The sequence below is a fragment of the Georgenia satyanarayanai genome (assembly GCF_009193135.1).
In the GTDB taxonomy this organism is placed as follows: domain Bacteria; phylum Actinomycetota; class Actinomycetes; order Actinomycetales; family Actinomycetaceae; genus Oceanitalea; species Oceanitalea satyanarayanai.
This window is the reverse complement of sequence record NZ_VUKC01000003.1, coordinates 166,728-277,899: the sequence shown is the minus strand read 5'-3', so window position 1 is coordinate 277,899 and position 111,172 is coordinate 166,728. Positions and strand designations below refer to the sequence as shown.

At 73.5% G+C, this 111,172-nt stretch carries 115 protein-coding genes, 1 tRNA gene and 1 riboswitch (2 of these 117 only partly in view); of the genes, 69 read left to right on the top strand and 47 right to left on the bottom strand.

From position 1 onward, the window contains the following. From sppA to GD632_RS06240, 3 genes are all read left to right on the top strand, one after another. Positions 1–1,572, top strand: partial view of a signal peptide peptidase SppA gene (gene sppA, locus GD632_RS06250; RefSeq protein WP_152189917.1) — the 3' portion only. Its footprint begins 30 nt before the window's first position; 1,572 of the gene's 1,602 nt are visible here — the last part of the coding sequence; its start codon lies off the left edge, out of view; its stop codon occupies positions 1,570–1,572. Between the two features lie 143 nt (positions 1,573–1,715). Beyond that, positions 1,716–2,066, top strand: coding sequence for a YciI family protein (locus GD632_RS06245; protein ID WP_152189915.1), 351 nt, complete (start codon positions 1,716–1,718; stop codon positions 2,064–2,066). Between the two features lie 7 nt (positions 2,067–2,073). Continuing rightward, the gene (locus tag GD632_RS06240; RefSeq protein ID WP_152189913.1) at positions 2,074–3,294 is read left to right on the top strand and encodes an RNA polymerase sigma factor; all 1,221 of its coding nucleotides are present in this window, start codon (positions 2,074–2,076) and stop codon (positions 3,292–3,294) included. Positions 3,295–3,411: 117 nt separating this feature from the next. On the opposite strand, the gene GD632_RS06235 is transcribed toward GD632_RS06240, so the two are convergent. Beyond that, complete coding sequence (locus tag GD632_RS06235) at positions 3,412–4,155, bottom strand: LysR substrate-binding domain-containing protein (protein ID WP_152189911.1); 744 nt, start codon at positions 4,153–4,155, stop codon at positions 3,412–3,414. A 63-nt stretch (positions 4,156–4,218) separates the two neighbouring features. Here GD632_RS06235 and GD632_RS06230 point away from each other — a divergent pair, with 63 nt between their 5' ends. Then, positions 4,219–4,599 carry a DUF5997 family protein gene (locus GD632_RS06230; RefSeq protein ID WP_152189908.1) on the top strand — a complete coding sequence of 127 codons (381 nt, stop codon included), beginning with the start codon at positions 4,219–4,221 and terminating at the stop codon, positions 4,597–4,599. 6 nt (positions 4,600–4,605) lie between these two features. Here GD632_RS06230 and GD632_RS06225 read toward each other — a convergent pair whose 3' ends face one another. Continuing rightward, positions 4,606–5,346 carry an ABC transporter permease gene (locus GD632_RS06225; RefSeq protein WP_152189905.1) on the bottom strand — a complete coding sequence of 247 codons (741 nt, stop codon included), beginning with the start codon at positions 5,344–5,346 and terminating at the stop codon, positions 4,606–4,608. Next, a complete protein-coding gene (locus tag GD632_RS06220) occupies positions 5,343–6,293 on the bottom strand; it encodes an ABC transporter ATP-binding protein (protein WP_152190162.1) in 951 nt (316 codons plus the stop codon). The genes GD632_RS06225 and GD632_RS06220 overlap by 4 nt, the downstream gene beginning before the upstream one ends. 181 nt (positions 6,294–6,474) lie before the next feature. On the opposite strand from GD632_RS06220, the gene GD632_RS06215 reads away from it, so the two are divergent. The 10 genes from GD632_RS06215 (at position 6,475) to GD632_RS06170 (ending at position 14,190) form a co-directional block, all read left to right on the top strand. Beyond that, the gene (locus GD632_RS06215; RefSeq protein ID WP_152189903.1) at positions 6,475–7,191 is read left to right on the top strand and encodes a helix-turn-helix transcriptional regulator; all 717 of its coding nucleotides are present in this window, start codon (positions 6,475–6,477) and stop codon (positions 7,189–7,191) included. Further along, the gene (gene sufB, locus GD632_RS06210; protein WP_152189901.1) at positions 7,191–8,621 is read left to right on the top strand and encodes a Fe-S cluster assembly protein SufB; all 1,431 of its coding nucleotides are present in this window, start codon (positions 7,191–7,193) and stop codon (positions 8,619–8,621) included. Before GD632_RS06215 ends, sufB begins: the two co-directional genes overlap by 1 nt. Further along, on the top strand, positions 8,621–9,856 hold the full coding sequence (sufD, locus tag GD632_RS06205) for a Fe-S cluster assembly protein SufD (RefSeq protein ID WP_152189899.1): 1,236 nt from the start codon (positions 8,621–8,623) through the stop codon (positions 9,854–9,856). Before sufB ends, sufD begins: the two co-directional genes overlap by 1 nt. Beyond that, on the top strand, positions 9,853–10,200 hold the full coding sequence (locus GD632_RS06200) for a non-heme iron oxygenase ferredoxin subunit (RefSeq protein WP_152189896.1): 348 nt from the start codon (positions 9,853–9,855) through the stop codon (positions 10,198–10,200). The genes sufD and GD632_RS06200 overlap by 4 nt, the downstream gene beginning before the upstream one ends. A 30-nt stretch (positions 10,201–10,230) precedes the next feature. After that, positions 10,231–10,989, top strand: a complete 759-nt coding sequence (sufC, locus tag GD632_RS06195; RefSeq protein WP_152189894.1) for a Fe-S cluster assembly ATPase SufC — start codon at positions 10,231–10,233, stop codon at positions 10,987–10,989. A 20-nt stretch (positions 10,990–11,009) separates the two neighbouring features. Beyond that, positions 11,010–12,320, top strand: coding sequence for a cysteine desulfurase (locus tag GD632_RS06190; RefSeq protein WP_152189892.1), 1,311 nt, complete (start codon positions 11,010–11,012; stop codon positions 12,318–12,320). Further along, the gene (gene sufU, locus GD632_RS06185; protein ID WP_152189890.1) at positions 12,313–12,801 is read left to right on the top strand and encodes a Fe-S cluster assembly sulfur transfer protein SufU; all 489 of its coding nucleotides are present in this window, start codon (positions 12,313–12,315) and stop codon (positions 12,799–12,801) included. Before GD632_RS06190 ends, sufU begins: the two co-directional genes overlap by 8 nt. Next, positions 12,798–13,133, top strand: coding sequence for a metal-sulfur cluster assembly factor (locus GD632_RS06180; RefSeq protein WP_152189888.1), 336 nt, complete (start codon positions 12,798–12,800; stop codon positions 13,131–13,133). The genes sufU and GD632_RS06180 overlap by 4 nt, the downstream gene beginning before the upstream one ends. Before the next feature lie 192 nt (positions 13,134–13,325). Continuing rightward, positions 13,326–13,754, top strand: coding sequence for an SHOCT domain-containing protein (locus tag GD632_RS06175; protein WP_152189885.1), 429 nt, complete (start codon positions 13,326–13,328; stop codon positions 13,752–13,754). Between the two features lie 13 nt (positions 13,755–13,767). Continuing rightward, complete coding sequence (locus GD632_RS06170) at positions 13,768–14,190, top strand: phage holin family protein (protein WP_152189883.1); 423 nt, start codon at positions 13,768–13,770, stop codon at positions 14,188–14,190. A 20-nt stretch (positions 14,191–14,210) separates the two neighbouring features. On the opposite strand, the gene GD632_RS16210 is transcribed toward GD632_RS06170, so the two are convergent. Both GD632_RS16210 and GD632_RS06165 read right to left on the bottom strand, forming a co-directional pair. Then, positions 14,211–14,354: a hypothetical protein gene (locus GD632_RS16210; RefSeq protein ID WP_226924661.1), complete on the bottom strand. Its 144-nt coding sequence runs from the start codon at positions 14,352–14,354 to the stop codon at positions 14,211–14,213. After that, positions 14,351–14,827 carry a potassium channel family protein gene (locus tag GD632_RS06165; RefSeq protein ID WP_226924659.1) on the bottom strand — a complete coding sequence of 159 codons (477 nt, stop codon included), beginning with the start codon at positions 14,825–14,827 and terminating at the stop codon, positions 14,351–14,353. The genes GD632_RS16210 and GD632_RS06165 overlap by 4 nt, the downstream gene beginning before the upstream one ends. Positions 14,828–14,984: 157 nt before the next feature. Between GD632_RS06165 and ypfJ the strand changes: the two genes are divergently transcribed. Then, positions 14,985–15,881, top strand: coding sequence for a KPN_02809 family neutral zinc metallopeptidase (gene ypfJ, locus GD632_RS06160; RefSeq protein ID WP_152189881.1), 897 nt, complete (start codon positions 14,985–14,987; stop codon positions 15,879–15,881). A gap of 129 nt (positions 15,882–16,010) precedes the next feature. Beyond that, on the top strand, positions 16,011–17,600 hold the full coding sequence (locus GD632_RS06155) for an ABC-F family ATP-binding cassette domain-containing protein (protein WP_452176644.1): 1,590 nt from the start codon (positions 16,011–16,013) through the stop codon (positions 17,598–17,600). 21 nt (positions 17,601–17,621) lie between these two features. On the opposite strand, the gene GD632_RS06150 is transcribed toward GD632_RS06155, so the two are convergent. The 3 genes from GD632_RS06150 to GD632_RS06140 are packed head-to-tail and all read right to left on the bottom strand — an operon-like array spanning position 17,622 to position 18,987. Next, positions 17,622–18,443, bottom strand: a complete 822-nt coding sequence (locus GD632_RS06150; RefSeq protein ID WP_152189877.1) for an SURF1 family cytochrome oxidase biogenesis protein — start codon at positions 18,441–18,443, stop codon at positions 17,622–17,624. Beyond that, positions 18,440–18,661, bottom strand: a complete 222-nt coding sequence (locus GD632_RS06145; protein WP_152189875.1) for a hypothetical protein — start codon at positions 18,659–18,661, stop codon at positions 18,440–18,442. Before GD632_RS06145 ends, GD632_RS06150 begins: the two co-directional genes overlap by 4 nt. Then, positions 18,658–18,987: a DUF3099 domain-containing protein gene (locus GD632_RS06140; RefSeq protein WP_193311365.1), complete on the bottom strand. Its 330-nt coding sequence runs from the start codon at positions 18,985–18,987 to the stop codon at positions 18,658–18,660. Before GD632_RS06140 ends, GD632_RS06145 begins: the two co-directional genes overlap by 4 nt. 85 nt (positions 18,988–19,072) lie before the next feature. Here GD632_RS06140 and fabG point away from each other — a divergent pair, with 85 nt between their 5' ends. The 3 genes from fabG to GD632_RS06125 are packed head-to-tail and all read left to right on the top strand — an operon-like array spanning position 19,073 to position 21,090. Further along, positions 19,073–19,789, top strand: a complete 717-nt coding sequence (fabG, locus tag GD632_RS06135; RefSeq protein WP_152189871.1) for a 3-oxoacyl-ACP reductase FabG — start codon at positions 19,073–19,075, stop codon at positions 19,787–19,789. Positions 19,790–19,815: 26 nt separating this feature from the next. After that, complete coding sequence (gene fabI / locus GD632_RS06130; RefSeq protein WP_152189869.1) at positions 19,816–20,583, top strand: enoyl-ACP reductase FabI; 768 nt, start codon at positions 19,816–19,818, stop codon at positions 20,581–20,583. Then, complete coding sequence (locus GD632_RS06125; RefSeq protein WP_152189867.1) at positions 20,584–21,090, top strand: SixA phosphatase family protein; 507 nt, start codon at positions 20,584–20,586, stop codon at positions 21,088–21,090. 135 nt (positions 21,091–21,225) lie between these two features. On the opposite strand, the gene serB is transcribed toward GD632_RS06125, so the two are convergent. After that, positions 21,226–22,113 carry a phosphoserine phosphatase SerB gene (gene serB / locus GD632_RS06120; RefSeq protein WP_452176643.1) on the bottom strand — a complete coding sequence of 296 codons (888 nt, stop codon included), beginning with the start codon at positions 22,111–22,113 and terminating at the stop codon, positions 21,226–21,228. Positions 22,114–22,235: 122 nt separating this feature from the next. Then, the gene (gene glgC, locus GD632_RS06115; protein WP_152189864.1) at positions 22,236–23,492 is read right to left on the bottom strand and encodes a glucose-1-phosphate adenylyltransferase; all 1,257 of its coding nucleotides are present in this window, start codon (positions 23,490–23,492) and stop codon (positions 22,236–22,238) included. Positions 23,493–23,560: 68 nt separating this feature from the next. Here glgC and glgA point away from each other — a divergent pair, with 68 nt between their 5' ends. Beyond that, entirely contained in the window at positions 23,561–24,772 is a 1,212-nt protein-coding gene (gene glgA, locus GD632_RS06110; RefSeq protein ID WP_152189862.1) for a glycogen synthase, read from the top strand. 6 nt (positions 24,773–24,778) lie between these two features. Here glgA and GD632_RS06105 read toward each other — a convergent pair whose 3' ends face one another. Further along, positions 24,779–25,600, bottom strand: coding sequence for a hypothetical protein (locus tag GD632_RS06105; RefSeq protein ID WP_152189859.1), 822 nt, complete (start codon positions 25,598–25,600; stop codon positions 24,779–24,781). 49 nt (positions 25,601–25,649) lie between these two features. Here GD632_RS06105 and GD632_RS06100 point away from each other — a divergent pair, with 49 nt between their 5' ends. From GD632_RS06100 to GD632_RS06070, 7 genes are all read left to right on the top strand, one after another. Continuing rightward, positions 25,650–26,444 carry an ABC transporter ATP-binding protein gene (locus GD632_RS06100; RefSeq protein WP_152189857.1) on the top strand — a complete coding sequence of 265 codons (795 nt, stop codon included), beginning with the start codon at positions 25,650–25,652 and terminating at the stop codon, positions 26,442–26,444. Between the two features lie 23 nt (positions 26,445–26,467). After that, the gene (locus GD632_RS06095; protein ID WP_152189855.1) at positions 26,468–26,923 is read left to right on the top strand and encodes an NfeD family protein; all 456 of its coding nucleotides are present in this window, start codon (positions 26,468–26,470) and stop codon (positions 26,921–26,923) included. Further along, the gene (locus GD632_RS06090; protein WP_152189853.1) at positions 26,920–28,236 is read left to right on the top strand and encodes an SPFH domain-containing protein; all 1,317 of its coding nucleotides are present in this window, start codon (positions 26,920–26,922) and stop codon (positions 28,234–28,236) included. Before GD632_RS06095 ends, GD632_RS06090 begins: the two co-directional genes overlap by 4 nt. A 111-nt stretch (positions 28,237–28,347) precedes the next feature. Continuing rightward, positions 28,348–30,075 carry an ABC transporter ATP-binding protein gene (locus tag GD632_RS06085; protein WP_152189851.1) on the top strand — a complete coding sequence of 576 codons (1,728 nt, stop codon included), beginning with the start codon at positions 28,348–28,350 and terminating at the stop codon, positions 30,073–30,075. Further along, entirely contained in the window at positions 30,072–32,000 is a 1,929-nt protein-coding gene (locus GD632_RS06080) for an ABC transporter ATP-binding protein (RefSeq protein ID WP_152189849.1), read from the top strand. Before GD632_RS06085 ends, GD632_RS06080 begins: the two co-directional genes overlap by 4 nt. Before the next feature lie 178 nt (positions 32,001–32,178). Then, positions 32,179–33,000: a TrmH family RNA methyltransferase gene (locus GD632_RS06075; RefSeq protein WP_152189847.1), complete on the top strand. Its 822-nt coding sequence runs from the start codon at positions 32,179–32,181 to the stop codon at positions 32,998–33,000. Between the two features lie 42 nt (positions 33,001–33,042). Next, positions 33,043–33,507, top strand: a complete 465-nt coding sequence (locus GD632_RS06070; RefSeq protein WP_152189845.1) for a hypothetical protein — start codon at positions 33,043–33,045, stop codon at positions 33,505–33,507. 138 nt (positions 33,508–33,645) lie between these two features. On the opposite strand, the gene GD632_RS06065 is transcribed toward GD632_RS06070, so the two are convergent. Together GD632_RS06065 and GD632_RS06060 are read right to left on the bottom strand one after the other, a co-directional pair. Beyond that, positions 33,646–34,173 carry an OsmC family protein gene (locus GD632_RS06065; protein WP_152189843.1) on the bottom strand — a complete coding sequence of 176 codons (528 nt, stop codon included), beginning with the start codon at positions 34,171–34,173 and terminating at the stop codon, positions 33,646–33,648. Between the two features lie 96 nt (positions 34,174–34,269). Then, a complete protein-coding gene (locus GD632_RS06060) occupies positions 34,270–34,731 on the bottom strand; it encodes a tRNA (cytidine(34)-2'-O)-methyltransferase (protein WP_152189840.1) in 462 nt (153 codons plus the stop codon). 76 nt (positions 34,732–34,807) lie between these two features. On the opposite strand from GD632_RS06060, the gene GD632_RS06055 reads away from it, so the two are divergent. Then, positions 34,808–35,248 (top strand): hypothetical protein, encoded by a 441-nt coding sequence (locus GD632_RS06055; RefSeq protein ID WP_152189838.1) that lies wholly within the window; start codon positions 34,808–34,810, stop codon positions 35,246–35,248. 12 nt (positions 35,249–35,260) lie between these two features. Here the strand turns inward: GD632_RS06055 and GD632_RS06050 are convergent, their stop codons facing one another. From GD632_RS06050 to GD632_RS06040, 3 genes are read right to left on the bottom strand one after another with little or no spacing between them, the layout of a single operon-like run. Then, positions 35,261–36,469 (bottom strand): MFS transporter, encoded by a 1,209-nt coding sequence (locus tag GD632_RS06050; protein ID WP_193311364.1) that lies wholly within the window; start codon positions 36,467–36,469, stop codon positions 35,261–35,263. Then, complete coding sequence (locus GD632_RS06045; protein ID WP_152189836.1) at positions 36,466–37,050, bottom strand: YbaK/EbsC family protein; 585 nt, start codon at positions 37,048–37,050, stop codon at positions 36,466–36,468. The genes GD632_RS06050 and GD632_RS06045 overlap by 4 nt, the downstream gene beginning before the upstream one ends. Beyond that, positions 37,047–37,574, bottom strand: a complete 528-nt coding sequence (locus GD632_RS06040) for a YbhB/YbcL family Raf kinase inhibitor-like protein (protein ID WP_152189833.1) — start codon at positions 37,572–37,574, stop codon at positions 37,047–37,049. Before GD632_RS06040 ends, GD632_RS06045 begins: the two co-directional genes overlap by 4 nt. A gap of 132 nt (positions 37,575–37,706) precedes the next feature. Between GD632_RS06040 and GD632_RS06035 the strand changes: the two genes are divergently transcribed. After that, entirely contained in the window at positions 37,707–38,534 is an 828-nt protein-coding gene (locus tag GD632_RS06035; protein ID WP_452176642.1) for a hypothetical protein, read from the top strand. Continuing rightward, positions 38,534–40,132, top strand: coding sequence for a Y-family DNA polymerase (locus GD632_RS06030; RefSeq protein WP_152189828.1), 1,599 nt, complete (start codon positions 38,534–38,536; stop codon positions 40,130–40,132). Before GD632_RS06035 ends, GD632_RS06030 begins: the two co-directional genes overlap by 1 nt. 9 nt (positions 40,133–40,141) lie before the next feature. Here GD632_RS06030 and GD632_RS06025 read toward each other — a convergent pair whose 3' ends face one another. Next, positions 40,142–41,299 (bottom strand): ROK family transcriptional regulator, encoded by a 1,158-nt coding sequence (locus tag GD632_RS06025; RefSeq protein ID WP_193311363.1) that lies wholly within the window; start codon positions 41,297–41,299, stop codon positions 40,142–40,144. Positions 41,300–41,426: 127 nt separating this feature from the next. Here GD632_RS06025 and GD632_RS15910 point away from each other — a divergent pair, with 127 nt between their 5' ends. Further along, on the top strand, positions 41,427–43,796 hold the full coding sequence (locus GD632_RS15910; RefSeq protein ID WP_193311362.1) for an alpha/beta hydrolase domain-containing protein: 2,370 nt from the start codon (positions 41,427–41,429) through the stop codon (positions 43,794–43,796). A gap of 52 nt (positions 43,797–43,848) precedes the next feature. Here GD632_RS15910 and GD632_RS06015 read toward each other — a convergent pair whose 3' ends face one another. Continuing rightward, positions 43,849–44,427 carry a protein-L-isoaspartate O-methyltransferase family protein gene (locus GD632_RS06015; protein WP_226924656.1) on the bottom strand — a complete coding sequence of 193 codons (579 nt, stop codon included), beginning with the start codon at positions 44,425–44,427 and terminating at the stop codon, positions 43,849–43,851. A 104-nt stretch (positions 44,428–44,531) separates the two neighbouring features. Between GD632_RS06015 and GD632_RS06010 the strand changes: the two genes are divergently transcribed. Next, positions 44,532–47,861 (top strand): error-prone DNA polymerase, encoded by a 3,330-nt coding sequence (locus GD632_RS06010; protein ID WP_152189824.1) that lies wholly within the window; start codon positions 44,532–44,534, stop codon positions 47,859–47,861. Position 47,862: 1 nt separating this feature from the next. Here GD632_RS06010 and GD632_RS06005 read toward each other — a convergent pair whose 3' ends face one another. Beyond that, positions 47,863–49,239, bottom strand: a complete 1,377-nt coding sequence (locus GD632_RS06005) for an AI-2E family transporter (protein ID WP_152189822.1) — start codon at positions 49,237–49,239, stop codon at positions 47,863–47,865. 216 nt (positions 49,240–49,455) lie between these two features. Between GD632_RS06005 and GD632_RS06000 the strand changes: the two genes are divergently transcribed. Further along, positions 49,456–49,541 (top strand) — tRNA-Leu (locus GD632_RS06000). Positions 49,542–49,637: 96 nt separating this feature from the next. Here GD632_RS06000 and GD632_RS05995 read toward each other — a convergent pair. Next, entirely contained in the window at positions 49,638–50,489 is an 852-nt protein-coding gene (locus tag GD632_RS05995) for an MBL fold metallo-hydrolase (protein WP_152189820.1), read from the bottom strand. Positions 50,490–50,574: 85 nt separating this feature from the next. Continuing rightward, on the bottom strand, positions 50,575–52,140 hold the full coding sequence (locus GD632_RS05990; protein ID WP_152189818.1) for a cation:proton antiporter: 1,566 nt from the start codon (positions 52,138–52,140) through the stop codon (positions 50,575–50,577). 164 nt (positions 52,141–52,304) lie between these two features. Here GD632_RS05990 and GD632_RS05985 point away from each other — a divergent pair, with 164 nt between their 5' ends. Beyond that, the gene (locus GD632_RS05985) at positions 52,305–54,374 is read left to right on the top strand and encodes a peptidoglycan recognition protein family protein (protein ID WP_152189816.1); all 2,070 of its coding nucleotides are present in this window, start codon (positions 52,305–52,307) and stop codon (positions 54,372–54,374) included. Here the strand turns inward: GD632_RS05985 and GD632_RS05980 are convergent, their stop codons facing one another. The 7 genes from GD632_RS05980 to GD632_RS05950 all read right to left on the bottom strand — a co-directional run bounded on the left by GD632_RS05980 (position 54,375) and on the right by GD632_RS05950 (position 62,097). Further along, positions 54,375–55,160 carry an energy-coupling factor transporter transmembrane component T family protein gene (locus tag GD632_RS05980; RefSeq protein ID WP_152189814.1) on the bottom strand — a complete coding sequence of 262 codons (786 nt, stop codon included), beginning with the start codon at positions 55,158–55,160 and terminating at the stop codon, positions 54,375–54,377. Next, a complete protein-coding gene (locus GD632_RS05975; protein WP_193311361.1) occupies positions 55,157–56,872 on the bottom strand; it encodes an ABC transporter ATP-binding protein in 1,716 nt (571 codons plus the stop codon). The genes GD632_RS05980 and GD632_RS05975 overlap by 4 nt, the downstream gene beginning before the upstream one ends. Continuing rightward, the gene (locus GD632_RS05970) at positions 56,865–57,476 is read right to left on the bottom strand and encodes an ECF transporter S component (protein WP_226924652.1); all 612 of its coding nucleotides are present in this window, start codon (positions 57,474–57,476) and stop codon (positions 56,865–56,867) included. Before GD632_RS05970 ends, GD632_RS05975 begins: the two co-directional genes overlap by 8 nt. Beyond that, complete coding sequence (locus tag GD632_RS05965) at positions 57,473–58,135, bottom strand: YkoF family thiamine/hydroxymethylpyrimidine-binding protein (RefSeq protein WP_152189810.1); 663 nt, start codon at positions 58,133–58,135, stop codon at positions 57,473–57,475. Before GD632_RS05965 ends, GD632_RS05970 begins: the two co-directional genes overlap by 4 nt. A gap of 47 nt (positions 58,136–58,182) precedes the next feature. Next, positions 58,183–58,290: riboswitch (TPP riboswitch) on the bottom strand. A gap of 50 nt (positions 58,291–58,340) precedes the next feature. Next, positions 58,341–59,786, bottom strand: a complete 1,446-nt coding sequence (locus tag GD632_RS05960; RefSeq protein ID WP_152189807.1) for an alanine/glycine:cation symporter family protein — start codon at positions 59,784–59,786, stop codon at positions 58,341–58,343. A gap of 90 nt (positions 59,787–59,876) precedes the next feature. Continuing rightward, positions 59,877–60,626 carry a sulfite exporter TauE/SafE family protein gene (locus GD632_RS05955; protein WP_152189805.1) on the bottom strand — a complete coding sequence of 250 codons (750 nt, stop codon included), beginning with the start codon at positions 60,624–60,626 and terminating at the stop codon, positions 59,877–59,879. Positions 60,627–60,642: 16 nt separating this feature from the next. Next, positions 60,643–62,097, bottom strand: coding sequence for a protein adenylyltransferase SelO (locus GD632_RS05950; RefSeq protein WP_152189803.1), 1,455 nt, complete (start codon positions 62,095–62,097; stop codon positions 60,643–60,645). A gap of 50 nt (positions 62,098–62,147) precedes the next feature. Between GD632_RS05950 and GD632_RS05945 the strand changes: the two genes are divergently transcribed. Beyond that, a complete protein-coding gene (locus tag GD632_RS05945; protein WP_193311360.1) occupies positions 62,148–62,891 on the top strand; it encodes a DUF429 domain-containing protein in 744 nt (247 codons plus the stop codon). A 57-nt stretch (positions 62,892–62,948) separates the two neighbouring features. Next, on the top strand, positions 62,949–64,367 hold the full coding sequence (locus GD632_RS05940) for an HNH endonuclease (RefSeq protein ID WP_152189799.1): 1,419 nt from the start codon (positions 62,949–62,951) through the stop codon (positions 64,365–64,367). Between the two features lie 16 nt (positions 64,368–64,383). Here the strand turns inward: GD632_RS05940 and GD632_RS05935 are convergent, their stop codons facing one another. Next, positions 64,384–65,157, bottom strand: a complete 774-nt coding sequence (locus GD632_RS05935) for a FadR/GntR family transcriptional regulator (protein WP_152189797.1) — start codon at positions 65,155–65,157, stop codon at positions 64,384–64,386. A 266-nt stretch (positions 65,158–65,423) separates the two neighbouring features. Here GD632_RS05935 and GD632_RS05930 point away from each other — a divergent pair, with 266 nt between their 5' ends. From GD632_RS05930 to GD632_RS05915, 4 genes are all read left to right on the top strand, one after another. Continuing rightward, positions 65,424–66,521, top strand: coding sequence for a ferrochelatase (locus tag GD632_RS05930; RefSeq protein WP_152189795.1), 1,098 nt, complete (start codon positions 65,424–65,426; stop codon positions 66,519–66,521). Positions 66,522–66,585: 64 nt separating this feature from the next. Next, positions 66,586–67,236 (top strand): hydrogen peroxide-dependent heme synthase, encoded by a 651-nt coding sequence (hemQ, locus tag GD632_RS05925; RefSeq protein WP_152190150.1) that lies wholly within the window; start codon positions 66,586–66,588, stop codon positions 67,234–67,236. A gap of 104 nt (positions 67,237–67,340) precedes the next feature. Beyond that, positions 67,341–68,372: an Rv2578c family radical SAM protein gene (locus GD632_RS05920; protein WP_152189793.1), complete on the top strand. Its 1,032-nt coding sequence runs from the start codon at positions 67,341–67,343 to the stop codon at positions 68,370–68,372. Between the two features lie 19 nt (positions 68,373–68,391). Further along, on the top strand, positions 68,392–68,874 hold the full coding sequence (locus GD632_RS05915) for an NUDIX hydrolase (protein WP_152189791.1): 483 nt from the start codon (positions 68,392–68,394) through the stop codon (positions 68,872–68,874). 2 nt (positions 68,875–68,876) lie between these two features. On the opposite strand, the gene GD632_RS05910 is transcribed toward GD632_RS05915, so the two are convergent. Genes GD632_RS05910 through GD632_RS05900 form a run of 3 tightly spaced genes read right to left on the bottom strand, consistent with a single transcriptional unit; the run spans position 68,877 to position 71,608 of the window. Next, positions 68,877–69,587 (bottom strand): NUDIX hydrolase, encoded by a 711-nt coding sequence (locus tag GD632_RS05910; RefSeq protein ID WP_152189788.1) that lies wholly within the window; start codon positions 69,585–69,587, stop codon positions 68,877–68,879. 13 nt (positions 69,588–69,600) lie between these two features. Beyond that, entirely contained in the window at positions 69,601–70,740 is a 1,140-nt protein-coding gene (locus GD632_RS05905; RefSeq protein WP_152189785.1) for a PQQ-dependent sugar dehydrogenase, read from the bottom strand. Position 70,741: 1 nt separating this feature from the next. After that, entirely contained in the window at positions 70,742–71,608 is an 867-nt protein-coding gene (locus GD632_RS05900) for an SDR family oxidoreductase (protein ID WP_152189783.1), read from the bottom strand. A 58-nt stretch (positions 71,609–71,666) separates the two neighbouring features. Here GD632_RS05900 and GD632_RS05895 point away from each other — a divergent pair, with 58 nt between their 5' ends. The 4 genes from GD632_RS05895 (at position 71,667) to GD632_RS05880 (ending at position 76,840) form a co-directional block, all read left to right on the top strand. Continuing rightward, positions 71,667–72,722, top strand: a complete 1,056-nt coding sequence (locus tag GD632_RS05895; protein WP_152189781.1) for a GNAT family N-acetyltransferase — start codon at positions 71,667–71,669, stop codon at positions 72,720–72,722. Next, positions 72,719–74,779 carry a M3 family metallopeptidase gene (locus GD632_RS05890; RefSeq protein WP_152189779.1) on the top strand — a complete coding sequence of 687 codons (2,061 nt, stop codon included), beginning with the start codon at positions 72,719–72,721 and terminating at the stop codon, positions 74,777–74,779. Before GD632_RS05895 ends, GD632_RS05890 begins: the two co-directional genes overlap by 4 nt. A 114-nt stretch (positions 74,780–74,893) precedes the next feature. Beyond that, on the top strand, positions 74,894–75,523 hold the full coding sequence (locus tag GD632_RS05885) for a hypothetical protein (RefSeq protein ID WP_152189777.1): 630 nt from the start codon (positions 74,894–74,896) through the stop codon (positions 75,521–75,523). A 9-nt stretch (positions 75,524–75,532) separates the two neighbouring features. Beyond that, positions 75,533–76,840 carry a M20/M25/M40 family metallo-hydrolase gene (locus GD632_RS05880; protein WP_152189774.1) on the top strand — a complete coding sequence of 436 codons (1,308 nt, stop codon included), beginning with the start codon at positions 75,533–75,535 and terminating at the stop codon, positions 76,838–76,840. A gap of 6 nt (positions 76,841–76,846) precedes the next feature. On the opposite strand, the gene GD632_RS05875 is transcribed toward GD632_RS05880, so the two are convergent. Continuing rightward, positions 76,847–77,080, bottom strand: coding sequence for a DUF5703 family protein (locus GD632_RS05875; protein WP_152190148.1), 234 nt, complete (start codon positions 77,078–77,080; stop codon positions 76,847–76,849). Positions 77,081–77,160: 80 nt separating this feature from the next. On the opposite strand from GD632_RS05875, the gene GD632_RS05870 reads away from it, so the two are divergent. Further along, on the top strand, positions 77,161–77,427 hold the full coding sequence (locus GD632_RS05870; protein WP_152189772.1) for a DNA primase: 267 nt from the start codon (positions 77,161–77,163) through the stop codon (positions 77,425–77,427). Between the two features lie 3 nt (positions 77,428–77,430). Here the strand turns inward: GD632_RS05870 and GD632_RS05865 are convergent, their stop codons facing one another. Then, entirely contained in the window at positions 77,431–78,369 is a 939-nt protein-coding gene (locus GD632_RS05865; protein WP_152189770.1) for an aldo/keto reductase, read from the bottom strand. Positions 78,370–78,413: 44 nt separating this feature from the next. On the opposite strand from GD632_RS05865, the gene GD632_RS05860 reads away from it, so the two are divergent. The 4 genes from GD632_RS05860 (at position 78,414) to GD632_RS05845 (ending at position 82,928) form a co-directional block, all read left to right on the top strand. Continuing rightward, positions 78,414–79,277, top strand: coding sequence for an undecaprenyl-diphosphate phosphatase (locus GD632_RS05860; protein WP_152189767.1), 864 nt, complete (start codon positions 78,414–78,416; stop codon positions 79,275–79,277). A 186-nt stretch (positions 79,278–79,463) separates the two neighbouring features. Further along, complete coding sequence (locus GD632_RS05855) at positions 79,464–80,375, top strand: VOC family protein (RefSeq protein ID WP_226924650.1); 912 nt, start codon at positions 79,464–79,466, stop codon at positions 80,373–80,375. Positions 80,376–80,392: 17 nt separating this feature from the next. Beyond that, positions 80,393–81,667, top strand: a complete 1,275-nt coding sequence (mshC, locus tag GD632_RS05850) for a cysteine--1-D-myo-inosityl 2-amino-2-deoxy-alpha-D-glucopyranoside ligase (RefSeq protein WP_152189765.1) — start codon at positions 80,393–80,395, stop codon at positions 81,665–81,667. Between the two features lie 4 nt (positions 81,668–81,671). Beyond that, complete coding sequence (locus tag GD632_RS05845) at positions 81,672–82,928, top strand: YihY/virulence factor BrkB family protein (RefSeq protein WP_152189763.1); 1,257 nt, start codon at positions 81,672–81,674, stop codon at positions 82,926–82,928. Here the strand turns inward: GD632_RS05845 and GD632_RS05840 are convergent. Both GD632_RS05840 and GD632_RS05835 read right to left on the bottom strand, forming a co-directional pair. Beyond that, positions 82,874–83,767, bottom strand: a complete 894-nt coding sequence (locus GD632_RS05840; RefSeq protein ID WP_152189761.1) for a PAC2 family protein — start codon at positions 83,765–83,767, stop codon at positions 82,874–82,876. The two genes, GD632_RS05845 and GD632_RS05840, sit on opposite strands and share 55 nt — an antisense overlap. A 71-nt stretch (positions 83,768–83,838) precedes the next feature. Next, complete coding sequence (locus tag GD632_RS05835) at positions 83,839–84,300, bottom strand: hypothetical protein (protein WP_152189758.1); 462 nt, start codon at positions 84,298–84,300, stop codon at positions 83,839–83,841. 131 nt (positions 84,301–84,431) lie between these two features. On the opposite strand from GD632_RS05835, the gene GD632_RS05830 reads away from it, so the two are divergent. Beyond that, on the top strand, positions 84,432–85,148 hold the full coding sequence (locus GD632_RS05830; protein ID WP_226924648.1) for an HAD family hydrolase: 717 nt from the start codon (positions 84,432–84,434) through the stop codon (positions 85,146–85,148). Between the two features lie 15 nt (positions 85,149–85,163). Here GD632_RS05830 and GD632_RS05825 read toward each other — a convergent pair whose 3' ends face one another. After that, on the bottom strand, positions 85,164–85,463 hold the full coding sequence (locus GD632_RS05825) for a hypothetical protein (RefSeq protein WP_152189753.1): 300 nt from the start codon (positions 85,461–85,463) through the stop codon (positions 85,164–85,166). A 153-nt stretch (positions 85,464–85,616) separates the two neighbouring features. On the opposite strand from GD632_RS05825, the gene GD632_RS05820 reads away from it, so the two are divergent. Further along, positions 85,617–86,450, top strand: coding sequence for an aldo/keto reductase (locus GD632_RS05820; RefSeq protein WP_152189751.1), 834 nt, complete (start codon positions 85,617–85,619; stop codon positions 86,448–86,450). A 20-nt stretch (positions 86,451–86,470) separates the two neighbouring features. Here GD632_RS05820 and GD632_RS05815 read toward each other — a convergent pair whose 3' ends face one another. After that, complete coding sequence (locus GD632_RS05815; protein WP_152189749.1) at positions 86,471–87,394, bottom strand: RecB family exonuclease; 924 nt, start codon at positions 87,392–87,394, stop codon at positions 86,471–86,473. An 87-nt stretch (positions 87,395–87,481) separates the two neighbouring features. Here GD632_RS05815 and GD632_RS05810 point away from each other — a divergent pair, with 87 nt between their 5' ends. The 6 genes from GD632_RS05810 (at position 87,482) to dop (ending at position 93,846) form a co-directional block, all read left to right on the top strand. Further along, positions 87,482–88,606, top strand: a complete 1,125-nt coding sequence (locus GD632_RS05810) for a site-2 protease family protein (RefSeq protein WP_152189747.1) — start codon at positions 87,482–87,484, stop codon at positions 88,604–88,606. Between the two features lie 57 nt (positions 88,607–88,663). Further along, the gene (locus GD632_RS05805) at positions 88,664–89,101 is read left to right on the top strand and encodes an MmcQ/YjbR family DNA-binding protein (protein WP_152190143.1); all 438 of its coding nucleotides are present in this window, start codon (positions 88,664–88,666) and stop codon (positions 89,099–89,101) included. A 39-nt stretch (positions 89,102–89,140) separates the two neighbouring features. Next, positions 89,141–89,422 (top strand): DUF2277 domain-containing protein, encoded by a 282-nt coding sequence (locus GD632_RS05800; RefSeq protein ID WP_152189744.1) that lies wholly within the window; start codon positions 89,141–89,143, stop codon positions 89,420–89,422. A 62-nt stretch (positions 89,423–89,484) separates the two neighbouring features. Beyond that, a complete protein-coding gene (locus GD632_RS05795; protein ID WP_226924645.1) occupies positions 89,485–90,546 on the top strand; it encodes a tRNA (adenine-N1)-methyltransferase in 1,062 nt (353 codons plus the stop codon). Between the two features lie 68 nt (positions 90,547–90,614). Beyond that, complete coding sequence (gene arc / locus GD632_RS05790) at positions 90,615–92,255, top strand: proteasome ATPase (protein ID WP_193311359.1); 1,641 nt, start codon at positions 90,615–90,617, stop codon at positions 92,253–92,255. 13 nt (positions 92,256–92,268) lie between these two features. Further along, positions 92,269–93,846: a depupylase/deamidase Dop gene (gene dop, locus GD632_RS05785; protein WP_152189741.1), complete on the top strand. Its 1,578-nt coding sequence runs from the start codon at positions 92,269–92,271 to the stop codon at positions 93,844–93,846. A gap of 19 nt (positions 93,847–93,865) precedes the next feature. On the opposite strand, the gene GD632_RS05780 is transcribed toward dop, so the two are convergent. Continuing rightward, the gene (locus GD632_RS05780; RefSeq protein ID WP_152189739.1) at positions 93,866–94,567 is read right to left on the bottom strand and encodes a TetR/AcrR family transcriptional regulator; all 702 of its coding nucleotides are present in this window, start codon (positions 94,565–94,567) and stop codon (positions 93,866–93,868) included. Positions 94,568–94,765: 198 nt separating this feature from the next. Here GD632_RS05780 and GD632_RS05775 point away from each other — a divergent pair, with 198 nt between their 5' ends. Continuing rightward, complete coding sequence (locus GD632_RS05775; RefSeq protein WP_193311358.1) at positions 94,766–95,101, top strand: STAS domain-containing protein; 336 nt, start codon at positions 94,766–94,768, stop codon at positions 95,099–95,101. A gap of 40 nt (positions 95,102–95,141) precedes the next feature. Here the strand turns inward: GD632_RS05775 and GD632_RS05770 are convergent, their stop codons facing one another. Beyond that, positions 95,142–95,969 carry an SDR family oxidoreductase gene (locus tag GD632_RS05770; RefSeq protein ID WP_152189734.1) on the bottom strand — a complete coding sequence of 276 codons (828 nt, stop codon included), beginning with the start codon at positions 95,967–95,969 and terminating at the stop codon, positions 95,142–95,144. An 87-nt stretch (positions 95,970–96,056) separates the two neighbouring features. Between GD632_RS05770 and GD632_RS05765 the strand changes: the two genes are divergently transcribed. Then, a complete protein-coding gene (locus GD632_RS05765; RefSeq protein ID WP_152189732.1) occupies positions 96,057–96,599 on the top strand; it encodes a TetR/AcrR family transcriptional regulator in 543 nt (180 codons plus the stop codon). A gap of 55 nt (positions 96,600–96,654) precedes the next feature. Here the strand turns inward: GD632_RS05765 and GD632_RS05760 are convergent, their stop codons facing one another. Continuing rightward, positions 96,655–97,536 (bottom strand): ABC transporter permease, encoded by an 882-nt coding sequence (locus GD632_RS05760; protein ID WP_152189730.1) that lies wholly within the window; start codon positions 97,534–97,536, stop codon positions 96,655–96,657. Further along, entirely contained in the window at positions 97,533–98,501 is a 969-nt protein-coding gene (locus GD632_RS05755; RefSeq protein WP_152189728.1) for an ATP-binding cassette domain-containing protein, read from the bottom strand. The genes GD632_RS05760 and GD632_RS05755 overlap by 4 nt, the downstream gene beginning before the upstream one ends. A gap of 346 nt (positions 98,502–98,847) precedes the next feature. Here GD632_RS05755 and GD632_RS05750 point away from each other — a divergent pair, with 346 nt between their 5' ends. The 4 genes from GD632_RS05750 to GD632_RS05735 are packed head-to-tail and all read left to right on the top strand — an operon-like array spanning position 98,848 to position 102,136. Further along, the gene (locus GD632_RS05750) at positions 98,848–99,045 is read left to right on the top strand and encodes a ubiquitin-like protein Pup (protein WP_152189726.1); all 198 of its coding nucleotides are present in this window, start codon (positions 98,848–98,850) and stop codon (positions 99,043–99,045) included. Then, positions 99,042–100,424, top strand: coding sequence for a Pup--protein ligase (gene pafA, locus GD632_RS05745; protein WP_152189724.1), 1,383 nt, complete (start codon positions 99,042–99,044; stop codon positions 100,422–100,424). The genes GD632_RS05750 and pafA overlap by 4 nt, the downstream gene beginning before the upstream one ends. Position 100,425: 1 nt before the next feature. Beyond that, the gene (locus GD632_RS05740) at positions 100,426–101,295 is read left to right on the top strand and encodes an FKBP-type peptidyl-prolyl cis-trans isomerase (RefSeq protein WP_152189722.1); all 870 of its coding nucleotides are present in this window, start codon (positions 100,426–100,428) and stop codon (positions 101,293–101,295) included. Between the two features lie 25 nt (positions 101,296–101,320). Beyond that, a complete protein-coding gene (locus GD632_RS05735; RefSeq protein ID WP_152189720.1) occupies positions 101,321–102,136 on the top strand; it encodes a hypothetical protein in 816 nt (271 codons plus the stop codon). 281 nt (positions 102,137–102,417) lie between these two features. Here the strand turns inward: GD632_RS05735 and GD632_RS05730 are convergent, their stop codons facing one another. From GD632_RS05730 to hisF, 4 genes are all read right to left on the bottom strand, one after another. Then, positions 102,418–103,089, bottom strand: coding sequence for a DNA alkylation repair protein (locus GD632_RS05730; RefSeq protein ID WP_152189717.1), 672 nt, complete (start codon positions 103,087–103,089; stop codon positions 102,418–102,420). 45 nt (positions 103,090–103,134) lie between these two features. After that, positions 103,135–103,485, bottom strand: a complete 351-nt coding sequence (locus GD632_RS05725; RefSeq protein WP_226924643.1) for a VOC family protein — start codon at positions 103,483–103,485, stop codon at positions 103,135–103,137. Positions 103,486–103,557: 72 nt separating this feature from the next. Further along, entirely contained in the window at positions 103,558–104,199 is a 642-nt protein-coding gene (locus GD632_RS05720; protein ID WP_193311357.1) for a TIGR03085 family metal-binding protein, read from the bottom strand. A gap of 69 nt (positions 104,200–104,268) precedes the next feature. Further along, positions 104,269–105,039, bottom strand: a complete 771-nt coding sequence (gene hisF / locus GD632_RS05715) for an imidazole glycerol phosphate synthase subunit HisF (protein WP_152189711.1) — start codon at positions 105,037–105,039, stop codon at positions 104,269–104,271. Between the two features lie 71 nt (positions 105,040–105,110). Between hisF and GD632_RS05710 the strand changes: the two genes are divergently transcribed. The 4 genes from GD632_RS05710 (at position 105,111) to GD632_RS05695 (ending at position 109,781) form a co-directional block, all read left to right on the top strand. Continuing rightward, entirely contained in the window at positions 105,111–105,656 is a 546-nt protein-coding gene (locus GD632_RS05710; RefSeq protein ID WP_152189709.1) for a nucleoside/nucleotide kinase family protein, read from the top strand. A gap of 44 nt (positions 105,657–105,700) precedes the next feature. Next, entirely contained in the window at positions 105,701–105,943 is a 243-nt protein-coding gene (locus GD632_RS05705; RefSeq protein WP_152189707.1) for an SHOCT domain-containing protein, read from the top strand. A gap of 95 nt (positions 105,944–106,038) precedes the next feature. Further along, positions 106,039–107,928 (top strand): ABC transporter ATP-binding protein, encoded by a 1,890-nt coding sequence (locus tag GD632_RS05700; RefSeq protein WP_319633105.1) that lies wholly within the window; start codon positions 106,039–106,041, stop codon positions 107,926–107,928. Beyond that, entirely contained in the window at positions 107,925–109,781 is a 1,857-nt protein-coding gene (locus GD632_RS05695) for an ABC transporter ATP-binding protein (RefSeq protein ID WP_152189705.1), read from the top strand. The genes GD632_RS05700 and GD632_RS05695 overlap by 4 nt, the downstream gene beginning before the upstream one ends. An 87-nt stretch (positions 109,782–109,868) precedes the next feature. Here GD632_RS05695 and GD632_RS05690 read toward each other — a convergent pair whose 3' ends face one another. After that, positions 109,869–110,354 carry an OsmC family protein gene (locus GD632_RS05690; RefSeq protein WP_152189703.1) on the bottom strand — a complete coding sequence of 162 codons (486 nt, stop codon included), beginning with the start codon at positions 110,352–110,354 and terminating at the stop codon, positions 109,869–109,871. A gap of 395 nt (positions 110,355–110,749) precedes the next feature. Between GD632_RS05690 and hisI the strand changes: the two genes are divergently transcribed. Together hisI and GD632_RS05680 are read left to right on the top strand one after the other, a co-directional pair. Then, entirely contained in the window at positions 110,750–111,118 is a 369-nt protein-coding gene (gene hisI, locus GD632_RS05685; protein WP_152189701.1) for a phosphoribosyl-AMP cyclohydrolase, read from the top strand. Beyond that, a protein-coding gene (locus GD632_RS05680; RefSeq protein WP_152189698.1) for an anthranilate synthase component I crosses the window boundary here: on the top strand, positions 111,115–111,172 show its 5' end (the start). The gene runs 1,499 nt beyond the window's last position; only the first 58 of its 1,557 coding nucleotides appear in the window; it begins with the start codon at positions 111,115–111,117; its stop codon lies beyond the right edge, outside the window. The genes hisI and GD632_RS05680 overlap by 4 nt, the downstream gene beginning before the upstream one ends.

Here is a 111,172-nt window from a genome sequence, read left to right as displayed (position 1 = left end):
GCCGTCACCCGCACGAGCCCTGCCGACTCCGCTCCCGACTGGGTCGTCCTCGACCTCCACGGCAGCTACCCCACGCACGCGCCGGCAGGTGCGGCCGCGGCGCTGCTCCAGCGCGACGAGACCTTCGAGGCGCTCACCGAGCGGCTGGAGAGGCTCGGGCGGGCGGACTGGCTGTCCGGCGTCCTCGTGCGTGTGGGGGAGCTCCACGTGGGGCTGAGCACCGCACGTGCCCTGGGCGCGGCGCTCGGCCGGCTTGCCGCTCGCACGCGCGTCGTCGGCTACGTCCCGCAGGTCTCGATGCGCACGCTCCTCGTCACCGCCCAGGCGAGCGAGGTCGTCGTGCCGGAGTCGGCCGAGGTGTCGCTGCCCGGCTTCGCGGCCGAGCAGGTCTTCCTCGGAGCGTTCCTCGCCAAGCACGGCGTCAGCTTCGAGAACCTGCGCATCCGCGAGTACAAGTCCGCGCTCACGTCCTTCTCCGAGGACCGCATGGACGAGTACGAGCGGGAGCAGCTCACCGCCTACCTCGACTCCGCCGAGCGGACCTGGCTCGCCGCCGTGGCCGACGGCGCGGACGCCACCGCCGTCCTCGGTGCAGGCTTCACCAGCGCGGCGGAGCTGCTCGCCGCCGGGCTCGTCAGCCGGGTCGCGTACGACGACGAGATCGTCACCGTCGTCGACCACCACTGGCCGCGTGCCCTCGAGCTGCTCCTGCCCGACCTCTCGGTCCGCAGGGCCGCGAAGAGGGCCGACGGCGTGGCGGTCGTGCCCGTGGTCGGCGCCATCGTCTCCGGCAGGTCGCGCAGCACCCCGCCGCTGCCTCTCCTCCCCGGGCCGACGGCGGGCTCGGAGACCGTCGTCACCGCCCTGCGCCGCGCCGAGCGCGACAAGCACGTCAAGGCCCTCGTCCTGTGGGTCGACTCCCCGGGTGGCTCCGCGCTCGCGTCCGACGTCATCGGCCGCGCCGTCGCCCGCTGCACCAAGCCCGTCGTCGCCGTCATGGGCGAGGTTGCCGCGTCCGGGGGTTACTACGTCCTCACCCACGCCGACCACGTCGTCGCCGACCCGTACACGATCACCGGGAGCATCGGCGTCGTCGTCGGCAAGCCCGTCCTCGCCCGGCTCGACGAGCGTCAGGGCCTCAACCCGCAGACCGTCGGCCGGGAGGCCGCCCTCTTCGCCAGCCCGCACCGCCACTTCACCCCGGAGCAGCGGGCGTGGGCGGAGAAGATGATGGAGGAGGTCTATGCGCGCTTCGTCGACCGGGTGGCCACCGGACGCGAGCTGAGCCGGGAGCGGGTGGACGAGATCGGCCGCGGGCGGATCTGGAGCGGCCAGGACGCCGCGGGCCTCGGCCTCGTCGACGAGCTCGGTGACCTGCACGCCGGCATCGCGGCGGCCCGCCGCCTGGCTCGTCTGGAGGAGGACGCACCCGTGCGCACCGTCTCCGCGGGGCTCACGCTGCCCGGCCTCCCGAGCTTCGCCACGCAGCCCGCCGGAGCCGTGGAGAGGCTGTGGCCCTTCGGCTCGGAGACGGTCCTCACCTGGTTCGACCGGTCCGTACGGGTCCGCTGAGGGAAGGGGACCGCGATGAGGCGGCAGTCGGCGGCCGCGCTGGGGCCACCATCCCGAGGGCTGTCGAAACCGGACCTCCCCGTTCGTCCAGAGGGTGAGCGCGCCGGTCGGGCCGGTGCGCCGGACAACCGAGGAGACGAGAGATGAGCCAGTACCTGCTCAGCATCTACCAGCCCTACGGCGAGACGATGGCGGAGTTCCCCGACGCGGAGTTCCTCGAGCCGATCCTCCGCGAGGTGAGCGACCTCAAGGAGGACATGCACCGCCAGGGCGTGTGGGTCTTCGACGGCGGGCTGCACGCCCCCACGACGGCCACCGTGCTGCGGCCGCAGGGCGGGGACGTCGTCACCACGGACGGGCCCTTCGCCGAGGCGAAGGAGCACCTCGGCGGCCTCACCGTCATCGACGTGGAGGACCTCGACGCCGCGCTCGGCTGGGGTGAGCGCCTGGCACGGGCGACCGCCCTGCCCGTCGAGGTGCGGCCCTTCCAGTAGGACGGCCATGGTCACCGCAGCGGACGTCGAGCGGGTCTTTCGCGCCGAGTACGGCCGCGTCGTGGCCATCCTGGTCCGCGCCTTCGGGGACATCGACCTCGCCGAGGACGCGGCCCAGGAGGCCTTCGCCGCTGCCGTCGCCCGCTGGCCCACCGACGGCCTCCCGCCCAGCCCGGCCGGGTGGCTCGTCACCACCGCACGTCGCCGCGTCGTCGACCGGCTGCGGCGCGAGGCGAGGGGCCGGGACAAGCTGGCGGAGGCGGCGCTGCTCCACGTGGCCGACGACGCCGAGGAGGCGGGTCCCGTGCCCGACGAGCGCCTGCGGCTCGTCCTCACCTGCTGCCACCCCGCCCTGTCCCGCGAGGCACAGGTGGCCCTCACGCTCAAGCTGCTCGGCGGGCTGAGCACCGCCGAGATCGCCAGGGCCTTCCTTGTCCGTGAGACCGCGATGGCGCAACGGCTGGTGCGGGCCAAGGCGAAGATCCGCGCGGCGCGTATCCCGTACCGCGTGCCCACCGAGGAGGAGCTGCCGGGCCGGCTGCAGGCCGTGCTCACCGTCGTCTACCTCGTCTTCAACGAGGGCTACACCGCGACCAGCGGCGAGCACCTCGTGCGCGGAGAGCTGTGCGCCGAGGCGGTCCGGCTCGGCCGGGTCCTCCTCGAGCTCCTGCCCGACGAGCCGGAGGTGCGGGGACTGCTCGCCCTCATGCTCCTGACCCAGGCGCGGCGGGCGGCGCGGGACGACGGCGCCGGCGCGCTCGTGCCGCTGCCCGCGCAGGACCGCAGCCGCTGGGACCGCACGCTCGTGGCCGAGGGGCAGCGCCTGGTGCGCGAGTGCCTGCGGGCCGGCCGGCCCGGGCCCTACCAGCTGCAGGCCGCCGTCGCCGCCGTCCACAGCGACGCCGTGACCGCCGCGGACACCGACTGGCGGCAGATCCTCGCGCTCTACGACCGGCTCCTCGCCACGAGCCCGACGCCGGTCGTCGCGCTCAACCGGGCGGTGGCGGTGGCAGAGGTCCACGGTCCCGCACCGGCGCTGGAGCTCCTCGAGGGTCTGGACCTCGCGGGGTACCACCCGTTCCACGCGGTGCGCGCCGAGCTGCTCCGGCGTCTGGGGCGTGCAGCGGAGGCCGCCGAGGAGTACGCGGCGGCGGTCCGGCACACCGCCAACACGGTCGAGCAGTCCCACCTGCGGGCCCGGCTCGCCTCACTGGGGCGCGGTGGCTGACGCTGGTCTGCGCACACGTCCCACCGAGCACCTCCCACGCGACAGGTGTCCCGGCGTGTCGGCCGCGTGTCGCGGACGTCGGTGCACATCACGGGCACCGCGCGCGGCGTCGGCGGCTCAGCGGCCCTTCCGCGGCCCGGGCCCGCCCCGCCGGCGTGCGCCGCCTGCCCCGCGCCCCCTGCCGGGCCCCGGGCGTCTGGCCTCCGGGCGCGCGCCGCTGTCGGTCGGTCGGGCGTCGGCGGGCCGCGCGTCGGGCTGTCGGGAGCTGCGCTCGGTGCGCCCGCGGACGATCCCGACGAAGGTCTCCACCCGCGGGTCCGCGTTGTCCGTGCGCCAGGCGAGGCCCACCTGCGTCGTCGCCACCCCGGTGACCGGGACGGCGCGCACGTCCTTGCGCTGGTGCAGCCGCGCCACCGACATCGGCAGCACGAGGATCCCGGCCCCGCTCGCGGCAACCTCCACCGCCTGCGCGACCGTCATGGGCGGCGGCTCCACCCGGCGGCCCTCGCGCACCTCCTCGGCGACGGCGGCCCACTCCGGGCACGCGGCGGCGTCCTGGAGGAGGTGCTCGGCGGCGAGGTCGGCGACGTCGACCTCGTCGAAGGTGGTGACCGGGTGGTCCTTGCCGGCCACGACCACCGGCAGCTCCTCGTAGAGCGGGATGAGGTGGAGCCCGTCACGGTCCAGCGGGAGCCGGACGAAGCACATGTCGAGCTCGCCCTCCGCGAGCAGCCGGCGCTGGTCCTCCGGCTCCACCAGGCGCGGCGCGAGCGGGGAGTCGGGCAGCCGCTCCTCCCACCGGGTGAACCACTTGCCCGGGCTGACGCCGGGCGCGAAGCCGACACGGAAGGGCTCGGCCATGACAGCTCCTCGGGACTCGGGTGAGTGGCGCGGGTCGAGACTATCGGCCGATACGCTGGCGCCATGGCCAAGCCGCAGATGCTCAAGCCCCTGACCGCCGCTCGCAAGCTCGGGGTGCTTCTCTCCGCGACCCCTCCGGAGTTCCAGGCAGGGGACATCTCCCGCGACGAGCTCAACGCGCTGCAGGCCGACCCGCCGGAGTGGCTCGCGGAGCTGCGCCGCAACGGCCCGCACCCGCGCCAGGAGGTCGCCCGCCGGCTCGGCGTGTCCACCTCCGGCCTCGCCCGCGCCGGCGTCACCGAGCCGCTCACCACGGACGAGATCAAGGCACTGCTCGACGAGCCGCCCGCCTGGCTCAACGAGGAGCGGGTCACCCTCAACCGGGTGCGTGCCGAGGAGGCCCGCCTCGCCGAGCGCCGCGCCGCGGAGGAGTCCGCGGGCTGAGCGCGCTCAGGCGTCCCAGCGGAAGGCGCGGGTCGCGAGCACGCCGCCCAGCACCGCCCAGGCGGCCAGCACGGCGAGGCCCACGAGGTCGACCGTCCCGTCGGTGAGCAGCGCGCGCAGCGCCTCGCCGAGAGCACCCGGCGGCAGGAACGCCAGGGCGGTGGCGACCGCGCCCGGGAGCATGTCGAGCGGCAGCACGAGCCCGCCGCTCACGACCATGAGGACGAACAGCAGGTTCGCGATGGCGAGGACCGCCTCGGGCCGCAGCGTCCCACCGACGAGCATGGCGAAGCTCACGAAGACCCCGGTCCCCACGACCATGAGCGCGGCGGCGCCGGCCACCTGGACGAGGTCGAGCCCGTCGGGGCGCCAGCCCACCGCCAGCCCGATGGCCCCCAGCAGCACCGTCTGCACGACGAGGACGACGAGCACCGCCCCGAGCTTGCCCGCGAGCAGCCCCCGCTGCCCGAGCGGCGTCGTCGCGAGCATACGGAGCACGCCCCAGCGCCGGTCGAAGGCCACGGCGATCGCCTGGGAGGTGAAGGACGAGGCCACCGCCATCGCCAGGGCGCTGCCGAGGGCGGCGTGCTCCCGCGGCCCGGGCAGCGGCACAAGGTCGGTCGTCGCGAGGGCGACGAGGGCGATGGCGGGCAGCAGCAGCGTGAGGAGGAGCTGCTCCCCGTTGCGCAGGACCGCAAGGGTCTCGAACCGGGTCTGGGCGAGGACCCGGCGGCTGGCGGCGCTCACGCCGCGTCCGCCCGCAGCTCGCGGCCGGTGAGGGAGAGGAACGCGTCCTCGAGGGTGGGCCGGGTGAGGGCGACCTCGGCCGCCCCGTGGCCGGTGTCGGCCAGCGCACGGGCGACGACGGCGAGGGCCGCCGCGTCCACCCGCGCACCGCGCACGACGACGCCCGTCCCCTCCGCGGACGTGTCCAGCCCGGTGTGGTCGGACAGCTCGGCGAGGACGTCGGCCGCGAGCGCCGCGGCGGGCGTGCCGGGTGGGGGAGTGATGCGCACCTGGGGCGCACCCCGCAGCTCGGCGGGGCGCCCGGCGGCGACGGTGGCACCGCGGTCGACGACGACGACGTGGTCGGCCAGCTCCTCCACCTCCGACATGAGGTGGGTGGTGAGGACCATCGAGGTGCCGGCGGCGCGCAGCTCGCGCACGAGGTCCCACACGGCCAGCCGCGCCTGGGGGTCCAGGCCCGCGGTCGGCTCGTCGAGGAAGACGAGCTCGGGCTCCCCGACGATCGCGCAGGCGAGCGCCAGGCGCTGGCGCTGCCCACCGGACAGGTGACGGACCCGGGTGCGGGAGACCGCCGACAGGCCGAGCCGCTCGAGGAGCGGCCCGGCGGCCTCGGGACGGTCGTGGAGGCTCGCGACGTGCCGGAGCACCGCCCCGGCGTGCGGGGCCATGGGCAGGCCCCCCTCCTGGAGCATGACGCCCACCCGGTGGCGGAGCTCGGCGGCGTTCTCCGGTCGGGAACGATCCAGCCCGAGCACCTCGACCCGTCCGCCGTCGGGGCGGCGCAGCCCCTCGCAGCACTCGATCGTCGTCGTCTTCCCGGCCCCGTTGGGGCCGAGCACGGCGGTGAGCTCCCCGCGGGCCGCCCGCAGGCCGAGCCCGGAGACGACCTCCCGGTCGCCGTAGCGCTTGCGCAGGCCGTCGACGAGGAGGGCGGGGGAGTCCGTCAGCACGCGGCCCAGCCTAACCGCGCGGCGGCGCGCCTCCGGGCCCCGGCCGGGAGGCGTGACAACCCCCACGGTGAGGTATGCCTTCCTTGCCGGGAAGCATTTCGGCAACGAGACTGTTCCCTAATGTGACGGCGCGCCCCAGGCGTGCCTCCCACCCACCGGAGAGAAGGAGGAGCGAGCCGTGAGCGAGACCAGCGTCGAGTCTGCGACGCACGACCGCGTGCTCCGCCTCGTCGTCGAGCACGGCCCCGTCAGCGCCGCCGAGCTCGCCCGCCTCCTCACCCTCACCCCGGCCGGCGTCCGGCGCCACATCGCCGCCCTCGAGCGGGACGAGCGCATCGTCGTCCACGAGCCCTCCGGCCCCGGCCAGCGCCGTCGCGGACGCCCCGCGCGCTACTACGTCGCCACCGAGGCCGGGCGCTCGGGCCTGTCCCAGGCCTACTCCGACCTCGCCACCCACGCTCTGCAGTTCATCGGTGACGTCGCCGGGCCGGACGCCGTCGACCACTTCGCCAACCAGCGGGTGAGCGGCCTGGAGGAGCGCTACGCGCCCGTGGTCGAGGCCGCGGGCGAGGACGTCGCCGACCGTGCCCGCGCCCTGGCCGGTGCCCTCACCCAGGACGGCTACGCCGCCACCGTCCGCTCCGTGGGTCCCCGCGGGATGGCGGTCCAGCTGTGCCAGGGCAACTGCCCGGTCCTGGCCGTCGCCGAGTCCTACCACCAGCTGTGCGACGCGGAGACACGCGCGTTCTCGCGCCTCCTCGGCGTCCACGTCCAGCGGCTGGCTACGCTGGCCGGCGGCGAGCACGTCTGCACCACCCACATCCCCACAACTGTCCCCACCGGCCGGCCGAGCACCACCCCGTCACCGCACGGTGACGAGACGGAAGGAAACTGATGACGAGTACGACCGACACCCCCATGACCCAGGACGAGACGATCGCCTCGATTGGGAACTACCGGTTCGGGTGGCACGACAAGGACGACGCCGGAGCCACCGCGCGTCGTGGCCTGAACGAGGACGTCGTGCGCAACATCTCCGAGCTGAAGGACGAGCCGGAGTGGATGCTCAAGCGCCGCACGCGCGCGCTCAGCCTCTTCGACAAGAAGCCCATGCCGAACTGGGGCGCCGACCTCTCCGACATCGACTTCGACAACATCAAGTACTTCGTCCGGTCGACCGAGAAGCAGGCCACCAGCTGGGAGGACCTGCCCGAGGACATCAAGAACACCTACGACCGCCTGGGCATCCCGGAGGCCGAGAAGCAGCGTCTCGTCGCCGGCGTCGCGGCCCAGTACGAGTCCGAGGTCGTCTACCACCAGATCCGCGAGGACCTCGAGCAGCAGGGCGTCATCTTCCTCGACACCGACACCGCGCTCAAGGAGCACCCGGAGATCTTCGAGGAGTACTTCGGGACCGTCATCCCCTCCGGTGACAACAAGTTCGCCGCGCTCAACACGGCGGTGTGGTCCGGTGGCTCCTTCGTCTACGTCCCCAAGGGCGTCCACGTCGAGATCCCGCTCCAGGCCTACTTCCGCATTAACACCGAGAACATGGGCCAGTTCGAGCGGACGCTGATCATCGCCGACGAGGGCTCCTACGTGCACTACGTCGAGGGCTGCACCGCCCCGATCTACCAGAGCGACTCGCTGCATTCCGCCGTCGTCGAGATCATCGTCAAGAAGGACGCCCGCGTCCGCTACACGACGATCCAGAACTGGTCGAACAACGTCTACAACCTCGTCACCAAGCGGGCGACCGTCGAGCAGGGCGGCACCATGGAGTGGATCGACGGCAACATCGGCTCCAAGGTGACGATGAAGTACCCGGCCGTCTACCTCATGGGCGAGCACGCCAAGGGCGAGACCCTCTCCATCGCCTTCGCCGGCGAGGGCCAGCACCAGGACACCGGCTCGAAGATGGTCCACATGGCGCCGCACACGTCGTCCTCGATCGTCTCCAAGTCCGTGGCCCGCGGCGGTGGCCGCGCCTCCTACCGCGGCCTGGTCCAGGTGCTCGAGGGTGCCACGCAGTCCAAGTCCACCGTGCTGTGCGACGCGCTCCTCGTCGACCTCGTCTCCCGCTCCGACACCTACCCGTACGTCGACGTCCGCGTCGACGACGTCGAGATGGGCCACGAGGCCACCGTCTCCAAGGTGAGCGCCGACCAGCTCTTCTACCTCATGTCGCGCGGCATGGAGGAGCCCGAGGCCATGGCGATGATCGTCCGCGGCTTCGTCGAGCCGATCGCGCGCGAGCTGCCCATGGAGTACGCCCTCGAGCTCAACCGCCTCATCGAGCTCCAGATGGAAGGGGCGGTGGGCTGATGACCGCGACGACCGACACGACCAAGGGGACGACTGACAACCAGATGAAGACCGACCACACCCGCGCCACCACGGACGCCGCCCACACCCACGGTGGCGGCACCGTCCCGGAGGCCTCCCGCGCCGACCGCGCCACCTCCTTCGAGCTGTCCGACTTCCCGGTGCCCACCGGGCGCGAGGAGGACTGGCGCTTCACGCCCGTCGACCGCCTCCAGCAGTTCTTCGCCGGCGAGCTCGCCGGCGCCGCCCCCGACGTCACCGTCGAGGCCGCCGACGGCGTCACCGTCGAGCATGTGGGCCGCGAGGACTCCCGGCTCGGCCGGATCGGCGCCCCCGGCGACCGCACCGCGGCCGCCGCCTGGGCCTCCTTCACCGAGGCGCTCGTCGTCACCGTGCCGAGGAACCACGCGGCCGGCGGGCACACGATGATCACGGTCGACGGCACCGGTGCGGAGGGCGTCGCGGCGCAGCACCTGCTCGTGCGCGCCGAGGAGAGCAGCGAGGCGATCGTCGTCCTGGACCACCGCGGCACCGCGAACCTCGCCCAGACCGTCGAGGTCGACGTCGCCGACAACGCGCGGCTGACGGTCGTCAGCGTCCAGGACTGGGAGGACGGCGCGATCCACCTGACGGCGCACCGCTCCCGCATCGGCCGCGACGCCAACCTCAAGCACATCGTCGTCACCCTCGGCGGCGACGTCGTGCGCGTGACCCCGGACGCCGCGTTCGCGGGCCCCGGGGGCAACGTCGAGATGCTCGGTCTCTACTTCGCCGACGCCGGCCAGCACCAGGAGCACCGTCTCTTCGTCGACCACAACGAGCCGAGCTGCGTCTCCCGGGTCACCTACAAGGGTGCGCTCCAGGGCAAGGACGCCCACTCGGTGTGGATCGGTGACGTCCTCATCCGCGTCGCGGCCGAGGGCACCGACACCTACGAGCTCAACCGCAACCTCGTCCTCACGGAGGGGGCGCGCGCCGACTCGGTGCCGAACCTCGAGATCGAGACCGGTGAGATCGAGGGGGCCGGGCACGCCAGTGCCACCGGTCGCTTCGACGACGAGCAGCTGTTCTACCTGCGCTCGCGCGGTGTCCCGGAGGCCGAGGCCCGCCGCCTCGTCGTCCGCGGCTTCTTCGCCGAGCTCATCGCCCAGATCGGTGTCCCGCTCGTCTCCGAGCGCCTCATGGACGCCATCGAGGCCGAGCTCGACCGCACGATGGAGAACGCCACGGCATGAGCGCCCAGTACGTGTGCGACACCGGGGACCTCGAGCCCGGTGAGGCGATGCGCGTGGACATCGAGGACGCGGACGGCCGGCCCGTGCCGGTCTCCGTCGTCCGCGACCACGACGGGCAGTACCACGCCATCTCCGACACCTGCTCCCACGGCCAGGTGAGCCTCTCGGACGGGGAGGTGGAGGACGGCGCGATCGAGTGCTGGCTCCACGGCTCCAGCTTCGACCTGCGCACCGGCAAGCCGCTGAGCCTGCCGGCCACCCAGCCCGTGCCCGTCTACCCCGTCTCCGTCGAGGGCGACTCCGTGCTCGTCGACGTCACCACGACCGTCGCAGCCAACGCCTGACCTGCCGAAACTTGAAGGAAGAGAACCTGAATGTCCACGCTTGAGATCAAGAACCTCCACGTCAACGTCGAGACCAACGACGGCCCCAAGCAGATCCTCAAGGGCGCGACCCTCACCATCAACAGCGGTGAGATCCACGCGATCATGGGCCCCAACGGCTCGGGCAAGTCGACCCTCGCCTACGCCGTCGCCGGCCACCCCAAGTACGAGGTCACCGAGGGCGAGATCCTCCTGGACGGCGAGGACGTCCTGGAGATGAGCGTCGACGAGCGCGCCCGCGCGGGCCTGTTCCTCGCCATGCAGTACCCGGTCGAGGTCCCCGGCGTCACCGTCTCCAACTTCCTGCGCACCGCCAAGACCGCCATCGACGGCGAGGCCCCCGCCCTGCGGACCTGGGTCAAGGACGTCAACGCGGCCATGGACAAGCTGAAGATGGACCCGGTCTTCGCCCAGCGCGACGTCAACTCCGGCTTCTCCGGCGGCGAGAAGAAGCGCCACGAGATCCTCCAGATGGAGCTCCTGCGCCCGAAGTTCGCCGTCCTCGACGAGACCGACTCCGGCCTCGACGTCGACGCGCTGCGGATCGTGGCCGAGGGTGTCAACCGCGTCCACTCCGAGACCGACGCCGGCTTCCTCCTCATCACCCACTACACGCGGGTGCTGCAGTACATCAAGCCCGACTACGTCCACGTCTTCGTGGGCGGCCGCGTCGCCGAGGAGGGTGGCCCCGAGCTGGCCGACCGCCTCGAGGCCGAGGGCTACGACAAGTACGTGACGGCCGCGGTCTGAACCGCACCGGAAGGACAGAGATGAGTGCACCGGTCACCACCGGCCCGGGCGCGCTGAGCGCGGCCGAGCTGGCGGCCGTGCGCGCCGACTTCCCGATCCTGGGCAGGACGACCCGTAGCGGCCGGCCGCTGGTCTACCTCGACTCGGCGGCCACCTCCCAGAAGCCCCAGTGCGTCATCGACGCCGAGCAGGACTTCTACGAGCAGCGCAACGCCGCGGTCCACCGCGGCGCGCACCAGCTCGCCGAGGAGGCCACCGAGGCCTACGAGCAGGCCCGGGCGGCCGTCGCGGCCTTCGTCGGTGTCGCCACCGACGAGATCGTGTGGACGAAGAACGCCACCGAGGGGATCAACCTCGTCGCGTACGCGATGTCCAACGCGAGCCTCGGCCGGGGTGGGGAGCGCGCGGTGGAGCGCTTCGCGCTGCGTGCCGGTGACGAGATCGTCGTCACCGAGGCCGAGCACCACGCCAACCTCGTCCCGTGGCAGGAGCTGTGCGCCCGCACCGGCGCCACCCTGCGCTGGATCGGCCTGACCGACGAGGGCCGGCTCGACGCCGACACCTTCGACGTCATCGGTGAGCGCACCCGGCTCGTGGCCCTCACGCACGCCTCCAACGTCACCGGCGCGCTGAGCCCGGTGGCGGAGGTCGTGCGCCGGGCGCGCGCGGCCGGCGCGCTCGTCCTGCTCGACGCCTGCCAGAGCGTGCCCCACCTCCCGGTGGACCTCCGCGCCCTGGACGTCGACTTCGCCGTGTTCTCCGGCCACAAGATGCTCGGGCCGACCGGGGTCGGGGGCCTCTACGGCAAGCGCGAGCTGCTCGCCGCGATGCCGCCCTTCCTCACCGGCGGCTCGATGGTCCAGGTCGTCACCATGGAGGGCACCACCTACGCCGACGCCCCGCAGCGCTTCGAGGCCGGCACACAGATGGTGTCCCAGACCGTGGGGCTGCGCGCCGCGGTCGACTACCTCGCCGAGCTGGGGATGGACGCCGTCGCCGCCCACGAGCACACGCTCACCGAGCGGCTGCTCGCCGGCATCTCCTCGGTGCCCGGCGTGCGGGTCCTCGGCCCGCGGGACGCGGCCGACCGGCTCGCCGTCGTCGCCTTCTCCGTCGACGGCGTGCACCCGCACGACGTCGGCCAGGTGCTCGACAACGCGGGCGTCGCCGTCCGCGTGGGCCACCACTGCGCCCAGCCGGTGCACCAGCGGCTCGGGGTGCACGCCTCGGCCCGCGTGTCCGCGTCCATCTACACCACCGAGCAGGAGATCGACGTCTTCGTCGAGGAGCTCGGCAAGGTGCGGCACTTCTTCGGAGTCGATCATGGCTGACCCGATGGAACAGCTCTACCAGCAGGTCATCCTCGACCACTCCCGTGCCCGGCACGGGGCGGGCGAGCTCGACCCGTACGACGCCGAGTCCTTCCAGGTGAACCCCACCTGCGGGGACCAGGTGACCCTGCGGGTCCGCCTCGCCCACGACGACGGCGGCCCCCGGGTCGACGAGGTCGGCTGGGTCGGTCAGGGCTGCTCGATCTCCCAGGCCTCGCTGTCCGTGCTCAACGACCTCGTCGTGGGCCGCACCGTCCACGAGGTCGACACGATCAACGAGACCTTCCGCGAGCTCATGCACGGCCGCGGGGTCGAGCTGCCCGAGGAGAAGCAGGACACGCTGGGGGACGCGAGCGCGTTCACCGGGGTGGCGAAGTACCCGGCGCGCATCAAGTGCGCCCTGCTCGGGTGGATGGCGCTGCGTGACGCCCTCGCCCACGCACTGACCAGCGCGCCCGCCACACAGGAGGAGGACCGATGAGTGACACCACGACCAACCCGTCACCGACGACCGCTGCGGACGTCGAGGAGGCGATGCGGGACGTCATCGACCCCGAGCTCGGCATCAACGTCGTGGACCTCGGGCTCGTCTACGGCGTGACCGTGGACCAGCACAACAACGCGGTCATCGACATGACGCTCACCTCGGCGGCCTGCCCGCTGACCGATGTCATCGAGGACCAGTCCGCCCAGGCCCTGGACGGTCTCGTCAACGACATGCGAATCAACTGGGTCTGGATGCCGCCGTGGGGCCCGGAGAAGATCACCCCCGACGGCCGCGAGCAGCTGCGCGCCCTCGGCTTCAACGTCTGAGCCGCCCGTCCACCGAGAGCCGGATCCCTCCGCCGAGGGGTCCGGCTCTCGGCGTCCGGGCCGTGGTGCCGTCGAGACCGGGCCTCACAGGTCCTAGGTCCCTTGTGCCCGCTGTCGTGCCGCCGGATCATGGGAAGCGTCGCAACCGAAGGCGACGCCGCCCGGCGCGCCGAGCGACAGGAGGCGACCGACATGGATTTCTGGGCTTCCTTCTGGGACATCATCTGGTGGTTCCTGTGGGCGTTCTTCTTCATCGCCTACCTCTTCGCGCTGTTCTCGATCATCACGGACCTGTTCCGGGACCGCGCGATGAGCGGCTGGGGGAAGGCCGTCTGGCTGGTCTTCCTCCTCGTCCTGCCCCTGGTGACCGCGCTCGTGTACCTCATCGCGCGCGGCAGCGGGATGGCCGAACGCAGCGCCGAGGCGAGCCGTGGTGCACGGCAGCAGGCCGAGGCGTACATCCGTGACGTCGCGGGCTCCAGCCCGGCGGAGGAGATCTCCCGGGCGAAGGCGTTGCTGGACTCCGGCGCGATCAGCCGTGCGGAGTTCGACCACCTGAAGAGCAGGGCTCTGTCCACGGCGAGCGCACCAGCCCGCACGGACGGCACGGCCCGAGTCTGACGGCGGTGGACCGATGGTCACGTTGCTGATTCGCGGTGCGATCTTCCTGGCATCGGCAGCGCTCGGGCTGCTGGTGGCGTCCTGGCTGCTCAAGGACACGTTCCGACTCTCGGCGTCCGGCTTCGTCGTCGCCGTCGTCGTGTTCGCCGTCGCGCAGAGCGTCCTCGCGCCGTTCATCGCCAAGGCGGCGGCGCGGTACGCCCCGGCGTTCCTCGGCGGCATCGGTCTCGTCTCCACGTTCGTGGCGCTGCTCGTCGCGTCCCTCGTGGGTGGCGGGCTCACGATCTCGGGTGCGCAGGGCTGGATCCTCGGGGCCGTGGTGGTCTGGCTGGTGACGGCGGTCGCCACCCTCGTCCTGCCGATGGCGCTGCTGCGCGGCCGCACCCAGGGCACGAGGACGGACCGGAGGGCCGGGCGCCCCGCATCGACCGGCTGACGGGGACGGCCGGGCGATGCTCATGCACCGACGTCGTCCGCGTCCGTCCCGTCCCGCCGCGGTGCGGGTGCGGCGTCGTCCCCGGCGTCGGACAGGAAGGGCCAGCTGTCGGGGCGGCCCGTGCGGCGCAGCCCCACCTGCGCCGCACCGAGGACCACCCTCACCCGGCACCGAGCAGGACGAGTCCCGCGACCATCTGGACCGTGACGGCGACCCGGGCGGGCTCGGTCAGGGCGGTGATGTCGCCGAAGCCGACCGTCGCCATGGTCGTGACGGTGAAGTACAGCGCGTCGGTGCGCGTGAGCGACACGGTGAAGGCGTCGGGGTCGTACTCGGAGAGCCCGGCGTAGAAGCCGGCGAAGAGGACGACGAACAACGAGATGGACGTCGCCAGCGCCTCGACCGCGCGCAGGCGCGGCTCGGGCGACCTGGCCACGGCCCGCACCTGCCAGGTGAGCAGCACGAGCAGCGCCGCCAGGCCGAGCACGAGAGACACGAGCGTCGCCCCGCTGGGCCGCTCGAACGGCCACAGGTAGAAGACCACGACGAGCAGCACCGCGGTCAGGACCGGACGCAGCGCGGCCAGCGCGCGGCGGCGACGGCGGTACGCGCTCCGGGCACGCGGTTGTCCGGTCATGGTGGCAGCATTGTGAACCCGTTCGGGCGCCGGGGCAGCGACTTCGGCGGAGCTCGAAGCCTGGTCCTCACCGCGCCCGCGCCGCCACCCCCGGACGGGAGCGGAGCAGTTCAGCGGCGCGGGGGCGCGACGAGCCCACTCGCTGCACAATGCCGGGATGACGTTCAACGAGGGAGTGCGCGGGAACTCGCGCCGGGTGCGCACGTCCGGCGGGGGCGGGCGGCGTGGCATGGCGATCGGCGGGGGAGTCGGCGGGGGCGGGCTGCTCGTCGTCCTGGCGATCATGCTCCTCACGGGACAGAACCCGGCGAGCCTGCTCGACGGCGGAGGCAGCGACACGGCGGGCGGTGGGGACGGCGTGGACCTCAGCCACTGCCAGACCGGCGCCGACGCCAACGAGCACACCGAGTGCCGCATGGTGCTCACCGCCGACGCCCTCGACGTCTACTGGGACGGCGCCATGGCCGAGGCGGGGGAGCAGTACGCCATGCCCGGCTTCGAGATCTTCACCGGGTCGGTCGGGACCGGGTGCGGCTCGGCCACGGCCGCCGTCGGTCCGTTCTACTGCCCGGCCGACTCCTCGGTCTACCTCGACCTCGGCTTCTTCGACCAGCTCGAGACCCAGCTCGGCGCGCGCAACGCGCCGCTGGCGCAGATCTACATCGTCGCCCACGAGTGGGGCCACCACGCCCAGCACGCCCTGGGCACCATGGACTCCGCCGACCGCACCGACACCGGGCCCTCCGGTGACGCCGTGCGCACCGAGCTCCAGGCCGACTGCTACGCCGGGATGTTCGTGGGGCAGGCGGCCGGCACCGTCGACCCCGACTCCGGTGAGACCTTCCTCCGGGAGCCGACCCGCGACGAGGTGAGCTCGGCCCTCGAGGCCGCGGCCGCCGTCGGGGACGACCGCATCCAGGAGACGAGCGGCCGGGACGTCGCGCCGCACACGTGGACCCACGGCTCCGCCGAGCAGCGCACCCGCTGGTTCACCACCGGCTACGAGCAGGGCACCCTGCAGTCCTGCGACACCTTCGCCGTCGCCACGCCCTGAGACGCATCTCCCGGGAAAGGACTGGCGGTCCCGCCGTAGACTGGACGGCGCCGCGCGGCCGACGTCGCCGGCCACCCCACTCCCGCGAGTCTTCGAGGTCTGCCTGTGATCACCGCCCACGACGTCTCGATGCGCATCGGCGCACGCGAGCTGCTCCACGAGGCGACGTTCCGCGTCGACGCCGGGATGCGGATCGGGCTGGTCGGCCGCAACGGCGCCGGCAAGACGACCCTGACGAAGCTGCTCGCCGGTGAGGACGCGACCTCCGGCGTCGTCCAGCACACCGGCTCGATCACCCGCACCGGGGAGATCGGCTACCTCCCGCAGGACCCGCGCACCGGGGACATGGACGTCCTCGCGCGCGACCGCGTCTTCTCGGCCCGCGGCATCGACGGGATCCTGCGCCGCATCCGCAAGGCGGAGTCGGACATGGCGACGAAGACCGGTGACGCGCAGGCCAAGGCGATGGAGCGCTACTCGCGGCTCGACGCGGAGTTCGACGCGCAGGGCGGTTGGGCGGCCGAGTCCGAGGCCGCACGCCTCACCTCCAACCTCGGTCTGCCCACCCGGGTCCTCGACCAGCCGCTCCACACCCTCTCGGGCGGTCAGCGGCGCCGCGTCGAGCTCGCCCGCATCCTCTTCTCCGGCGCCGAGACCCTCCTGCTCGACGAGCCGACCAACCACCTCGACCACGACTCCATCGTCTGGCTGCGCGACTACCTCGCGGCCTACTCCGGCGGCCTCATCGTCATCTCCCACGACGTCGAGCTGCTCCGCGCGACGGTCAACACGGTCTTCCACCTCGACGCCACCCGCGGTGAGCTCGACGTCTACAACCTCGGCTGGGACGCCTACCTCAAGCAGCGCGAGCAGGACGAGCGCCGCCGCCGCAAGGAGCGCGCGAACGCCGAGAAGAAGGCCTCGGTGCTGCTGGCCCAGGCCGACAAGATGCGCGCCAAGGCGACCAAGGCCGTCGCCGCCCAGAACATGATCCGCCGCGCCGAGCGCATGGTCGCCGGGCTGGAGGACACGCGCCGCGCCGACAAGGTCGCTCACCTGCGCTTCCCCGACCCCGCGCCCTGCGGCCGGGTGCCGCTCACCGCCGAGGGCCTGTCGAAGTCCTACGGCTCCCTCGAGGTCTTCACCGACGTCAACCTCGCGATCGACCGCGGTGCGAAGGTCGTCGTCCTCGGACTCAACGGCGCCGGCAAGACCACCCTGCTGCGCATGCTCGGCGGCGTCGAGGAGCCCGACACCGGCGAGGTCATCCCCGGTCACGGGCTCAAGGTCGGCTACTACGCCCAGGAGCACGAGACCCTCGACGTCGAGCGGACCGTCGTCGAGAACCTCCGCTCCGCCGCCCCGGACCTCACCGACACCCAGGTGCGTTCCGTCCTCGGCTCCTTCCTCTTCTCGGGGGACGACGCCGAGAAGCCCGCGAAGGTGCTGTCCGGCGGGGAGAAGACGCGTCTGGCGCTGGCCGTGCTCGTCGTCTCCGCGGCCAACGTCCTGCTCCTCGACGAGCCGACGAACAACCTCGACCCGGCCTCCCGCGAGGAGATCCTCGCCGCGCTGCGGACCTTCACCGGCGCCGTCGTCCTCGTCACCCACGACGAGGGCGCCGTCGAGGCGCTCGAGCCGGACCGCGTCCTCCTCCTGCCCGACGGCGACGAGGACCTGTGGAACGACTCCTACCGCGAGCTCGTCACCCTGGCCTGAGCCTGGAGCGCTCCAGCGGGTCTACCGGTCCTGGAGCTGGGCGTCGATGAGGGCGTCCTCCTCGTCGGCGTCCGTGCGGCGCCGCACGGACCGCTCGGACCCCGCACGCTCCGGCACGCCCGCAGTCTCCGCCGCCTCCCGGCGCGCGAGGACGACGAAGCCGACGATCGCGCCGAGCGCGAAGACCCACCACTGGAAGGCGTAGGACAGGTGGTTGCCCGGGCTCGTGTCCGGGCGGGGGAAGGGTGCCAGGCGGTTGGCCGGGCTGCCGTCCTCGGAGGTGACCATGACGTACCCGTCGAGCAGCTCCCCGCCCGCCACACCGGAGGCCGCCGCCACCGCGCCCGGCTCGATCCGGTACACCTGGCCGGCCGGCGGGGTCCGCGAGTCGGGCGCCTCGGCGGCACGCAGCCGCCCCTCCACCGTCACCTCACCGGCCGGGTAGTCCGGCAACGCCGGGTCGCCCTCCCCGAGCGGCACCCACCCGCGGTCGACGACGACCAGCCGGCCGCCGCCGTCGTCGACCTCGAGAACGGCGAGGACGCGCGCGGCGGGGCTGCCGTCGACGGGACGGTTGCGCACGACGACCTGCTCACCGGTGTAGCGGCCCTCGAGGACGACGCTGCGCCACACGAGGTCCGCGGGCACGGTGTCCTCGACGAGCTCCGCGACGGGCTGCGGGGCGCTGTCGTAGTTGCCGTTGACGAGCGCGTTGGCGGCCGAGCGGTCCTCGTGCCGGCTCCACTGCCACGCACCGAGGAAGACGCACGCGACCGCGATGACGAGGAAGGCAGCGGCGAGACCGACCCAGCGGCGGGAGAGCAGGAAGCGGTAGCGGCTCATAGGTCGGTGACCGGCACGACCTCACGCAGGAACGAGCGTGACCCGAGGAAGGTCTCCAGGTGCGCCCGGTGCTCCTCACAGGCGAGCCACGTCTTGCGGCGCTCCTCGGTGTGCAGCCGCGGGTTGTTCCACAGCAGCCCCCACGCGGCGGTCTGGCGGCAGCCCTTGGCGCTGCACACCTGCTCGGCGGGCGCGGTCTCGGCTGCTGGCGTGCTCACCTCAGGTAGCCACCTCTCAGGTCGACGGGCGGGTACGTCGGGCGCTGCTCGGAGGGAGCCGCCTCGATCGCGGGACGTTCCATCAGCGTATCCGCTGGGGCCGGACGTTCCCTGCCCGCGTTGGCGAGGACGACGGCGAAGTACGGCAGGAGCACCGCGCCCGCGACCATGACCCAGCGCAACCAGCCGTCGGTGAAGAGGATCCCCACGAGGCACGCGGAGCGGATCGCCATCGAGATGACGTAGCGCACCGCCCGGCCGTGGACGTCCTCGCTCAGCGGTCGCCCCACCGAGGTGATCGCGTGAACACGCTGTCTCCTGCTCACTGAGCAAGGGTAGTCCTCGGACGCCTCCCGCGCGTCGGGGCCGCCGTCGGCTACCGTTCTCCGGACGACATCACAGGAGGACATCGTGAACGACACCGACGCACGCAGCGTGCTCGTCACCGGCGCGAGCCGGGGGATCGGCCGTGCCGTCGCCGAGGCCTTCGTGGCCGCGGGGGACAAGGTGGCGACGATCCACCGTGGTGGCGAGCTGCCCGAGGGCGTGCTCGGCGTCCGCGGCGACATGCGCGACACCGCCGCCGTCGACGCCGCCATCGGCGAGGTCGAGGCGGCCCACGGGCCCGTCGAGGTGCTGGTCGCCAACGCCGGCATGACCCGCGACCAGCTCCTCATGCGGATGAGCGACGAGGAGTTCGAGGAGGTCCTCGACGTCAACCTCACCGGCGTCTTCCGCTGCGTGCGGCGCGTGTCCAAGGGCATGATCCGCAAGCGTGGTGGCCGCATCATCCTCATGGGCTCCGTCGTCGGCATGTACGGCAACGCCGGCCAGGTCAACTACTCCGCCACCAAGTCCGGTCTCATCGGCATGGCGCGGTCCATCACCCGCGAGCTGGGCTCGCGGGGCATCACCGCCAACGTCATCGCCCCCGGCTTCATCGACACCGACATGACGCGCGCACTGCCCGACGCGCAGCAGGACAAGCTCAGGTCGGCCATCCCCGCCGGCCGCTTCGGCGACGTCTCCGACATCGTCGGCGCCGTCCAGTACCTCGCCTCGCCCGCCGCCGCCTACGTCTCCGGGGCCGTCATCCCCGTCGACGGCGGACTCGGCATGGGCCACTGACCTCACCCTCGCGACAGGAGACAGCAATGGGACTTCTCGACGGCAAGACCCTCCTGGTCACCGGCGTCCTCAAGGACAACTCGATCGCCTTCCACGTGGCGCGCCTGGCGCAGGAGGAGGGGGCCACGGTCATCCTCACCTCCTTCGGCCGCCAGCTGCGGCTCACCCAGGTCACCGCCCGCCGGTTGCCGGTCGAGGCGCCCGTCGTGGAGCTGGACGTGACCAACCCCGAGGACCTCGCCGCCCTCGCGGACCGCGTGCGTGAGCACACCGACCACCTCGACGGCGTCGTCCACTCGATCGGGTTCGCGCCGCAGTCCGTCATGGGCGGCAACTTCCTCGCGGGGGAGTGGGCCGACGTCGCCACCGCGATGGAGGTCTCGGCCTTCTCGCTCAAGTCGCTCGCCGTGGCCGCCCAGCCGCTGCTCCCCCCGGGCGCCGGGATCGTCGGGCTCACCTTCGACGCGTCCTTCGCCTGGCCGGTCTACGACTGGATGGGCGTGGCCAAGGCCGCGTTCGAGTCCACCGCGCGCTACCTCGCCCGTGACCTCGGACCCGAGGGCATCCGGGTCAACCTCGTCTCCGCCGGCCCGATCCGCACGACGGCCGCGACCTCCATCCCCGGCTTCGCGCAGATGGAGAGCGTCTGGGCCGAGCGTGCCCCGCTCGGCTGGGACGTCAAGGACGCCGAGCCGGCCGCGCGCGCCGTCGTCGCCCTGTGCTCGGACTGGTTCCCGGCCACGACGGCGGAGATCGTCCACGTCGACGGCGGCGTCCACGCGATGGGCCAGTAGGTGACGCCTCGCACGCTCGTGCTGCTGCGCCACGCCCAGGCCGAGCCGGAGAACGGCCTGGGCGACGAGCAGCGACCGCTGTCGGCGCACGGCCGGCGTCAGGCCGCGTCGCTCGGTCCGCTGCTCGGGGCGCAGGCGGGCGGGCTGGACCGCGCCCTCGTCTCGAGCGCACTCCGGACGACCGAGACGTACAAGATCGTCGCGTCGGGCTGGGACGCCGCCCCTGAGGCCGACGTCCGCGACGAGATCTACGACGCCGGCGCGCGCGAGGTGCTCGCGCTCCTCGCCGGGCTGCCGGAGGGGGCCCGGCGTGTGCTCGTCGTCGGGCACGAGCCGACGATGTCCTCCCTCGCCCACCTCCTCGACGGGGAGCGCAGCACCCTGGCCGAGATGGTGTCCCTCGGGATGAGCACCGCGAACGCCGCGGTGCTCGAGGTGCCGGTGCCGTGGGCCGAGCTCGACCGCTCGACCGCCCGCCTCGTCACCATCGTCCGCCCCGAGCTCTGAGCGCCCGCGCCCGAGCCGCGCACACGTCCGGCAGAGGGCCCACTGTTCGACGCCTGTCCCGGCGTGTCGCGGGTGTGTCGTCGACCTGCGCGCAGGACAGCGACGGCCCGCTGCACCCCGTCCGGGCGGCCGCCCTCAGGCGCCGAGCAGCCCGAGCACCGCGTCCAGCCGCGGGAAGGTCACGGCCGCGCGCGCCTGCTCCTGGACCACCGGCTTGGCGCAGTAGGCCACCCCCAGCCCGGCGGCGCCGAGCATGTCGAGGTCGTTGGCGCCGTCCCCGACGGCGACGACCCGCCCCAGCGGCACGCCGTCCTCGGCGGCCCACGCCCGCAGGTGGCGCTCCTTGGCGGCGCGGTCGACGACCGGCCCGGACGTGCGGCCGGTGAGCAGCCCGCCGTCCACCTCGAGGCGGTTCGCGGTGAGGTGGTCGATGCGCAGCTCCTCGGCGATCGGCCCGACCACCTCGAGGAAGCCGCCGGAGACGAGCGCGACCTTCCCCCCGCGCTCGTGGACGGCGGCGACGAGCTCGCGGGCACCCTCGGACAGCTCGACGACGTCGCGGACGGCGTCCACCACGCCCGCGTCCAGCCCCGCCAGGGTGGCGACCCGCTCGCGGAGGCTGGCGGCGAAGTCGAGCTCCCCGCGCATGGCGCGCTCGGTCACCTCGGCGACCTGCTCGCGCGTGCCGGCGTGCTCGGCGAGCAGCTCGATGACCTCGGCGGTGATGAGGGTCGAGTCGACGTCCATGACGAGCAGCCCCACGCCGTCGGCGGCGAGCGGGCCCGCGGTCACGGCGACGTCGACCCCGAGCGCGGTCGCCGGGCCCCGCAGCTCGGCGGTGAGCGCGACGTCGACGTCCGCGGCCACCCCGGGCCGCGCGACCCCCTCCACGGCCACCCCGGACCAGCCGGGCCGGGACGTGTCGCGGGCGGCGACGTCGTCGACGACGGTCGTGAGCAGCCCGCGGGCGTGCTCGACGAGGGCGGGCGGGACCGGGCGGGCGGAGACGAGGCCGATGCGGATCACCGGCCCAGGCTACGGGGGCCCGACGACGGGTCGCCCCCTCCGTTCACGGGCGCACGCCGGAGAGGGCGAGCCGTGGACGAGAACCGCGACGCCAGCGGCGCGGGGGAGACGCCCCGACCTCAGCGCCGGACGGTGGCGCCCTTCGGCACGACCGTGATGCCGGACTCGGTGACGACGAAGCCCCGCTCCATGTCGTGCTCGGGGTCCACACCCACCTGGGCGCCGTCGGCGATGCGGACGTTCTTGTCGATGATCGCGCGCTCGACGACGGCGTTGCGTCCGACGTCGACGTTGTCGAAGACCACCGAGTCCCGCACCGAGGACCACGAGTTGATCTTCGTGTGCGGTGAGATGACCGATCCCACGACCTCACCGCCGGAGACGATGACGCCGGGCGACACGAGCGAGTCCAGCGCGTGCCCCAGCCGCTCCCGGTGGCCGTAGACGAACTTCGCCGGCGGCATGCTCGGGTTCCCGGTGAACAGCGGCCACTCGTTGTTGTAGAGGTTGAAGATCGGCGAGACGGAGATGAGGTCCTGGTGGGCGTCGAAGTAGGCGTCGATCGTGCCGACGTCGCGCCAGTAGCCGCGGTCCCGGTCGGAGGCGCCGGGCACCTCGTTGTCCTTGAAGTCGTAGACGCCGGCCTGGCCGCGGTCGACGAACCACGGCACCAGGCTGCCGCCCATGTCGTGCTTGGAGTCCGGGTCCTCGGCGTCCACCCGCAGCGCCTCGATGAGCGCGTCGGTCGACACGACGTAGTTGCCCATGGACGCGAGCACCTCGTCGGGGGCGTCGGGCAGACCCTGCGCCTTCGCGGGCTTCTCGAGGAAGGCGCGGATCCGCCGGGGGTCCGCCGGGTCGACGTCGATGACCCCGAGCTGGTCGGCCAGCGAGATCGGCTGCCGGATCCCGGCGACCGTCATCGCGGCACCCGACTCGATGTGCTGGTCCACCATCTGGGAGAAGTCCATCCGGTAGATGTTGTCCGCCCCGACGATGACGACGATGTCGGGCTGCTCGTCGTCGATGAGGTTGAGCGACTGGTAGATCGCGTCGGCGCTGCCGAGGAACCAGTGCTTGCCGATCCGCTGCTGGGCGGGGACGGGGGCGACGTAGTTGCCCAGGTGGGTCGACAGGCGCCAGGTCTTGGCGATGTGGCGGTCCAGGCTGTGGGACTTGTACTGGGTGAGGACGACGACGCGCAGGTAGCCGGAGTTGACGATGTTCGACAGCGCGAAGTCGATGAGCCGGTAGATCCCCCCGAAGGGAACAGCGGGCTTCGCTCGTTCCTCCGTCAGTGGCATGAGCCGTTTTCCCTCGCCGCCGGCGAGCACGATGGCGAGGACCTTGGGGGAGTGGGGGCGCCGAGGTGACATGCCGCTGACTCTAGGGCTGCTTAGATGGTCCTGCAGGCCAAACAGTCGGTCCCGGAGGAGGGTCCAGCATGCGCGTCGACATGCTCACCAGGGAGTACCCACCCCACGTCTACGGCGGTGCGGGCGTCCACGTGGCCGAGCTGGCCCGTGTGCTGCGCAGCCACGCCGACGTGCGGGTCCACTGCTTCGACGGCCCCCGGGAGGGCGAGGACGGGGTGCGCGGCTACTCCGCCGTCGCCGAGCTGGCGGGCACCAACGCCGCCCTCCAGACCTTCGGCGTCGACCTCGCCATGGCCGACGCCGTCCGCGGCACCGACATCGTCCACTCCCACACCTGGTACGCCAATCTCGCCGGCCACCTCGGCGGCCTGCTCCACGACGTCCCCCACGTCCTGTCCGCGCACTCCCTGGAGCCGCTGCGGCCGTGGAAGGCCGAGCAGCTCGGCGGCGGGTACGCGCTGTCCTCCTGGGCCGAGCGCACCGCCTACGAGGGCGCCGCGGGCGTCGTCGCGGTGAGCGCCGGGATGCGCGAGGACATCCTGCGCAGCTACCCGGCGGTGGACCCGGAGAAGGTCACCGTCATCCACAACGGCATCGACCTCGCCGGCTGGCAGCGGCCCACCGGGGCGGAGGCCGAGCGCGCCGAGCAGGTGGCTCGCTCGCACGGCATCGACCCGACGCGCCCCGCCGTCGTCTTCGTCGGTCGGATCACCCGCCAGAAGGGGCTGCCGCACCTCCTGCGCGCCGCCCGGGCCCTGCCCGAGGACGTCCAGCTCGTCCTGTGCGCCGGCGCCCCGGACACCCCGGCGCTCATGGCCGAGGTCCAGGCCGGCGTCGAGGAGCTCAAGGCCACCCGCGGCGGTGTCGTGTGGATCGAGCAGATGCTCTCCCGCGCCGACCTCATCGCCGTGCTCACCGCCTGCACCGTCTTCGTGTGCCCGTCGGTCTACGAGCCGCTCGGCATCGTCAACCTCGAGGCCATGGCAGTGGGGCTGCCCGTCGTCGGGTCCGCCACCGGCGGGATCCCCGAGGTCGTCGACGACGGCGTCACCGGCACCCTCGTGCCCATCGACCAGGTGTCGGACGGGACCGGCACGCCCGTGGACCCGGCGCGTTTCGAGGCGGACCTCGCCGAGGCGCTCACCGCCGTCGTCACCGACGAGGCCCGCGCGGCCGAGACGGGCGCCGCCGGGCGCCGCCGCGCCGAGGAGCACTTCTCCTGGGAGTCCATCGCCGACCGCACGGTCGCGTTCTACGAGCAGGTCCTCGCGCGGGGCTGACGCGGCTCAGCGGGGGCGGGAGACGCCGCCGGAGACGTGGCTGACGCTCGCGGCGGCCAACGCCCGGCGGGCGATGTGCTCGAGCTCGCGCAGCACCTCCGCGCGCGCCGCACCCTGCCGGGCCACGACCGCACCGCCGTCGTCCTCGAGCGCGAGCTGGACGACGGCGAGCAGCCGCGCCGCCCGGGTGAGCACCTCCACCCGGGCGGGATGGAGACCCGGGGGCAGGAGGTCGCTGGAGACGTCCTCGCGCAGCAGGTGCGCGGCCTCGCGGGCGACGTCGGGACGCCAGCCGGCGAGGTCGAGCTGCTCGAGCGCGTCCCCGGCCCTCACGAGGGCCCGGACGATCTCCTGGCGCGCCTGCCGCAGGGAGCCGACCAGCCCGAGCAGGGTGGGGACGGGCCGCTCGGCGAACGGGAAGGGGTGCAGCACCCAGCGCACGAGGGTGCCGGGCTCGAGCTCGCTGCCGAAGGACTCCACCTGCGGCACCACCGCCCACGAGCCCCCCTCGGAGCGGATGAGCAGGCACTGGCCGGCGTCCACGGCGTCGAGGAGCGCCACCCCGGGCAGCCCGGCGACGTGCCCCGGGGCGGGCAGCACCGCGCCGACGTCGGTGAGCCCCTCACCCACGAGCCGCCCGGCCATCTCCCGCAGCGAGCGGACCTCGCCGTCGGGGCGCAGGACGACGTGCGTGTCCTCCCCGGCGACGGCCCGCAGCGCGGCGTCGACGACCTCACCACCCGCCCCGCTCCTGGACGGACCGGCGGCGACGAGGGACGGGAGCCACAGCGCCCCGAGCACGGCGTGGGGGAGGACGAGTTCGGGCACGCCCCCACCGTAGACGGCTCACGGGCCGGGTGACGGATAAGGTCGGTCCATGAGCGATGTGCTGGAGCTTGCCGACGTGACCCTGCGACGCGGGTCGAAGACGATCCTCGACGGCGTGGGCTGGTCGGTGAGCGACGGCGAGCGCTGGGTGGTGCTCGGCCCCAACGGTGCCGGCAAGACCACCGTGCTCCAGATGGCCGCCGGCCGGCTCTTCCCCAGCGAGGGCACCGTCCGCGTGCTCGGCGACCGGCTCGGCGCGGTCGACACCGCCGAGCTGCGCACCCGGATCGGGCTGGCCTCGGCCGCCCTCGCCGACCGCATCCCCGGCGGGGAGCGCGTGCTCGACGTCGTGCTCACCGCCTCCTACGGCGTCACCGGCCGCTGGCGCGAGTCCTACGACGACTACGACACCTCCCGCGCCCGGGACCTGCTCGCCGCCTTCGGGGTCGAGCAGCTGACCGACCGGAACTTCGGCACCCTCAGCGAGGGCGAGCGCAAGCGGGTCCAGATCGCCCGCGCGCTGATGACCGACCCCGAGCTGCTCCTCCTCGACGAGCCCGCCGCCGGGCTGGACCTCGGGGGCCGCGAGGAGCTCATGGCCGCCCTCGGCGAGATCGCCAGGGACCGCCGGTCACCCGTCATCGTCCTCGTCACCCACCACGTCGAGGAGATCCCCGAGGGCTTCACCCACGGGCTCCTCCTGCGCGGAGGTCGTGTCGAGGCGGCCGGGACGCTCGAGGAGGTCCTCACGCCCCAGCACCTCTCGCGCGCCTTCGGCCTCGACCTCGAGGTCGAGCGGCACCGGGGACGCTGGAGCGCCCGCGCGGCCGGGCACGGTCGCTAGGATCGGCAGGAGGAGGGACGACGATGGCGTGGTTGTGGTGGTTGGGCGGGGCGCTCGTTCTCGGCGTGATCGAGATGCTCACCGTCGACCTCATCTTCCTCATGTTCGCCGGCGGCGCGCTGGCGGCCGGCGGGGTCGCGATGCTCGGTGGGCCGCTGTGGGCCCAGATCCTCACCTTCGCCGTCGTCTCGGTGGTGCTCCTCGCCGTCGTGCGCCCGTGGGCGCTCGGCTACCTCAAGCGCTCCACCCCTGACACGCTGACCAACGTCGCGGCCCACGTGGGCCGCAGCGCGGAGGTGCTCGTCGACGTCACCGACCGCGCCGGACGCGTCAAGCTCGCCGGCGAGGTGTGGACGGCTCGCGCCGCCGAGCCGGGCTCCCTGCTGCCCACCGGCACCACCGTCCAGGTGGTCCGGATCGACGGGGCGACCGCCGTCGTCGCGCCGCTGCCCGTCACCTACCCCGAAGGAGCCATGTGAACGACAACACCGGGAGCCTCGTGCTCACCGTCGTGCTCGTCCTGCTCGCCCTCTTCGTCATCATCGCGATCTGGCGGGCGGTGCGGATCGTCCCGCAGGCCGTCGCGCTCATCGTCGAGAGGCTGGGCAAGTTCAACACCGTGATGTACGCGGGCCTGCACTTCCTCATCCCGTTCGTCGACCGGGTCCGCGCCGGTGTCGACCTGCGCGAGCAGGTGGTCTCCTTCCCGCCGCAGCCGGTCATCACGTCCGACAACCTCGTCGTGTCGATCGACACCGTCATCTACTTCCAGGTGACCGACCCCAAGGCCGCGACCTACGAGATCGCCAACTACATCACCGGTATCGAGCAGCTCACGGTGACGACGCTGCGCAACGTCATCGGCTCGATGGACCTGGAGCAGACCCTCACCAGCCGTGACCAGATCAACGGTCAGCTGCGCGGCGTCCTGGACGAGGCCACCGGACGCTGGGGGATCCGCGTCAACCGCGTGGAGCTGAAGTCGATCGACCCGCCGCAGAGCGTGCAGGGGGCGATGGAGCAGCAGATGCGCGCCGAGCGTGACCGCCGCGCCGCGATCCTCACCGCCGAGGGCGTCAAGCAGTCCCAGATCCTCACGGCCGAGGGTGAGAAGCAGGCCGCGATCCTCCGCGCGGAGGGCCAGGCGCAGTCGGCGATCCTCGAGGCCCAGGGCCAGTCCCGCGCGATCCTCCAGGTCTTCGACGCCATCCACCGCGGCAAGCCGGACCCCAAGCTCCTCGCCTACCAGTACCTGCAGATGCTGCCGGAGCTGGCGAACAAGGAGTCGAGCAAGTTCTTCGTCATCCCCACGGAGTTCACGGCGGCGCTCGGCGCCATCACCAAGGGCTTCGGCGGCGGGGTGCCGGGAGGCGACTCCGACGACGACGACGAGCCCACCCCCCAGGTCGACTTCGGTGCGCACGACAGCTCGATGGCCGCCGGCCTGGCCGAGACGAACCTCGAGGACCCGGACGAGGCCCTGGCCCGGGCCCGGCGGGAGGCGCAGCAGGCCACGTCCGAGGCGAACGCTGCCGGTGAGCGGTCGGGCCGGCCCTTCTCCGACTCCGCCGAGCGCGGCCAGCGTCCGGCCGAGGACGAGCCGCGGGCCGCTGGGCGCCGTGCCGCGGACGAGTCCCGATTCGCGCCGCCGGCCGGTGCGCCGACGCCCCCGCCGCCGGCGCCGGGCTCGCACCGCCAGCCGCCGCCGCCGAGCGCGAACCAGCCCGGCCCCACGGCCGGCCCGCCGAGCACCGCGGAGCCCGGGCAGGACCCGGACTGGCCCCAGCAGTAGCCACGACGACGACGGCCACGCCTGCCCTCAGCGAAATCGGTCGGGGGATGTCGGTGGGCCGCCTTACCCTTCCTCTGAGCCGACCCACCGGCGGCGAAGCGAAAGGCGGACATGCTCCTCACCCTGCTGCGGCGCCACCTGCGCCCGTACCGCCGCGACGTCACGGTGGTGGTGCTGCTCCAGTTCGTCCAGACCCTCGCGGCGCTCTCGCTGCCCAGCCTCAACGCCGACATCATCGACAACGGCGTCGTCGTCGGGGACACCGGCTACATCCTGCGGGTGGGCGGGCTCATGCTCCTCATCAGCGCCGTCCAGGTGGCCTCCGCGATCGGAGCGGTCTACCTCGGGGCGCGCGCCGCCACGAGCCTGGGCCGCGACCTGCGCCACGCGGTCTTCACCCGCGTCCAGCGCTTCTCGGTGGCCGAGGCGGGCCGCTTCGGTGCGCCCTCGCTCATCACCCGCTCGACCAACGACGTCCAGCAGGTCCAGATGGTCACGCTCATGACCTTCACCGTCATCGTCATGGCGCCGATCATGATGGTCGGCGGGGTGGTGATGGCGTTGCGCCAGGACGTCGGGCTCTCGGCGCTGCTCCTCGTCGTCGTCCCCGTGCTGCTCGGGCTCATCGTCGTCGTCGCGCTGCGCATGGGGCCGCTGTTCAAGCTCATCCAGGGCCGCATCGACCGGATCAACCTCGTCATGCGCGAGCAGATCTCCGGCGTGCGCGTCATCCGGGCGTTCAACCGCCAGCCCTCCGAGCGGCAGCGCTTCGCCCGCGCCAACACGGAGCTCATGGGGACGAGCCTGAGCGTCGGCTACCTCATGGCGCTCATGTTCCCCGCGGTCCAGGTCGTCATCAACGCCTCGTCGGTGGCGGTCGTGTGGTTCGGCGCCGGTCGCATCGACTCCGGTGCGATGGAGGTCGGCTCGCTCGTCGCCTTCCTCAACTACCTCATGCAGATCCTCATGTCCGTCCTCATGGCCTCGATGATGTTCATGATGGTGCCGCGCGCCGCGGTCTCCGCCGACCGTATCGAGGCCGTCCTCGGCACCGAGCCGGCGATCGTCGCCCCCGCCCGGCCGCGCCGGCTGCCGGCCGGGCGCGCCGTCATCGAGCTCGACGCCGTGAGCTTCGGCTACGCCGGCGCCGCCGCGCCCGTGCTCCACGACGTCTGCCTGCGCCTGGAGCCCGGGCGCACGACCGCCATCATCGGCTCCACCGGCTCGGGCAAGTCCACGCTCGTCAACCTCCTGCCGCGGCTCGTCGACGCCACCGGCGGCGTCGTGCGCGCCGGGGGAGTGGACGTGCGCGAGCTCGACCCCGCCGAGCTGCGCGCGCGGGTCTCCGTCGTCCCGCAGCGGGCCTACCTCTTCTCCGGCACCATCGCCTCGACGCTGCGCTTCGCACGGCCCGGGGCCACCGACGCGGAGCTGTGGGCCGCGCTCGAGGCCGCGCAGGCGAGCGAGTTCGTCACCGGCCTGGGGTTGGACGCGCGGGTGGAGCAGGGCGGGTCGAACTTCTCCGGCGGGCAGCGGCAGCGCCTGGCCATCGCCCGCGCGCTCCTCAAGCCCGCGGACCTGTACGTCTTCGACGACTCCTTCTCCGCCCTCGACTACGCGACCGACGCCCGGCTGCGTGCCGGGCTCCCGGGCGCCACGGCCGGGGCCGCCGTCCTCATCGTCGCCCAGCGGGTGGCCACCATCCGTGACGCCGACGAGATCGTCGTCCTCGACGACGGCCGGGTGGTGGGCCGCGGCACCCACACCGGGCTCATGGAGGACAACCCCACCTACCGGGAGATCGTGCTGTCCCAGCTGAGCGCGCAGGAGGCGGCATGAGCCACCACCGTCCAGGGCCTGTCGCCGGGATCCCGCCCGGCGAGAAGTCGGCCAACTTCGGAGCCTCGCTGAGGCGGCTGCTGCGCGCGATGGCGCCGGAGCGGGTGCGGCTCGTCGTCGTCCTGGTCCTCGCCGTCGTCGCGGTCGGGCTGCAGGTGCTCGGCCCCACGCTGCTCGGGCGCGCCACCGACATCGTCTTCAACGGGGTCGTCGGCCGGATGCTCCCGGAGGGGGCCACCCTCGAGCAGGCCGTGGCGGGCCTGCGTGCGGCGGGCCAGGACCAGGTCGCCCAGATGGTCGGCGGCATGGAGAACGTCGTGCCCGGCCAGGGCATCGACTTCGACGCGCTGGGCCGGATGGCGCTCCTCGTGCTCGCCGTCTACGTCGGCTCGGCGCTGTTCCTCTGGGTCCAGGGGCGGATGCTCGCGGGCATCGTCCAGCGCACCGCCTTCCAGCTGCGCCGCGACGTCCAGGCGAAGATCGACCGCCTGCCGCTCCGCGAGCTCGACTCCCGCGCTCGTGGCGACGTCCTGTCGCGGGTCACCAACGACATCGACAACGTCTCCCAGACGCTCCAGCAGACGCTCTCGCAGGTCGTCACCTCGCTCGTCACGGTCGTCGGCGTGCTCGTCATGATGTTCGTGCTGTCCTGGCAGCTCGCGCTCATCGCGCTCGTCACCGTGCCCGTGTCCGCGTGGGCGACGGCGACCATCGCCAAGCGCGCCCAGCCGCACTTCGTGGCTCAGTGGAAGTCCACCGGGGACCTCGGCGGCAAGGTCGAGGAGGCCTTCACCGGCCACGAGCTCGTCACCGCCTTCAACGCCCAGGACTCCGTGCGCGAGGGCTTCGACGCGGACAACGAGCGGCTCTTCGCGGCGAGCTTCCGCTCCCAGTTCATCTCCGGGACGATCATGCCGATGATGGGGTTCGTCGGGAACCTCAACTACGTGCTCGTCGCCGTCGTCGGCGGCCTGCGGGTGGCCTCCGGTGACCTCAGCCTCGGCTCGGTCCAGGCCTTCATCCAGTACTCCCGGCAGTTCACCCAGCCGCTCGCCCAGCTCGCCTCGATGGCCAACCTCGTCCAGTCCGGCGTGGCCTCCGCGGAGCGCATCTTCGACATCATGGACGCCCCCGAGCAGTCGGCCGACCCCGAGCCGGGCAAGCGGCCGCCGCAGGTGCGCGGCGCGGTCCGCCTCGAGGACGTCGCCTTCAGCTACGACCCCGAGCGCCCGCTCATCACCCGCCTCGACCTCGACGTCCGGCCCGGGCAGACGGTCGCCGTCGTCGGGCCCACCGGCGCGGGCAAGACCACCCTGGTCAACCTCCTCATGCGCTTCTACGAGATCGACTCCGGGCGCATCCTCATCGACGGCGTCGACACCCGCGAGATGACCCGCCAGGACCTGCGTGAGCCGATCGGGATGGTCCTCCAGGACACGTGGCTCTTCGAGGGCACGATCAGGGAGAACATCGCCTTCGGCCGCGACGGCGCCACCGAGCAGGACGTGCACCGCGCGGCCGAGGCGGCGAGCGTCGACCGTTTCGTCCAGAGCCTGCCCGAGGGCTACGACACCGTCATCGACGAGGAGGGCGGTGGCGTCTCCGCCGGGGAGAAGCAGCTCATCACGATCGCGCGCGCCTTCCTCTCCGACCCGCAGCTCCTCATCCTCGACGAGGCGACGAGCTCGGTCGACACCCGCACGGAGATGCTCGTCCAGCAGGCGATGACCCGGCTGCGCAGCGGCCGCACGTCCTTTGTCATCGCCCACCGGCTGAGCACCATCCGCGACGCGGACGTCATCCTCGTCATGGAGCACGGCGACATCGTCGAGCAGGGCACCCACGAGGAGCTGCTCGAGGCGGACGGCGCCTACGCCCGCCTCTACCGCAGCCAGTTCGCCGCCCCCGCCCTCGCCGAGGAGTAGCACCCGGCCACCACCACCCGGTCTTCCCTTCCCGCCGACAGCCGACTTGTCGCCGACAGCCGAGTTGTCGCCGACAGCCGACTTACCGCCGACAGCCGAGTTGTCGCCGAGAGCCGAGTTGTCGCCGAGAGCCGAGTTGTCGACGGGAGTCCGGTCTGCCCCACGGCAGAATGGTCCGGTGCCGCTCATCCGCATCACCGATCCCGCCGACGACCGCCTCCTCGACTACACCGGCCTCACCGACCTCGCTCTGCGACGTCGCCTGGAGACCGAGCGCGGCCTCTACATGGCCGAGAGCACGAACGTCATCACGCGGGCGATCCGCGCTGGCCACCGCCCCCGCTCCTTCCTCATGGCCGAGAAGTGGCTGGAGACCATGGCACCGGTCATCACCGGAGCCTGCGGCGCCGACGACGGCGGGTCGGACGTCCCGGTGTTCGTCGCCGAGGAGCCGGTGCTCGAGGCGATCACCGGCTTCCACCTGCACCGCGGAGCGCTGGCAGCCATGCACCGTCCGCCGCTGCGGTCGGTCGAAGAGGTCGTCGGCGGCGCCCGACGCGTGGCGGTCTTCGACGGCATGGTCGACCACACAAATCTCGGAGCCGCCTTCCGCAGCGCTGCGGCCCTCGGGGTAGATGCCGTCCTCATGACGCCCACCTCCGCCGACCCGCTGTACCGCCGCTCGGTCCGGGTGTCGATGGGCACGGTGTTCCAGGTGCCGTGGACGCGCCTGGAGTCGTGGCCCGGTGCCATCGAGCAGGCCCAGCGCCTCGGCTACACGGTGGCGGCACTCGCGCTGAGCGACGACTCGATCAGCCTGGACGAGTACGTCGCCGAGAACCACGAGCGCTCGGCCTTCGTCTTCGGCCCCGAGGGCCATGGGCTCTCCCCACGCGTCCTACGGATGGCCGACCGGGTCGTCCGCATCCCGATGGCCGCCGGGGTGGACTCCCTCAACGTTGCCGCCTCGGCCGCCGTCGTCTTCTACGCGACCCGGTAGCCGACGGCTTCGGGGCGACATAGCCGCTGTTACGGTTCAGTGGTGCTCGCACCACGGAGGGTGCCAACGCTGGCCGCGACGCTGCTCGCCGTCATGATCACGGCCGGCTGCGTCGACGCGGGTCGCGAGACTGCACACTGCGGACCGGTCGACCCGGTGGTGACACCGCGCACCGTGGCGCCCGGGGAGGAGCTGCGTGTCGAGGTCTCCGGCGTCGCCGGAGAGGGCTGCGAGCCTTTCTTGCCCGACGGCGCGCGCTACTCGGTCGAGATCACCTCGGAGGTCCACACCGGTGACACCGACGGGGGGCCCTACTCGGCATTCCTCGGCGACCTCAACCCGGGTGACGACGAGAGCGCGGGCAGCAGCTTCCAGGTGCCGGCGGACTTTCCGGCCGGTCGGGCCGAGGTGTCCGTGAACCTCGAGGGCGCCCGGACACCGTGCGAGACCGACCCCACCATGTCTTGCCCGAAGGATCCCTTCGCCCCGGTGGAGATCGTGGGCTGACCGCCGTTGCCGGTAACTCGGCTGTGGGCGGTAAGTCGGCTGTGGGCGGTAAGTCGGCTGTGGGCGGTAAGTCGGCTGTCGGCGGTAAGTCGGCTGTGGGCGGTAAGTCGGCTGTGGGCGGTTGGGGGCGGGAGGGGGTCAGGCGCGGCGGACGGTGACCGGCGGGGGAGCGGTGAGGGTGCGGGCGACGACGCAGTAGCGCTCGGTGAGCTCGAGGAGCTTGGCAACGGCGTCGTCGTCGGCGTCTGTGTCGAGGTCGACGAGCACCTCCACGGAGGAGAGGCCCACCGGCGCCTCGCGGTCCACCCCGAGGGTGCCGCGGGCGTCCCAGGTGCCGTTGGCGGTGACGCTCGCCGAGCGCAGCTCGATACCCATCGCCGTCGCCACGGAGGAGAGGGTGACGCCGGCGCAGGCGACGAGCGCCTGGAGGACGATGTCCGCCGAGCACGCCTGGGCGCCGTCACCGCCGGTGGCCGGGTGGAGCCCGGCGACGACATCGCCTGCCCACGTCGGCACGGTCGCGGTCAGCGTGCCCTGGTCCACCCGGGCCGTCGCGGTGCTCGTGACGAGCGCGCTGGCCGGGTCCTCCTTGTAGGCGGTCTTGAGCGGGCGCTGGCGGGCGCGGAGGGCGGCAGAGGGGGTGAGGGTCTCGTCGGTCGCGGTCATGGTCGGGCGTCCTCCGTCGGCGTGGGGTCGAGCACCCGTCAGTGGCGCTCCGGCGCGTGAATCAGAACACACGCGTCCGGGCGGGTCAACGAGCGCTCAGGAGCCGGTATACCCGTGCTGGCGCCACGCCTCGTAGACGCCGATCGCCGCGGAGTTCGACAGGTTCATCGAGCGCACGCCCGGCACCATGGGGATCCGTACCCGCTCGGTCACCCGCGGGTCGGCGAGCACCTCGGCGGGCAGGCCGGTCGTCTCGGTGCCGAAGAGGAGGGCGTCACCGGGCGCGTAGCGGACCTCGGAGAAGCCCAGCGTGGCGTGGCCCGTGAAGGCGTACACCCGGCCCGGGGCGACGGCCGCCAGCGCGGCGTCGACGTCCGGGTGGACGAGCACCCGCGCGAGGTCGTGGTAGTCCAGGCCGGCCCGGCGCAGGTGCGCGTCGCTCAGCTCGTAGCCGAGCGGCTCGACGAGGTGGAGGGTCGCCCCGGTGCACGCGACCATCCGGATGGCGTTACCGGTGTTCGGCGGGATCTTCGGCTCGTGGAAGATGACATGGAACACCGGGACATCCTCCCACCGCCGCGCGAGGGGCCGTGCGGAGGACATAACCTCGGCACAGACGGAAGGAGCAGGACATATGGGCAAGGTGACGACGATCCTCAAGGCCGCGGCGAAGTTCGGGCCGGTGGTCTACCCCGTGGTGAAGAAGGGGGCCACCATGCTGCGCGAGAACCCCGAGCTCGCCAAGCAGGCGCAGCGGATCCTCGACGGCCTCACCAAGGCCCGCGCCGCCCGCTCCCGGCCCGAGGGGCTGCGCCGCTCGGTCGACGTCCTGCGCGGGCAGGCCCAGCGCGCCCTCGCCACCGCGTCCACTCCCGGCGAGGTCACCCGGGCCGAGGGCTGGCTCGCCCAGGCCGACAAGCTCGACGGCGCGATCGAGCTCATGGCCCTGCACGACCGCAAGGGCCAGACCACCGACGCCGCCGCCATCGAGGCCCGTGTCGAGGAGCTCTTCGCCCAGATCTTCACCGCCCTGGTCGAGCAGGACGGCGACTCCCCGCGCCTCCCGCCCGCCTGAGGACGGCGGGGGTCAGCGCACCCGCCCGCGCAGCACCCCCGCCAGCAGCAGCGTCCCGACCGCGAGGACCGGCACGACGGCGAGACCCGCGCGCAGGCCGAACGCGTCACCGAGGGCGCCCACGAGCGGCGGGGACACGACAAAGGCCACCCGCATGAGCCACGAGACGATGGTGAGTGCCGTCCCGGCCCGCATGCCGGGCATGTCGTCCGCCGCGTTCATCGCGGCGGGCACGAGGGTGGCCGAGCCGAACCCGGCCAGCGCGAAGCCGGCGATGACGGCGACGGCGGACGGCCCGAGGACCACGAGCCCCATCCCGACGACGATGAGGGCGGCCCCGAGCCGCGCGACGGCGCGCTGGCCGAGGCGGTCGGTCATCGGGTCCCCGAGCACCCGGCCGACGAACTGGGCCCCGACCATCGCGACGAAGGCCAGCCCTGCGAGGGCGGGACCGGCGTCGAGCTCCTGGGTGAGGAAGACCGCCGACCACGTGCTCCCGGCGTCCTCGACCATCGTCCCGCTCATCGCGATGAGGACGAGCGCGGCGAGGAAGACCGGCGGGCGGCGCAGCCACGCGGCCACCGGCCGGCCCGCCGGGGCGTGGTGCCCCTCGACGAGCGGCGGGCCCACCGACATCCCGGCCGGCAGCGTGAAGCGGCGGGCGACGAGCGCGACGAGCACCCAGACGACGCCCGAGACGGTGAGGTGGACGCCGAGCGGCACGTCGTTCGCGGCCGCCGCCGTGCCCATGAGGCCGCCGGTCACCGCGCCCGCGCTCCACACCGCGTGGAAGGAGTTGATGATCGAGCGGCCGTAGCCCCGCTGGACCGCGATCCCGTGGCTGTTCTGCCCCACGTCGGTGATCGAGTCGGCCGAGCCGGCGACGAAGAGCGCGGCGACCAGCATCCACAGCGCCGGCGACCACCCGACCGCGACGAGCCCGGCCGCCGTCAGCACCGTCCCGAGAACGGCGACGTTCGCCGGTCCGAAGCGGCGGATCGCCGCCGCGGCCGCCAGGCCGGAGATGATCGCCCCCACCGGGAAGGCGATGACCACGAGCCCGAACTCGGTGTTGGTCAGGTCCAGGCCGGACTTGATCGCGGGGTACCGCGGCAGGAGGTTGGCGAACAGCGCCCCGTTCGTGAAGAACAGGGCGCCCGTCGCCACCCGGGCGTTGCGCAGGAGGCGCGAGGGCGCCTGCCGGGACGGGGTGGTGCTCACGCCCCGGTGGCCTCCACGGACAGCCCCAGCCCCTCGACCGCCTCGGCCCCGGGCAGCGAGAGGAGCACCTCACCAGGCAGCAGCAGCTTCGAGCGCCGCACCCCGCTGCCGACGATCGCCGGCCCGCCCGCCACCGCGGCGTCCACGAGCAGCCGCCAGTCCGCGGGCACCCCGACCGGCGTGATCCCGCCGTACTCCATGCCCGAGGCCGCGACGGCGCGGTCGGTGGGCCAGAAGGAGGCCTTGCGCACGTCGAGCAGCCGCCGGACGGTGGAGTTGACGTCGGCCCGGGTGGTCGCACGGACCGCGCAGGCGGCCACGCGCTCCTCCCCGGCGCGCTTGCCGGCGACGAGCACGCAGTTGACCGAGGCCTCCAGCGGCAGCTCGTAGGCCTCCGTCATCGCGGCGGTGTCGGCCAACTCGGGGTCGATCTCGGCGACGTGGACCCGGTCGGCCCCCGGCAGCCCCGCGAGGGCGGCGCGCACGGGCTCGGCGAGCAGGTCCGGGCGCAGGAGGGCGGGCACCCAGGTGAGGGTGCCGTACCGCACGGAGCCGTCCGCCGTCGTCGTCGGCTCGCTCACCGCTGGTAGGTGGGGGTGATGACCGCCCGCGCGATGGTGTGGAAGAGGGCGGTGAAGGCGACCTTCGTGGGGCTGTCGTCCGGGTCGAGCTCGAGGGAGTCGGTGTCGAGCGCGTGCACCGCGAAGACGTACCGGTGCGGGCGGTCCCCGGCGGGCGGGGCGGCCCCGGTGAAGTCGTGGGTGCCGGCGTCGTTGCGCACGTGGTAGGCCGCGCCGGGGAGCATGAGGTCGCTCTCGCCCCAGCCCTGCTCGAGCTCGGTGAGGTCGGCGGGCAGGTCGACGACGGTCCAGTGCCAGTAGCCGGCCGGCGTGGGGGCGTCGGGGTCGAAGCAGCTGACGAGGAAGCTCTGCGTCTCGTCGGGGAAGCCGGACCACGCGAGCTGGGGGGAGACGTTGTCCCCGTCGGCGGTGAACATCCGGTCGAAGGGCTGCCCGTCGGTGATGTCGGTGCTCGTCACGGTGAAGGACGGCACGGGCGGCAGCAGGTCGTAGGGTGCGGGTGCAACGGGGCGCTGCAGGTCCATCAAGGCCTCCTCGGGTGTGGGTTCACTCTCAACCTACGGTGCCGAGGCGCGGGACGGCGCGACGGGCACGCCGAGGATGTCGGACCCACCTGTCATGATCGAACAACTGTTCGATAGACTGTGGAGGTGGCGATGACCCCGGCCGAGCGCATGGCGACCGCGCGCCGGGCCCTGGAACGGGCCGAGGCGGCGGCCGGCCTGCGGACGCGGCTGGCAGTCCTCACCGCTGACGACGCCGCGTCCCCCCGTCCCGCGCCCCTCCTTCCCGCCGCGCCGGCTCCCGACACCGTCGCGGAGCCCACCGTCCCGGCGCGGGCGCGCACGGCAGCGGACGTCGACCACCTGCCGGTCCCCTCCGCCCTGGCCGGCTTCTTCCCGCCCGCCGGGCTGCGCCGGGGCAGCGTCGTCCAGGTCGGCGGCTCCTCCTCGCTGCTCCTCACCCTCCTGGCCGCCGCGCAGGGCGAGGGCTGGGTGGCGCTCGCGGCGCTGCCGGACATCGGCCTGCAGGCCGCGGCCGACGCCGGGCTCCACCTGGGCCGCAGCCTTCTCGTGCCCCGGCCCGGGCCGGAGGCCGCCTCCGTGGTCGGTGCCCTCGTCGACGGCGTCGACGTGCTGGCCGTCGGGGACTGCCGGGCCCTGAGCGCCCGCGACCGGCGGCTGCTGTCGGCGCGGCTGCGCACCCGCGGGGCGGTCCTGCTGAGCACGGCGCACTGGCCGGGCGCCGATGTCGTGCTCCGGGCGGGGGAGGCCCGCACCGGTGGTCTCGGGCGCGGCTTCGGCCGGGTGGAGGCGGGGGAGGTGACCGTCCACGGCCGCGGTCGCAGCGGTGTCGCCGGCCGGGTGCGGGTGCGTCTGACCTCCACGGGGCTCGACGTCGTGGCCGACGGCGGCCGCGAGGCCCCCGCTCCGGCCCCCGCCGTGGTGGCCGGTACCGACTCACGGCTGCGGGCGGTGTCCTGATGACGGCGCCCACCGCGGCGCGGGCGGGGACCGGGGGCCCGGCGCTGCGCCGGGCGGTGCTGTGGGTGCCGGACTGGCCGGTGGCCGCCGCCGTCACCGAGGGCGTCGTGGGCAGCCACGAGCCGGTCGCCGTCCACGACTCCCGCGGCGTCCTCGTCTGCTCGGCGGCGGCCCGCGCGGAGGGCGTGCGGGCGGGGATGCGGCGACGCACCGCCCAGGGGCTGTGTCCCGGACTCGTCCTGCTGGCCGCGGACGAGAACCGTGACGCCCGGGCCTTCGAGCCGCTCGTCCAGGCGGTCGAGGACGTCGTCGCCGGTGTCGAGGTCGCCCGTCCCGGGGTGCTGCTCATGGCTGCCCGCGGGCCGGCCCGTCACGCGGGGGGCGAGGACGCGCTGGCCGAGCTGCTCGTCGGGGCGGTCGCGGAGGACACCGGTGCCGAGTGCCAGGTGGGGGTGGCCGACGGCCTGCTCGCGGCCCTGCTCGCGGCCCGGGCCGGGATCGTCGTGCCCCCCGGGCAGGGGCCGGACTTCCTCGCCCCGCAGGACGTGCGTCGCCTCGAGCTCGCTGCCACCACCCGCGAGCGGCGCGCCGAGCTGGCCGCGCTCACCGACCTGCTGCGCCGGCTCGGGCTGCACACCCTCGGGGCGCTCGCCGCCCTGGCCGCGGGTGACGTCGCCGCCCGCTTCGGCACCCTCGGGCTGCTCGCGCACCGCCTCGCCCGCGGCGGGGACGTCTCCGTCCCGGCGCCCCGCCGCCCCGAGCAGGACGTCACCGTGCGCACCGACCTCGACCCGCCCGCCGCCCGCTCCGACGTCGCCGCCTTCGCCGCCCGCTCCCTCGCCGAGGAGCTCGCCGAGCGGCTGCAGCGCCGCGGCGTCGTGTGCGGGCGCGTCCAGGTGCTCGCCCGCACCGAGGACGGCATCGAGCTGGCCCGGACGTGGCGTCTGGACGTCGCGCCCAGCCCCGCCGACCTCACCGACCGTGTGCGCTGGCAGCTGGACGGCTGGCTCTCGGGCCGCAGCGCCCGCCCGCCCAGCGCGCCCCTTGTCCACCTCGAGCTGCTCGCCCAGGAGATCAGCCCCGCCGGCGTGGTGAGCGACGGCCTGTGGGGCCGCCGCGGCCGTGGGGAGGTGCAGGCCGAAAGGGCCGCGCTGCGCGTGCAGGGTCTGCTCGGTGCCGAGGGCGTGCTCGTGCCCGTCCTCCAGGGCGGTCGCGACCCGCGCACCCGGGTGCGGCTGGTCGCCTGGGGTGACGACCCCGTCCCGGTGCTGCGTCCCGACGCCCCCTGGCCCGGCCGGCTGCCCGACCCCGCCCCGGCCACCCTCCTGGACGAGCGCCGCGCCGTCGTCGTCCTCGACGCCGCCGGCACCCCCCTCACGGTGGACGGACGCGTGCGGCTCAGCGGCGAGCCCGCCCGGGTGGTCGACGACGCCGGCAGCCGGGAGGTCGTCGGCTGGGCCGGCCCGTGGCCGATGTGGGAGCGCTGGTGGGCCAAGGGGCGCCGGCGGGCCTGGCTGCAGGTGGCGCTGTCGGACGGCGTCGCCCAGCTCCTCGCCCTCGAGTCGGGCCAGTGGTGGGTGGAGGGCCTGTACGACTGACCGGCGGGCTCAGTCCGGGAGCGAGGCGAGGGCCAGGGCACCGGCTCCCAGCGGGCCCGCGTCGCGCCCCAGCGCCCCGACGACGACGTCAACGTCGGCGTTGAGCGGCAGCACCGTGCGCGCCACCGACTCACGCACCGGGCCCGCGAGCAGCTCACCGGCACCGGCGAGCGCCCCGGTCAGCACGATCGCCTGCGGGTTGAGCGCGTTGCACAGCCATGCCGCGACCTGCCCCGCCGCCTCCCCGGCGTCCCGCAGGGCACGGCGGCACGCCGGGTCGCCGGCCGCCGCCCCCTCGAGCACCTGCCGGGGCGTGGGCAGCCCCCCGTGGTGGACGGCGAGCGTCCGGAGCACGGCCGGGACCCCGGCGTACACCTCCAGGCACCCTCGCCCGCCGCACCGGCACAGCGGACCGTGCGGGTCGACCGGCACGTGCCCGAACTCCCCGGCGCCCCCGCGGCGGCCCGGGTGCACCCGGCGGTCGATCACGACGGCGCCGCCGACACCGGCGTGCAGCTTGAGCAGGACGAGGTCGTCGTAGGGGCGCGCCGCGCCCCAGAGCAGCTCCGCGCGCGCCGCGCAGTTCGCGTCGTTGTCCGCGACCACCGGGACCTGGAGGCTGTCGCCGAGGGCGGCCGGGAGGTCGAGGCCCTCCCACCCCTGGCGCATCCCTCGCGGCCCGGTCGGGCCGGGCGTCACCGCCGGACCGAGCCCCAGGGCCAGGGCGAGCCCGACGCCGAGCAGCGGGGCGGCGCCCGCCCGGCCGGTCAGCTCGCGCACGAGGTCGAGCGTCGCGTCCAGGGCCTCCTCCGCGGCGTACGCCAGCGGCAGCCGCCGCACGGCACCGGGACCGCGGCCGTGGCCGGTGTCGACCACCCGGGCCCGGACGTGGGAGAGGCCGTACTCGACGCCCACCACCTCACCGCGCCCGGCGTCGAGGGCCAGCAGCGTCCCCGGCCGCCCGCGCCCGCGCTCGGCGCGCCCGCCCTCAGGGCGGGCGGCCGCACCGGTCTCCCGGACGGTGCCGCTGCCGACGAGGGCAGCGACGACACCCGAGACGGTCGACTTCGGCAGGCCCGTGCGGCGGGCGAGCTCGGCGCGTGTCAGCGGCCCGTGCTCACGCAGGGCTGCGACGGCGCGCGCGGTGGCGTCGCGGAGATCGGCCATGGGGGAACAGTAGAGGCATTTCGGCCGGAACTGAACCATTGACAGTCGCTTAAGTCACTCCTACGTTCAGTCACGTCCGTATCCAGGCCCCTCGGCCACCCGGCCACCGTCGATCCCGGGAGCACCCATGGCACGCACCCTCACGGCGCTCGTCGCCGCATCCGCCCTCACCTTCCCCGCCCTGCTCGCACCACCCGCCGCGCCGCCCGGGCCCGAGCGCCACGAGTCGCAGGCGGCGGGCGAGACGGTGGCCGCGCCCACCGTGACGGGGCCCGTGCCGCTCACCAGCCCGGTCGGGGACCCCGCCCACGGCTACCCGTTCCTCGCCACCGACGTGGACCTGGACGCCGCAGGCTACGTCGAGGAGGAGTTCCTCGTCTCGGGCGAGGCCACCCGCTACGCCGCGGACGGGCTGTCCGACGCCGTCGTCACGAGTTCCGGCCACCCGTACACGACGCGCCTCGTCGTCCGCCGCCCGGCGCAGGAGGCCGACTTCAACGGCGTCGTCATCACCGAGTGGCTCAACGTCTCCAACCAGTGGGACCAGGAGGTCGACTGGTTCCAGACCCACGAGCACCTCATGCGCGAGGGCTACACGTGGGTCGGCGTCTCCGCCCAGCGTGCCGGCGTCCACTCGGCCACCGGCCTCAAGGCCTGGAGCCCGGACCGCTACGGCTCCCTCGACCTCACCGACGGTGGCACCGTCACCGACGACACCCTGTCCTACGACGTGTTCAGCCAGGCCGTGAAGGCGCTGCGGGACCCGGCGGGCACCGACCCGCTCGGGCCCCTCGACCCGGAGTACGTCATCGCCACGGGACACTCGCAGTCCGCCGGGCGCCTGCACACCTACTACAACAGCGTCCAGCCGCTCGCCGACATCCTCGACGCCGTCGTCCTCCACGGCGGTGGCGGCACGGTCCGCACGGACCTCGACACCCCGCTGTTCAAGCTGAACTCCGAGGGTGACGTCGCCATCGACCTCCTCGGGGCGGCCCAGCGTCAGCCGGACTCGGACGTGCTGCGCACCTGGGAGGTGGCCGGAGCCTCGCACGGCGACTGGAAGCTCATCACCGACTACGGCCCGCTCCGCCTGCGAGACATCGGCACCCTGCCCGGCGGCCACCCCGACGTGCCGCAGACCTGCGACCTGCCCTCCCTGTCACGGGTACCGCAGCACCAGGTGCAGGCGGCCGTGTACGACCACACCGTCGCGTGGGTCGCCCACGGCGTCAAGCCCCCGACCGCGGAGCCGATCGAGCTGGACGCGGAGGGGGAGATCGTCCGGGACGAGCTCGGCCTCGCCCAGGGCGGCATCCGCCTGGCCGCGCAGGACGTGCCGATCCGCGTCAACAGTGGCGTCAACTCCGGTCCCGGGTTCTGCTTCCTCGACGGCAGCTCGGCCCCGCTGCCCGAGGACGTGCTCGCCGAGCTCTACCCCACGCCCGAGGCCTACGCCGAGCAGGTCGCCGCCTCCACCGCCCACGCGGTGGAGCAGGGGCACGTGCCGGCGAACGTCGCCGTCGACCAGGCGTGGTACTCCGACCTCTCCTACCTGGTCGGTGACCTCGCGGCGGAGGACCGTCTCTCCGAGGCGCTCGCCGGCGACCTCACCACCGCGGCCGAGCAGGCGCTGCGGTACGCCGACGACGGCGAGCTCGACCTCGCCGTCGAGCAGCTCGAGCGCGTCGTCGCCCTCGTCGGCGGCTCCGACACCGACGCGGCCGCGAAGGCGGCCGTGCTGCGCCAGGCCCAGGCCGCCCTGGCCGTGCTGCCCGAGCGCGAGCCGGAGCCGGAGCCCGAGCCGGGCCCGCAGCGCTACGGGTTCTTCCTCAACAACAACTGGGACGGGCGGGCCGACGTCGTCTTCCAGTACGGCCGGCACACCGACGAGGTGCTGGTCGGCGACTGGGACGGCGACGGCACGGACACCCTCACGGTGCGCCGCGGGAACCGCTTCTACGTCAACAACGCCGCCCGTGGCGGGGACGCCGAGCGCGTCGTCCTCTACGGCCGGCCCGGGGACACCGTGCTCGTCGGTGACTGGGACGGTGACGGTCGGGACACCTTCGCGGTGCGCCGCGGGGCGGAGTACCACGTGCGCAACACGATGGCCTCGGGCGCCGCGGACGTCGTCGTCCGGTACGGCCGCGCGAGCGACACGGTCGTCGTCGCCGACTGGGACGGCGACGGCGTCGACACGCTGGCCGTGCGCCGCGGGGCGCGCTACCACGTGAGGAACGCCATCGCCGGCGGGGACGCCGACGTCGTCCTCACCTACGGCCGCCCGGGCGACATCACCCTCGCCGGTGACTGGGACGGGGACGGGCGCGACACCTTCGCCGTCCGTCGCGGGGCGACCTACCACGTGAAGAACACCCTGACGGGCGGGGACGCCGACCGCGTCCTCACCTACGGCCGCGCCGATGACGCGGTCCTCGTCGGTGACTGGGACGGGAACGGCACCGACACCCTGGGCGTGCGCCGCACCCCCTGACCGGGTGGGACGCACCGAGGCCCGCATCCCGTTCACCGGGGTGCGGGCCTCGCTACGTCGAGTCGCGCAGCGGGACGAAGCGGTAGGTGCCGAACGCGCGCGTGGTGAGCTCGCCGCCGGTGAGGTCGGCGACGACGAGGTCCCCCCGGACGGGGATGACCATGCGGCCGCCGTCGGTGAGCTGGTCGACCAGGGCGCGCGGGAGCCGGCGGGCCTCGGCGGACACGAGGATGCGGTCGAAGGGCGCGTGGCGCGGAAGGCCGAGCTCGCCGGGCACCGCGGGCGCGATCCCGGCGGGGACGCCGGCGGCCGCGAGGTTCGCGCGCCCGGTCTCCACGAGCGCCGGCTCGAGCTCGACCCCGCGCACCTCACCGCCCGGTGCGACGAGCCGGGCGAGGATCGCCGTCGTCCACCCGGACCCGGAGCCGACGTCGAGCACGCGGTGGCCCGGCCGGGCGTCGAGGAGGGTGAGCATCCGCGCCACGGTGCTCGGCTGGGAGCAGGTCGCGTGATGACCGATGGGCAGCGGCTGGTCGGCGCCGGCGAAGCGGTGCTGGTCCGGCGGGAGGAACGTGCGCCGGTCGACGGCCCTCATCGCCTCCCGGACCCGCTGCTCGACGTCGTCGCCCACGTGCGTTCTCCGCGGGCCGTCAGTCGGTGCCGTCGGAGGGGGGCACAACGCCGCTGCCCGCGGCGAGGCGCGCCCGGGCGCGGTCGACGGCGTCGGCGGTGCTCATGGACCGACGGTACTCCGGGGCGGGAACCCGGGCGCTGGGACGACCGCCCGAGGCGTACACTCGAACACATGTACGACAGGTGGTTGCGGTGACCCCGCGCTACGCCGAGCTGCACGCGCACTCGGCCTTCAGCTTCCTCGACGGTGCCAACCAGCCCGAGGAGCTGGCGGTCGAGGCCCACCGCCTCGGCCTGTCCGCCCTGGCCGTCACCGACCACGACGGCCTCTACGGCGTCGTCCGCTTCGCCGAGGCCGCCCGCCGGATCGGGCTGCCCGCCGTCATCGGCGCCGAGCTCACCCTCGGTGCCGCCGAGCGCGCCACCGGCCAGATGGACCCGCCCGGCACCCACCTCCTCGCCCTGGCCCGCGGGCCGCAGGGCTACCGCAGCCTGTCCCGCGCCATCGCCGAGGCGCACCTGGCCACGGGGGAGAAGGGCCGCAGCGACTACCGTCTGCCGGCGCTCGCGGCCGCCGCGGGCGGGGAGTGGCTCGTCCTGACCGGCTGCCGCAAGGGGGCGGTGCGCCGCGCCCTGGAGACCGGTGGCCCGGGTGCCGCCCGCGCCGCCCTGGACGAGCTCACCGCCCTCTTCGGCCGGGACAACGTCGCCGTCGAGATCACCGACACCGGCGACCCGCTCGACTCCATCCGCAACGACGCCCTCGCCGAGCTCGCCGCCGCGGTGCACCTCCCGCTCGTCGCGACCGGCGCCGTCCACTGCGCCCGCCCCGCCGACCAGCCGCTCGCCGACGTCCTGGCCGCCATCCGCGCCCGCGCCACCCTCGAGGAGATCGACGGCTGGCGCCCGCCCACCGCCGCACACCTGCGCTCGGCGGCGGAGATGGCCGCGATCCACGCCCGCCACCCGCAGGCGGTGACGACGGCCGCGGACCTCGGGGCCGAGTGCGCCTTCGACCTCGCACTCGTCGCCCCCAACCTGCCGCCGCACCCGGTCCCGCCCGGGCACACCGAGGCCACCTGGCTGCGGGAGCTCACCTACCGCGGTGCGGCCGAGCGCTACGGGCCGCGCGGGGCCGAACGCATCCCCGGTGCCTACGCGATGATCGAGCACGAGCTGCAGGTCATCACCGACCTCACCTTTCCCGGCTACTTCCTCATCGTCCACGAGATCGTCAGCTTCTGCCGCGAGCAGGGGATCCTGTGCCAGGGCCGCGGCTCGGCCGCCAACTCCGCGGTGTGCTTCGCCCTGGGGATCACCGCCGTCGACGCCGTGCAGCACCGGCTCCTCTTCGAGCGCTTCCTCTCCCCGGGACGCTCCGGCCCGCCCGACATCGACCTCGACATCGAGTCCGGCCGCCGCGAGGAGGTCATCCAGTTCGTCTACGTGCGCTACGGGCGCACCCACGCCGCGCAGGTCGCCAACGTCATCTCCTACCGGCCCCGCTCGGCGGTCCGCGACGCCGCCCGCGCGCTCGGCTACGACCTCGGCCAGCAGGACGCGTGGAGCAAGTCCATCGAGCGGTGGCGCAGCCTGCGCGCCCCCGACGACGGCGGGGACGCGCGCGGGGCCCGTGACGGTCGCGGGCCCTCACCCGCCGACGACGTCACCGGCATCCCCGACGACGTCCTCGACATCGCCGAGCGGATGCTGCGCCTGCCTCGCCACCTGGGCATCCACTCCGGGGGGATGGTGCTGTGCGACCGCCCGGTCGTCGAGGTCTGCCCGGTGGAGTGGGCCACCATGCCCGGGCGCACCGTCCTGCAGTGGGACAAGGACGACTGCGCCGACGCCGGCCTGGTGAAGTTCGACCTCCTCGGCCTGGGCATGCTCACCGCCCTGCGCCTCGCCTTCGCCGAGGTCAACGCGCACGCGGCACCGGGCACCCCGCCGGTGGGCCTGCACTCCCTGCCGCAGGAGGACCCCCGGGTCTACGACCTCCTGTGCGCGGCGGACACCGTCGGCCTGTTCCAGGTGGAGTCCCGCGCCCAGATGGCCACCCTGCCGCGTCTGCGGCCCCGGAACTTCTACGACATCGTCGTCGAGGTCGCGCTCATCCGCCCCGGCCCGATCCAGGGCGACTCGGTCAACCCGTACATCAACCGCCGTCGGGGCCGGGAGGAGGTCACCTACCTCCACCCGCTGCTCGAGCCGGCGCTGTCGAAGACGCTGGGGGTGCCGCTGTTCCAGGAGCAGCTCATGCAGATCGCCATCGACGTCGCGGACTTCAGTCCAGGGGAGGCCGACCAGCTGCGCAAGGCGATGGGCTCCAAGCGCTCCACCGAGCGGATGGAGGCGTTGCGCGGACGGCTGCTCGAGGGCATGGCCCGCAAGGGCGTCACCGGGGACGTCGCGGAGCAGATCTACGACAAGCTCAAGGCCTTCGCGGACTTCGGGTTCCCCGAGTCCCACGCCTTCTCCTTCGCCTACCTCGTCTACGCCAGCGCGTGGCTCAAGGTCCACCACCCCGAGGCCTTCTACGCGGCGCTCCTCGCCGCCCAGCCGATGGGCTTCTACTCACCCCAGACCCTCGTCGCCGACGCCCGCCGCCACGGCGTGCGGGTGCGGCGGGCGGACGTGCAGACCTCCCAGACCCAGGCCGTGGTGGAGCACACCGGGGAGGAGGCGCCCGGGGAGGACGACGGCGGTCGGCTCGTGCACCCGCACCCGCACCTGGCGGTCCGGCTCGGGCTGGCCCCGGTGCGCGGCGTGGGGGAGAGGACCGCCGAGCGGGTCGTGGTCGAGCGCGAGGCGCACGGTCCTTTCGCCGACATCGCCGACCTCGCCCGCCGCGTGCGGCTCACCGCCGCCCAGCTGGAGGCCCTGGCCACGGCCGGCGCCCTGGACTGCTTCGGCCTGGATCGGCGCGCGGCGCTGTGGGCCGCGGGGGTGCTGGCGGGGGAGCACGCCACCCTGCCCCACACCGCAGTCGGGTTCGAGGCGCCGATGCTGCCGGGGATGGACGAGCTGGAGACCGCCGTCGCCGACGTGTGGGCCACCGGCGTGTCCACCGACAGCTTCCCCACCCAGTTCCTGCGTCCCGAGCTCACCGCCCGGGGGATCGCGAGCATCGCGGGGCTGGAGCGGTGCGAGGTGGGCAGCAGGGTGGAGGTGGCCGGCGTCGTCACCCACCGGCAGCGGCCGGGGACGGCGGGCGGCGTCACCTTCCTCTCCCTCGAGGACGAGACGGGGCTGCTCAACGTCGTGTGCAGTCCCGGGCTGTGGGCGCGTTACCGGCAGGTGGCGCGCACGAGCGCGGCACTCGTGGTGCGCGGGACGGTGGAGCGGGGCGACGGTGTGCTCAACCTCGTCGCCGACCACGTGCGCGACCTCCCGCTCCGGGTGGCCTCACGCTCCCGGGACTTCCGCTGAGTCAGGCCCGCACGTCGCCGGTGGGGACGTCGTCGCTGGCCTCGGCAGCCTCGGCGCGCTCGTTGTGCCGCTGCCGCCGCCGCTGGATGCCCTCGGCGATGCCGCGGGGGTCGGGGAGGTCGCCCTCGACCGGGGGGTCGGGCACGTGGAGGGCGGAGTAGACCGCCCAGATGACGGCGAGGATCGGGATGGCGATGATCGCACCGAGCAGGCCGGCGAGGAAGGTGCCCGCCGTGACGCCGAGGGCGACGACGACGGGGTGCAGCGAGACCTGCCGCCCCATGACGAGCGGCTGCAGCAGGTGCCCCTCGATCTGCCCGATGAGCGCGATGCCGATCGTCACGATGAGTGCGTCCACGATGCCGCCGGCGGCCAGCGCGACGACGGCCGCGATGATCATCGCCAGGGGCGCGCCGATGAGCGGGATGAAGGCGCCGATGAACACGAGCACCGCGAGCGGGGCCGCGAGCGGGACCCCGACGATCGCGAGGAGGATGAAGGCGAGGACGCCGTCGGCGGTGGCGATGATGACCGTGCCGCGGGCGTAGCCGGCGAAGGTGTACCAGCCCGAGCTGGCGGCGCGGTGGACGCTCTCGCGGGAGCGGGCCGGCAGCTGGTTGATGAACCAGCGCCACATGTCCCCGCCGCGCAGGAGGAAGAACACCGTGACGAAGATGCTCAGCGCGAGGACGGTGAAGATGAGGGCGACGGCGCCGGCGTTGCTCAGCACCTGCCCGGCCAGTGTGCCCGCGTTCTGCGACACGTAGTCCTGGGCCTCGGCGACGAGCCCGTTGATCCAGTCGTAGATCTCGGCCTGCGTGAAGTGGACGGGCAGCGGTCCCGTCTCGAGGAACTCGAAGATGTCGTCGATGCCCTGCCCGAACTGGTCGGCGAGGTCCTCCCACTGCCCGGCCACCGAGGTGATGACGTAGGTGAAGATGCCGGCGACCACGGCGAGGGAGCCGAGCATGGCGACGGCGGTGGCCAGCGCACGTGGCATGACCCGGGCGAGCGCGCTCACCACCGGGTACAGGACGGAGCTGATGACGAGGGCGAGGAAGACGGCGATGAAGACCGCCTGGATGCGGGTGGTCGCGAAGACGACCATCGCGACGACGATGACGATCCCGATGAGCAACCACGCCATGAGGCCGTAGCGGCGCAGCCAGCGCGGCACGTCGAACGGATCGCGATCGGCGTGCTTCGCCCGTTCCGGCATGCGGCGCACCGACACCCGTGCCGCCGACGACGACGCGCGGGGCATCCGTGCCGCTCGCGCCAGGCTCCGGTCGGACGGTGCGGACGACGGCGCGGCACCGCCCTCGGGCAGGCCACCGGGCTGCGGTCGGCTGGTGCGGACCTTGCCGAAAAGCCTCATCCGGGCGGCCTCCTCGTGTGCGGGACGTGCCCAGTCTCGCGCACCGCGGGGCTCCCAGCCCGGCGACACGACCGACCTCGCGCCCGGACGCCGGGACGGCCGGTCGTGGCACTCGCCACACTCGACCCGGAACGGCCGCCGGAGTTCGAAACGGCCCTCATGACCGTGCTATCTTTTGGGACGTCGCCAGCGGCTCGGGTCGCTGAGACACCACTCGTCCGGGTGGCGGAATAGGTAGACGCGCTAGCTTGAGGTGCTAGTGCCCGTATTAGGGCGTGGGGGTTCAAGTCCCCCCTCGGACACAGAGGCAGGACCCGCAGGATCCAGGCGAGAGCTGGGGTCCGGCGGGTCTTTTCCGTTGCCGGGGCAGGAAGCGCCACACCCGGGCGCCGGCCCCCTCAGGTCAGGTGGTCGTTGCGGCCGCTGACCCACTCGATGTACCGCTGCGCCGAGCGCTCGACGACGTCACCGGCACCGGCGGGGACGAGCCCGCGGAAGTTGTTGTAGAGCCGCTCGAAGCCGAGGCGGGCCACCTGAGCGGCGATGCGCCGGACCACGGCCGCGGAGAGCGGGATGCGGTTCGGGTAGCTGCGCAGGAAGCTGACGGTTCGCCCCTCGGGACCGGGGAAGATGCCGTCACCCGCGAGGAGGACTCCCTGCCCGTCCGCTCCGCTGAGGAGCGCGACAGTGCTGCCGGGGAAGTGGCCGCCGATCTGCTCGAGGCGGACGCCGGGCACGATCTCGTGGGTCTCGTCCCACAGCCGTACCGCCGGCGTGCGGAGCGGGAGGAAGGAGACGTCGGCACGGGCGACGAGGACGGGCGCGTCGTCGAAGGCCCGGCTGTACAGCGACTGCACGCCGTACATGTGCGGGTGGCTCGCGACGACGGCCGCGAGCCCGCCGTGGGACGCGATCGCCGCGACGGCGGAGTCGTCGATGAGGCCGGGGACGTCGAACAGGACGTTGCCGTGCTCGGTGACGACGAGCTTGCCGGTCTGCCCGATGCCGACGGTGGGGGCGGTGCCGATCCCGATCAGCCCCGGCTCGAGCTCCTCGACGACGGTGCGGTGCCCGGCCGCGGCCAGCTCGCCGACGGTGGTCCAGGCCTGGCCGCTGCGCGGCACCCACTGCCGCTCGTCGTCGCAGATGACGCACACGTCGGGGAGCGGCGCGTGACCGTACTCGACGGCGCAGGTCGCGCAGACGACGTGGTCCGCGGCGTCGCGCAGCACGGCGGTCCAGACACCCATGCCGGTCTCCTCGTCTCGTCGCGGAGCCCCGAGGGTAGCGCCAGCTCACCGGCGCGGGGACGGACATGCGGCACGTCCGGGAGGTTCAGCGGCGGCTGCGGAGGTCGAGCTCGCGCAGCACCCGGTCGGCGACCTCCGGGTCGGTGCCGGGCTCGTTGCGGGCGCGCACGACCTCCTCGCGGGCCACCCGGAACGCCTCGGCCTGGAGGACCGTGGCGACCTTGCGGCGCTTGCGGAACGCCCTGATCCGCTCGCTGTACTCGTCCGGGAGCTCTCCCGCGACGGCGTCGTCGAGGAGGCCGAGCGCGTGCTCGACCCGTGCCGCGACCTCCTCCGGCAGCTCACCGGACCGGCTCTGCTCGCGGATGTGCGCCACCGCCGCCCGGGTGGCCCGCTCGATGAGCTGACGCTCTGCGCGCTGCTCGGTCTCGTGCGCACCGCGCACGCCGAGCATGCGCACCAGCGTGGGCAGGGAGAGGGCAGGCAGGACGAGCGTGACGAGGACGACGGCGGCGGCGATGACGAGGATCTCCGGACGGGACTCCAGCGGTCCGTCGGCGCCGACCGTGGGGATGGCGAGCGCCAGGGCGAGGGTGGCCAGTCCGCGCATCCCGCCCCAGGTGAGGATGAGCGACTCCTGCCAGGTCCGCGGCGCCACCCACGGGTCGCGCGCCCGGCGGTGGAGGAGGAGCAGCACGAGGAGCCAGCCCGCGCGGACACCGACGACGACGGCGCACACGAGCGCCGCGTGCCCGACCATGCGCCCGAGGTCGGGGCCGGCGTCGGCGACGACCTGGTAGAGCTCGACCCCGACGAGGCCAAAGGCCACACCCGTGACGAGGAGCTCGATGACGTCCCAGAACGCGCGCCCGGTGAGCCGGTCCTCGACGTCGTCGCCGCCGCGCGTGCTCGCCGTCTGGACCGCGGCGACGACGACGGCGACCACGCCGGACGCGTGCAGCTCCTCAGCGAGGATGTAGACGGCGAAGGGCAGGACGAGCGTGATCGCGTTGCGTCCGGCGACGTCGGCGACGCGGTCCGACAGCCACCCGCCGGCGGTCGCCGCGACGAGCCCGATCACGACGGCGAGCACGAGCCCCAGCGCGAACTCCCCGACGACGTCGAGGCCGAAGGGCCGGCCCGTCTGCGTCGCGGCGATGGCCGCGGTGAAGACGACGATGGCGACGGCGTCGTTGAACAGCCCCTCGCTCTGGAGGGTCGTGGTCAGGCGCCGGGGGATGCCCACCGGCCCGGCGATCGCCTCCACCGCCACCGGGTCGGGCGGCGCGACGGCGGCACCGATCGCGATCGCGGCGGCGACGGTGACCCCCGGCACGACGGCGACGACGGTCCCCGCGACCGCGGCGATCGTGATCGTGGTCAGCACGAGGGCCAGCCCGACGACGGCGCGCCACCGGCCCCGCAGGAGCGACCAGGAGGTGCGCTGCGCCGTGGCGTACAGGAGTGGTGGCAGGAAGAGCGGCAGGATGAGGTGGGGATCGATGGACACCCCGCGCCAGGCGGGGACGAACCCCACGAGAGTCGCCATGACGACCATGAGCGCCGGCCACGGGAGCCCGAGCCTCTCACCGACGCCCACCAGGACGATGGCGCCGAGCATGAGGACGATGACCAGCACGAGGAGGTCCATCGGCACAGGGTAGTGACCGCCCTCGGACGCAGCGGTGGGGCGGATGTGACTGTTGTGACGGATGGGACAGCGCCGAACCGTTCAATCCCGGTCGGCACCTGCCGATACTGCGGATGACGCCTCCGTGCGCCACCACCGCCCGCAACCCGGAAGTTCGTCTTTCCATGCCACTGTTCAGGGCTGTCCGCCCCACGCTCGTCGTCACCTCGCTGGTCCTCGCGGGCACGGTCCCCGCCGCGGCCGCGACCGCCCCGGAGGAGCCGATCACCGTCGTCCCCCTCACCGCCACGGACGGCAGCCTCACCGGGCTCGCCGACGCGGGGCTGGAGCGGCTGCAGCGCAGTGCGCGCTCCGTGCGCACCCAGTCGGTGCCCGACGCCGACGACGTCGCCGTCCTCACCGCCCCCATCGCCACGGAGGAGTTCTACGTGGCGGGCGTGACCTGGGACGGTGTGGAGGCGCTCCCGCACGACGCCGCCGTCTTCATCCGGGTGATGGAGGGCGGTGCGTGGCAGGACTGGGCACAGCTCGAGGTCGAGGCCGGGGCGGACGACGTCGGCACCACGGGCGGGACCGAGCCCTACATCGCCGCCGGGGCCGAGGCCGTCCAGGTCCAGATCACCGGGGACGCGGAGCGGCTGCCCGCCAACGTCCGGCTCAGCCTCACCCCGGAGTGGCCGGGTGAGGACGAGGTCGTCCTCGAGGAGGACGCCCCCGCCGCCGCGCTCGCGCCGTCCACCGACCCGCTCGCACCCGTGCCGGCGGCCGCGCTCCCGTTCCAGCAGCAGGCCCCACGCGTGTCCGCGGCCCCGGCCGCCCAGGCCACCACGCAGGCCGCGACCGCCACCCGGGCCGCCGTGCCCGTCCCGCGCCCCGCGATCACCACTCGCGCCGGGTGGGGCGCGAACGAGTCACAGATGGCGTGGCGCCCGTCCTACGCGCCCCTGCGCGCCACCGTCATCCACCACACGGCCGGGACGAACAGCTACACCCAGGCGCAGAGCCCGAGCATCGTGCGCGGCATCTACAGCTACCACGCGATCACCCGCGGCTGGGGCGACATCGGCTACAACTTCCTCATCGACAAGTGGGGACGAATCTACGAAGGGCGCAGCGGCACCCTGGCCTCGGCCACCGGCCAGATGCCCGTCGGCGCTCACGCGGCGCCGTTCAACACCGGCACCGTGGGGCTCAGCATCATGGGCGACTACACGAAGGTCGGCGTCCCGAGCGCCGCGATGAACGCCATGGCCGACATCCTCGCCTGGCAGTTCGGGCGCGCGGGCCTCACGGCGGCGGCGAGCTCCGGCATGGTCTCCCCGGGCACGTACGCGCGCCCCAAGGGACAGAGCCTGGGCCGTGTCTTCGCGCACCGCGACGTCTCCGCCACCGCCTGCCCCGGTGACGACATCTACTCCCGCATGGGCTGGCTGGCCCGGGCCACCGACCAGCGGGTCGACGCCGTGACCTCCGCGCCGGCGCCGACGCCGACCCCGACGCCGACGACGCCGGCCAAGCCCGCGGCCCCCGCGCCCATCGCCGACCCGATCACGCACACCGGCAGGGTCTACCTCAACAACGACTGGACGCCGTGGTCGAGCGTCGACTTCCCCCTGGGTGACAAGGGCTCCCAGATCTTCGTCGGCGACTGGGACGGCGACGGCACCGACACCCTCGCCATCCGCAAGGGCAACACCTTCTACGTCCACGGCCGCAACGCGGCCGGCTCCCTCCAGACGGTGGTCCAGTACGGCCGCGCGAACGACGAGGTGCTCGTGGGCGACTGGGACGGCGACGGCACCGACACCTTCGCGGTGCGGCGCGGCAAGACCTTCCACGTGAAGAACACGATCTCCTCCGGCGACGCCGACCACGTGTTCGTCTACGGCCGCACCGGCGACGAGGTGCTCGTCGGGGACTGGGACACCGACGGTGAGGACACCTTCGCGGTGCGCCGCCAGAACGTCTTCCACGTGAAGAACCGGATCGCCGGCGGGCCGGCCGACACGGTCATCACCTACGGCCGCGCCGGCGACCACGTCCTCGTCGGGGACTGGGACGGCGACGGCGTCGACACCTTCGCCGTGCGACGCGGGATCGCCTACCACGTGAAGAACACGATCTCCGGCGGGCCCGCGGACCTCGTCCTCAACTACGGGCGGCGCAACGACGTCGTCCTCGTGGGGGACTGGGACGGTGACGGCACCGACACGCTCGGGGTCCACCGGCCCTGATCACCCGAGCAGGGCGGCCGGGCCGCGCAGCACCCCCAGCCACGCGCTGAGGGCCACGACGGCGCCGACGACGCCGAGCACACCCGCCACCAGTGCCCAGTCGGCACGGGTGACGGCGACCGGCCGCCACGTCGTGCGCGGGCTCAGCCCGAGCCCGCGCGACTCCAGCGACTGCGCCATCCGCTCACCACGACGCACGGTGACGACGAGCAGCGTGAAGATCACGCGGCCCAGGTGGCGCGGGCCGCGCGGGGGCCGGCCGCCGCGTCCGAGCGGGGCCCGTACGGCGTGGGCGTGCTGGATGGTCGACCACTCCCGGGGCATGTCCTGGAGGAGCCGGTACCCGGCGAGCACGGCGTAGGCGACGCGGGGACTGAGGCGGGCGTTCTGCCGCAGGCTGTGCATGAGCGCCACGGCGTCGGTCGACAGGAGGAAGCCGGTCGCCAGCACCCCGATGAGCAGGGTGCGGATCGCCAGGGCCCCGCCCACCGACAGACCCTCGGTCGTCACCCGCAGCACGCCGCTCTGCCACAGCACCTCACCGGGACGGCTGAGCACGTTGACGACGAGCACGCCGAGCGCAAAGGCCGCGAAGGGCACGTGGGCCAGCAGCAGGGTCCGCGGCGTCGCGCTCGTCGCCGTCGCGACGGCGACGACGGCGAGGAGGTAGAGCACGGCCGGCGTCACCGGGTCCAGGACGAAGACCACCGCGAGGGAGACGACGAACACGAGGGCGAGCTTGACCGTCGGGTTGCGCCGGTCGAGCGGGGCAGCGACCGTGCTCATCGCAGCGCCCCCGCCGGTGCGGACGGGGCGCTCACCGCGGCGTCGAGGGCGAGCAGCGCGCGGCGGACCGCGGCGGGCTCTTCGATCTCCTCGAGCAGCCAGGCCACGAGCGGCGGCAGCGTGAGACCCCCGCGGCGCCGGACCTCGGCGTCGCGGAGCACCGGGACCGCCGGGCCGTCGGCGACCACCCCGCCCTCGCCGAGGACGACGACGCGGTCGGCCACCGTCACCACGGTCCGCAGGTCGTGGCTCGAGACGACGACGGCGCGTCCGGCGTCCGCGGCCGCCCGCAGCGCCGTCGTCGTCGCGATCGTGTCCCGACGGTCCAGGCCGAGGGTCGGCTCGTCGGCGATGAGGCAGGGTCGCTCGTGGGCGAGCATCGCCGCGAGGCTGAGCCGGCGCTTCTCGCCACCGGAGAGCCGGAAGGGGCTCTGCCCGGCGAGGTGCTCGAGGCGGTGGGCGCGCAGCTGCCTCCCGACCACCTCGTCCACCGGCCCGGTGAGGCCGTGGGCGACCTCCTCGGCGGCGGTGTGCGCGACGAACTGGTGCTCGGCGTTCTGGAACACCATCCCCACCCGCTCACCCTCGACGGTCCCGGCGGCCGGCGGCAGGAGACCGGCGAGGGTGAGGAGCAGGGAGGTCTTGCCCACCCCGTTGCGGCCGAGCAGGGCCACCACCGCTCCGGCGCGCAGCTCGAGGTCGATCCGGGTGAGGAGCGGGGGCGGGAGGGACGGACCGGCCGAGCGCCGCCGTCGGCGTGCCGGGGCGTGGCGCGAGACGGCCACCCCGCGGGCGCGGAGCACGACGTCCCGGACCGGTGGGCAGATCGGCGCCCCGGCGTCGGGAGCCTGCGCGAGGTGCCGCAGCAGGTCCTGGCTCGCTGGCGAGGCGAGCCCGCCGTCGCCGCCGCTGAGCGTGCGCAGTTCGGCGTCCAGCGGCAGCCAGCACCCGGCTCTCAGCAGGGCGCCCGCGTGGTCGCGCAGGACCGCATCGGTGGCACCGTCGGCGACGACGCGACCGCCCTCGTCGAGGACGACCGCGCGCCCGGGCAACGTGGCCGGACCGTCGTCCCCGGCGAGGTCGTCGAGGCGGTGCTCGACGAGGACGACGGTCGTGCCCGGACGGGACGACGCCGCGGCGAGCGCGGCGCGGACGTCGGCCACGCCCGCGGGGTCGAGCATCGAGGTCGGCTCGTCGAGGAGCAGCACGGCGGGGTCGGTGACGAGGGCGGCCGCAAGTGCCACCCGCTGCGCCTCCCCGCCGGACAGCTCGCCGGTCGCCCGGTCGCGCAGGTGCCCGGCGCCCACGGTCGCGAGTGCGGAGTCGACCCGCGGCCCGATGTCCACCGGGTCGGTCGCGTGGTTCTCCAGCGGCAGGGCCACCTCCTGGTCGACGGTGGGCAGGCAGACCGCCGCCGCGGGGTCCTGCGCGACGACCGCCACGTGGCGGGACAGGTCGACCACGGCAGCGTCGGTGGTCCGGGTGCCGGCGACCGTCACCTCGCCGTCGAGCCGGGCCGTCACGGTGTGGGGGACGACGCCCGTGATGCAGTGCAGGACGGTCGACTTGCCCGAGCCGGACGGGCCGAGCAGCAGGAGGTGCTCCCCGGGGCGGACCCGCAGGTCGACCCCGCTGAGCACCGGCTCCGCACGGCGCGGGACCGTGACGGACACGGCGTCGAGCACCACCGGGTCGGTCCGGTGCTCAGGCACGGGCGGTGGCCTCCCGCCCGATGGCGAAGTTGTCGACGACGCCGGTCCGCGCGAGGGCGTCGACGACGACCTTGGCGAGCAGCCCACCGAGCACGAGACCGGAGACCAGCTGGAGCACGAGACGCAGGGCGAAGATGTCCTGCCCATACCAGCCGGAGCGGAACGCCGAGTAGAAGAACACGAGCCCGGCGCCGAGCAGGCCGGAGACCGCGAAGACGGTCCACCCGAACCGGCGGTACCGGGTCGCCGCGAAGGCGAGCTCGCTCCCCAGTCCCTGGATGGCTGCGGCGATGACGAGGGTCGGGCCTACCGGAGAGCCGAGGAAGACGACCTCGACCACCGAGGCGATGACCTCTGCCGCGATCCCGGCGAAGGGCCGCCGCACGATGGCGATGACGATCGGCGCGACGATCAACCAGCCGCCGAAGAGCACGTGCTGGGCGAGGTCGCCGGCGGGTCCCATGAGGATGGCCAGCCCGTTCCATGCCTGGACGAGCACCCAGTACACGAAGCCGAAGACGACGCCGAGCACGACCATGAGCATGAGGTCCTTGAGCTCCCAGAAGGGAGCACGTGCCCGGCGGCTCGGCAGCGTGCCGCTCACTGGGCCGGCCCGGAGCTCGGGGAGGCGATCGACACGGTGAGGTGCGAGACGACGTGGGGGACGTGCGCACCGACCTGTGCCCAGGCGTCGACGGCGGTGGCGAGCACGTCGGCGACGTCCCCGCTGAGCCGTGTGGCGTAGTGCGCGGCGGCGGATGCTGTCCCGCGCCGCTGAGCGGCGGCGATGGCGGCCTCGATGTGAGCCATGTGGTCGCCGGCGTCGGAGCCGCCGTCGAGCAGCGGGTACAGCGACCAGTGTGCGGTGGCGGCCACATCGGTGGCCTCGACGGTCACGGGCTCCGGGGTGGGCAGGCTCGTGACGGTGAGGTCGCAGGTCCGCTCGCCCGGGCAGCCGCGCGAGAGGAGGACGTGGGCGACGACGTGCCCGCCGTCGCTGCGGCGTGCGGCCGCCGCAATGACGGCGGTGAGGTAGCGCGCCAGGCGCTCCTCGGCCGGCGCCCCGGTGGCGCCGACGTACGTGCTGACGTCGTCGGTCTCCAGGACCAGGCCCTCGGTGAGGCCGGCCTGGTCGACGTCCTGGAGCGCGCCGAGGATGACGGCGACGAAGTCGTCGCAGTGGGGGTGGATGCTGAAGCGGGCGCCGATGCCGAGCTTCTCGGGCGCGGCGGTCGGCTGGATCGTGCTCTGGGTGGTGCTCATCTGGGCCCTCTCAGGCCCCAGGGGTACCTCGAAGCCCCACCGACGACATGTCGGTGGGTGCCCTGCTCCCTACGCCGGTACGAACCGGATCAGGTTGACGGGTCTGCGGACCTTCCGCACTCTCAGCGCCTGCTGGCGCTCCCCGGGGGTGTGGCCCGAGCCTAGACAGGCCGCCGCGGCGGTGTCCATCTCGTCCCACGGCCGCTCAGCGGCCGACCGGCTCGACGTCATCCGCGAAGCTGCGCGGGGAGAAGGCCCGCACCTCGTCGATGGTGGCCGAGAGCCCGGGGTCGTTGTCGAGGTACTTCTTGGTCTCGCGGGCGACGAGCCCGGAGAGGATGACGAGACCGATGAGGTTGGGGACGGCCATGAGCCCGTTCATGACGTCGGCGAAGCTCCACACGACGTCGAGGGACACGGTGGCCCCGACGTAGACCGCGAGGGAGAACACGACCCGGTAGGGCATGACCCCGCGGCGCCCGACGAGGCGCTCGATGCACCGCTCGCCGTAGTAGGACCAGCCGAGCACCGTGGAGAAGGCGAACATCGCGAGCGCGATCGTCACGATGTAGTGGCCCCACTGACCGGGCAGGCCCGTGCTGAACGCGGCACCGGTCATCGTGCCGGCCTCGGTCTCGGTGCGCCAGACACCGGTCGTGACGATGACGAGGCCGGTGAAGGTGACGACCACGAGCGTGTCGATGAAGGTCTGGGTCATCGACACCAGGCCCTGACGCACCGGGTGGGAGGTCTTGGCCGCGGCGGCGGCGATGGCGGCCGAGCCCATCCCGGACTCGTTGGAGAACATGCCGCGGGCGGCCCCCATCTGCACGGCGATGATGATCGTCGACCCGATGAACCCGCCGGTGGCGGCGGTGCCGGTGAACGCGTCGGTGAAGACGAGAGCGATGGCGGCGGGGATGTCGGTGACGTTGACGATGAGGATGAACAGCGCGCCGACGACGTAGGACACGATCATCACGGGGACGAGGCCCGCGGTGACCCGGCCGATCGACTTGATGCCGCCGACGAGGACGATGAGCGCGGCGATGCTCAGCACTCCGCCGGTCACCCACGGGACGACCCCGAAGGACTCCTCGAGGTTCCCCGCGACGGCGTTGCCCTGGACGAGGTTGCCGATGCCGAAGGAGGCGATGATCGCCATGACCGTGAACATCAGTCCGAGCACCTTGCCGAGCGGCCCCTTGATGCCGCGTTCCAGGTAGTACTGGGGACCTCCGGACTTCTCACCGGCGGAGTCGGTGCGGCGGTAGTACACACCGAGGAAGGCCTCGGTGTACTTCGAGGCCATCCCGACGAGGCCGGTCACCCACATCCAGAACAGCGCACCGGGCCCGCCGATGCTGATCGCGGTGGCGACACCGACGATGTTCCCGGTGCCCACTGTCGCCGACAGGGCGGTGGTGAGCGCCTGGAACTGCGAGACGTCGCCGTCGTCGGCGCCCTCGTCCCTCCGCTTGACGATCCCGAGCCTGAGGGCGGCGCCGAGCTTGCGGAACTGCAGGCCGCGCAGCCGGATCGTGAGGAGGAGGCCGACACCGAAGAGCAGCGGGATGAGGACGAAGGGGCCCCACACGACCCCCGACACGGCCTCGAAGAAGGTGGTGGTGTCCTCGATCAGCTGGTCCATGCGGGCTCCCCGGACGTCGATGCGGCGCAGTGGCCGCCACTGTGCCACGGGTCACAGGCGGCTGTGGTGATTGCGGCCGGGCGAGTTGCGTCAGGCGCCGACGACGGAGAGGACGCCGCGGACGAGCGTGGCCGTCGCGCCGAGCACGACGACGGCGATCACGACCCGACGCGCCGTCGCCGCCCGCACACGACGGGCGACCTGGCCACCGACGAGCACGCCCGCGGGCACCGCGGCGACGGCGGCGACGACCAGCGGCCACCCGGGCAGACCGCCCGCGGCGGCGCCGGTGACCGTCTTCGTCAGCAGCGACACCAGGCCCATGGTGAGGAAGATGGGCTGGAGCGTGGCGGCGAAGGCGCGCTGCGCCCAGCTCGTCGCCTGGGCGTAGAGCAGCACGGCCGGCCCGCCGACACCCACCGCGGTGTTGAGGAAGCCTCCGGTGAACCCGGCGACGGGTGCCGCGGCGCGCCCCAGGTCGGGCAGCTCCCAGGCCAGCGCCACGGGCGCGAGGGCGAGCAGCAGCGCGGCGCCGATGACCACCTCCAGCCAGCCGGCGTCCACGGCGCCCACGAGCAGCGCCGCCGGGACCGAGCCGATGACGATCGTCGGGGCGATGCGCAGGAACCGTGCCCAGTCGATGTCGTGGCGCATGACCACCGTCAGCGCGACCGCCGAGACGACGGTGGTGATGTTGGTGAGCACGACCCCGGCCACCGGGCCGATGAGCAGCACGAAGGTGGGGGAGACGACCAGCCCGGTGCCCATCCCGCTCGTGCGCTGGAGCACCGCGCCGAGCACGACGGCGCCCAGCACGGCAGCAAGGACCCCGGCCTCCACGTCTCGTGCCCGGGTGTCAGGTGCCGCAGTAGGTGACGAACGGCGTCTCGGGCGCGGCCGGCCGGGTGTAGCGCTCGAGGCCGGGGCGCTCCTCGTAGGGGCGGGTGACGACGTCGAGCAGCGCGCGGACCGGCCCGAGATCCCCGGCGGTGGCGGCGTCCAGCGCTTCCTCGAGCAGGTGGTTGCGGGGGATGTAGACCGGGTTGTGGCGCTCCATGAGCGCGGGGTCGGGGTCCAGGGCGCGCCACTGCTCGAGCCACCGGCCGAGCCGCCCGTCGAACCCGGGCAGCGCGCGCACGGGGGCGGTGTCCCCGCGCGCCGCGGAGGTGAGGGCACGGAAGAACGTCGTGTGGTCCGGTCGTGCCGCGACGAGGAGCGCGGTGAGGTCGGTGACGAGCCGGTCGACGCCGTCGTCGTCCTCCGCGAGCCCGAGCTTCGCCCGCATGCCCGCCGTCCACGCGGCGCCGTACCGGGCGGGGAAGGTGTTGACGAGGTCGGTGAGGAGGCGCACCGCCTCGTCCGCGTCGCTGTGGACGAGGGGCAGGAGCGCCTCGGCGAGGCGGGCGAGGTTCCACTGCGCGATGACCGGCTGGTTGCCGTAGGCGTAGCGGCCGCGGGCGTCGATGGAGCTGAACACGGTCTCCGGGTCGACGGCCTCCATGAAGGCGCACGGCCCGTAGTCGATGGTCTCGCCTGAGATCGTCATGTTGTCGGTGTTCATGACGCCGTGGACGAAGCCGAGGTGCATCCACCGGGCGACGAGGGTGGCCTGGGCGTCGAGGACGGCCTCGAGGAGCGCGAGGTAGGGGTTGTCGGCCGCGGCGGCGTGCGGGTGGTGGCGGTCGATCGCGTGGTCGGCGAGGCGGCGCAGCAGCTCGAGGTCATCGGTGGAGCGGGCGTACTGGAAGGTCCCCACGCGCAGGTGGCTCGCCGCGACGCGGGCCAGCACCGCACCGGGCAGCAGCGTCTCGCGCCGCACCGTGGCACCGGTGGCGACGACGGCGAGGGAGCGGGTGGTCGGCACGCCCAGCGCGTGCATCGCCTCGCTGACGACGTACTCCCGCAGCATCGGTCCGACGGCGGCCAGTCCGTCCCCGCCACGGGCGAAGGGCGTGCGGCCGGAGCCCTTGAGGTGGAGGTCGCGGGGGGTGCCGCTCGTGTCGGTGAGCTCGCCGAGGAGGAGTGCGCGCCCGTCGCCGAGCTGCGGGGAGTAGGAGCCGAACTGGTGGCCCGCGTAGGCCATGGCCACGGGCGTGGCGCCGTCCGGCACGGTGGTGCCGACGAGCAGGCCCGTGCCGTCGGGGGTGCGCAGGTGGTCGGGGTCGAGGCCGAGCTCTGCGGCGAGCGGCTCGTTGAGGAGGAGCAGCGCGGGCGTCGGCACGCCTACCGCCTGCCACGGGACGGCAAGCTCGGGCAGCTCACGGGCGTAGCGGTCGCCGAGGAGGTGGCCGGGGGGAGCGGTGGTGCTCATCGCTCGACGATACGTCCGTGGTGGCCGGGTTGCTCGGTACGGTGCGTCACGTGCACATCGGCATCGACCTCGCCTGGAACACCCGTCGCCGGACCGGGCTCGCGGCGGTGGACGACGCCGGCGCGCTCGTCGCGTCGGCGAGTGCGGTCTCGGACGCGGAGATCGACGGGTGGCTCGACGGGCTGTCCGCGCCCGTCGTGACCGTCGCGATCGACGCGCCGCTCGTCGTCCGGAACCCCACGGGCATGCGCGAGTGCGAGCGCCTGGTGGGGAAGGCGTACGGCCGGTACGACGCGAGCTGCCACGCGAGCAACCGCTCGATCTCCTACTTCGACCCGCCGCGCGCGTGGACGCTCGCGGAGCGGCACGGGTGGGTGACGGACCCGGCACGCCGCGGGAGCACGGCGCTGCCCGCGGCGGTGGAGGTGTACCCGCACGCGGCGATGGTGGGGCTGTTCGGGCTCGGCCGGATCCTCAAGTACAAGAGCGGGCGGGTGCTCACGCGGCAGGAGGCGCTGCTCGAGCTGCTGCGGCTCATGGAGGGGGTCGCGGTCCTCGGCCTGCCGGCGAACGCGCGGTGGCGCGAGGTCCGGCGGGCCGTCGAGGAGGCCACCCGGCCGATGCACCTCGACCGGGTGGAGGACGAGGTCGATGCCGTCATGTGCGCGCACCTGGCCTGGCTGTGGCACCACGAGCCGCAGTCGCTGCACGTCTTCGGTGACGGGGACAGCGGGTACATCGTCGCGCCGCCGCCCCCGACGCACGCGGTGCGGGTGTCGCCGGACGCGAGGTGACCAGCGGCTGTGCCCCGGCGCGGCGGGATGTCAGACCCTGTCTGTAACGTCGGTCACATGGACGACGACGGCGCAGCACCGAACGGGGAGCGGGTTCCCTCCGCCGTCGGCAGCGGGCCGGCGGGTCCCCTCACCGTGGCCGCGCTCGCGTCGTGGCGGGCGGTGCTCGGCGAGGTCGACCGGGCGGTGACAGACGCTGAGCGGGTCGACCTGCTGAGGGCCCTGGAGGAGCTGAAGTCCGCCGCGTGCGCGGCGCAGGCACGCATCTCGGTGGACCTCGACGCCTCCCAGCGCGCGGAGCAGGCGCGAGCCGGCGTCCCGCTGGCCCGTCGGGGGGCGGGCGTGGGGGCGCAGGTCGCGCTGGCCCGGCGCGAGTCCCCGCACCGCGGTGGACGGCTCCTCGGCCTGGCCAAGGCGCTCGTCGTCGAGATGCCGCACACCTACCGGGCGCTGCAGGCGGGGCTGCTCAGCGAGTGGCGGGCCACCCTGATCGTGCGCGAGTCGGCCTGCCTGTCGGTCGAGGACCGCACGGCCTTCGACGCCGAGCTGGCCGCGGACCCGGGACAGCTGGACGGTCTCGGGGACGGGCAGCTGCTCGCGCGGGCCAAGAAGGTCGCCTACCGGCTCGACGCCGCCTCTGTGGTGCGCCGGGCGCGCAAGGCCGAGAGCGAGCGCTGCGTGAGCCTGCGGCCCGCTCCGGACACGATGAGCTACCTGACCGGGCTTCTGCCCGTCGCACAGGGCGTGGCGGTGCTCGCCGCGCTCACCAAGGCTGCGGACTCCGCCCGGGCGCAGGGGGATCAGCGGAGCCGGGGACAGGTCATGGCCGACACCCTCGTCGAGCGGGTCACCGGGCAGGAGTCGGCGGACGCCGTCCCCGTCGAGGTCCAGCTCGTCATGACCGACCGCACGCTCCTCGCCGGGGACGACGAGCCCGCTACCATCCCCGGCTACGGGACTGTTCCCGCGGGCTGGGCGAGCCGCCTGGTGGCCCGCAGGCTCGGCGCACCGGGCCTGGAGGGCGTGGGCCGGGCAACCCAGGTGTGGCTGCGCCGGCTCTTCACCTCACCGAGCACCGGCCAGCTGGCCCGGATGGACTCACGCCGGCGGACCGTGCCACCCGGTCTGGCGCGGTTCATCGCCACGCGGGACCAGACGTGCCGCACCCCGTGGTGCGACGCGCCGGTCAGGCACGCGGACCACATCGTCCCCTGGAGCGAGGGTGGGAGGACCGAGGCGGACGGACTGGAGGGCTACTGCGAGGCGTGCAACTACGCCAAGCAGGCGCCGGGCTGGCGCACGCGCGCCGGGCCTTCTGGAGGCGAGGACGGCCACGTCGTCGAGACGACGAGCCCCACCGGCCACCGGTACCGCTCGCGGGCGCCCGCTCTTCCCGGGCACCACTCACCGGACGAGGGCGAGCGGGACAGCAGTCCGGCAGAGCGCTACCTGCTCGACCTCCACCGCGTCGCCTGAACCAGCCCGAGGACCGCTAGGCGCGCTCGCGCTCCTGGGCGCGGGCTGCCGCGATCCGCTCGACGTCCAGCGCCGAGCGCTGGAGCGGCGGGATGATCTCGTCGTCGGGCGTGATGATGACGAGGTCGTTGTCCATGTGGTCGGCCATGGCGTGCACGGCGTCGATGAAGTCTCCGCGCCGGACGGCGTCGACGATGCGCTCGTGCTCCACCTGCATCGAGGGGGCGTCTCCCGCGTGGGTGAGGCGCTCGACGTGCCCGGGCGCCGCGAGCTTCTCGGTGATCCCGGCGTACAGCGACGCGAGCAGGCGGTTCTTCGCGGCGTCGAAGAGGAGGTAGTGGAAGCGCGAGGCCAGCTCCACGCTCGTGTCCTGCGGCCCCACCGCGGGGCAGTGCCCGCGCTGCAGCGACTGCGCCACCGCCGCCTCGAGCGCTGCCACGTCCTCCGCCGTGCGGTGCCGCGCGGCCTGCTGCGCGGCCTCCACCTCCAGCGCCCGGCGGTAGCTGAGGAGCTCCTCGAGGGTGTAGGCGGTGAGGAACTCCGAGAGCACGGCGCTCGTCGGGGCGCTGGAACGCACGAAGGTGCCGCGGCCCGGCAGCGTCTCGAGCATCCCGATGCTCGCGAGGGAGCGGACGGCCTCGCGGATCGTCGACCGACCCACCCCGAGCGTCTCGGCAAGCTCGGGCTCGATCGGGATACGCGTTCCGACCTCCCACGCGCCGGTGGTGATCTGCCGGCGCAGGTAGGCCAGCGTGGTGCGGGCGCGCTCGGTGCCGCTGCTGGTGACCATCCTGCGAGTATAGGAAGGCCTGTCCGCTCAGCCGGCGGTCCACTGCGACCCGGTCGCGCCCCTCTACCGTGCTCGTGGGGCCCAGCTCGTGAGGCCCAGCGCCTGGACCTCGCACCCCTCGAGGTGGAGCACCTCGTGCCCGGCACGGCAGGTGCGCGCGAGTGGTGGCGAACGCCTCAGCGGCGGCTCGTCGGCGGGCCGGGAGCCCACTTCATCTGATGTTACGGTGAGCCCGTTTGCGACGCCGTCACGAGGAGCCCGCCACCATGTCCCACTCCGCCGCGCCTTACGACGCCCTGCTGCTGTGCTCCTTCGGAGGGCCCAACGCGACCGAGGACGTCGTGCCGTTCCTGCGCAACGTCGTCCGGGGCAAGGGGGTCCCGGACGAGCGGCTCGAGGAGGTGGGCGAGCACTACTTCCACTTCAACGGCAAGAGCCCCATCAACGAGCAGAACCTCGCCCTCCGGGCCGCGCTCGAGGGCGAGCTGCGCGAGCGCGGGCTCGACCTCCCGGTCCTGTGGGGCAACCGCAACTGGCACCCCTACACCGTCGACACCCTGCGCGACGCCGTCGCCTTCGGTGCCCGCCGCATCCTCGTCCTTGTCACGAGCGCCTACGCCTCCTACTCCGGCAGCCGCCAGTACCGCGAGCACCTCGCCGCAGCCGTGAGCGAGCTCGGTGCCGATGCCGAGGGCCTCGAGCTCGACGTCCTCCGCCCGTTCTTCAACGACCCCGGCTTCGTCGACGCCAACACCGACGCCGTGCTCGCGGCCGTCGAGGAGCTCCCCGCCGGTGAGGGCGTGCACATCGCCTACGTCACGCACTCGATCCCCGACACCATGCAGGACGCCTCCGCCGTCACCGGCCCGGGCTACCGCGAGCAGCACGAGGAGGTCCGCAGCGTCATCGACGCCACCCTGCGCGGGCGGGGGCTGGAGGTCACCTCCTCCCTGTCCTACTGCTCGCGCTCGGGCGATCCGCGCACGCCGTGGCTGGAGCCGGACGTCAACGACCACCTCAGCGACCTCGCCGCCCAGGGGGTCACGCGCGTCGTCATCGCCCCCATCGGCTTCATCTCCGACCACATGGAGGTCGCCTGGGACCTGGACACCGAGGCGATGGAGACGGCTCGCGAGCTCGGCATGGACGCCGCCCGGGCCGCGACGGCGGGGACCGCACCGGTCTTCGTCGCCGGCCTCGTCGACCTCGTCCTCGAGCGCGCGGCCCGTGAGCGTGGCGAGGAGCCGGCGGTGACGGTGCGCGGCGAGCTCCCCGCCTTCCCCGACGTCGCCCCTCCGGGCAGCTGCCGGATGCGCCACGGTGAGGTCACCGGCATCCCCGTCCTCGCCGGCACCGCCGACTGACGCCGTCCCCAGCCCCAGGAGGAAAAGTTCCGTGAGCTCCGCCCAGCCCCAGTCCGCCTACGTCATGTACTCCGTCTTCCGGGCGGTCCAGCCGCTGCCCGAGGAGGACGACATCCGGACGGGCCTCGTCCGAGACGCCCTCGCCGCGCTGGCGGACGTCCCGGGACTCATCGTCCGCGGCTGGTACGACGTCGCGGGCTTCCGGGCCGACGCCGACCTCATGGTGTGGTGGTGGGCCGAGGACGTCGCGGCGGTGCAGGAGGCCTACCACCGGCTCCTGGCGAGCAACCTCGGTGGTGCGCTCGAGCCGGTGTGGTCCCAGGTCGGCACCCACCGCCCCGCCGAGTTCAACCAGGCACACCTGCCGTCCTTCATCATGGGGGAGGAGCCGCGGGGCTTCCTCTGCGTCTACCCGTTCGTCCGCAGCTACGAGTGGTACCTGCTGCCGCCGGAGGAGCGCGCCACCATGCTCCGCGACCACGGGCTCGCGGCCCGCGGCTACGGGGACGTGCGCGCCAACACGATCTCCTCCTTCGCGCTCGGCGACTACGAGTGGCTGCTCGCCTTCGAGGCCGACGACCTCGGCCGCATCGTCGACCTCATGCGCGACCTGCGCGCCACCGAGGCCCGCCGCCACGTGCGCGAGGAGGTCCCCTTCTTCACCGGTCCGCGCCGCGAGCTCGGCGAGATCGTGGAGAAGCTGCCCCGCGGGTAGTCCTGACCCTGCCACCGTCCGTGGCAGGGTCGGCTCATGGCCACACCTGCGGAGCCACCAGTGCGATCCTTGACGATGACTCGCACACGTGTTCGACTATGGGCATGCGGTGGGACGGGCAGGAGATCACGGCCGAGGACGACGCCGCGCTGCCCGGCCTGCGGAGGATGGCGGGCCTGGTGCGCACGGTCCGCACCCCCAAGTTCGCGGGGATCGTCTTCCACGAGGTGACGGCCCGCTCGGTCCTCAACCGGGTGCCGGCCGCCTCCCGGATGCCCTTCCGCTGGACGCTCAACCCCTTCCGGGGATGCAGCCACGCCTGCGTCTACTGCTACGCCCGCTCCACACACACGTACCTCGACATGGACGCCGGCGTGGACTTCGACAGTCAGATCGTCGTCAAGGTCAACGCCCCCGACGTCCTGCGCCGCGAGCTGGCCAGGCCCTCCTGGGCGCGCGAGCAGGTGGCCCTGGGGACGAACACCGACCCCTACCAGCGGGCGGAGGGCCGCTACCGGCTCATGCCCGGCATCGTCGGCGCACTCGTCGAGTCGGGCACACCGCTGTCGGTCCTCACCAAGGGCACCCTCCTGCGCCGGGACCTGCCGCTGCTCGGGGCGGCCGCGGAGCACGTGCCGGTCTCCCTCGGGATCTCGCTGGCCGTCCTCGACGCCGATCTTCAGCACCTCCTCGAGCCGGGCACACCGAGCCCGCGCGCCCGGCTCGACCTCGTGCGCGCGATCCGTGAGACGGGGCTGGACTGCCACGTCATGGTCGCTCCCGTCCTGCCGTGGGTGACCGACTCCCGCGAGCACCTCGATGCCCTCCTCGGCGCCATCGCCGAGGCCGGCGCCACGTCGGCGTCGGTCATGGCCGCCCACCTGCGGCCCGGCGTCAAGGACTGGTACCTGCAGTGGCTGGAGCAGCACCGCCCGGCGCTCGTGCCGGAGTACCGGCGCCTGTACGGGAGCGGCGCCTACGCGCCGGACGCCTACCGCACCTGGCTCGCCGAGCGCATCGCCCCGCTGCTGCGCCGCCACGGCCTGGCCCGCGGCTCCCGGCTGCGGTCCCCGGCTCAGGAGCCGGAGGCACCGGTGCAGGCGCCCGACGCCGTCATGCAGGCCGCCCTCTTCTGAGCCCTGGCACACTGGGCCCGTGCCAGTCCCGGAGTTCGTCGCCGCGCTGCGCGCCCATGTGGGGACGGCTCCGCTGTGGCTCTCGGGCGTGACCGCCGTCGTCCTCGACGGAGACCGGGTGCTCCTCGGACGCCGCGCCGACAACCGCATGTGGGCGGCCATCAGCGGCATCCTCGACCCCGGCGAGCAGCCCGCCCACGCCGCCGTCCGGGAGGTCCTGGAGGAGACGGGCGTCGTCGCCCGCGTCCTCGCGCTCGCGTCCGTCGACAGCGGCGACGTCGTCACCTACCCCAACGGGGACCAGGCGCAGTACCTGTCCCTGGCCTTCCTGTGCGAGTACGTCTCCGGGCAGGCGCACATCGCCGACGACGAGTCCCTGGAGGTCGGGTGGTTCGCCCTGGACGCGCTGCCGCAGCCGCTCGCGGCGTCGTCGGCCACACGCATCGCCGACGCACTCGCCGCCCGGGCCGACCCGGGAGCCGGACCGCGCTTCGTGCGCTGAGCTCAGCCCTCCGGCGTCGCCGGCGGGAGGGTGTCCCCGCGGGCCTCGGCCATCGACATCGCGTACTCGCGCCCGCGGTCCCAGGGCCGGGTCCAGCCCAGCTCGTCGAAGACGCCGTCGAGGAGGTTGCCGGTGAATCCCCACACCCACCCGCCCTGCACGGCGAAGCCCGCGCTGCCGTGGCCGTGGATCGTCACCGTGGAACGCCCCGCGGGGTCGAGCAGGTCGCTGACCGGCAGGCGGAGCGTGTGCAGCACCTCCCCGACCTCGACGCGCTCGAGCCCGCCCGGGCCGTCCGCCCACCCGATGACAGGGGTGACGAGGAAGCGGCTGATCGGCACGGCTACCTCGGGCAGTGCGCCGATGACCTCGACGCGGTCGGGCGCGAGGCCGATCTCCTCGTGGGTCTCGCGCAGCGCCGTGGCGGCGGGCCCGGCGTCGCCGTCGTCGGCGCGGCCGCCGGGCAGCGCGATCTGGCCGGGGTGGTGACGCAGCAGCGGGGAGCGCTGGACGAGGTAGAGGTCGAGCCCCGGGAAGACGTCGGGCCGCGCGGCGGTCGGGGTGAACAGGAGGAGCACGGCCGCCGGCCGGTACTCCGCGCGGGCCTGGGCGTCGACGCGGTGGACCACCGGGGGCGGCCCCAGCTCGCCGGCCGCGCCTCTCGCGACGAGCCGCTCGAGGTCGCTGCGCGCCTGCGCCAGGTGCCGGTCCACCGCGCCACCATAGTCACCCGTGGGACGCGAGCCACTCCTCGTCGACGGCGACGACCCGGTCGTCGTCGGCGCCCGGGTCCCCGCGGAAGGTGTTCGACGTGACGATACACAACCGACCGTCCGGTGCGACCGTCACCGTGCGCAGCCGGCCGTACTCGCCCTCGAGGAGGCGCTGCGGCTCACCGGTGCCGCCGTCGGCCTCCAGCGGGACGCGCCACAGGGACTGCCCGCGCAGTGCCGCAACGTACACGGCGTCCTCGGTGACGGCGAGGCCGCTGGGGGAGGCGTCCGCCGGCCGCCACGTGACGAGCGGGTCGGCGAAGTCGCTGGTCCCCGCGGTGCCCTCGACCTCCGGCCAGCCGTAGTTGGTGCCCGCCTCGATGAGGTTGAGCTCGTCCCACGTGTCCTGCCCGAACTCCGAGGCGTACATCCGCCCCTCGCCGTCCCAGCCCAGGCCCTGGACGTTGCGGTGCCCCAGGGACCACACCGGCGAGCCGGGGTCGGGGTTGCCGGGGGCCGGCTCACCATCCTCGTCGACCCGCAGGATCTTCCCGCCGAGCGAGCCGGGATCCTGGGACGTCGAGGGGACGGCGGCGTCACCGGTGGCGACGTAGAGGTAGCCGTCCGGGCCGAAGGCGATCCGCCCGCCCGAGTGGTACGTCTCGCGCGGGATCCCCTCCAGGACGACGACGTCGGGACGCAGCTCCGCGCCGTCGTGCACCATCCGCAGCACGCGGTTGTCGGTCCCGCTCGTGAGGTAGACGAAGACGTGCCCGTTGTCGGCGAAGTCGGGGGAGACGGCGATCCCGAGCAGCCCGGCCTCGTTCTCCGCGGCGACCCCGGGCACGGTGGCGAGCTCGCGTGGCTCCTCGCCGGGGACGAGCCCAAGGACCCGGGCGCTGTCCCGCTCGGTGACCAGCGCGGTGCCGTCGGGCAGGAAGGCCAGTCCCCACGGCACGTCGAGCCCGGTGGCGAGCACCTCCGGCTTGCGCGGGGCCGGCTCGCTCGTCGTCGGCTCGGGCGCGGGCGCCGTCGTCACCGGACTCGGTGCCGGGACGGTGGCCTGCTCCTCGGTCCTCTCACCGCCCCCGCACGCCGCGAGGACGACGACGGCGAGCAGGGCCGCCGTCGTCGTCCTCGCGGTGCGGGTCATGTCAGAAGACGGGCTTGCCGCCGGTGACGCCGAGGACGGTGCCCGAGACGTAGCTCGCGTCGTCGGTGGCGAGGAAGACGAACGCCGTGGCGACCTCGATCGGGTGGCCGGCGCGGCCCAGCGGCGTCGCCTTGCCGAACTCCGGCATCGACTCCGCCGGCTTGGTGGCCGGCTGGAGCGGGGTCCAGATCGGACCCGGGGCCACCGCGTTGACCCGGATGCCCTTCGGCCCGAGCTCGGCGGCGAGGTTGACGGTGAAGTTGTTGATCGCGGCCTTGGTCGAGGCGTAGTCGAGGAGCGTCTCGGAGGGCTGGAAGGCCTGGATCGAGGTGCAGTTGATGATGCTCGCGCCCGGCTGGAGGTCGTCGAGCAGCGCCTTGGTCAGCCAGAAGATCGCGAAGATGTTCGTCTCGTAGGTCTGCCGCAGCTGCGCGTCGCTGATGTCGGCGAGGGAGTCCTGCGCCATCTGGTAGCCGGCGTTGTTGACGAGCACGTCGACCCCGCCCAGGCCCTCGACGGCGGCCCGCGCCAGCGCGATGTTGGCCTCCTCGGTGCGCTGGTCGGTGGGCAGGAGGACGCAGCGCCGGCCCGCGGCCTCGACCTGCTTCCGCGTCTCCTCGGCGTCCTGCTGCTCCTGCTCGAGGTAGGCGATGGCGACATCGGCGCCCTCCTTGGCGAAGGCGATGGCGGTGGCGCGGCCGATGCCGGAGTCCCCGCCGGTGATGAGGGCGCGCTTGCCCTCCAGGCGCCCCCGGCCGACGTAGCTCGTCTCGCCGTGGTCCGGGACCGGGTCGAGCCGGTCGGTCCACCCGGGCCACGGCTGGCTCTGCACGGGGAAGTCCTTCATGGCGTTCGTGTCGATGTCCATGCCCCCATCCTTCGGCCGGCACGGGCGTGGCGCATCCGGTGCCGTAACCTGCGCGGTCATGGAGCCCTTCACCCTGCACGACGGTGACCTCACCCTCGAGGTCCCCACCCTCGCCGACGTCGACCGCGTCACCGAGGTCTGCCAGGACCCGGAGGTCCAGCGCTGGACCACGGTGCCCTCGCCCTACCGCCGGGAGCACGCCGTCGGGTTCATCGGCGGGTTCGTCGCGGACGGGTGGGAGCGAGGGGACAACCTCACGTGGGCGCTGCGCCACGGCGGGCGGCTCGTCGGCATGGTCGGCACCTCGCGCGCCGACGGCTCCGGGGAGATCGGCTACTGGCTCGCACCCGAGGCGCGCGGCCTGGGCCTCATGGACCGCGCCGTCGGGCTCGTGCTCGACGCCGCCTTCGGCCGGCTCGGGATGGAGCGCGTGGAGTGGCGCGCCGACGTCGGCAACTGGCCGTCGTGGCGGGTGGTGTGGCGCCACGGCTTCCGCCGCGAGGGGCAGGTGCGGGGGATGGGCGTGCACGGGGAGCGGCGCGTGGACCAGTGGGTCGGCACGCTCCTGCGCGAGGACCCGCGCGAGCCCGCCCACCCGTGGGACGGGCCGGTTGCCGGCGTCGTGCCCGCCGACCCGCGCGACCCGGAGGCCCTCGTGCACCAGTTCCACGAGCACTTCGGTGTGCCCGTGGCCGCGGACGCGCCCTCGGTGGACCGCGACCGTGTCCACCTGCGCATGGCGCTCGTGGCCGAGGAGATGGCCGAGCTCGTCACCGCCGTCTACGGCGCCGCGGCGGGGAGGGAGGTCGAGACCGCCTTCACCCGCGCCGTCGCCGCCGACGACGGCGCCCGTGACACCGTGGCGACCGCCGACGCCCTGGCCGACCTCGTCTACGTCCTGTACGGCATGGCGCAGGAGTGCGCGGTCCCGCTCCCGGACGTGCTCGCCGAGGTGCACCGCGCCAACCTGTCCAAGCTCGGGGAGGACGGCCGACCCCTGCTGCGCGAGGACGGCAAGGTGCTCAAGGCGCCCGGCTACCGGGCGCCGGACGTGGCCGGTGTCCTCGCGCGGCGGGCGGCTCGTCCCGCGGTGGAGGAGACAATGGCCCCATGACCGACACCACCCTGGCCGCGGGCAACCCGTTCGCGAGCCCCTCGGACCTGCCCTACGAGCTCCCCGACTTCGTCGCCGTCCGCCACGAGCACCTGCGCCCCGCGATGCTCGCCGGCCTCGCCGAGCAGCGGGCCGAGTGGGAGGCCATCGCCACCGACCCGGCCGAGGCGGACGTCGCCAACACCCTCGAGGCGCTCGAGCGCTCCGGCTCGCTCCTGCGCCGAGTGAGCCCGGTCCTCAGCACCCTCGTCTCCTCCCGCGCGGACGACGAGCTGCGCGAGCTCGAGGCCGAGCTCGCCCCGCTCCAGTCGGCGCACTGGGACGCCCTGTACCTCGACCGCCGGATCTTCGACCGGCTCGAGGCGATCACCGGCCAGGACCTCGACGCCGAGACCGCCTGGCTGCTCCGCACCTACCGCAAGGACTTCATCCGCGCCGGTGTCCAGCTCGACGACGAGAGCCAGGCCCGCCTGCGCGGCCTCAACTCCCGCCTCACCACCCTGGAGACCGAGTTCTCCCAGCGCGTCGTCAAGGCGATGGACGCGGGCGCCGTCCACGTGAGCGACGCCTCCCGGCTCGCGGGCCTGGACGAGGGGACGGTCGCCGGCCTCGCCCAGGCCGCCGGCGACCGCGGCCGCGACGGCTACCTCATCACCCTCCAGCTGCCCACCCAGCAGGCGCTGCTCGCCCAGGCGGAGGACCGCGGGCTTCGCGAGGAGCTGTTCACCGCCTCCGTGCAGCGCGGCACCGGCGTGGACGAGGCGAGCGACACGCGCGCCACGCTCCTCGAGATCGCCCGCCTGCGCGCCGAGCGTGCCCAGCTGCTCGGCTACGAGCACCACGCCGCCTACGTCGCCGAGGACGGCACGGCGGGCACCACCACCGCGGTCAACGAGATGCTGGGGCGACTCGCCCCGCCCGCCGTCGCTAACGCCGCGGCCGAGGCCGAGGAGCTGGCCCGGGCGCACGGCGCGCCGGCCGAGCCGTGGGACTGGTCCTTCCTCGCCGAGAAGGTGCGCCAGGAGCGCTACCGCATCGACGACTCCGTGCTGCGCCCCTACCTGGAGCTCGAGAGCGTCCTGCGTGACGGCGTCTTCCACGCGGCCCACCGCCTCTTCGGGATCACCCTGACCGAGCGGCCCGAGCTGTCCGGCTACGCCGACGGCGTGCGCGTGTGGGAGGTGCGTGAGGAGGACGGCAGCCCGCTGGGCCTCTTCGTCGGTGACTACTACGCCCGCGAGGGAAAGCGCGGCGGGGCCTGGATGCACAACCTCGTCGACCAGTCCCACCTGTTCGGGCAGCGTCCCGTCGTCGTCAACAACCTCAACATCACCCGCCCGGCCCCCGGGGAGCCCACGCTCCTCACCTGGGACGAGGTCATCACCGCGTTCCACGAGTTCGGGCACGCCCTGCACGGCCTCTTCTCCGACGTCCACTTCCCCTCGGTGTCCGGCGCGAACGTGCCCCGCGACTTCGTCGAGTACCCCTCGCAGGTCAACGAGATGTGGGCGCGCGACCCCGAGGTCCTCGCCCGCTACGCCCGCCACCACGAGACCGCTGAGCCGCTGCCCACCGAGCTGCTCGACGCGCTCCTCGCCTCGGCCCAGTACGGCGAGGGTTTCGCCACCACCGAGTACCTCGGCGCCGCGCTCCTCGACCAGGCCTGGCACCAGGTCACCCCGGAGGAGGTCCCCACCCACCCCGACGACGTCGAGGACTTCTCCACCCGGGCGCTCGAGCGGGCCGGAGCGGCGGTGCGGCTCGTCCCGCCGCGCTACCGCTCGACGTACTTCAACCACACCTTCGGCGGCGGCTACGACGCGGGCTACTACTCCTACATCTGGAGCGAGGTCCTCGACGCCGACACCGTGCGGTGGTTCGAGACGGACGCGCCCCGGGACGACGACGGCGGGCTCGGCCGCGCCGCCGGCCAGCGTTTCCGCGAGGTGCTCCTCTCCCGCGGTCACAGCGCCGACCCGCTGAGCTTCTACCGCGAGCTCCGTGGCCGCGACGCCGACATCAGGCCCCTCCTCGAGCGCCGCGGCCTCACCACCTGACCGGGACAGCGGCGCCCACCTGTCCAGGCTGAGGGCCGCGGAGTAGCCTCTCGACCACGCCGTCGTCGCCGTCCAGCCAGGTCGCGGCGAACGGTCGGGACGAGGTGGACCCAGATGGACGACATCGTCATCGCCGTCGTCAGCCCGTTGCTCACCGCGGTGCTGGCGGGTGTCGGGCTGCTGGTCAAGGAGTGGCGCCTCGAGCGACAGTGGGAGCATCGGCGCAACGAGATCCTCGACGATGGTCGCAAGCGCGTTCAGTTCATCTCCGAGTGGGCAACGGCGTACGGAGAGCTCGCCCTGACCGAGCCGGAACGGCAGCTGCTCGCGACCGCTCGCGAGGATCTGGCCGCGCTGTACCGCAGCGTGTGGGAGCAGGCCGAGGGGCTGGCTCAGGAGCGACCGGAGCGACGGTCGGTGCGGGGGTACACGGCCTCCATCCTCCTCGCCGGAGTGCGCCGGCCCTGGGCCCGGGTCGTCCGCGCCCTCTACTTCGTCTCCGTCCTCGCTGCACTCTCGATGACTGCGGTGACGATTGCGGTTTCCTTCGAGATGCAGGGGACGTCCGCGGTGAGCACGATCGTCGTCACGGTGATCTTCACGGCGATCCTCTTCCTCCCCGCCGTCGGACTTCACGCACTGGTCCGGGTGCTCAACCGTCCCGATCGCGGATCGAGGCGTGGCGGCGCACCACCTCCCGGGTACAGCCCGGCGCTCGCCGCAGCACCGTCACTCGACGGTTAGGGTCGGTGCATGACTGCTCCCACTGACGAGGTCGTCGACATCTGCCGACGACTCATCCGCATCGACACGTCGAACTACGGTGACGGCTCGGGCCCGGGGGAGCGCAAGGCCGCCGAGTACGTCGCCGAGCTCCTCACCGAGGTCGGCTGGGAGCCAGAGCTCATCGAGTCCGAGCCGGGCCGAGCGTCGGTGGTGCTGCGCATCGAGGGCACCGACCCCGCCCTGCCGGCACTCGTGCTCCACGGCCACACGGACGTCGTCCCGGCGCAGGCCGAGGACTGGCAGGTCGACCCCTTCGGCGCCGAGGTCCGGGACGGCATGATCTGGGGCCGCGGCGCCGTCGACATGAAGGACATGGACGCGATGATCCTCGCGGTCGTCCGCGACATGGCGCGCTCCGGGTGGCGGCCGCGTCGCGACGTCGTCGTCGCCTTCTTCGCCGACGAGGAGGCCGGCGGTGCCAAGGGGGCCCGCTGGCTCGTCGACAACCGCCCCGAGCTCTTCGAGGGCGCGACCGAGGCGATCAGCGAGGTCGGCGGCTACTCCGTCGAGGTGGACGGCCGCCGCGTCTACCTCCTCCAGACCGCCGAGAAGGGCATCGCCTGGCTCAAGCTGATCGCCGAGGGCACCGCCGGCCACGGCTCCCAGGTCAACACCGACAATGCCGTCACCCGCCTGGCGGGCGCCGTCGCACGGATCGGGGCGCACTCCTGGCCGCTCCACCTCACCGGCACGGTGCGCCAGCTCCTCGGCGGCGTCGCCGACCTCACCGGCACCACCTTCGACCCGGAGGACCCCGAGGGCATCGACCGCCTCGTCCGCGCCCTCGGGCCGGCGCAGAAGTTCGTCGGCGCCACGCTGCGCACCGGCGCGAACCCCACCCAGCTGGACGCCGGGTACAAGGCCAACGTCATCCCCGGCAGCGCCGAGGCCGCCGTCGACGTCCGCTTCCTGCCCGGTGAGGAGGAGACGGTCCGGGCGACGCTCGCCGGGCTCGCCGGACCGGGCGTGCGGATCGAGCCGATCCACGGCGACCGCGCGCTCGAGGTGCCCTTCGAGGGTGAGCTCGTCGACCACATGGTCGCCGCCATCGACGCCGAGGACCCGGGCGCCGTCGTGCTGCCCTACATGCTCTCCGGCGGCACCGACAACAAGTCCCTCGCGCGCCTGGGCATCACCGGCTACGGATTTGCACCGCTCCAGCTGCCGCCCGAGCTCGACTTCGCGGGCATGTTCCACGGGGTGGACGAGCGCGTGCCGGTGGACGCCCTGCGCTTCGGTGTGCGCGTGCTCGAGCGGCTGCTGCGCACCGCCTGAGGCGCGCTACAGGGTGCTGCGGACCTTGATGATCTTGCGGCGCAGCCACACCTTGCGGCTCCCACCGATGTAGAGGCGGGTGCGGGCCAGCTCCCAGCGGCCGTACTCCGCCTCCTCGGTGAGCAGCTGCCGCACCTGGGAGCGGCTGGCGGAGGGAGGCAGCGACAGCACGCGGAACTCGTACTGCGAGGAGCTGCGGACATCGGGACGGGGCGGGGATTCAGGGGTGTACCAGACCATGTCGTAACCCATTGTCTCCCATCGTCACCGCTGCCCGGACGGGCTGTGCCCATTCCTACCAGGCGCGATACGGTCATCCCATGTCAATCGACCCGCGCGCCGCTCTGGATCGCTTCATCGCCGCGCTCGAGGCGCACTTCGAGCTCGCCAGCAGCGCGCAGGACCCTGAGTCCGCCGCCATCGAGGACGCCGCCGCCACGGTGGAGGACGCGTTCTTCACCTACGACGACGCGCTCTACACCGCCTACCAGGTCGAGATTCCGCTCGAGGCCTACGGCGACGACGACGAGGACGACCTCGACGAGGACGACGACCTCGAGGACTTCAGCCTCGACGAGGAGGAGTAGGCCTCACTCGGCGCTGACGTCGTCCAGCGCCCGGCGGATCGCGCCCGGCAGCTCGAGGTCGTTGCCCGCGAGCACGGCGCGCAGCTGCGTGGCCGTCCTGGCTCCGACGATCGCCGAGCTCACGGCCGGCGCGTCACGCACCCACGCGAGCGCGACCTCCAGCGGCGTGCGGCCCAGCCCGTCGGCCGCCGTCGCGACCGCCTCGACGACGCCGCGTGCCCGGTCGGTGAGGTAGGGCTCGACGAAGCCGCGCAGGTGCGGGGACGCCGCCCGTGAGTCCGCCGGTATGGTGCTGCGGTACTTGCCCGTGAGGACACCACGCCCCAGCGGCGACCATGCGAGCACGCCCGCCCCCAGCGCCTCCGCGCCCGGGAGCACCTCGTGCTCCACGCTGCGCTGGAGCAGCGAGTACTCGACCTCGACGGCGGCCAGACCGGTCGCGTCCGCGTCCAGGCTCGCCGCGGCGTAGCCGAGGTACCAGGCGGGGTGGTTCGAGAGGCCGGCATACCGGGTGCGTCCGGTCGCGACGGCGTGCTTCAGCGCGGAGAGCGTCTCCTCGAGGGGGACGTCCGGGTCGTGGGACTGGACGAGCCACAGGTCGAGGTGGTCGGTGCCGAGTGCGGCGAGGGACTCGTCAAGGGTGTCGAGCAGCGTGCCGCGCGAGGCGTCCAGCCGGTTGCCGCGCGAGCTGCGACGGACCCCGGCCTTCGAGCAGAGCACGACGTCGCGGCGGTCCACCTCCGCGAGGAGGCTGCCGAGCAGGGCCTCGGCGGCGCCGTCACCGTAGGAGGCGGCCGTGTCGATGAGGTTGCCGCCGGCGTCGAGGAAGAGCGAGAGCTGTTCGGCCGCCTCGTGCTCGTCGGTGTCCCGCCCCCAGGTCATCGTGCCCAGCCCGAGTGACGACACGAGCAGCCCGCTGCGCCCGGCCCTGCGAAGTTCCATGGCGCTCACGCTACCGGCGGGCGAGGCACGTAAGGTGATCCCTCGTGACGTGGTGGGAAGCAATCGTGCTCGGCGTGGTCCAAGGACTCACGGAGTTCCTCCCGGTTTCCTCCAGTGCGCACCTGCGCATCGTGGGGGACCTGCTGCCCGGTGGGGGTGATCCCGGGGCGGCCTTCACGGCGATCACCCAGCTCGGCACCGAGACGGCGGTGCTCATCTACTTCCGCAAGGACATCTGGCGGATCATCCGCGCCTGGTTCGGGGCGCTGCCGGTGGGCCCGTGGCGCGGCACGGTGCCGCAGGAGGACCCCGACGCGCGGATGGGCTGGTACATCATCATCGGCTCGGTGCCGATCGTCGTCTTCGGGCTGCTCTTCCAGGACGCCATCGAGACCTCGCTGCGGCACCTCTTCATCACCGCGGCCATGCTCGCGGGCTTCGCGATCTTCCTCGGCGTCGCGGACCGCCTCGGCCGCAAGCGCAAGGACCTGCGCGAGCTCACGCTGCGTGACGGCCTCCTCTTCGGCCTCGCACAGTCCCTCGCCCTCATACCGGGTGTCTCGCGCTCCGGTGGGACGATCACCATGGGGCTCCTGCTCGGCTACACGCGTGAGGCCGCGGCGCGGTACTCCTTCCTCCTGGCGATCCCCGCCGTCTTCGGCTCCGGCTTCTACCAGCTGCTCGGCGCGGACCCCGCCCCGGACGCCCCCGGCGCCGCGGCGACGGCGATCGCCACCCTCGTCTCCTTCGGCGTGGGCTTCCTCGTCATCATCGCCTTCCTCAAGATCGTCTCGACGTACTCCTACATGCCCTTCGTCGTCTACCGCATCGTCCTGGCGGCCCTGGTGGTGGCCGGCGTCGCGGCCGGCCTCCTCGACCCCCTGGGCGCCGCCGCCGTCGCCCTGTAGCCGAACGCCCGCCACCCCACCCCACCCCACCCCTCCGACGTCGCAATTGGTCAGTTGGGGGACGCGGTAAACGGTTGCCGCCGTCGTCCAGGTGACCAATTGCGAAGTTTGGGGGCGGGGGCGGGGGTGGGGGCGGGGTGACGGCGGTCTCCATTTTATGGTTGAGGCGTCAAGTAAGATGGCACCATGACGACCAACGGCTCCTTGCTTCCGGGCTCCGATGCTCGCGCTGCTGCCAACCGTGACCTGCTGGCCGCCGGTACCGAGATGGGTCCGGTCACCCTGCTCGTCGGTGACCTCGACCTGCTCACCCGCTACTACGTCGATGGCCTCGCTCTCACCGTCATCAGCGCCGAGGGCAACGAGACCGTGCTCGGCCGCGGCTCGCGCCCCATCGTCGTGCTGCGCCACGACCCGAGCCTGCCGCGCGGCAGCCGTCGCGACGCCGGTCTGTTCCACACCGCGATCCTCTTCGAGGACCCGGCGGCCCTCGCCTCGGCCGTCGCCTCTCTCGCGTACCTCGCGCCGCAGAGCTTCGTCGGGAGCTCGGACCACCTCGTGTCCGAGGCCTTCTACTTCACCGACCCGGAGGGCAACGGCATCGAGCTCTACCTCGACCGCCCCCGCGACACCTGGCGCTGGACCGACGGCCAGGTGGCGATGGACACGATCGCCCTGGACCCCAACGCCTACCTCGGCGAGCACCTCGACACCGGCCGCCTCTCGATGGCGACGGCGGACCCTGCCGTCGTCGGGCACGTGCACCTCCAGGTCGGGGACACGACGACGGCGAAGCAGTTCTACGTCGACACTCTCGGCTTCGAGGCGACCTTCGAGATGCCCAGCGCGCTGTTCGTCTCCGCCGGCGGCTACCACCACCACATGGCGATGAACACGTGGAACAGCGCGGGCGCCGGCCCGCGGGTGCCCGCTCTGGGGCTGGGCGTCGTCGACATCGTCGTGCCCGACACCGAGGACGTCGGCGCCCTCACCGACCGGCTGCGCACCCGCGGGTGGGCCTTCCGTGACGACGGTCGCACCCTCGAGGTCGAGGACCCGTGGCGCAACCTCGTCCGAGTCGTGGCCGCGGCGCGCTGACGGTTAGGCTGCCCCTCGTGCACTCCTGGCCCTCCCCTGACCTTCCCGAGCTCCCCGGACGCGGTCAGCAGGTCCGCCTCACCGACTCCGGCACCGGAGAGCTCGTCGCGACGGCGGCGGAGGGACCCGCGAGCCTCTACGTCTGCGGGATCACCCCTTACGACTCGACGCACCTGGGGCACGCCAACACCTACCTCGCCTTCGACCTGCTCGTCCGCGCCTGGCGGGACGCCGGCCGTAAGGTCCGGTACGTGCAGAACGTCACCGACGTCGACGACCCGCTGCTCGAGCGGGCGGCACTGACCGGCGTCGACTGGCGCGACCTCGCCGCCGAGCAGACCGACCTGTTCCGCGGTGACATGGCGGCGCTGCGGGTCGTGCCGCCGGCGCACTACGTCGGCGCGGTCGAGACGATCCCGCTCGTCGTCGACGCCGTCGAGGAGCTGCTCGCGAGCGGCGCCGCCTACCGCGTCGAGGAGCCCGACGCGCAGGGCCACGGTGTGGGCGACGTCTACGCCGACATCACCGCGGACCCGCACTTCGCCACCGAGAGCGGCCTCGGTGCGGCCGACATGGCCGAGTTCTTCGCCGAGCGCGGCGGCGACCCCGACCGCGCCGGCAAGCGCCAGTCCCTCGACCCGCTGCTGTGGCGCACCGCCCGCCCGGGCGAGCCGCAGTGGGACGGCCGGAGCCTGGGCGCCGGCCGCCCGGGCTGGCACGTCGAGTGCGCGAGCATCGTCCGCGAGTTCCTCGGCGTTCCCGTCGAGGTCCAGGCCGGCGGGAGCGACCTCGTCTTCCCGCACCACGCGTGCAGCGAGTCCCACCTGCGCATGCTCACCGGCCGCGACAGCGCCGTGGGCGTCCACGCGCACGGCGGGATGGTCGCCTACGACGGCGCCAAGATCAGCAAGTCGCTGGGCAACCTCGTCCTCGTCTCCCAGCTCGTCGCCTCGGGCGTCGACCCCATGGCGGTGCGCCTCGTCATGCTCTCCCACCACTACCGCGAGGACTGGGAGTACACCCCGGCCCAGCTCGAGACCGCTGCCGAGCGGCTGGCGCTGTGGCGCCGCGCGATGAGCGCGGAGCGCGGCTTCGACGCCACCGGCATGCTCGAGCAGGTCCGCACCGCCCTGGCCAACGACCTCGACGCGCCCACCGCCCTCCACGCCGTGGACGCATGGGTCGCGGCGAACGAGTACGACGACGGCGCCGCCCAGCCCGAGCCCGACCGCGGCCCCGCGCTCGCCGCCCGCACCGTCGACGCCCTCCTCGGCGTGGCGATCCACCCCTGATCCCGTGCTGCCCGTCGCGGTCCTCCTCGTCGGGCTGGGCGGCGCGGTGCTCGCGCGCCGGGCGGAGCCCGTCCGGGAACGCCTGAGCACGGCGGCGACGACGATCCTCGCCCTGCTCGGCGCCGCGGCCGCTGGGCTCCCGCTGCTCGCAGGCGGTGGCGGCTGGTTGGTCCTCGCGCCAGCCGCAGCCGGTACGGCGGCGCTCGTCGCACTGGGCGCCGTCCTCAACGAGCGGGCGCTCACCCCGCTCCGGGAACGCTCCGCCGAGGGCCCCACCGTCTCCGAGCGGGTGGAGGCCTGGGCCGAGGAGCACCATGTCGGCCCGCGCGGGACCAACCTGCTGGCCGTCGTCGTCGGCTCGTGGCGGCGGGCGGTCGACGTGCGGGTGACGGGACTCGCCGCCGAGATGACGTACTACGGGCTCATCTCCCTCGTGCCGCTCCTCACGGCCCTGGGCGCCAGCCTCGGGTTCCTCGAGCGGCTGGTCGGCGCCGAGGCGGTGGCGCAGATCGAGGACTCCCTCGTCGACGCCGTCTCCACGGTGTTCGCCGAGCAGGTCGCCTCGGACGTGCTCGCCCCGCTCATCGAGGGGCTGCTGCGCGAGGAGCGCGCCGGCATCGCGGTCGGCAGCGTGCTCGTCGCCCTCTGGCTCGCCAGCCGCATGTTCCGGGCCGCGATCCGGGCGCTCGACGACGCCTACCGGGTGCCCGAGCGGCGCGGCCTCGTCGGGCAGTACGCGCTCGGGATCGCCCTCGCGCTCGGTGCGGTCATCACGCTGCTCGTGATCCTCGCGCTCGTCGTCATCGGACCGCTGCTGGGGGACGGCCAGGAGATCGCCGACCAGCTGGGCCTCGGCGCCTTCTTCCAGGTGTCCTGGTCGGTGCTGCGGTGGCCGGCGCTGGCGGCGGTGACGACGACGTACCTCACCATCGTCTACCGCTACGGCCCCAACATCACGACGACGTGGCGGCGGTGCCTGCCCGGCGCGGCCGTCGGCACGGTGGGCCTCGTGCTCGTGTCCCTCGGGTTCAGCGCCTACCTGCGCCTGGCGGGTCCGGGCGCGCCGGGAGGCGAGAACGTCGAGGGCGCGGCGGTGACGGCCGCGGCCCAGACGATCGGCCTCGTGCTCGCCGGGGTCGTGTGGCTGTGGCTGAGCAGCATTGTGACGCTGGCCGGCGGCGTGGTCAACGCCGAGCTGGCGGAGGCTCAGCGCACGGGCGGGGGAGGGGTGCCCCCGCCCTTGTCCCGGCGGCGCAGGTAGCGCTCGAACTCCCGCGCGATCGCCTCGCCCGTGGCCTCGGGCAGCTCGGCGGTGTCCTTGGCCTCCTCGAGCTGGCGCACGTACTCGGCCACCTCGGGGTCCTGCTCGGCCAGCTCGTCGACGCCCGCCTGCCACGCGCGGGCCTCCTCGACGAGGTCGCCGAGGGGCAGCGGCTCGCCGACGAGCTCCTCGAGGGAGCCGAGCAGCGCGAGGGTCGCCTTGGGGGAGGGCGGCTGGGCGACGTAGTGCGGCACGGCGGCCCACAGCGACATCGCGTGCATCCCGCGTTCCTGGGCGAGCTGGGCGAGGACGCTGACGATGCCGGCGGCGCCCTCGTACTCCGAGCTCTCCACGCCGAGCAGGGCCTGGACGCCGGGGTCGTCGCTCGTCACCTGGCACGGGACCGGCCGGGTGTGCGGGACGTCGGCGAGGAGGGCGCCGATGCTCACGACACTGCCCACCTCCCACTCCTCGGCGACGTCGAGGATCTCCTCGCAGAAGTCGAGCCAGCGGAAGGACGGCTCGATGCCCTGGACGAGCAGCACCGTGCGGCCGGCGACGGGCGTGCGGGCGACGGAGATCGTCGTCGTCGGCCACTTGAGGACACGCACGCCGTCCTCGTCCCGCACGCTCATCGGGCGGTTGACCTGGAAGTCGTGGAAGTCCTGCGGGTCCAGGTCGTGCACGTCGTGCGCGCCCCACGCCTCGGCGACCACCTGCAGCGTCTGGCTCGCGGAGGACCCGGCGTCGTTCCAGCCCTCGAAGGCCGCGAGGAGGATGGCAGGGGTGCGCTCGGCGCCCTCGTCGGGTGCCGTGCTGGAGTCGGGCTGCTCGGTCATCCCCTCAGCCTATGCGGGCGGGAGGGTGGGAGGCGTCCGCGCTCGCGACGGCGGGCAGGGCGGCGGAGCTCTCAGCCGCCCGTGAACATCGAGATGGCCACGGGGGTCCCCAGCTCGTCGCACGCCGCCCCCAGTGGCTCCTGTGCGTCGTACCACTGGGGTGCGCGGGCCGCGGCCGACCCGAGTCCCTTCCCGGGCGCCGTCGCGGGGTCGATCTCCTGCAGTGCGGCGAGGGCGTCGTACACGCCACCCTCCGCGCCCGAGGGGAGACGCTCGAGCACCCGTCCCGCGAGCTGGTACCAGCCCCGGTGCTCCTGAGCGTCCATGCGTCCCTCGCTCAGGGCGATGTCGGCGTTCTCGAGGATGGACAGGACATCGCCGAACGCGGCGCAGATCCCGCTCGCGTCGGGCTGCGACTCGACCGGCGACTCCACCGGTGACTCGACCGGCGGCGTGGGCTCCGACCCCGCCTCCGCGTCCCCGCTGCACCCGGAGAGCGCCAGCGCCGCCAGCAACCCCGATACCACCGCCACCCGATGCCCCATGTGTCCCTCTCGTGATCGACGCTGATGCCGGCAGGCTACCGCGGACCCACGGGTAGCCTGGCTTCAGACCCGCCGTGGGACACGCCGCTCCGTCCCACGCCCTGACGATGGAGAACTGCTTGACCCTCGCCGACCAGCCCCTGTCCGCACGCCCGGGGACGGCCACCGCCTCCCGGCCCGCCGCCGTCCTGTGGGACATGGACGGCACCCTCGTGGACACCGAGCCCTACTGGATCGCCACCGAGACCGCGCTGGCCGCGGAGCACGGCGGGACCTGGACCCACGAGCAGGGGCTGGCGATGGTCGGCAAGCCGATCACCCACACCGCGGCAAAGCTCCGCGGGCTGGGCGTGCCCGGCACGGACGAGGAGGTCGCGGCCGAGCTCGTCCGCCGCGTCACCGAGCACATCCGCACCGACGGCCCGCCGTGGCGGCCCGGTGCGCGCGAGATCCTCACCGCCCTCGTCGAGGCCGGCGTGCCGTGCGCGCTCGTGACGATGTCCTACCGGTCGATGGCCGAGGCCGTGCTCGAGACACTGCCCGAGGGCACCTTCTCCGCCGTCGTCACCGGTGACGAGGTCACCCACAGCAAGCCGCACCCCGAGCCCTACCTACGGGCCGCCGAGATGCTCGGCGTCGACATCCGCGAGTGCGTGGCCGTCGAGGACTCCGTGCCCGGCGTGGCGTCCGCGCTGGCCTCGGGCGCGGCGACGATCGCCGTCCCGCTCATGGTCGAGATCGCTCCCCAGCCGGCGCTCAGCATGCTGCGGACGCTCGAGGGGCTCACTCTCGCCGAGCTCGCCACCGTCGCGTCCGGCGAGCCGCTCCTCCGGTAGCAGCGGTCGGGCGTCTCACCGGCCGTCGTCGATGACGATGCTGATCATGTCGCTGCCGCCGGTGAGCTCGAGCAGCTCGGCCAGCTCCCTGTCGACGTCCTCCTGGGTGTAGGGCTCACCGCCCTGGACCATGGAGCTCTCGATCAGGGTGCGCAGGTTGGCGGTCTTGTCACCAGACAGGACCCCGTCGGTGTCGGTGACGTCCACGCCGGGCGAGACCTGGCGAGTGACGTCGCGGGGAGACTCATCGCTGAGCGTCGCGATCGTGACGATGGCGCCTCCGACGACGACCGACGCCGCGACGGTGGCGACCACCGATCGGATCCTGACCAACGCAGAGGCCGTTCCCGGCCGAGGATGTGCCGGTGTGCGGTCTCGGCATGCTGAGGACGCCCACGGGGCCGACACTGGCGGGGCGTGCCACCCGCGTGGCCGGAGAGCCGATCGTCCGACAGTCCAGGAGAACTTATGACCGTTCCCGCCCTCACCCTCAACAACGGCGTCCAGATCCCCCAGGTGGGCTTCGGCGTGTTCCAGGTGCCCGCCGAGGAGACCCAGCGGGCGGTCGAGACCGCCCTCGAGGCGGGCTACCGGCACATCGACACGGCGGCTGCCTACCGCAACGAGGAGGGCGTCGGTGCCGCGTTGCGCGCCGTCGGCCTGCCGCGCGAGGAGGTCTTCGTCACGACGAAGGTCCGCAATAAGGACCACGGCCTGGAGGAGGCCCTCGCCGCCTTCGACGCCTCCAGCCGCGCGCTGGCCCTGGACGTCGTCGACCTCTACCTCATCCACTGGCCGGTGCCGAGCAAGGACCGGTACGTCGAGACCTGGCGCGCCCTCGAGAAGCTCCACGCCGACGGCGCGGTCCGCGCGATCGGGGTGTCGAACTTCCTGCCCGAGCACCTGGACCGGCTGCTCGCCGAGACCGACGTCGTGCCCGTCGTCAACCAGGTCGAGGTGCACCCCGGGTTCCAGAACCGCGCTGTGACCGAGGCGTCCGAGCGCGCCGGGATCGCCGTGGAGGCCTACTCGCCGCTCGGCCGGGGCGCGGCGCTCGACAAGCCGGCGGTCACCCGCGCTGCGCAGGACCTCGGGGTCACGCCGGCCCAGGTGGTGCTGCGCTGGCACCTGCAGCGCGGGCGCATCGTCATCCCCAAGTCCGCCACGCCCGAGCGCATCCGGGAGAACATCGACGTCCTCGGCTTCGAGCTCCACGAGGACCAGCTCGCCGCGGTCGACGCCCTGGACGCCGGTGAGCGCACCGGCGGGGACCCGGCCACGATGGACCTGCCGCAGGACTGAGCCCACGCGGCGCGGCGACGCTAGGCCGTCGCCGCGCCCGCGCCCGCCGGGACGGCGGTCCGTCCGGGGTCCGTCTGCCCGACGGCGGCGAGGAGCCGGTCCATGCCCTCCTGCGGCGGCTGCGGCGGAGTACCACCGAAGGACGGGCAGTGGTCGCGGAAGCTGCACCAGTCGCACAGCCGCGACACGCGCGGGCGGAAGTCCCCGGCCTGCGCCGCGCGGGTGATCGCGCCCCAAATCGACTCGACCTGGTCCTCGGTGGCGAGGAGCTCGTTCTCGGTGGGGTCGAGCGTGAGGACCTGGCCGTCGGCCAGGTAGACGAGCTGGAGGCGGCGCGGCGGGGTACCGGTGAGGCGCCACAGCATGAGGCCGTAGAAGCGCATCTGGAAGAGCGCGTCCGCGGAGTACTGCGGCCGGGGGGAGCGGCCGGTCTTGTAGTCGACCACGCGCACAGCGCCGTCCGGCGCGACGTCCATCCGGTCGACGAAGCCGCGGAGCCTGATGCCCGAGCCGAGCTCGACCTCGAGCAGCTTCTCCCGCTCCGCCGGCTCCAGGCGCTGCGGGTTCTCCACCTGGAAGTACCGCTCGACGAGCTCGCGCGCCGAGACGAGCCACGCCTGCAGCTCCTCCGGGGTCCCGAACATCTCCTCGACCTCGGGCCGCTCGGCGCGCAGCCCCTCCCACGCCGGGGCGAGCAGCTCCACGCCGGCAGCGGGGTTGCGGCGCGCGGCGGGCAGGTCGTAGAGCCGTTCGAGGACGCTGTGGACGAGGGTGCCCTTGACGGCGGCCGGGCTCGGCGGCTCGGGCAGACGGTCGACGAGGCGGAAGCGGAACAGCAGCGGGCACTGCATGAAGTCCTTGGCGCGCGAGGGAGACAGGGCGATCGGGCGCAGCGCCGCCGTCGGGGCGTCCTGCGCGGGAGTCTCGGTGCTGCTCACTGCCATGCCGCCACTGTATGCCGGGGGTCCGACACGGCCGGGGAGGCCCGCGCGCGCTGTGGGCCAGGTCGCGCGGGGACATAAGGTGCAGGAATGGCACGGCTGGGTGAGCGCACGTCCTCGGGCTGGGTGATCGGGCACGTCCGCCGCGTTCCCGTCGTCTTCGCCCCGTCCTGGTTCGTCATGGCGGTCGTCCTGGGCGCCCTCGTGGCACCGACGATCACGCGCGTCGTGCCGGGCGCCGGCACCGCCGCCACCGTCCTGGCCGCCGCGAGCGTCCCGCTCATGCTCCTGCTCGGCGTGCTCGCGCACGAGCTCGCCCACGGCATGGCGGGCCAGGCCGTGGGGTCCCCGCCGCGCGAGTACGTCCTCACCCTGTGGGGCGGACACACCCAGTTCGTCTCCGACATGCGCACCCCCGGTGCGTCCGCGTTCGTCTCCGTCGTCGGTCCTCTCGCCAACGCGGTCCTCGCGGTCGTCTCCTGGGTCGCGATCGGCCAGGTCGACTCGCCGCTAGCCTCGGTCGTGTGGCAGATCGGCGCCCTGAGCAACGCCGTCGTCGCCGTCTTCAACCTGCTGCCCGGCTACCCGCTCGACGGCGGCCGCATCCTCGAGGCGATCGTGTGGAAGGTGACGGGGGACCGGCTCACGGGGACGAGCGTCGCCGGCTGGGGCGGGCGCGTGGTCGCCGTCCTCATCGTCGTCGTCGGCCTGGGCCGTCCGCTCATGGTGGGCCTGCGCCCGACGATCTTCACCGTCCTGTGGGTGGCGCTCCTCACCGGGTACCTGTGGACCGCCTCCAGCCAGGCCGTCAACCTGGCCCGCGCCCGCCGCAACGCCGCGCACATCGACCTGCGGCTCCTCGCCGAGCCCGCCGTCGCGCTCCCCGCCTCCGCCCCCGTCGCCGCCGCCGACGCCGTGGGCCGGCGGCGCGTCGTCCTCCTCGACGACGGCGGGCGCGTCAGCGGCCTCGTCGACCCCTCGGTCCTCGCGCAGGTCCCCCCGTCCGCCCGCCCCACCACGCCGCTGTCCGCCGTCGCCTCCGTGCTCCCGGCCGAGAGCGTCGTCACCGTGCTCACGGGCGCCGACGGCGTGGGAGCCGCCGCCCGCGCCGCCCGCACGAGCCCCGTCGTCGTCCTCGCCGACGGGCGGGCCGGCGTCGTCGGTCTCCTGTCGGTCGCCCGTCTCGAGGAGGCGCTGCGCCGCACCGCGCGGTGAACCGGCCCGCGATGTCGGTGCCCGGTCCTACCCTCCCGTCATGAGGAGGTGGTGACAGTGCCGCACCCGCGGATGTACGACGACGACGATCCCTACCTGGCCCGGCTGCGCCCCCTCGCGCTCGGCTTCCCCGCCGCCACGGAGGTCGAGACCTTCGGGCGTCCCACCTTCCGGGCCCGGAAGATGTTCGCGATCTACGGCGGCGGCACGAAGGGGCCGGCGCAGACCCGCCGGCGCTACGACCACGGCCTCATCGTCCTCCCGGACGGGGAGGAGGAGCTCGCCGCGCTCCACGAGGACCCGCGCGCCTTCGTGCCCGCCTACTACGGACCCTTCGGCTGGGTGGGCATCGACCTCGCCGGCACCCCGCCGGAGGACGTCGACTGGCAGGAGGTCGCCGAGCTCCTCGACGGCTCCTACCGGCAGGTCGCCGGCCCGCGTCTCGTGCGGCGCCTGGACGCGGACGGCGGACCGGCCGGGAGAGGGGGCGCCTGAGGTCTTCCCGGCGGCCCCGCCCGGTGCCACCCTGGAGCCATGTGCCGCAACATCCACCCCCTGCACAACTACGCGCCGCCCGCCACGGAGGACGAGGTCCACGCCGCCGCCCTGCAGTACGTGCGCAAGGTTGCCGGCATGACCAAGCCCTCCCAGGCCAACGCCGAGGCCTTCGAGCACGCGGTCGAGCACGTCGCCGCCGCCACGCGCGAGCTGCTCGACGCGCTCGTCACCCACGCCCCGCCCAAGGACCGGGAGGTCGAGGCCGCCAAGGCCCGTGAGCGCAGCCGGCGCCGCTTCGCCGAGCAGCAGCCTGCCTGATCACGCGAGCCGCGGGCCTGGCCCGCCGGGCGCGCGGGTCACGGCCCGTAGACTCGTCGACCGTGACTTCCGAACCCGCCACCGACCTCCCGCCCGGCCCGGCGCGCCGCCGCGGCCCCCTCGCGATCGGGGAGCGGGTGCAGCTGACCGACCCGAAGGGGCGCCTGCACACGATCACCCTCGACCCGCAGGCGACCTTCCAGACCCACCGCGGCTACCTGCGCCACGACGCGATCATCGGCGGGAGCGAGGGCGTCGTCGTCGCGACCACCGGCGGGGTCGAGTACCTCGTCCTGCGCCCGCTGCTCGCCGACCACGTCCTGTCGATGCCGCGCGGCGCCGCCGTCGTCTACCCCAAGGACGCCGCCCAGATCGTCGCGATGGCGGACATCTTCCCCGGTGCTCGGGTCGTCGAGGCGGGGGTCGGCTCCGGTGCGCTGAGCATGTCGCTGCTCCAGGCCGTCGGGCCGCAGGGGCGGCTGCTGTCGGTCGAACGCCGCGCCGACTTCGCCGAGATCGCCGAGTCCAACGCCCGCGCCTGGTTCGGGGAGGACCACCCCGCCTGGGAGGTCGTCGTCGGTGACCTCGCCGAGGTGCTGCCCACCGCCGTCGAGCCCGGGTCGGTCGACCGCATCGTCCTCGACATGCTCGCCCCCTGGGAGAACCTCGCCGTCGCCGCCGACGCGCTCGCCCCCGGTGGTGTCCTCATCGCCTACGTCGCCTCCACCACCCAGCTCTCCCGCTTCGTCGAGGACGCCAAGGCCACCGAGCAGTTCACCGAGCCGCGCGCGTGGGAGACCCTGCTGCGCGGCTGGCACCTCGAGGGTCTGGCGGTGCGCCCGGACCACCGGATGGTCGGCCACACCGGCTTCCTCGTCACCACCCGGCGCATGGCTCCGGGCGTCACGCCGCCGCTGCGCAAGCGCCGCCCCGCCAAGGGTGCCTACCCGGTGGAGGAGGACTGGGCCGAGGACCTGGGGGAGCGCACCGTCTCGGACAAGAAGCTGCGCCGCGTGCGCCGCGACCAGGACCGTGCCGAGCAGCTGCGCGCCACCGGACAGGGCGGAGACGCAGGACAGAGCGGGGACACCGCGCCGGACGAGGACCAGCCGCCCACCCTCTGACCCGCACCTGCGGCCCCCACGGTCGGTGACCTACCGTGGGGGCGGTGCCGAGCAGGGAAGGGGCCGACATGGCCGAGGCTGGGATGGACGACTTCCGCGTGAACCGTGTGCGCGAGCTGGAGCAGCAGGCGATCAGCCTGGCGACGAAGAACGAGCGCCTCGCCACCGCGCTCCAGGGCGCCCGCGACCAGCTCGCCACCATGCAGGAGCAGCTCGACGCCCTCTCCCGCCCGCCCAGCAGCATCGCCACCGTCCTGTCGGTCCACGTCACCGAGCGCGAGCTCGAGGTCCTGTCCTCCGGCCGCCGCCTGCGGGTGGCCGCCGCACCGTCGCTCCCGCTCGGGGCGCTGCGTCCCGGCCAGCACGTGCGCCTCAACGAGTCGCTCGTCGCCGTCCAGGCCGGTGGCTTCGAGGAGACCGGTGAGCTGGTCGCCGTCAAGGAGGTCGTCGACGACACCCGCGTGCTCGTCGTCGCCCGCGCCGACGACGAGCGCGTCCTGCGCCTCGCGGCGCCGCTCGCCGCCGCCGGCGTGCGCGTGGGGGACACCGTCCTCGCCGACCTGCGCAGCGGCTTCGCGCTCGAGCACGTCGAGCGCTCGGAGGTCGAGGACCTCCTCCTCGAGGAGACGCCCGACGTCGACTACGGCGACATCGGCGGCCTGGGCACCCAGATCGAGCAGATCCGCGACGCCGTCGAGCTGCCCTTCCTCCACCCCGAGCTCTACCGCGAGCACGGCCTCAAGCCGCCCAAGGGCGTCCTCCTGTACGGCCCGCCGGGCTGCGGCAAGACGCTCATCGCCAAGGCCGTGGCCACCTCCCTCGCCAGCGCCGCGGGCCGGGGCGAGGGCCACCACCGCGCCGGCAGCTACTTCATCAACGTCAAGGGCCCCGAGCTCCTCAACAAGTACGTCGGGGAGACCGAGCGCCAGATCCGCGTCATCTTCGCGCGCGCCCGGGAGAAGGCCGCCCTCGGGCTGCCCGTCGTCGTCTTCTTCGACGAGATGGACTCCCTCTTCCGCACCCGCGGCACGGGCGTGTCCAGCGACGTCGAGACGACGATCGTCCCCCAGCTGCTCAGCGAGATCGACGGCGTGGAGAAGCTCGAGAACGTCGTCATCATCGGCGCCTCCAACCGTGAGGACATGATCGACCCCGCGATCCTGCGCCCCGGCCGCCTCGACGTGAAGATCAAGATCGAGCGCCCGGACGCCGACGGCGCGCGGCAGATCCTCGCCAAGTACCTCACCGCCGACCTCCCCATCCACCCCGAGGAGGTCGGGCGTCACGGCGACGCCGGGGGCGCGGTCGCCGCGATGGCGGAGGCCGTCGTCGAGCGCCTGTACTCGACGACGCACGACAACCGCTTCCTCGAGGTCACCTATGCGAGCGGGGACAAGGAGGTGCTCTACTTCAAGGACTTCGCCTCCGGCGCGATGATGGCCAACATCGTCGACCGTGCGAAGAAGGCCGCGATCAAGGACCTCATCGCCACCGGGGAGCGCGGGCTGCGCACCGCCCACCTCCTCGCCGGCTACGCCGCGGAGATGCGCGAGAACGAGGACCTGCCCTCGACGACGAACCCCGACGACTGGGCGCGCGTGGCCGGCAGGAAGGGCGAGCGGATCGTCTTCATGCGCACCCTCGGTGGCTCCGGTCTCACCGACGGGGCCGAGCCGACGCGCGTCGTCGAGACCCGCGACTACCTGTGAGCGGAGCTGGCCGATGACCGTGCGCCGGATGATGGGCATCGAGACCGAGTACGGGGTCCTGCAGCCCGGGCACCCGATGGCCAACCCGATGGCCCTGTCGGCCGCCGTCGTCGTCGCGTACGCGCAGACGGTGGGCGAGGGCGCGACGACGCGGTGGGACTACGAGGGGGAGGACCCGCTCGCCGACGCACGCGGCTTCCGCCTCGACCGCGCCGCCGCGCACCCCGACCAGCTGACCGACTCCCCGGCCGAGCGGGCCGCCACGCTGGGACGCTTCCACCGCCGTCGTCCGGGCGTGGGGGAGCCCACCTCCCCGACGACGTCCCTCGTGCTCACCAACGGGGCGCGGTTGTACGTCGACCACGCGCACCCGGAGTACTCGAGCCCCGAGGTCACCGGCCCGCGCGACGCAGTGCGGTGGGACCGGGCGGGGGAGGAGGTCATGCGCCGCGCCGCCGCCGCGCTGGCCGCCGAGCCCGCGATGCCGGACGTCGCGCTGTACAAGAACAACGTCGACGGCAAGGGCCAGTCCTACGGGACGCACGAGAACTACCTCATGGACCGGTCGGTGCCCTTCGGGGACGTCGTCCGCTACCTCACGCCCTTCCTCGTCACCCGCCAGGTGTTCACCGGCGCGGGCCGGGTCGGCCTGGGGCAGCGCTCGGAGGTGCCGGGCTTCCAGCTCTCCCAGCGGGCCGACTACATCGAGAACGACGTCGGGCTGGAGACGACGTTCAACCGGCCCATCATCAACACCCGCGACGAGCCGCACGCCGACCCCGCGCGCTACCGGCGCCTGCACGTCATCGTCGGGGACGCCAACCTCCTCGAGGTGACGACCTGGCTCAAGCTCGCCACGACCTCGCTCGTGCTGTGGCTGCTCGAGCAGGACGCCGTGCCGCTGGCCCTGGACGCGATGGCGCTGGACGACGCCGTCGCCGAGACGCGGCTCGTCAGCCACGACACGACCCTCACCCACCGGCTGACGCTCGCCGACGGCCGGCAGATGACGGCGCTGGAGATCCAGCGGGTCTACCTCGACGTCGTCCGCGACGCCCTCGGCGACGACGTCGACGACGAGACGCGCGCGGTCCTCGACCGCTGGGACTCCCTGCTCACCCGGCTGGGGGAGGACCCGATGTCCTGCGCCGCGGAGGTCGAGTGGGTGGCCAAGCTCCGGCTGCTCGAGGGCATGCGCCGCCGCGACGGCATCGGCTGGGACGACCCGCGCCTGGCTGCGCTCGACCTCCAGTGGTCCGACGTGCGCCCCGAGCGCAGCATCTACCAGCGCCTGGCCGCATCCGGCGCCGTCGAGCTGCTGGTCAGCGCCGGCGAGGTCGCCGAGGCGGTCCACGCCGCCCCGGTGGACACCCGTGCGTGGTTCCGCGGGGAGACGATCCGCCGCTACGGCGCCGGTGTGGCGGCGGCCGGGTGGGAGTCGGTCGTCCTCGACGTGCCCGGCGAGGAGCACCTGGTGCGCCTGTCGATGGCCGAGCCGGCGCGCGGGAGCCGCGAGCACGTGGGGGAGGCGCTGGACGCCAGCGCCGACGTCGCCACACTCCTCGAGGAGCTGCGCCGCCGGCACGGCTGACGCCCTCGCCGAGCGTTCCTCACTGACTGACGAGGGCGTCGATACGGCGCAGCAGCTGCTCCAGCGCTTCTTCGAACTCCTCGTCGGAGTGGTCGACGGAGAGCTTGGCTCGCAGTCGCGTGATCGTGGGGAACTCCTCCGCGGAGATGTCACTGTGGGTGACGGACGCGTCGCCCTCGTCGATGACCTCCTCGGTGGTGGCCTGGGCGCCGCGTTGCGTGACGGTCAGGAGGAGCTGGCCGAGGAGAAAGCTGGTGAAGGCTCGGTAGGCGGTGACGGCCTGGTCCTCACTGAAGCCTGCCGCTGACAGGGTGGCAAGGAAGTCCTCGACCACGTCGAGGTTGCGCAGCGGGGGGCGGAGCCAGGGGGCGGCGGGGTGGCGAGTGGCCACGAGCGGGAAGACCTGCGGATGGGCGAAGGCAAGGTCACGCACGGTATGAGCTACGCGCTGCAGGTAGGCCTGCCAGCCGCCGTGCGGACCGATGTCCATGTCCGCGGCACGTTCCACCTTGCTGGTGACCTCCTCGACGACTGCCTCGAGGAGGTCCTCACGTCCGTCGACGTACCGGTAGAGGGCCATCGCCTCCACGCCCATGGCGGCGCCGAGCCGGCGCATGCTCAGAGCGTTGAGACCGTCCGCTTCGACGAGCTCGATCGCGGTCGCAACCACGCGGTCGCGGTCCAGGACGCCTCGCCGCTGCCCGTCTGCTGCACCGCTCACAACTCACCTCTCTCCGGCCGCGCGCCGCGCTTCGGATGCACGCGCTTGTCCCAGGCTAGGGGTAAACGGCTGTGCCGCTCGCCGAGGTCTCAGGTCGCGCGGTGGCAGGGCTGCGGTGGACGGCGTCCTCGCGGATCCTTTACGCTATAAATTGTCCATTACGACGTAAACGTCCTGCTCCACACTCAGAGGAGACCTGTGCCGTCAGATGCGTTTGCGTCGGGCTCCGCGGCTGTCCTGGCATCGCCGACCCGGGTCCGCATCGTCCTGGCCGGCGAGCTGGACCTCGCGATCCGATCCGACATCGAGGAGGCCTGCCGCGACGCCAGGCGGTACCGCCTTCCGGTCGATCTCGACGTCCGCAACGTCACCTTCATGGACTCCTCCATCGTGGTGCTCATCTTCTCCCTGGCAGCATCCTCACCACTTCGTGTCATCGGGTCGACCGAGCTCGTGCAGTTCCTCTTCGACGTCACCGGTCTGGCCGCCCGGGTGGAGATGCTCGAGGAGGATCCGGGCTTCCCCTCGACCTGACGGCACTGTCGGGCGAGGGGACCGACCTCCGGCTCGGTGGCTACCGCAGCCCGAGGAGACGCGCGCCGACGGCGTCGTTGAGGCGGGTGGGCAGGATCGCGTTCATGGTGACCATCGCGGTGGCCTGGGACCCGGCCGTGTAGCGGGACCGGGGTCGGCGGGCGGTGAGCGCCCGTTGCACGACGCGGGCGACGACGTCGGGCGGCACGGTCCGAGTCTGGAGCGCACCGACGAGCCTGAGCATGCCGCTGATGTGCTGGGCGTACAGCTCGCGGTGGGCGCTGGCCATCCCGTCCTCCATGGCGGCGAGCATCGCGTGGATCTCGCGCCACGGGCCGGTGTCCGTCGGACCCGGTTCGACGACGGACACCGCGATGTGCCAGGGCCGCAGCTCGACCCGCAGCACGTTGGCGAGTGTCTCGAGCGCGGCCTTGGACGCGCAGTAGGCACCTTCCATGGTCACCGGGGCCCGGGCGCCCGTCGAGGAGATGAAGACGATCCGACCGGCGGCGGCGCGGACCTGTGGGAGCACCGCCTGGGTGACGGCCACCTGCCCGAAGAGGTTGACCTCGAACTGGCGGCGAAAGTCGGCAACGGTGACGGCCTCGACAGGGCCCAGCACGCCGATGCCCGCGTTGTTCACCACGGCGTCCAGCTCCTCCGGCAGCTGGTCGGCCAGCGCGGCGACCTGCGCCTCGTCCGTGATGTCGAGCTGGACCGCCGTGACCTTCCCGTCAAGGGCGCCGAGGCGCTCCCGGCCCGCGACGTCGCGGACCCCGGCGAAGACTGACCAACCGGCGCGAGCGAGGCGCAGAGCGGTGGCCTCTCCGATCCCGCGGCCCGCGCCGGTGACGAGCACTGACGGCATGGTGACCGCCTCCCTGGAAGTCGTCGCCCGGTGTGCCCCATACTACGCGCGTAGTGGGTCGGCCGTCACTACTTCTATAGTGACCGGATGATGTCGTCGCGAGAGCGCGCTCTGAGCGCCGCCATCGAGCTGCTCGGCACCCAGGGGCTCAGGGCGCTGACGCACCGCCGGATCGACGAGCGGGCGCAGCTTCCTCAGGGGTCGACGTCCAACTACTTCCGGACGCGCGAGGCACTGTTCAGCGGGGTGGCCGAGGCGATCCTCGAGCGGGAGCTCGCGGGGATGGGCGCCACGTTCGCCCCTCGGTCGGCGGAGGACCTCGTCGACGCCCTGGTCGCGCTCCTCGACCGCACGACCGAGGACCAGCGGGTCCAGACCACGGCGAGGCTCGTCCTCTTCATGGAGGCCAGCCACGATCCCGCGCTGCGCCGGACGCTCGGCGCGGGACGCACGGTCCTGGAGGCCGCCCTCACGGAGGCACTTCGCACGCTCGGTGCGAGCGATCCCGGCGCGTCCGCCCGAGCTGTCATGGCGTGCGCGGAGGGGTTGATCCTGCACCGAGTCGCTCGTCACGACGACGCCGACGTCCGGCCCGTCGTCGAGCTCGTCGTCCGCGCCTCGCTCAGCTGACGTGGACCGTGCGTGCGTGGGGATCTGAACAGCAGCCGCCTGCTGGCAACGGAACCTAGCGCGCGGCGGCCCGCTGGTACTGCCTCACGGTGAGCGGCACGAAGATGACGAGGATGACAAGACCCCACGCGACGGTGTAAGGCACCGGGTTCTGCAGGGCCCAGCCACTGGGTTCGGGCGTTCCCGCGGGGAGGTTGCCGAACAGCTCGCGCGTTGCCTGAGTGACCGTCGACACGGGGTTCCAGCTCGCGAACCACCGCAGCGGGCCCGGGAAGCTCTCCAACGGCACGAAGGTGTTCGCGATGAAGGTCAGCGGGAAGATGACGATGAACGTCACGTTGCTGAACACTTCGGGGGTACGTACGAGGAGTCCGAAGAACGCCATGACCCAGCTGATGCAGTAGGCGAAGAACAGGAGCAAGGCGTACCCCAGCAGCGCCTCGCCGACCGAGGTGTAGATGCGCCAACCGATCGCCAGGCTCGTCAGCGACATGATGATGATCGTCAGCACGTTGTTGACGACGTCGGCCGTCGTGCGCCCGACGAGCACGGCGGACGGCGCCATGGGCAAGGACCGAAATCTGTCGATGATCCCGGTCTTGAGATCTTGTGCCATGCCAGCGCCGGTGATCGTGGCGCCGAAGATGACCGTCTGGGCGAAGATGCCGGCGATGAGGAACTCGCGGTAGGCGTCCGGGTCCACCTGGCCACCGAGGGAGATCGCCCCGCCGAACACGAACGCGAACAACAGGATGAACATGATCGGGCTGACGATGGAGCCCACAAGAAGGTCCGGCACGCGCTTGATCTTGATCAGGTTGCGCCGGGCGACGGTCCAGCCGTCGCCGACCGCCTGGAGAGGGCTGGCGGAGGCGACCGGGCGCGGCTGCGGCGTCGCGCCGCTCGTGTCCTGGCCCGAGGACGACGGCGAACTCATGTCACCGCTCCCGAGTTCTCGTCATCCGCCGCCGCATGGCCGGTCAAGGTAAGAAACACGTCGTCCAGGGTCGGACGCCGGATGCCCGCGTCGAGTATTCCTACGCGGGCGTCGTCGAGAGCCCTCAGCGCCTCCACGAGCATGGTGACCCCGCCGCTGACGGGCGCCGCGAGGGTTCGGGTGTGCTCGTCGACGCCGACCTCACGCCCTGTGAGGCGATGCAGGACCTCCCGTGCCAGCTCCAGGTCCGCGGAGCCGGAGACGGCCACTTCGATCCGCTCGCCCCCCACCTGTTCCTTGAGGTGGTCCGCAGTGCCCTCGGCGATCACCTTGCCGCGGTCGATAACGGCGATCCTGTCCGCGACCCGGTCTGCCTCCTCCAGGTACTGCGTCGTCAGTAGCAGCGTGGTCCCACCGGAGACGAGCTCGGTGATGACGTCCCACATGCCCAGACGGCTGCGCGGGTCCAGCCCGGTCGTCGGCTCGTCGAGGAAGAGCACTTCGGGCATCGCGACAAGAGCGCCAGCGAGGTCGAGGCGGCGGCGCATGCCGCCGGAGTAGGTGCCGACGGGGCGCTTCGCCGCCTCGGTGAGCTCGAAGCGGTCGAGGAGCTCCCAGGCCCGCTGCCGGGACGCTCGGGCGCCCAGGTGGTAGAGCCGGCCCACCATGTCGAGATTCTCATACCCCGTGAGGTTCTCGTCGACCGCCGCGTACTGCCCGGACACGCCGATACGGGAGCGCAGCTGTTTCGCGTCACCCACCACGTCGAGGCCGGCGACCGTCGCCCGTCCCTCGGTAGGACGCAGAAGTGTGGTCAGCACCCGGACGGCGGTGGTCTTGCCCGCACCATTGGGACCGAGGAGCCCGAGAACGGTTCCCTGCTGCACGCGCAGGTCCAGGCCGTCGAGGGCCCTCACCTTGCCGTAGGTCTTGACCAGTCCTTCGGCGACGATGATGTCGTTCATACGATCGACCCCTCCCACATCCGACAGACCTACGCCGTGGTGCGGCATGCCGGCCACCCTGAAGCTGTTTCCGCTCGGGTCAGCGGAGGCTGGCGCGAGGTACCCCGTCGGACGCTCTGTCGTCACTGCCCACCGGCGTGCTGGTGGCTCCTTGATCAGTGGCTCCTTGATCATAGGATGCGACGAGGTCGGGCGCTCCGAAAGGACCTCGACCGTGACCTTCGCTCGCGCGGTTGCGCCGCTGGGCGGCGCCTCCTCGCCCGGGGCTCCGCCAGCCGGTCGCGCTGCTCGCACCGGGGACGATGCGAACTAGGATCGTGAGGTAGTCGAGAAGGAGGCAGCCACCATGGCCCGTCAGGAGCAGCAGCGCCGGAGCGAGCGCGAGCCGGAGGAGCCGACGCCGCCGCCGCTGCCCGGCCCCACCGGCACGGGCGCGCAGGCGCAGAGCGCCGAGCTGGACGACCTCCTCGGGGAGATCGACTCCGTCCTCGAGACGAACGCCGAGTCCTTCGTGCGCGGGTTCGTGCAGAAGGGTGGGCAGTGAGTCTCGCTCCCCGCATCGTCGGCATCGAGACCGAGTACGGCATCACCGTCGCCGGCGCCCGCCGTCCGGAGAGCGGCCCGCCGATCGGCGCCGACGAGGCCGCCCGCTACCTCTTCCGCAAGGTCGTCGAGTGGGGCCGCTCGTCCAACGTCTTCCTCCGCAACGGCGGCCGGCTCTACCTCGACGTCGGCTCCCACCCCGAGTACGCGACGGCGGAGTGCGACGACGTGCGCGACGTCGTCGTCCAGGACCGTGCCGGTGAGGCGATCCTCATCGACCTGGCCGAGGACGCGACCGCGCGCCTGGCCGAGGACGGCGTCGGCGGCCGCGTCCACCTCCTGAAGAACAACGTCGACTCCGAGGGCAACGCCTTCGGCTGCCACGAGAACTACCTCCTGCGCCGGCGCCGCGACTTCCAGCGGACCGTCGACCAGCTCGTCCCCTTCTTCGTCACCCGCCAGATCCTCACCGGCGCCGGGGCGGTGCGGCAGACCGCCAGCGGAGCCGCGTACTGCTTCTCCCAGCGCTCGGAGCACCTGTGGGACGCGATGAGCTCGGCGACCACCCGCTCGCGGCCCATCATCAACTCCCGCGACGAGCCGCACGGCGACCCGGACCTCTACCGCCGCCTCCACGTCATCTCCGGGGACTCCTCCGTCGCCGAGACGACGACGCTCCTCAAGCTCGGCATGACCGCCCTGCTGCTCGACCTCGTCGAGTCGGGTGGGCGGCTGGACGACCTCCTGCTCGTCGACCCGATGCGGGCGATCCGCGACGTCTCCCGCGACCTCACCGCCACGACCCCGCTCGAGCTGGTCTCCGGACGGCGTCGCAGCGCCCTGGAGATGCAGGAGGAGTACCTCGAGCGCGTCCTCGCGCACACCTCCGGCATGACCCTGCGCCCCGTCGAGCAGCAGGTGCTCGAGCTGTGGGAGCGCGGGCTGCGCGCTCTCCGCACCGGCGACCACTCCCTCGTCGACACCGAGCTCGACTGGGCCATCAAGGAGCGGCTCGTCGAGCGCTACCGCACCGGCAGCGGCGCCGGCCTCGCCGACGTCCGCATCCAGCGCCTCCTCCTCGCCTACCACGACATCTCGCCCACCGACGGCCTGGCCGACAAGCTCCGCGCCCGCGGGCTCATGGCCCGCGTCGCCACCGACGAGGAGATCGCCGCCGCGCGGACCACCCCGCCGCAGACCACCCGCGCCAAGCTCCGCGGGGACTTCGTCGCCGCCGCCCAGGAGCGCCGCCGCGACCACACCGTCGACTGGGTGCACCTCAAGCTCAACGACGCCACCCAGCACACCGTCCTGTGCAAGGACCCCTTCGCGAGCAGCGACGAGCGCGTCGCCGCCCTCATCGCCGCGATGGGGGCCTGACGTGCTCCGCCTGCGTGCGCTCCTGGCCGGCCTGGTCGCGGTGCTCGTCCTCGCCGGCTGCTCCGAGGAGCCCGAGGCGCCGACCCCGGAGCCGCCCACCATCGCCGTCACCGGGGCCTTCGGCCGACCACCGGTCGTGAGCTTCGAGACTCCCCTCGACCTCACGGAGGAGGAGACCGAGGTGCTCGTCGAGGGGGAGGGGCGCCAGCTGCGTGACGGCGGCCCGGCGCTCCTCGCGCTCAGCGCCTACGACGGCAGCACCGGCGAGCCGCTGCCGGACCGCGGCGCCGGCACCGCCCGCACCCTGCTCCTCACGCCCGAGCAGGTGGGCGAGGACGTCCACCCCCTCCTCGTCGGCACCCCCGAGGGCAGCCGCCTGCTCGTCACCCAGCCGGTGAGCGACGACGACGGCGAGCGGATGCTCGTCCTGGTCGTCGACGTCCTCCACACGGTCGCCCAGGGCGAGGAGCTCGAGCCCGAGGAGGGCATGCCCGCCGTCACGCAGGACGACGACGGCGTCTCCATCACCCTGCCCGACACCGCCCCGCCCAGTGCGCTCGAGGTCGACACCGTCATCCGCGGTGACGGCCACCAGGTGGCCCCCGGCCAGGCCATCACGGTGCAGTACCAGGCCGTCACCTGGCCCGGTGGCGACATCTACGACTCGACCTGGGCCGACGGCCAGGTGCCCCGCACGATCCTCGTCAACGACACCTTCACCGGCCTGCGCGACGGGCTGGTCGACCAGACGGTCGGCTCGCGCGTGCTCGTCGTCGTCCCGCCGGAGCTCGGCAACGGGACGCAGACGCTCGTCTTCGCCGTCGACATCCTCGCCGCCTCCGACGTCGAGGAGCAGGGCGAGCCGGACTAGCGGCGCCCTGACGGTGTCCAGCGACGTGGAGCGACCACCCCCACCCGACGTGCTCGCGGCGTTCGGCGCGACGACGCCCCTCGAGCCGCTCGCCGGCGGGCAGCGGCGGGTGTGGCGGTCCGGCGAGGTCGTGCTCAAGCCGCTCGACGTCTCGGAGGAGGAGCTGCGCTGGCAGGCCGCCGTGCTCGCAGACCTCGACGGCGCCACCGACCTGCGGGTGGCACCGCCCGTGCCGTCCACGGAGGGCGCGCTCGTCGTCGCCGGCTGGACGGCCTGGCGCTACGAGCCGGGCTCACCGCCGCGCGTCGCGCAGTACGGGGATGTCATCGCCGCCGGTCGCCTCCTCCACCACCACCTGGCGCGCTTCCCGAGGCCCCCGTTCCTCGACCGCCGCCACCACCCGTGGGCGGTGGCCGACCGCGTCGCGTGGGGTGAGGGGGACGTCGACGACGACGGCGGCCGCCTCCCGCACGTGCGCACCCTCCTCGCGGTCCGGCGGCCGCTGGGGCTGGCGGACCAGCTCGTCCACGGCGACCTCACCGACAACGTCCACCTCCACCCCGAGCTGGCGCCGCTGGTGCTCGACCTCACGCCGTACTGGCGCCCGCCGTCGTACGCGACGGCCGTGGTGGTCGCCGACGCCGTCGTCTTCCGGGGTGCGCCCCTCGACCTGGTCGACCGGGTCCGCGCCGTCGAGGGGGAGCCCTTCGTGCAGCTGCTCGTCCGGGCGCTGCTCTTCCGGGCGGTGACCGACCACCTCCTCGCACCCGAGAAGGACGAGCAGTGGGTCGACTGGTTCGGGCCCGCGTCCCGCTACGTCGCTTCCCTCGCCGAGGCCTGAGCGCCGACGGCCGCGTCGCCAGGGTGAGACGGGGCCCACCCGGGGCCGGGTCGGTGCGCAGGCGGCCGTAGGTGAGGACGTCGACCCGCTCGCCGTCGACGAGGAACTTCGCCCGCTCGCGTCCCTCGCGGACGAAGCCGGCCGCGGCGGCGACCAGTCCGGACGCGGGGTTGTCGACCCGGTGGCCCAGCTCGAGGCGTTCGCAACCGCCGTTACCGAGCGCCCAGTCGGGCCATGTCCGGGCCGCTCGGGCCGCTCGACGGTCACGTGCGTGACCGTGCCTACGACGCGCTCCGCCGCCGCACGATCTCCGCGATCCACACCGGCGCGTACGGCGAGGTGCAGTTCGGGGGAGTGGGGTAGTCCTCGAGGACCCGCAGCCGCTCGCCGATCGCGACGGCGCGGGCGCGGTGGTCGGGGTGCTCGATACCGATCTGCGCGAGGCAGTGGTTCATCGCCCACTGGAGCCGGTCCGGCGCGTCCTTCATCTCGGCCTCGATGACGTCGAGGAGGCCGCCGAGGTCCAGGCCCTCGGGCTTCTTGGCGACGCGGTCGGTCGTCAACGCCCAGCCGGCGCTCGCCACGACCGGGTCAGCGTCCTCGAGCCACGCCAGGCGCAGGTCCTCGACGTGCCGGCTCTTGCGCACGACGTAGGAGACCAGCCAGTCGTGCACCTTGGGGCTGCGCGCCTCACGGAGCATCGCGTCGAGCTCGTCCCACGCGTACGCCTTGGGACGGCTGACGAGGACGGCAAGGAGCCGCGCGGCCGTGTCCTCGGTCCGCCACAGCGCCCGCGCGAGCTCGGGCTGCGTCTTCAGCCGCTTGGCGACGGCGCGCAGCTGGCCGAGGTTGACCCCGTGGTCGTCACCGCGACGCTCGTTCGCCTCCCGCATGCGCGGGTCCTCGAGCGCCGCCAGCTCGGCCATCACGTCGTCCACGGCCACGTCGGTCATCTGCGCCTCCTGCTCGGGTGACGCCAGCCTAGGCCGCCGCCCCGCTCAGGCGGGCCGTGCGTCGTCCTCGAGGTAGACGAGGCCGTTGCCGTCCGGGTCGGTGAAGGAGAACATCGGCGGCACGCCGTCCATCCGGACGAGCTCCTCGTTGTGGAGCGTGACCCCGGCCCGGCGGACCGCGGCGTGCGCTGCCGCGGCGTCCGGTGTGCCGAGCCGCACGGCCACCGGGATCTCCCCGTCCGGGCGGAGCAGGACGATGGCGACCGCCGAGCCCGGCGGCAGCACCTCGACGTACCTCGCCCCCGGCCACACCTCGACGTCCGCGACCAGCTCGCAACCGAGCACCTCGGTGTAGAACCGCAGCGCGGCGTCCTGGTCGGCCACGGGGACCGACACGCTGAGCACTCTCGTCGTCATACCCATGCCAGGTCAGACCGTGGCGGGGCGCGGAAGTGAGCGCCGTGCCGCTCAGGCCATGGCGGCGGTGAACGAGGCGACGGTGTCGGGGGAGCCCTGGACCTCCACCTCGGCGCGCTCGCCGCGGCCCATGAGGTAGAGCGCGAGGTCGACCGGGTCGCCGACGACGGCCACCGAGTCCGCGCCGCGCTTCACCACGGTCCGGGGGCCGGCCGAGCTCACGAGGACCACGCCCACCGGGGACCTGCGCGCCGCCATCCTGCCCATCAGTGCGAGCTGCTTCCACACGGCGTCGCGCATCTCCGCAGGGAGCCGGCGCTGCGGCCGCGGCGAGTCCCCGGCGCGGCGCAGGTCCTCGTGGTGGACGACGAACTCGACGAGGTTGGCCGCGTCCCCGAGAAAACGGGTCGGGCGCACGCCGTCGGTGCCGAGGAGCTCGTCGACGAGCGCCGCGTAACCACCGGGCGTGCTCGCCGCGCGCGCCACCTGCGACTGCCGCGGCTCCTCACCGGGCTCCGGCTTCGCCGTCATGTCCAGGCCGATGACCCACGGCCGGGTCTCGCGCAGGACGAGGTGGGCGAGCAGATCCTCGCTGCGCCAGCCCTCGCACAGGGTCGGCGCACCGGGCCCGACCTCCCGGAAGGTAGCGGCGAGCGCCCGGCGCTCCGCCTCGCTCCACCTGGCACGTGACACGTGGGTACTCCGTCCGTCTCTGGGGTGGCCCCACCGAGGGCCGGGACCCACGCTACGGTCAGCGCCGGCTCAGCGCACCGCCACGCCCGAGGCGCGCATCGCGTCCTTGACCTCGTGGACCGTCAGCGTGCCGAAGTGGAAGACCGAGGCCGCGAGGACCGCGTCCGCCCCGGCCTGCGCGGCCTCGGTGAAGTGCGCGGCGCTGCCGGCGCCGCCGGAGGCGATGAGCGGCACACCCACCCGGGCGCGGACCGCGGTGAGCATCTCGATGTCGAAGCCGTCCTCGGTGCCGTCCGCGTCGATGGAGTTGAGGAGGATCTCCCCCGCGCCGCGCTCGGCGGCCTCCACGGCCCACGCGACGGCGTCGATCCCGGTGCCGCGGCGCCCGCCGTGGGTCGTGACCTCGTAGCCCGACGGGGTCGTGGCGCCGTCGCGGCAGCGGCGCGCGTCCACGGACAGGACGATGACCTGGCGCCCGAAGCGCTCGGCGACCTCGCTGAGCAGCTCGGGGCGGGCGACCGCGGCAGTGTTGATCCCCACCTTGTCCGCGCCGGCGCGCAGCAGGCGGTCGACGTCCTCCACCGCGCGCACTCCGCCGCCCACGGTCAGCGGCACGAAGATCTCCTCGGCCGTGCGGGAGACGACGTCGAGCGTCGTCGCGCGGTCCTCGGTGGAGGCCGAGACGTCGAGGAAGGTGATCTCGTCGGCGCCCTCCGCGTCGTAGCGGCGCGCCAGCTCGACCGGGTCACCCGCGTCGCGCAGGTTCTCGAACTTCACGCCCTTGACGACGCGTCCTGCGTCGACGTCCAGGCAGGGGATCACGCGCACGGCCACACTCATCGTTCCTCCAGAATCACGGCTGGGCAGAGCGTATCCGCCCGGGCGAGGCGGCGGCCGGTAGCGTTCGTGGGGTGACTCACCTCGAGCGCGTCCTCGCGCTCCTCCCGGTGCGCCCCACCGGTCGGCGGCCCTTCGTCCTCGCCCTCGACGGCCGGTCCGGTGCGGGCAAGTCCGAGCTCGCCGCCGCCGTCGTCGAGCGCGTGCCCGGGGCACAGGTCCTCGCCCTCGAGGACGCCTACCGCGGGTGGCGGGGTCTGCGCGAGGGGGTGGAGGAGATCGCCGCCGGGGTCCTCGCCGAGCTGCGCGCCGGCCGCCCCGGCACCTACCGGCGTTACGACTGGCTGAGCGGGCAGCTGGACGGGACGGTGCGGGTGGAGCCGAGCACCGTCGTCGTCCTCGAGGGCTGCGGTGCCGGCTCGCTGCCCTGCGCCCCCTACGTCGACGCGCTCGTGTGGCTCGAGGCGCCCGAGCCCGAACGTCACCACCGCGCCATGGCCCGCGACGACGGGACGTGGCTGGACCAGTGGTCGACGTGGGCGGCCCAGGAGAGCGCGCTCCTCGCCGAGCGGGACGCCCGCGCGGCGGCGGACCTCGTGCTCGACACCTCGACCGAGTAGCGCAACCGCGCGCGGCGCGCGGGTGCCGGCGCTACCGTGGCGCCATGGCAACGTTCGCCACGAACCAGGTGCTGCCGGCGACCTACGACGCGGTGTGGTCGTTGGTGCTCGTCGCCATCCTCGTCGCGATCACCCTCGCTGTCACCGCCGCGACGCGCTTCCTGCGGCACCGTACCGCCGGGGACACGGTGGCCCGCGTCCAGGCGCTGGCGGCGCTCCACGCGTCCGGCGCGATCAGCGACGAGGAGTACGACAGGCGCCGCGAGCGGCTGCTCGACCAGCTCTGAGCCGCGCGGGTGCGGCGCGGTCCCCCTGTGCGAGGATTGTCCGCGGCCCGGGATCCCCTGGCCCGATCACCGTGTGAGCCGAGGAGCAGACCGCCGTGCCGGAGACCACCACCCGGACGCGGCGCTTCGAGCCCGGCCCCGGACCACGGCCCTACCGTCTGCCCGGCGGCACGCTGCGCCGCTCCTTCGCCCTCATGGGCCGCGGCATGCGCGACTCCCCGCGCACCTCGACCCTCGCCGTCGCCAGCTCGGTGCTCTACGGGCTCGGGACCGTCGGCTCGGGCCTGCTGCTCGGCCAGGTGACCGACCGCGTCATCACCCCGGCCCTCACCGGCGACGACGTGCCGACCTCCCACGTCTGGCTCGCCGGCCTCGGCCTGCTCCTCGTCGGCCTCGTCACCGCCGCCGCCGTCGCCGGGCGCCGCGTGTGGGCCGGGGCGGCCGTCTACGAGATCCAGGCCGCGCACCGGCTGCGCGTCACCCGCCAGTACCTGCGCCTGCCGATGTCCTGGCACCGGCGCCACCCCGCCGGGCGGCTGCTGTCCAACGCGAACGCCGACGCCGAGGCCGCCTCCGGCGTGTTCATGCCGCTGCCCTTCGCCATCGGTGTGGCCGTCATGCTCGTCGTCGCCGGCGCCGCGATGCTCGTCGCCGACCCGCTCATGGGCGTCATCGGGGTGAGCGTGCTGCCCGTCGTCGTCGTCGTCAACGCGGTGTTCCGGCGGCACATGTCCCCGCGGGTGGCGGCCTCCCAGCGGCTGCGGGCCGAGGTCTCCGACGTCGCCCACGAGTCCTTCGAGGCCTCGCTGCTCGTCAAGTCGCTGGGGACCGAGGCCGTCGAGGAGGAGCGCTTCGCTGCCGTCACCGAGCGGCTGCAGGACGCGAACATCGAGATGGGCAAGGTCCGGTCGGTCTTCGACCCCATCATCGAGTTCCTGCCCTCGGTCGCCACCCTCGCGGTGGTCGCCGTCGGGGCGGGGCAGGTCTCCCGCGGCGCGGCCGAGACCGGCGACCTCGTGATGATCGCCTACCTCCTCACCCTCATGACGTTCCCGGTGCGCGCGATCGGCTTCGTCCTCGCCGAGCTGCCCCGCTCGACGGTGGGTCACGACCGCCTCTCCTACGTCGTCGACGCCCAGGGCTCGATGCCGGAGGGGCGCGGCCGGCTGGACGGGCAGGGCGGGCTCACGCTCGACGTCGAGGGCGTCACCCTCGAGGTGCCCGCGCGGCTCGTCCCCAGCGAGATGGGGGAGGAGGCCGGCACCGACGGGAGCGGGAGGGTCGCGCTGCTGCGCGACGTGAGCCTGCGCGTGCCCGCGGGCCGGACCGTCGCCGTCGTCGGCCCCACCGGCTCGGGCAAGTCGACGCTCGTCACCCTCGTCGCCCGGCTCGTCGACCCCACCGCCGGCCGCGTGCTCCTCGACCGCGTCGACGTGCGCGAGCTCAGCCACGCCGAGCGCACCCGCCAGGTGGCCCTCGTCAGCCAGTCGACCTTCGTCTTCGACGACACGATCCGCGGGAACGTCGCCCTCGACGACGGTGCGACGGTCACCGACGAGGAGGTGTGGGCCGCGCTGCGCACCGCTCGCGCCGAGGGCTTCGTCCGCGCGCTGCCCGCCGGGCTCGACACGGTCGTGGGGGAGCGCGGCGCCACGCTGTCCGGCGGCCAGCGCCAGCGCCTCGCCATCGCCCGCGCCCTCGTGCGCCGCCCGCGCCTGCTCGTCCTGGACGACGCGACCAGCGCCGTCGACCCCGTCGTCGAGCAGGAGATCCTCGCGGGGCTCGGTGCGGGCAGCGGCGTCAGCGTCCTGCTCGTCGCCTACCGGACCGCGACCATCGCGCTGGCCGACGAGGTGGTCCACCTCGAGCGGGGCCGCGTCGTCGACGTCGGCACCCACGAGGAGCTCATGGCCCGCGACCCCGGCTACGTCGAGCTGGCCTCGAGCTACGCCCGCCGTACCGCCGAGCAGGAGGAGGCCCGATGAGCTCGACGATCTCCGCGTCCTCCGAGCTGGGCGTCGTCGCGACCGTCCGCCGTGGTCTGCAGCTGTCCCCGGCGATGCTCCAGGGCATCGGCTGGACCCTCGCCCTGGCCGTGGTGGCGACCGCCGGGCGCGTCGTCGTGCCCGTCGTCATCCAGCAGGTCACCGACAACGCGATCATGGCCGACGGCGGACCGGACGTGCCCGTCGTCGTGCGTACTGCACTGCTCGCCCTCGCCTTCGTCCTCCTCGCAGGGCTGGCGAGCTCCGCCGTCAACATCCGGCTCTTCCGCGCGAGCGAGCGCGGTCTGGCCCAGCTGCGCACGCGGACCTTCCGCCACGTCCACGACCTCTCGGTGCTCACGCAGAACGCCGAGCGGCGCGGCTCGCTCGTCTCGCGCGTCACCAGCGACGTCGACACCGTCTCCCGCTTCGTCCAGTTCGGCGGGCTCCAGCTCATCCTCAACATCGGCCAGCTGCTCATGGCGACGGTCGCGATGCTCGTGTACTCGCCGCTGCTCGCGCTCGTCGTGTGGCTGTGCTTCGCGCCGATGTTCGTGCTCGCGCCACGGGCCCAGCGGGTGATCTCCCGGGCGTACGGGGCGGTGCGCGTGAAGGTCGGCGTCATGCTCGGCGCGATCTCCGAGTCGATCGTCGGTGCGGAGACGATCCGGGCCTACGGCGCCTCGGGGCGCACCCAGCGCCGCATCGACGATGCCGTCCAGGACCACCGCGCCGACGCGATCAAGGCGCAGACCTTCACCGCCCTCGCCTTCTCCACCGGCATGGCGTTCTCCGCCCTGGCGCTGGGCGCGACGGTCGTGACCGGCACGTTCCTCGCGCTGGGCGGGCACCTCACGCTCGGGCAGCTGCTCGCGTTCCTCTTCCTCGTCCAGATGTTCACCGGTCCGGTGCAGAACGCGACCGAGATGCTCAACGAGCTGCAGAACGCCGTCGCCGGGTGGCGCCGTGTCATCGCCGTCCTCGAGACGCCGCTGGAGATCACCGACCCCGCCGCCACCCCCCTTCCCGCCGAGAGCCGACTTACCGCCGAGAGCCGACTTTCCGCCGAGAGCCGACTTACCGCCGAGAGCCGACTCGCCGACGACGGCGGGGGCCGGGCGGCCTCCGTCGAGTTCCGTGACATCCGCTTCGCCTACCCGGGCGGGCCGGAGGTGCTCCACGGCATCGACCTGACGATCCCGCCGGGAACGACGGTGGCGATGGTCGGGGAGACCGGCTCGGGCAAGACCACCCTCGGCAAGCTCCTCACCCGCCTCATGGACCCCACGAGCGGGCAGGTCCTCCTCGACGGCTCCGACCTGCGCGAGCTGCCGCTCGCCACGCTCCGCAGCCGGGTGGTGCTCGTCCCGCAGGAGGGCTTCCTCTTCGACGGCACCATCGCCGAGAACGTCGCCTACGGCCGGCTGCCGCACCCGCGCGCGCAGGTCGAGGCCGCCGTCGCCGAGCTCGGCCTCACCGACTGGCTCGCCACGCTCAGCGACGGCCTCGACACGCCCGTGGGGCAGCGCGGGGAGTCGCTGTCGGCGGGGGAGCGGCAGCTCGTCGCCATCGCCCGCGCCTACCTCGCCGACGCGGACCTGCTCGTCCTGGACGAGGCGACCTCCGCCGTCGACCCCGCGACCGAGGGCCGCATCAGCCGCGCGCTGGCACGCCTGCAGGCCGGTCGCACGTCCGTGGCGATCGCCCACCGGCTCTCGACGGCGGAGGCGGCCGACCTCGTCGTCGTCGTCGACGCGGGGCACGTCGTCGAGGTCGGCCACCACCGCGAGCTGGTGAGCCGCGGCGGCGTCTACGCCCGCATGCACGAGAGCTGGGTCCGCCAGACCCGCTGATGGTCACCCAACTCCGCAATTGGTCGGCTGGCTGACGCCTGCGAGCCAGAAGGCGTCGCCCAAGCGACCAATTGCGAAGGTGGGGGATCAGCGCTGCTGGACTGTCCAGGTCTCGTCGATCGGGACGCCGGCGTCGCGGATGAGGTTGAACAGCGGGCAGCGGCGCAGCACCTGGGCCTTGAGCTCGCCGAGCTCGGCCTCGGGGACGGACGTCGTCAGTGTGACGGTGAGAGTGAGGGTCTGGAAGTGCGGGGAGACGTCGGCGGTGCCGGCGAAGCCGCGGATGTCCAGGGTCCCCGTCGCCTCGGTCGTGACGCCGTCGACGGCGATCCCCAGCTCGGCCGCCACCGTCTCGACGACCACGGTGACGCAGCCGTTGAGCGCGCCGAGGACGTACTCGATCGGGTTGGCGCCCTCGTCGGTGCCCCCCAGGGAGGGCGGCTCGGCGACGACGAAGCCGAACTGGCGGGCCGCGACGGCGGTGGACAAGGAGCCGGTCGAGCGGCCGGTCGCGGTGAAGGAGGCGAGGCGGGGCGTCGGGTCGGTGGTGCGTGCTTCGGCGGTGGCGGTCATCGGTTCTCTCCGGGTCGTCGTCGGGTGTCGTGCCTGCACGCTAGGAAGGGCCGCAGGCCCTGACACGCCGTGCCCGGGCTACGGGACCCCTCGGCCGGGACGGTCCCGCGCGGCGAGACGGGCACCCGACCGGCTTCTTCGTCGCACGGCCGTCTGCTAACACCTGCCGATCGGCTCCCGACAGGCCCTCCCGGTGGCCACACCGCGCCCGCTCGCGCACCAGGTGGTGCGCACCGCCTGCTCGCCCTCCAGCGCGCCGCGGCACCCGGGCGGTGCGAGGGCACGCGCACGGTCCGGCGTCGGTTCGGCGGCGCTGACCGGCGCCGTCGCGGGCGTGGGCCGTCACCGCCTGGCTCCGGGGCCGGTGACGGCGGCCGATCTGGCAAGATCAACGGGTGTCCAGCCTCGACCCCTCGATCGCCGCCCGGCTCAAGCGCGACAGCTCCGGCCTCGTCTGCGCCGTCGTCCAGGACGACTCCACCGACCAGGTCCTCATGGTCGGCTGGATGGACGACGAAGCCCTCGCCCGCACCCTCACCACCGGCCGCGCCACCTACTGGTCGCGCTCCCGGCAGGAGTACTGGCGCAAGGGCGACACGTCCGGGAACGTCCAGCACGTGCGCTCGGTCGCCCTCGACTGCGACGGCGACGCCCTGCTCGTGCGCGTGGAGCAGGTCGGCCCGGCGTGCCACACCGGCACCCGCACGTGCTTCGAGGCCGGCGGCGACCTCGGTGCCGTCCTCGGCGACGGCGGGCCGGCATGAGCGCCCCCGAGTGGGGCGCGACCTGGCCCGAGCTGCCGGCGTTTCGCGAGCTCG

Coding starts and splice junctions, on each gene's coding strand:
- GD632_RS06245 (WP_152189915.1), top strand. CDS start 1,716: ATGAGCCAGTACCTGCTCAGCATCTACCAGCCCTACGGCGAGACGATG.
- GD632_RS06240 (WP_152189913.1), top strand. CDS start 2,074: ATGGTCACCGCAGCGGACGTCGAGCGGGTCTTTCGCGCCGAGTACGGC.
- GD632_RS06235 (WP_152189911.1), bottom strand. CDS start 4,155: ATGGCCGAGCCCTTCCGTGTCGGCTTCGCGCCCGGCGTCAGCCCGGGC.
- GD632_RS06230 (WP_152189908.1), top strand. CDS start 4,219: ATGGCCAAGCCGCAGATGCTCAAGCCCCTGACCGCCGCTCGCAAGCTC.
- sufB (WP_152189901.1), top strand. CDS start 7,191: ATGACGAGTACGACCGACACCCCCATGACCCAGGACGAGACGATCGCC.
- sufD (WP_152189899.1), top strand. CDS start 8,621: ATGACCGCGACGACCGACACGACCAAGGGGACGACTGACAACCAGATG.
- GD632_RS06200 (WP_152189896.1), top strand. CDS start 9,853: ATGAGCGCCCAGTACGTGTGCGACACCGGGGACCTCGAGCCCGGTGAG.
- sufC (WP_152189894.1), top strand. CDS start 10,231: ATGTCCACGCTTGAGATCAAGAACCTCCACGTCAACGTCGAGACCAAC.
- GD632_RS06190 (WP_152189892.1), top strand. CDS start 11,010: ATGAGTGCACCGGTCACCACCGGCCCGGGCGCGCTGAGCGCGGCCGAG.
- sufU (WP_152189890.1), top strand. CDS start 12,313: ATGGCTGACCCGATGGAACAGCTCTACCAGCAGGTCATCCTCGACCAC.
- GD632_RS06180 (WP_152189888.1), top strand. CDS start 12,798: ATGAGTGACACCACGACCAACCCGTCACCGACGACCGCTGCGGACGTC.
- GD632_RS06175 (WP_152189885.1), top strand. CDS start 13,326: ATGGATTTCTGGGCTTCCTTCTGGGACATCATCTGGTGGTTCCTGTGG.
- GD632_RS06170 (WP_152189883.1), top strand. CDS start 13,768: ATGGTCACGTTGCTGATTCGCGGTGCGATCTTCCTGGCATCGGCAGCG.
- GD632_RS06165 (WP_226924659.1), bottom strand. CDS start 14,827: ATGACCGGACAACCGCGTGCCCGGAGCGCGTACCGCCGTCGCCGCCGC.
- ypfJ (WP_152189881.1), top strand. CDS start 14,985: ATGACGTTCAACGAGGGAGTGCGCGGGAACTCGCGCCGGGTGCGCACG.
- GD632_RS06155 (WP_452176644.1), top strand. CDS start 16,011: ATGCGCATCGGCGCACGCGAGCTGCTCCACGAGGCGACGTTCCGCGTC.
- GD632_RS06150 (WP_152189877.1), bottom strand. CDS start 18,443: ATGAGCCGCTACCGCTTCCTGCTCTCCCGCCGCTGGGTCGGTCTCGCC.
- fabI (WP_152189869.1), top strand. CDS start 19,816: ATGGGACTTCTCGACGGCAAGACCCTCCTGGTCACCGGCGTCCTCAAG.
- glgC (WP_152189864.1), bottom strand. CDS start 23,492: ATGTCACCTCGGCGCCCCCACTCCCCCAAGGTCCTCGCCATCGTGCTC.
- glgA (WP_152189862.1), top strand. CDS start 23,561: ATGCGCGTCGACATGCTCACCAGGGAGTACCCACCCCACGTCTACGGC.
- GD632_RS06100 (WP_152189857.1), top strand. CDS start 25,650: ATGAGCGATGTGCTGGAGCTTGCCGACGTGACCCTGCGACGCGGGTCG.
- GD632_RS06095 (WP_152189855.1), top strand. CDS start 26,468: ATGGCGTGGTTGTGGTGGTTGGGCGGGGCGCTCGTTCTCGGCGTGATC.
- GD632_RS06085 (WP_152189851.1), top strand. CDS start 28,348: ATGCTCCTCACCCTGCTGCGGCGCCACCTGCGCCCGTACCGCCGCGAC.
- GD632_RS06080 (WP_152189849.1), top strand. CDS start 30,072: ATGAGCCACCACCGTCCAGGGCCTGTCGCCGGGATCCCGCCCGGCGAG.
- GD632_RS06065 (WP_152189843.1), bottom strand. CDS start 34,173: ATGACCGCGACCGACGAGACCCTCACCCCCTCTGCCGCCCTCCGCGCC.
- GD632_RS06055 (WP_152189838.1), top strand. CDS start 34,808: ATGGGCAAGGTGACGACGATCCTCAAGGCCGCGGCGAAGTTCGGGCCG.
- GD632_RS06040 (WP_152189833.1), bottom strand. CDS start 37,574: ATGGACCTGCAGCGCCCCGTTGCACCCGCACCCTACGACCTGCTGCCG.
- GD632_RS06035 (WP_452176642.1), top strand. CDS start 37,707: ATGACCCCGGCCGAGCGCATGGCGACCGCGCGCCGGGCCCTGGAACGG.
- GD632_RS06030 (WP_152189828.1), top strand. CDS start 38,534: ATGACGGCGCCCACCGCGGCGCGGGCGGGGACCGGGGGCCCGGCGCTG.
- GD632_RS06025 (WP_193311363.1), bottom strand. CDS start 41,299: ATGGCCGATCTCCGCGACGCCACCGCGCGCGCCGTCGCAGCCCTGCGT.
- GD632_RS15910 (WP_193311362.1), top strand. CDS start 41,427: ATGGCACGCACCCTCACGGCGCTCGTCGCCGCATCCGCCCTCACCTTC.
- GD632_RS06010 (WP_152189824.1), top strand. CDS start 44,532: ATGGACCGACGGTACTCCGGGGCGGGAACCCGGGCGCTGGGACGACCG.
- GD632_RS06005 (WP_152189822.1), bottom strand. CDS start 49,239: ATGAGGCTTTTCGGCAAGGTCCGCACCAGCCGACCGCAGCCCGGTGGC.
- GD632_RS05995 (WP_152189820.1), bottom strand. CDS start 50,489: ATGGGTGTCTGGACCGCCGTGCTGCGCGACGCCGCGGACCACGTCGTC.
- GD632_RS05990 (WP_152189818.1), bottom strand. CDS start 52,140: ATGGACCTCCTCGTGCTGGTCATCGTCCTCATGCTCGGCGCCATCGTC.
- GD632_RS05985 (WP_152189816.1), top strand. CDS start 52,305: ATGCCACTGTTCAGGGCTGTCCGCCCCACGCTCGTCGTCACCTCGCTG.
- GD632_RS05980 (WP_152189814.1), bottom strand. CDS start 55,160: ATGAGCACGGTCGCTGCCCCGCTCGACCGGCGCAACCCGACGGTCAAG.
- GD632_RS05965 (WP_152189810.1), bottom strand. CDS start 58,135: ATGAGCACCACCCAGAGCACGATCCAGCCGACCGCCGCGCCCGAGAAG.
- GD632_RS05960 (WP_152189807.1), bottom strand. CDS start 59,786: ATGGACCAGCTGATCGAGGACACCACCACCTTCTTCGAGGCCGTGTCG.
- GD632_RS05950 (WP_152189803.1), bottom strand. CDS start 62,097: ATGAGCACCACCGCTCCCCCCGGCCACCTCCTCGGCGACCGCTACGCC.
- GD632_RS05940 (WP_152189799.1), top strand. CDS start 62,949: ATGGACGACGACGGCGCAGCACCGAACGGGGAGCGGGTTCCCTCCGCC.
- GD632_RS05935 (WP_152189797.1), bottom strand. CDS start 65,157: ATGGTCACCAGCAGCGGCACCGAGCGCGCCCGCACCACGCTGGCCTAC.
- GD632_RS05930 (WP_152189795.1), top strand. CDS start 65,424: ATGTCCCACTCCGCCGCGCCTTACGACGCCCTGCTGCTGTGCTCCTTC.
- hemQ (WP_152190150.1), top strand. CDS start 66,586: ATGTACTCCGTCTTCCGGGCGGTCCAGCCGCTGCCCGAGGAGGACGAC.
- GD632_RS05920 (WP_152189793.1), top strand. CDS start 67,341: ATGCGGTGGGACGGGCAGGAGATCACGGCCGAGGACGACGCCGCGCTG.
- GD632_RS05905 (WP_152189785.1), bottom strand. CDS start 70,740: ATGACCCGCACCGCGAGGACGACGACGGCGGCCCTGCTCGCCGTCGTC.
- GD632_RS05900 (WP_152189783.1), bottom strand. CDS start 71,608: ATGGACATCGACACGAACGCCATGAAGGACTTCCCCGTGCAGAGCCAG.
- GD632_RS05895 (WP_152189781.1), top strand. CDS start 71,667: ATGGAGCCCTTCACCCTGCACGACGGTGACCTCACCCTCGAGGTCCCC.
- GD632_RS05890 (WP_152189779.1), top strand. CDS start 72,719: ATGACCGACACCACCCTGGCCGCGGGCAACCCGTTCGCGAGCCCCTCG.
- GD632_RS05885 (WP_152189777.1), top strand. CDS start 74,894: ATGGACGACATCGTCATCGCCGTCGTCAGCCCGTTGCTCACCGCGGTG.
- GD632_RS05880 (WP_152189774.1), top strand. CDS start 75,533: ATGACTGCTCCCACTGACGAGGTCGTCGACATCTGCCGACGACTCATC.
- GD632_RS05875 (WP_152190148.1), bottom strand. CDS start 77,080: ATGGTCTGGTACACCCCTGAATCCCCGCCCCGTCCCGATGTCCGCAGC.
- GD632_RS05870 (WP_152189772.1), top strand. CDS start 77,161: ATGTCAATCGACCCGCGCGCCGCTCTGGATCGCTTCATCGCCGCGCTC.
- GD632_RS05865 (WP_152189770.1), bottom strand. CDS start 78,369: ATGGAACTTCGCAGGGCCGGGCGCAGCGGGCTGCTCGTGTCGTCACTC.
- GD632_RS05855 (WP_226924650.1), top strand. CDS start 79,464: ATGACGACCAACGGCTCCTTGCTTCCGGGCTCCGATGCTCGCGCTGCT.
- GD632_RS05840 (WP_152189761.1), bottom strand. CDS start 83,767: ATGACCGAGCAGCCCGACTCCAGCACGGCACCCGACGAGGGCGCCGAG.
- GD632_RS05820 (WP_152189751.1), top strand. CDS start 85,617: ATGACCGTTCCCGCCCTCACCCTCAACAACGGCGTCCAGATCCCCCAG.
- GD632_RS05815 (WP_152189749.1), bottom strand. CDS start 87,394: ATGGCAGTGAGCAGCACCGAGACTCCCGCGCAGGACGCCCCGACGGCG.
- GD632_RS05810 (WP_152189747.1), top strand. CDS start 87,482: ATGGCACGGCTGGGTGAGCGCACGTCCTCGGGCTGGGTGATCGGGCAC.
- GD632_RS05800 (WP_152189744.1), top strand. CDS start 89,141: ATGTGCCGCAACATCCACCCCCTGCACAACTACGCGCCGCCCGCCACG.
- arc (WP_193311359.1), top strand. CDS start 90,615: ATGGCCGAGGCTGGGATGGACGACTTCCGCGTGAACCGTGTGCGCGAG.
- dop (WP_152189741.1), top strand. CDS start 92,269: ATGACCGTGCGCCGGATGATGGGCATCGAGACCGAGTACGGGGTCCTG.
- GD632_RS05770 (WP_152189734.1), bottom strand. CDS start 95,969: ATGCCGTCAGTGCTCGTCACCGGCGCGGGCCGCGGGATCGGAGAGGCC.
- GD632_RS05765 (WP_152189732.1), top strand. CDS start 96,057: ATGATGTCGTCGCGAGAGCGCGCTCTGAGCGCCGCCATCGAGCTGCTC.
- GD632_RS05760 (WP_152189730.1), bottom strand. CDS start 97,536: ATGAGTTCGCCGTCGTCCTCGGGCCAGGACACGAGCGGCGCGACGCCG.
- GD632_RS05755 (WP_152189728.1), bottom strand. CDS start 98,501: ATGAACGACATCATCGTCGCCGAAGGACTGGTCAAGACCTACGGCAAG.
- GD632_RS05750 (WP_152189726.1), top strand. CDS start 98,848: ATGGCCCGTCAGGAGCAGCAGCGCCGGAGCGAGCGCGAGCCGGAGGAG.
- GD632_RS05730 (WP_152189717.1), bottom strand. CDS start 103,089: ATGACCGACGTGGCCGTGGACGACGTGATGGCCGAGCTGGCGGCGCTC.
- hisF (WP_152189711.1), bottom strand. CDS start 105,039: ATGAGTGTGGCCGTGCGCGTGATCCCCTGCCTGGACGTCGACGCAGGA.
- GD632_RS05705 (WP_152189707.1), top strand. CDS start 105,701: ATGGCAACGTTCGCCACGAACCAGGTGCTGCCGGCGACCTACGACGCG.
- GD632_RS05695 (WP_152189705.1), top strand. CDS start 107,925: ATGAGCTCGACGATCTCCGCGTCCTCCGAGCTGGGCGTCGTCGCGACC.
- GD632_RS05690 (WP_152189703.1), bottom strand. CDS start 110,354: ATGACCGCCACCGCCGAAGCACGCACCACCGACCCGACGCCCCGCCTC.